98 protein-coding genes are annotated in these 115,343 nt (G+C 62.2%); 55 read left to right on the top strand and 43 right to left on the bottom strand.

The genetic code is table 11. The features are described from left to right. Positions 1-36 precede the first annotated feature (36 nt). From repA to J3456_RS14575, 4 genes are all read left to right on the top strand, one after another. On the top strand, positions 37-1,212 hold the full coding sequence (repA, locus tag J3456_RS14590) for a plasmid partitioning protein RepA (RefSeq protein ID WP_349580864.1): 1,176 nt from the start codon (positions 37-39) through the stop codon (positions 1,210-1,212). Continuing rightward, positions 1,212-2,207 (top strand): plasmid partitioning protein RepB, encoded by a 996-nt coding sequence (repB, locus tag J3456_RS14585; protein WP_502989509.1) that lies wholly within the window; start codon positions 1,212-1,214, stop codon positions 2,205-2,207. The genes repA and repB overlap by 1 nt, the downstream gene beginning before the upstream one ends. A 178-nt stretch (positions 2,208-2,385) precedes the next feature. After that, positions 2,386-3,540, top strand: coding sequence for a plasmid replication protein RepC (repC, locus tag J3456_RS14580; protein WP_349580862.1), 1,155 nt, complete (start codon positions 2,386-2,388; stop codon positions 3,538-3,540). A 153-nt stretch (positions 3,541-3,693) separates the two neighbouring features. Continuing rightward, entirely contained in the window at positions 3,694-5,661 is a 1,968-nt protein-coding gene (locus tag J3456_RS14575; protein ID WP_349580861.1) for a sensor histidine kinase, read from the top strand. A 39-nt stretch (positions 5,662-5,700) separates the two neighbouring features. Here J3456_RS14575 and J3456_RS14570 read toward each other — a convergent pair whose 3' ends face one another. The 5 genes from J3456_RS14570 to J3456_RS14550 form a co-directional block, all read right to left on the bottom strand. After that, positions 5,701-6,753, bottom strand: a complete 1,053-nt coding sequence (locus J3456_RS14570; RefSeq protein WP_259950232.1) for a M42 family metallopeptidase — start codon at positions 6,751-6,753, stop codon at positions 5,701-5,703. A gap of 95 nt (positions 6,754-6,848) precedes the next feature. Continuing rightward, positions 6,849-8,162, bottom strand: coding sequence for a TRAP transporter large permease (locus J3456_RS14565; RefSeq protein WP_349580860.1), 1,314 nt, complete (start codon positions 8,160-8,162; stop codon positions 6,849-6,851). Continuing rightward, positions 8,159-8,662 (bottom strand): TRAP transporter small permease, encoded by a 504-nt coding sequence (locus J3456_RS14560; protein WP_349580859.1) that lies wholly within the window; start codon positions 8,660-8,662, stop codon positions 8,159-8,161. Before J3456_RS14560 ends, J3456_RS14565 begins: the two co-directional genes overlap by 4 nt. A 58-nt stretch (positions 8,663-8,720) precedes the next feature. Next, positions 8,721-9,740 carry a TRAP transporter substrate-binding protein gene (locus tag J3456_RS14555; RefSeq protein ID WP_349580858.1) on the bottom strand — a complete coding sequence of 340 codons (1,020 nt, stop codon included), beginning with the start codon at positions 9,738-9,740 and terminating at the stop codon, positions 8,721-8,723. A gap of 138 nt (positions 9,741-9,878) precedes the next feature. Next, positions 9,879-10,373: a MarR family winged helix-turn-helix transcriptional regulator gene (locus tag J3456_RS14550; RefSeq protein ID WP_349580857.1), complete on the bottom strand. Its 495-nt coding sequence runs from the start codon at positions 10,371-10,373 to the stop codon at positions 9,879-9,881. A 137-nt stretch (positions 10,374-10,510) separates the two neighbouring features. On the opposite strand from J3456_RS14550, the gene J3456_RS14545 reads away from it, so the two are divergent. Genes J3456_RS14545 through J3456_RS14510 form a run of 8 tightly spaced genes read left to right on the top strand, consistent with a single transcriptional unit; the run spans position 10,511 to position 18,816 of the window. Further along, positions 10,511-11,461: a PDR/VanB family oxidoreductase gene (locus J3456_RS14545; RefSeq protein WP_349580856.1), complete on the top strand. Its 951-nt coding sequence runs from the start codon at positions 10,511-10,513 to the stop codon at positions 11,459-11,461. Between the two features lie 11 nt (positions 11,462-11,472). After that, complete coding sequence (locus J3456_RS14540; protein ID WP_349580855.1) at positions 11,473-12,807, top strand: aromatic ring-hydroxylating dioxygenase subunit alpha; 1,335 nt, start codon at positions 11,473-11,475, stop codon at positions 12,805-12,807. Further along, positions 12,804-13,283 (top strand): aromatic-ring-hydroxylating dioxygenase subunit beta, encoded by a 480-nt coding sequence (locus tag J3456_RS14535; protein WP_349580854.1) that lies wholly within the window; start codon positions 12,804-12,806, stop codon positions 13,281-13,283. The genes J3456_RS14540 and J3456_RS14535 overlap by 4 nt, the downstream gene beginning before the upstream one ends. Then, positions 13,280-14,905: an AMP-binding protein gene (locus J3456_RS14530; RefSeq protein WP_349580852.1), complete on the top strand. Its 1,626-nt coding sequence runs from the start codon at positions 13,280-13,282 to the stop codon at positions 14,903-14,905. Before J3456_RS14535 ends, J3456_RS14530 begins: the two co-directional genes overlap by 4 nt. Then, positions 14,902-16,071 carry a thiolase family protein gene (locus J3456_RS14525; RefSeq protein WP_349580851.1) on the top strand — a complete coding sequence of 390 codons (1,170 nt, stop codon included), beginning with the start codon at positions 14,902-14,904 and terminating at the stop codon, positions 16,069-16,071. The genes J3456_RS14530 and J3456_RS14525 overlap by 4 nt, the downstream gene beginning before the upstream one ends. Next, positions 16,068-17,315 (top strand): SDR family NAD(P)-dependent oxidoreductase, encoded by a 1,248-nt coding sequence (locus tag J3456_RS14520; RefSeq protein WP_349580850.1) that lies wholly within the window; start codon positions 16,068-16,070, stop codon positions 17,313-17,315. The genes J3456_RS14525 and J3456_RS14520 overlap by 4 nt, the downstream gene beginning before the upstream one ends. After that, positions 17,312-18,094, top strand: a complete 783-nt coding sequence (locus J3456_RS14515; RefSeq protein ID WP_349580848.1) for a cyclase family protein — start codon at positions 17,312-17,314, stop codon at positions 18,092-18,094. The genes J3456_RS14520 and J3456_RS14515 overlap by 4 nt, the downstream gene beginning before the upstream one ends. Continuing rightward, positions 18,091-18,816, top strand: a complete 726-nt coding sequence (locus J3456_RS14510) for an SDR family NAD(P)-dependent oxidoreductase (RefSeq protein WP_349580847.1) — start codon at positions 18,091-18,093, stop codon at positions 18,814-18,816. Before J3456_RS14515 ends, J3456_RS14510 begins: the two co-directional genes overlap by 4 nt. Positions 18,817-18,825: 9 nt before the next feature. Here the strand turns inward: J3456_RS14510 and J3456_RS14505 are convergent, their stop codons facing one another. Continuing rightward, complete coding sequence (locus J3456_RS14505; protein WP_349580846.1) at positions 18,826-19,698, bottom strand: NAD(P)-dependent oxidoreductase; 873 nt, start codon at positions 19,696-19,698, stop codon at positions 18,826-18,828. 180 nt (positions 19,699-19,878) lie between these two features. Between J3456_RS14505 and J3456_RS14500 the strand changes: the two genes are divergently transcribed. Then, positions 19,879-21,375, top strand: a complete 1,497-nt coding sequence (locus tag J3456_RS14500) for an aldehyde dehydrogenase family protein (RefSeq protein ID WP_349580845.1) — start codon at positions 19,879-19,881, stop codon at positions 21,373-21,375. A 49-nt stretch (positions 21,376-21,424) separates the two neighbouring features. Here J3456_RS14500 and J3456_RS14495 read toward each other — a convergent pair whose 3' ends face one another. The 12 genes from J3456_RS14495 to J3456_RS14440 form a co-directional block, all read right to left on the bottom strand. Next, positions 21,425-22,708 carry a TRAP transporter large permease gene (locus J3456_RS14495; protein WP_349580844.1) on the bottom strand — a complete coding sequence of 428 codons (1,284 nt, stop codon included), beginning with the start codon at positions 22,706-22,708 and terminating at the stop codon, positions 21,425-21,427. Further along, positions 22,701-23,219: a TRAP transporter small permease gene (locus J3456_RS14490; RefSeq protein ID WP_349580843.1), complete on the bottom strand. Its 519-nt coding sequence runs from the start codon at positions 23,217-23,219 to the stop codon at positions 22,701-22,703. The genes J3456_RS14495 and J3456_RS14490 overlap by 8 nt, the downstream gene beginning before the upstream one ends. A 67-nt stretch (positions 23,220-23,286) precedes the next feature. Next, the gene (locus J3456_RS14485; RefSeq protein WP_120352327.1) at positions 23,287-24,270 is read right to left on the bottom strand and encodes a TRAP transporter substrate-binding protein; all 984 of its coding nucleotides are present in this window, start codon (positions 24,268-24,270) and stop codon (positions 23,287-23,289) included. A 191-nt stretch (positions 24,271-24,461) separates the two neighbouring features. Further along, a complete protein-coding gene (locus J3456_RS14480) occupies positions 24,462-25,175 on the bottom strand; it encodes a FadR/GntR family transcriptional regulator (protein ID WP_349580842.1) in 714 nt (237 codons plus the stop codon). Continuing rightward, complete coding sequence (locus J3456_RS14475) at positions 25,172-26,014, bottom strand: sulfite exporter TauE/SafE family protein (protein ID WP_317389132.1); 843 nt, start codon at positions 26,012-26,014, stop codon at positions 25,172-25,174. Before J3456_RS14475 ends, J3456_RS14480 begins: the two co-directional genes overlap by 4 nt. Before the next feature lie 4 nt (positions 26,015-26,018). Further along, positions 26,019-26,780 carry a DUF1028 domain-containing protein gene (locus tag J3456_RS14470; RefSeq protein WP_349580841.1) on the bottom strand — a complete coding sequence of 254 codons (762 nt, stop codon included), beginning with the start codon at positions 26,778-26,780 and terminating at the stop codon, positions 26,019-26,021. Positions 26,781-26,783: 3 nt separating this feature from the next. Further along, positions 26,784-28,577 (bottom strand): gamma-glutamyltransferase family protein, encoded by a 1,794-nt coding sequence (locus J3456_RS14465; RefSeq protein WP_349580840.1) that lies wholly within the window; start codon positions 28,575-28,577, stop codon positions 26,784-26,786. A gap of 11 nt (positions 28,578-28,588) precedes the next feature. Then, the gene (locus J3456_RS14460) at positions 28,589-29,488 is read right to left on the bottom strand and encodes an ABC transporter permease (protein WP_349580839.1); all 900 of its coding nucleotides are present in this window, start codon (positions 29,486-29,488) and stop codon (positions 28,589-28,591) included. Beyond that, positions 29,488-30,432: an ABC transporter permease gene (locus J3456_RS14455; protein WP_067628831.1), complete on the bottom strand. Its 945-nt coding sequence runs from the start codon at positions 30,430-30,432 to the stop codon at positions 29,488-29,490. The genes J3456_RS14460 and J3456_RS14455 overlap by 1 nt, the downstream gene beginning before the upstream one ends. Positions 30,433-30,499: 67 nt before the next feature. After that, entirely contained in the window at positions 30,500-32,014 is a 1,515-nt protein-coding gene (locus J3456_RS14450) for an ABC transporter substrate-binding protein (protein ID WP_349580838.1), read from the bottom strand. A 39-nt stretch (positions 32,015-32,053) separates the two neighbouring features. Beyond that, positions 32,054-33,163 carry an ABC transporter ATP-binding protein gene (locus tag J3456_RS14445; RefSeq protein WP_349580837.1) on the bottom strand — a complete coding sequence of 370 codons (1,110 nt, stop codon included), beginning with the start codon at positions 33,161-33,163 and terminating at the stop codon, positions 32,054-32,056. Then, entirely contained in the window at positions 33,160-34,179 is a 1,020-nt protein-coding gene (locus J3456_RS14440; RefSeq protein WP_349580836.1) for an ABC transporter ATP-binding protein, read from the bottom strand. The genes J3456_RS14445 and J3456_RS14440 overlap by 4 nt, the downstream gene beginning before the upstream one ends. A gap of 346 nt (positions 34,180-34,525) precedes the next feature. Here J3456_RS14440 and J3456_RS14435 point away from each other — a divergent pair, with 346 nt between their 5' ends. The 7 genes from J3456_RS14435 to J3456_RS14405 all read left to right on the top strand — a co-directional run bounded on the left by J3456_RS14435 (position 34,526) and on the right by J3456_RS14405 (position 42,197). Then, on the top strand, positions 34,526-35,224 hold the full coding sequence (locus J3456_RS14435; protein WP_349580835.1) for a GntR family transcriptional regulator: 699 nt from the start codon (positions 34,526-34,528) through the stop codon (positions 35,222-35,224). Positions 35,225-35,356: 132 nt separating this feature from the next. After that, positions 35,357-36,319 carry a dihydrodipicolinate synthase family protein gene (locus J3456_RS14430; RefSeq protein ID WP_349580834.1) on the top strand — a complete coding sequence of 321 codons (963 nt, stop codon included), beginning with the start codon at positions 35,357-35,359 and terminating at the stop codon, positions 36,317-36,319. A 174-nt stretch (positions 36,320-36,493) separates the two neighbouring features. Beyond that, positions 36,494-37,285: a cyclase family protein gene (locus J3456_RS14425; RefSeq protein WP_349580833.1), complete on the top strand. Its 792-nt coding sequence runs from the start codon at positions 36,494-36,496 to the stop codon at positions 37,283-37,285. A gap of 3 nt (positions 37,286-37,288) precedes the next feature. Next, entirely contained in the window at positions 37,289-37,768 is a 480-nt protein-coding gene (locus tag J3456_RS14420; protein ID WP_349580832.1) for a MarR family winged helix-turn-helix transcriptional regulator, read from the top strand. 9 nt (positions 37,769-37,777) lie between these two features. Then, positions 37,778-39,928 carry a thiamine pyrophosphate-dependent enzyme gene (locus tag J3456_RS14415; protein ID WP_349580831.1) on the top strand — a complete coding sequence of 717 codons (2,151 nt, stop codon included), beginning with the start codon at positions 37,778-37,780 and terminating at the stop codon, positions 39,926-39,928. Beyond that, a complete protein-coding gene (locus J3456_RS14410; protein WP_349580830.1) occupies positions 39,925-41,469 on the top strand; it encodes an indolepyruvate oxidoreductase subunit beta family protein in 1,545 nt (514 codons plus the stop codon). Before J3456_RS14415 ends, J3456_RS14410 begins: the two co-directional genes overlap by 4 nt. A 125-nt stretch (positions 41,470-41,594) precedes the next feature. Continuing rightward, a complete protein-coding gene (locus J3456_RS14405) occupies positions 41,595-42,197 on the top strand; it encodes a LysE family translocator (protein WP_349580829.1) in 603 nt (200 codons plus the stop codon). Here the strand turns inward: J3456_RS14405 and J3456_RS14400 are convergent. Both J3456_RS14400 and otsB read right to left on the bottom strand, forming a co-directional pair. Next, positions 42,194-43,969 carry a glycoside hydrolase family 15 protein gene (locus J3456_RS14400; protein WP_349580828.1) on the bottom strand — a complete coding sequence of 592 codons (1,776 nt, stop codon included), beginning with the start codon at positions 43,967-43,969 and terminating at the stop codon, positions 42,194-42,196. The two genes, J3456_RS14405 and J3456_RS14400, sit on opposite strands and share 4 nt — an antisense overlap. A 45-nt stretch (positions 43,970-44,014) precedes the next feature. Next, the gene (gene otsB, locus J3456_RS14395) at positions 44,015-44,764 is read right to left on the bottom strand and encodes a trehalose-phosphatase (protein ID WP_349580827.1); all 750 of its coding nucleotides are present in this window, start codon (positions 44,762-44,764) and stop codon (positions 44,015-44,017) included. A 238-nt stretch (positions 44,765-45,002) separates the two neighbouring features. Between otsB and J3456_RS14390 the strand changes: the two genes are divergently transcribed. The 3 genes from J3456_RS14390 to J3456_RS14380 all read left to right on the top strand — a co-directional run bounded on the left by J3456_RS14390 (position 45,003) and on the right by J3456_RS14380 (position 48,235). Next, positions 45,003-45,977, top strand: a complete 975-nt coding sequence (locus tag J3456_RS14390; RefSeq protein ID WP_349580825.1) for a DNA topoisomerase IB — start codon at positions 45,003-45,005, stop codon at positions 45,975-45,977. Between the two features lie 93 nt (positions 45,978-46,070). Then, complete coding sequence (locus J3456_RS14385) at positions 46,071-46,667, top strand: exopolysaccharide biosynthesis protein (RefSeq protein WP_349580824.1); 597 nt, start codon at positions 46,071-46,073, stop codon at positions 46,665-46,667. A 164-nt stretch (positions 46,668-46,831) separates the two neighbouring features. Beyond that, complete coding sequence (locus J3456_RS14380) at positions 46,832-48,235, top strand: alpha,alpha-trehalose-phosphate synthase (UDP-forming) (protein ID WP_240791621.1); 1,404 nt, start codon at positions 46,832-46,834, stop codon at positions 48,233-48,235. 9 nt (positions 48,236-48,244) lie between these two features. Here J3456_RS14380 and J3456_RS14375 read toward each other — a convergent pair whose 3' ends face one another. Beyond that, on the bottom strand, positions 48,245-49,012 hold the full coding sequence (locus tag J3456_RS14375) for a DeoR/GlpR family DNA-binding transcription regulator (protein WP_260012990.1): 768 nt from the start codon (positions 49,010-49,012) through the stop codon (positions 48,245-48,247). Between the two features lie 197 nt (positions 49,013-49,209). On the opposite strand from J3456_RS14375, the gene glpD reads away from it, so the two are divergent. The 9 genes from glpD (at position 49,210) to J3456_RS14330 (ending at position 59,544) form a co-directional block, all read left to right on the top strand. Next, the gene (gene glpD, locus J3456_RS14370) at positions 49,210-50,823 is read left to right on the top strand and encodes a glycerol-3-phosphate dehydrogenase (RefSeq protein ID WP_349580823.1); all 1,614 of its coding nucleotides are present in this window, start codon (positions 49,210-49,212) and stop codon (positions 50,821-50,823) included. A 13-nt stretch (positions 50,824-50,836) separates the two neighbouring features. Beyond that, positions 50,837-51,922, top strand: coding sequence for an ABC transporter ATP-binding protein (locus J3456_RS14365; RefSeq protein WP_349580822.1), 1,086 nt, complete (start codon positions 50,837-50,839; stop codon positions 51,920-51,922). Beyond that, on the top strand, positions 51,922-53,007 hold the full coding sequence (locus J3456_RS14360; protein WP_349580821.1) for an ABC transporter ATP-binding protein: 1,086 nt from the start codon (positions 51,922-51,924) through the stop codon (positions 53,005-53,007). Before J3456_RS14365 ends, J3456_RS14360 begins: the two co-directional genes overlap by 1 nt. Next, complete coding sequence (locus tag J3456_RS14355) at positions 53,004-53,876, top strand: carbohydrate ABC transporter permease (protein ID WP_349580820.1); 873 nt, start codon at positions 53,004-53,006, stop codon at positions 53,874-53,876. Before J3456_RS14360 ends, J3456_RS14355 begins: the two co-directional genes overlap by 4 nt. After that, positions 53,876-54,763: a carbohydrate ABC transporter permease gene (locus tag J3456_RS14350; RefSeq protein WP_349580819.1), complete on the top strand. Its 888-nt coding sequence runs from the start codon at positions 53,876-53,878 to the stop codon at positions 54,761-54,763. Before J3456_RS14355 ends, J3456_RS14350 begins: the two co-directional genes overlap by 1 nt. Positions 54,764-54,778: 15 nt before the next feature. Continuing rightward, entirely contained in the window at positions 54,779-55,051 is a 273-nt protein-coding gene (locus tag J3456_RS14345; protein ID WP_007121386.1) for a DUF2160 domain-containing protein, read from the top strand. An 86-nt stretch (positions 55,052-55,137) separates the two neighbouring features. After that, positions 55,138-56,835, top strand: coding sequence for an ABC transporter substrate-binding protein (locus J3456_RS14340; RefSeq protein ID WP_349580925.1), 1,698 nt, complete (start codon positions 55,138-55,140; stop codon positions 56,833-56,835). Between the two features lie 76 nt (positions 56,836-56,911). Then, positions 56,912-58,408 carry a glycerol kinase GlpK gene (gene glpK, locus J3456_RS14335; protein ID WP_349580818.1) on the top strand — a complete coding sequence of 499 codons (1,497 nt, stop codon included), beginning with the start codon at positions 56,912-56,914 and terminating at the stop codon, positions 58,406-58,408. Beyond that, positions 58,372-59,544, top strand: a complete 1,173-nt coding sequence (locus J3456_RS14330) for an iron-containing alcohol dehydrogenase (RefSeq protein WP_349580817.1) — start codon at positions 58,372-58,374, stop codon at positions 59,542-59,544. The genes glpK and J3456_RS14330 overlap by 37 nt, the downstream gene beginning before the upstream one ends. A 36-nt stretch (positions 59,545-59,580) precedes the next feature. On the opposite strand, the gene J3456_RS14325 is transcribed toward J3456_RS14330, so the two are convergent. The 7 genes from J3456_RS14325 to J3456_RS14295 form a co-directional block, all read right to left on the bottom strand. Continuing rightward, positions 59,581-60,975 carry a M20 family metallopeptidase gene (locus tag J3456_RS14325; protein ID WP_349580816.1) on the bottom strand — a complete coding sequence of 465 codons (1,395 nt, stop codon included), beginning with the start codon at positions 60,973-60,975 and terminating at the stop codon, positions 59,581-59,583. Positions 60,976-60,977: 2 nt separating this feature from the next. Next, on the bottom strand, positions 60,978-62,561 hold the full coding sequence (locus J3456_RS14320) for a gamma-glutamyltransferase (RefSeq protein WP_349580815.1): 1,584 nt from the start codon (positions 62,559-62,561) through the stop codon (positions 60,978-60,980). 4 nt (positions 62,562-62,565) lie between these two features. After that, the gene (locus J3456_RS14315) at positions 62,566-63,561 is read right to left on the bottom strand and encodes an ABC transporter ATP-binding protein (RefSeq protein ID WP_349580814.1); all 996 of its coding nucleotides are present in this window, start codon (positions 63,559-63,561) and stop codon (positions 62,566-62,568) included. Then, positions 63,558-64,556, bottom strand: a complete 999-nt coding sequence (locus tag J3456_RS14310; RefSeq protein ID WP_259950350.1) for an ABC transporter ATP-binding protein — start codon at positions 64,554-64,556, stop codon at positions 63,558-63,560. Before J3456_RS14310 ends, J3456_RS14315 begins: the two co-directional genes overlap by 4 nt. Before the next feature lie 3 nt (positions 64,557-64,559). After that, a complete protein-coding gene (locus J3456_RS14305) occupies positions 64,560-65,462 on the bottom strand; it encodes an ABC transporter permease (RefSeq protein ID WP_349580813.1) in 903 nt (300 codons plus the stop codon). Position 65,463: 1 nt separating this feature from the next. Further along, complete coding sequence (locus J3456_RS14300; RefSeq protein ID WP_349580812.1) at positions 65,464-66,381, bottom strand: ABC transporter permease; 918 nt, start codon at positions 66,379-66,381, stop codon at positions 65,464-65,466. 114 nt (positions 66,382-66,495) lie between these two features. Beyond that, the gene (locus tag J3456_RS14295; protein ID WP_349580811.1) at positions 66,496-68,013 is read right to left on the bottom strand and encodes an ABC transporter substrate-binding protein; all 1,518 of its coding nucleotides are present in this window, start codon (positions 68,011-68,013) and stop codon (positions 66,496-66,498) included. 165 nt (positions 68,014-68,178) lie between these two features. Here J3456_RS14295 and J3456_RS14290 point away from each other — a divergent pair, with 165 nt between their 5' ends. Then, positions 68,179-68,961 (top strand): IclR family transcriptional regulator, encoded by a 783-nt coding sequence (locus J3456_RS14290; RefSeq protein WP_349580810.1) that lies wholly within the window; start codon positions 68,179-68,181, stop codon positions 68,959-68,961. Between the two features lie 38 nt (positions 68,962-68,999). Here J3456_RS14290 and J3456_RS14285 read toward each other — a convergent pair whose 3' ends face one another. From J3456_RS14285 to J3456_RS14260, 6 genes are all read right to left on the bottom strand, one after another. Continuing rightward, positions 69,000-71,063, bottom strand: coding sequence for a catalase (locus J3456_RS14285; protein WP_349580809.1), 2,064 nt, complete (start codon positions 71,061-71,063; stop codon positions 69,000-69,002). A gap of 101 nt (positions 71,064-71,164) precedes the next feature. Continuing rightward, positions 71,165-72,211, bottom strand: coding sequence for a glycosyltransferase family 2 protein (locus J3456_RS14280; protein ID WP_349580807.1), 1,047 nt, complete (start codon positions 72,209-72,211; stop codon positions 71,165-71,167). Beyond that, on the bottom strand, positions 72,208-72,771 hold the full coding sequence (locus tag J3456_RS14275; RefSeq protein ID WP_349580806.1) for a class I SAM-dependent methyltransferase: 564 nt from the start codon (positions 72,769-72,771) through the stop codon (positions 72,208-72,210). Before J3456_RS14275 ends, J3456_RS14280 begins: the two co-directional genes overlap by 4 nt. Then, positions 72,771-73,469 (bottom strand): PIG-L deacetylase family protein, encoded by a 699-nt coding sequence (locus J3456_RS14270; RefSeq protein ID WP_349580805.1) that lies wholly within the window; start codon positions 73,467-73,469, stop codon positions 72,771-72,773. Before J3456_RS14270 ends, J3456_RS14275 begins: the two co-directional genes overlap by 1 nt. Then, positions 73,466-74,554, bottom strand: a complete 1,089-nt coding sequence (locus J3456_RS14265; RefSeq protein ID WP_349580804.1) for an acyl-CoA dehydrogenase family protein — start codon at positions 74,552-74,554, stop codon at positions 73,466-73,468. Before J3456_RS14265 ends, J3456_RS14270 begins: the two co-directional genes overlap by 4 nt. Positions 74,555-74,728: 174 nt before the next feature. Beyond that, on the bottom strand, positions 74,729-75,358 hold the full coding sequence (locus tag J3456_RS14260; protein WP_349580803.1) for a glutathione S-transferase family protein: 630 nt from the start codon (positions 75,356-75,358) through the stop codon (positions 74,729-74,731). Between the two features lie 134 nt (positions 75,359-75,492). Here J3456_RS14260 and J3456_RS14255 point away from each other — a divergent pair, with 134 nt between their 5' ends. Together J3456_RS14255 and J3456_RS14250 are read left to right on the top strand one after the other, a co-directional pair. Then, on the top strand, positions 75,493-75,996 hold the full coding sequence (locus tag J3456_RS14255; RefSeq protein ID WP_349580802.1) for a CinA family protein: 504 nt from the start codon (positions 75,493-75,495) through the stop codon (positions 75,994-75,996). Then, a complete protein-coding gene (locus tag J3456_RS14250) occupies positions 75,993-78,056 on the top strand; it encodes an NAD(+) synthase (RefSeq protein ID WP_349580801.1) in 2,064 nt (687 codons plus the stop codon). Before J3456_RS14255 ends, J3456_RS14250 begins: the two co-directional genes overlap by 4 nt. A gap of 6 nt (positions 78,057-78,062) precedes the next feature. On the opposite strand, the gene J3456_RS14245 is transcribed toward J3456_RS14250, so the two are convergent. After that, the gene (locus J3456_RS14245) at positions 78,063-79,283 is read right to left on the bottom strand and encodes an MFS transporter (RefSeq protein ID WP_349580800.1); all 1,221 of its coding nucleotides are present in this window, start codon (positions 79,281-79,283) and stop codon (positions 78,063-78,065) included. A 256-nt stretch (positions 79,284-79,539) separates the two neighbouring features. On the opposite strand from J3456_RS14245, the gene J3456_RS14240 reads away from it, so the two are divergent. The 3 genes from J3456_RS14240 (at position 79,540) to J3456_RS14230 (ending at position 85,483) form a co-directional block, all read left to right on the top strand. Beyond that, on the top strand, positions 79,540-80,709 hold the full coding sequence (locus J3456_RS14240; RefSeq protein WP_349580799.1) for an efflux RND transporter periplasmic adaptor subunit: 1,170 nt from the start codon (positions 79,540-79,542) through the stop codon (positions 80,707-80,709). Continuing rightward, on the top strand, positions 80,706-83,825 hold the full coding sequence (locus tag J3456_RS14235; protein ID WP_349580797.1) for an efflux RND transporter permease subunit: 3,120 nt from the start codon (positions 80,706-80,708) through the stop codon (positions 83,823-83,825). Before J3456_RS14240 ends, J3456_RS14235 begins: the two co-directional genes overlap by 4 nt. A gap of 92 nt (positions 83,826-83,917) precedes the next feature. Further along, positions 83,918-85,483, top strand: coding sequence for a phospholipase D-like domain-containing protein (locus tag J3456_RS14230; protein WP_349580796.1), 1,566 nt, complete (start codon positions 83,918-83,920; stop codon positions 85,481-85,483). Here the strand turns inward: J3456_RS14230 and J3456_RS14225 are convergent. From J3456_RS14225 to J3456_RS14205, 5 genes are all read right to left on the bottom strand, one after another. Next, complete coding sequence (locus J3456_RS14225; RefSeq protein WP_349580795.1) at positions 85,480-86,754, bottom strand: OpgC family protein; 1,275 nt, start codon at positions 86,752-86,754, stop codon at positions 85,480-85,482. The two genes, J3456_RS14230 and J3456_RS14225, sit on opposite strands and share 4 nt — an antisense overlap. Further along, a complete protein-coding gene (gene mdoH, locus J3456_RS14220) occupies positions 86,741-88,546 on the bottom strand; it encodes a glucans biosynthesis glucosyltransferase MdoH (RefSeq protein ID WP_349580794.1) in 1,806 nt (601 codons plus the stop codon). The genes J3456_RS14225 and mdoH overlap by 14 nt, the downstream gene beginning before the upstream one ends. Positions 88,547-88,551: 5 nt before the next feature. After that, positions 88,552-88,722, bottom strand: a complete 171-nt coding sequence (locus J3456_RS14215) for a hypothetical protein (protein ID WP_349580793.1) — start codon at positions 88,720-88,722, stop codon at positions 88,552-88,554. Further along, positions 88,719-90,218, bottom strand: a complete 1,500-nt coding sequence (locus J3456_RS14210; protein WP_502989510.1) for an OpgD/OpgG family glucan biosynthesis protein — start codon at positions 90,216-90,218, stop codon at positions 88,719-88,721. The genes J3456_RS14215 and J3456_RS14210 overlap by 4 nt, the downstream gene beginning before the upstream one ends. 397 nt (positions 90,219-90,615) lie before the next feature. Beyond that, positions 90,616-91,644, bottom strand: coding sequence for an Ldh family oxidoreductase (locus tag J3456_RS14205; protein WP_349580791.1), 1,029 nt, complete (start codon positions 91,642-91,644; stop codon positions 90,616-90,618). Between the two features lie 105 nt (positions 91,645-91,749). Here J3456_RS14205 and J3456_RS14200 point away from each other — a divergent pair, with 105 nt between their 5' ends. The 17 genes from J3456_RS14200 to xylB all read left to right on the top strand — a co-directional run bounded on the left by J3456_RS14200 (position 91,750) and on the right by xylB (position 111,305). Then, positions 91,750-93,267, top strand: coding sequence for an aldehyde dehydrogenase (NADP(+)) (locus J3456_RS14200; protein WP_349580790.1), 1,518 nt, complete (start codon positions 91,750-91,752; stop codon positions 93,265-93,267). Positions 93,268-93,511: 244 nt separating this feature from the next. Beyond that, complete coding sequence (locus tag J3456_RS14195; RefSeq protein WP_349580789.1) at positions 93,512-94,318, top strand: ABC transporter substrate-binding protein; 807 nt, start codon at positions 93,512-93,514, stop codon at positions 94,316-94,318. Between the two features lie 59 nt (positions 94,319-94,377). Continuing rightward, positions 94,378-95,043, top strand: a complete 666-nt coding sequence (locus J3456_RS14190; protein ID WP_259950406.1) for an amino acid ABC transporter permease — start codon at positions 94,378-94,380, stop codon at positions 95,041-95,043. Positions 95,044-95,056: 13 nt separating this feature from the next. After that, positions 95,057-95,710, top strand: a complete 654-nt coding sequence (locus J3456_RS14185; protein WP_349580788.1) for an amino acid ABC transporter permease — start codon at positions 95,057-95,059, stop codon at positions 95,708-95,710. Then, complete coding sequence (locus J3456_RS14180) at positions 95,703-96,425, top strand: amino acid ABC transporter ATP-binding protein (RefSeq protein WP_349580787.1); 723 nt, start codon at positions 95,703-95,705, stop codon at positions 96,423-96,425. The genes J3456_RS14185 and J3456_RS14180 overlap by 8 nt, the downstream gene beginning before the upstream one ends. Continuing rightward, positions 96,425-97,648 (top strand): NAD(P)/FAD-dependent oxidoreductase, encoded by a 1,224-nt coding sequence (locus J3456_RS14175; RefSeq protein ID WP_349580786.1) that lies wholly within the window; start codon positions 96,425-96,427, stop codon positions 97,646-97,648. Before J3456_RS14180 ends, J3456_RS14175 begins: the two co-directional genes overlap by 1 nt. A gap of 8 nt (positions 97,649-97,656) precedes the next feature. Then, positions 97,657-98,658 carry a 4-hydroxyproline epimerase gene (locus tag J3456_RS14170; protein ID WP_349580785.1) on the top strand — a complete coding sequence of 334 codons (1,002 nt, stop codon included), beginning with the start codon at positions 97,657-97,659 and terminating at the stop codon, positions 98,656-98,658. 16 nt (positions 98,659-98,674) lie between these two features. Beyond that, positions 98,675-100,372, top strand: coding sequence for a cis-3-hydroxy-L-proline dehydratase (gene lhpI / locus J3456_RS14165; RefSeq protein WP_349580784.1), 1,698 nt, complete (start codon positions 98,675-98,677; stop codon positions 100,370-100,372). Further along, the gene (locus J3456_RS14160; protein ID WP_502989508.1) at positions 100,365-101,531 is read left to right on the top strand and encodes a trans-3-hydroxy-L-proline dehydratase; all 1,167 of its coding nucleotides are present in this window, start codon (positions 100,365-100,367) and stop codon (positions 101,529-101,531) included. Before lhpI ends, J3456_RS14160 begins: the two co-directional genes overlap by 8 nt. A gap of 205 nt (positions 101,532-101,736) precedes the next feature. Continuing rightward, a complete protein-coding gene (locus tag J3456_RS14155) occupies positions 101,737-102,795 on the top strand; it encodes a LacI family DNA-binding transcriptional regulator (RefSeq protein WP_349580783.1) in 1,059 nt (352 codons plus the stop codon). After that, positions 102,792-104,087, top strand: a complete 1,296-nt coding sequence (gene xylA, locus J3456_RS14150) for a xylose isomerase (RefSeq protein WP_349580782.1) — start codon at positions 102,792-102,794, stop codon at positions 104,085-104,087. Before J3456_RS14155 ends, xylA begins: the two co-directional genes overlap by 4 nt. A 22-nt stretch (positions 104,088-104,109) precedes the next feature. Continuing rightward, positions 104,110-105,165, top strand: coding sequence for a sugar phosphate isomerase/epimerase family protein (locus J3456_RS14145; RefSeq protein WP_349580781.1), 1,056 nt, complete (start codon positions 104,110-104,112; stop codon positions 105,163-105,165). After that, on the top strand, positions 105,165-106,301 hold the full coding sequence (locus tag J3456_RS14140; protein ID WP_349580780.1) for a Gfo/Idh/MocA family protein: 1,137 nt from the start codon (positions 105,165-105,167) through the stop codon (positions 106,299-106,301). Before J3456_RS14145 ends, J3456_RS14140 begins: the two co-directional genes overlap by 1 nt. Then, on the top strand, positions 106,298-107,815 hold the full coding sequence (locus J3456_RS14135) for a sugar ABC transporter ATP-binding protein (RefSeq protein WP_349580779.1): 1,518 nt from the start codon (positions 106,298-106,300) through the stop codon (positions 107,813-107,815). Before J3456_RS14140 ends, J3456_RS14135 begins: the two co-directional genes overlap by 4 nt. Before the next feature lie 11 nt (positions 107,816-107,826). Continuing rightward, positions 107,827-108,825 (top strand): ABC transporter permease, encoded by a 999-nt coding sequence (locus tag J3456_RS14130; RefSeq protein WP_349580778.1) that lies wholly within the window; start codon positions 107,827-107,829, stop codon positions 108,823-108,825. A gap of 33 nt (positions 108,826-108,858) precedes the next feature. Further along, positions 108,859-109,806, top strand: a complete 948-nt coding sequence (locus J3456_RS14125; RefSeq protein ID WP_349580777.1) for an ABC transporter substrate-binding protein — start codon at positions 108,859-108,861, stop codon at positions 109,804-109,806. Positions 109,807-109,868: 62 nt separating this feature from the next. Beyond that, a complete protein-coding gene (xylB, locus tag J3456_RS14120) occupies positions 109,869-111,305 on the top strand; it encodes a xylulokinase (protein WP_349580776.1) in 1,437 nt (478 codons plus the stop codon). A gap of 67 nt (positions 111,306-111,372) precedes the next feature. On the opposite strand, the gene J3456_RS14115 is transcribed toward xylB, so the two are convergent. From J3456_RS14115 to J3456_RS14105, 3 genes are read right to left on the bottom strand one after another with little or no spacing between them, the layout of a single operon-like run. Then, positions 111,373-113,562, bottom strand: a complete 2,190-nt coding sequence (locus J3456_RS14115; RefSeq protein WP_349580775.1) for a molybdopterin cofactor-binding domain-containing protein — start codon at positions 113,560-113,562, stop codon at positions 111,373-111,375. Then, positions 113,559-114,545: an FAD binding domain-containing protein gene (locus J3456_RS14110; RefSeq protein ID WP_349580774.1), complete on the bottom strand. Its 987-nt coding sequence runs from the start codon at positions 114,543-114,545 to the stop codon at positions 113,559-113,561. Before J3456_RS14110 ends, J3456_RS14115 begins: the two co-directional genes overlap by 4 nt. Next, on the bottom strand, positions 114,542-115,048 hold the full coding sequence (locus tag J3456_RS14105; RefSeq protein ID WP_349580773.1) for a 2Fe-2S iron-sulfur cluster-binding protein: 507 nt from the start codon (positions 115,046-115,048) through the stop codon (positions 114,542-114,544). Before J3456_RS14105 ends, J3456_RS14110 begins: the two co-directional genes overlap by 4 nt. Between the last annotated feature and the right edge of the window lie 295 nt (positions 115,049-115,343).

Here is a 115,343-nt window from a genome sequence, read left to right as displayed (position 1 = left end):
TACCGAATAATAGCGTTACTGAGAGCGAGGGCAGATGTGACGGACACTGTACACATCAATACACGAATCCGCCGTAATGCGGAAACGCTTTCCGAGGCGTTGGAAAGTCACATGTTGAAGGTCTTTGCGCCCGACGCGCGCAAGGAGCTGCGCCGTTTTTCAGCCGGGGAAGCGGCGGAATTGCTTGGAATTTCAACCAGCTTCCTCCGCAAACTTCATTTCGACAATAGGGTCGTCGATGTTCAGACAAGCCCTGGCGGGCGGCGGCATTACAGTGCTGAAGATCTGCTCTCGATCCGGCGTACGCTTGAGTCCACTGCCAAATCACGCGGTGCCTACCAGCGCGGCCGTCGCGACGGGGACAAGCTGCAAGTATTGTCCTTTTTGAACTTCAAAGGCGGCAGCGGGAAGACGACGAGCGCAATCCATGCCGCGCAGCGACTGGCCCTGAAAGGCTACCGGGTTCTCTGCGTCGATATTGACCCGCAAGCGTCTCTAACAACGCTTTTTGGCTATCGGCCAGAGTATGATTTCCTGAACTCAGGGACCATCTACGATGCCATCCAATATGACGATCCGGTCCCTTTAGCCAATGTCATACAGAAGACATTCTTTACTGGCATTGATCTTGCTCCGGGCGGGTTGATGCTTCAGGAGTTTGAGCATGAAACCCCCCAAGCTCTGCTGAACAACACCCAGCCGGCATTTTTCGCCCGGTTGGCGACCTCTCTGCAAGACGTAGAGCAGAATTACGACGTGGTTATCTTCGATTGCCCGCCGCAACTGGGGTACCTCACGATGTCGGCGCTTTGTGCCTCGACGGGCGTGCTAATCACCGTCGTCCCGAACATGCTCGACGTCGCATCCATGTCGCAGTTCCTGCAAATGAGCGCGGACCTGCTCGATGTCGTCTCTAACGCAGGGGCAAGCATGGAGTTCGATTTCCTGCGTTTCCTGATCAATCGGTACGAGCCGAATGATGGACCGCAACAGCAGGTTCTATCCTTCCTGCGCCAGCTTTTTGACGAGGAAGTCATGGTCGCACCGATGCTGAAATCCACCGCGATTTCGGATGCCGGGCTGACGCATCAGACGATCTATGAAGTCGACCGGTCCCAATTTCACCGCTCGACCTATGACCGGGCGGTGGATTCACTCAATCTTGTGAATGATGAGATCGAAAGCATGATCCAGAAAGCATGGGGGCGGTAATGGCACGTAAAGGCATTTTATCTTCTGCACCGGCGAATGTTGAGAAGCCGGAGAAGCCTAAAAACCCCGCGATAGAGCCTAATAAGAGCCGGGGTAAGGCCAGTCTAATGCCGCGCGGCGCGGTGGGCGCGCTTCAGTCTTCGTTGAACCGGATGCAAGAGAACGCGGTTCAGGAATTGGACGGTAATCTGATCGACATGGCGGGCGTCGAAGACCGTTTAGGCACTGATACGCAGGCTCAAAAGCAGCTGCACGACAGCCTCAAGACCTACGGACAGCAGGTTCCTGTGCTCGTTCGGCCCCATCCTAAAACCCCCGGACGGTTCGAAATTGTCTACGGGCGGCGCCGACTTCAGGCACTGAAAGCGCTTGGAATGCCCGTCAAGGCGATGGTCCGCCAGTTGGACGACCATGCTTTGGTGATGGCGCAGGGGCAAGAGAACACCGCACGGCAGGACCTGTCGTTTATCGAAAAGGCGAGCTTTGCTGCGCAGCTAGACGTGGGCGGGCATGACCGGCAGACAATCGCAGACGCACTGTCGATCGATCTGCCGATGGTCAGTCGCATGCTCAAGGTTGGTCATGCATTCGATCTACCTTTTCTACGCCAGATCGGTTCTGCCCCCTCCATCGGGCGGGACCGCTGGATTGCTTTGGTCAAACTTTTTGAGCAACCCGCAGCAAAAGCGCGCGCGGACAAGCGGATGTTGCGGGCCGGCTGGGAAGGGTTCAATTCGGATGAACGGTTCGAGGCGATCTTTGCCGAAGCTTCAGCCCAACCAGAGAAAGCGGCCGCCTCCCCTGCCCCATCGCCCAAGCCCCGCACCCTGCGGAGCCGTGATGGCAAGGCTTTGGCGGACATTCGCAGCGGCAAGCGTGGGGTCACGGTGACCGTCCCTGCCCGCGCGGCCGAGGGGTTTGATACATGGCTCGATGCGCATGCAGAAGAGCTTTTGCGAGAGATTCACGACCGCTGGCAAAAGACCCGCGCGTGAGAAATTGAGGAAGTAGCAACAGGAGGCACATCCAAGACCACAAAAGAAAAGCCCCCCAGGATAAATCCCGGAAGGCCCTTCTCAAACTTTGCACCTTCGAGATAGCCCCAAAGATTTATCGATGTCAACTCTACCCGATGGGATAGGGCCGGTATTTTGTTGTCTTTCGTGATTTTAAATGGAAAATACGTTCCGAACTGCGTTCGGGCGGCCGAGATCGGCTACCCAAGTGTCATGCGAGGGGCCGGACAAATGGGCTTTGCTCGACCGGCTGACAACTGCGGCTGACTGCTTTGAACTATCGCACCGCAGCCTCACCGTATTAAAGGCGTTGCTGAGTTTTCTGCCGAGCCGGCATATTCCGGATGGCGCGGCGGGGATTGTATTTGCCTCGAACGCTCGACTGTCTGAGCGGTTGCACGGGATGCCTGAAAGCACGCTTCGACGGCATCTTGCCCAGCTTGTGCGTGTTGGGCTTATTGCCCGGCACGATAGCCCCAATCGCAAACGCTTTGCACGAAACCGGGGTGGCGCGATTGCGCTGGCCTTTGGCTTTGACCTCTCCCCCCTTGTCATTCAGTCAAATATGATTGAGACCGCCGCTCGGGCAGCCGAAGCGCGACGTGAACGGCTGCAAGCGCTGAGAGACCGGGTGCTCGTTCTGAGGCATGCGCTGATCCGTCAGGGTCGCGCTGAGGGGGTGGCGGATGAGGCGGGACGTATCCTTCGGCGCAAACCGGATGAAGCGGCGTTGACCCTGCTTGAGAATGCGCTGCGTCACGCGCTAGAGAGCCCGGCTACCATCGTTGATGAAGCCGAGGCAGAACCGGTTTCCCCTGCCCCATCTACAGGTCAAATGAGCGCCAGTGACGGCGAAAATGAGCGGCACATACAGGATTCAATTAAACCCTATTTTGACTCTGAACAGCAGAGCGGCTCGAAAAACGCCCTGTCTCATTCGGCTGACAACATAGACGGCCAAGGCAAAGAGCCGAAGAAAGGGGTGACTTTGGCTGAGGTGGTCGCTGCTTGCAAAGAAGTTCAAAGTTTCTTCCCAGAAGCGATGCGCAATTGGAGCGATATTGTACGGATCGGAGATCAGATTGCCCCAATGCTGGGGATTGACCCGCCGGTCTTAAATGAGGCAAAACGGGACATGGGTGCGGAGAGCGCTGCGGTGACAGTCCTTTGTCTGCTTGAAAAAGCTGCGACCATCCGAAGCCCGGGCGCATATCTTCGCCGTTTGACCCAAATGGCCCGTAATGGTGCATTTTCCCTTAATCCCATGGTGGCGGCACTGGTAAATCAGCGCAATTGTCAGCTGACAATTTGAAAAACTATGGTTTTACAGTGGGTTAGGCATATGGGTGGCTGGCAATCGGAGCTAAAATACTGAATTGGTGGTGTTTGTAGGGCAAAATACGCCCCCAGACTTCACCCTTGAAGGCGCAGCGGCTAAATTGGCCTCAGTTTTCCGGGAAAGCCCATGACCTCCGTTCGCCTACGCCTGCTGATCCTCGCGCTAACACCGCTTATCGTGTTGATGCCGCTGCTGCTGGTCTTGGGCATGTCGCGTTGGACTGCGGACTATGACGAAGTGCTCATCGCGAATGTCGAGAGCGAGTTGAGGATCGCCAACCAGTATCTCGCGCGGTTGTTGGCGCAGACCGGCAATGAACTGGATGCCGTTGCAGGCTCCGTCGAATTTGCCCGCGTACTTGAAATGCCGACCGCAGATCGGGCGACCTTCTTTGCCGAGATACAGGACCGGCTGGGCTTGGATTTTCTGCGCTTCCTCCCCCTCGAAAGAGCGGTCGATGAAGGCGAGGATTGGCCTGTGATCGCCCGCGCGGCGCGAGGGACAAGCGGAGCGGAGATCGACGTGTTTAGCAATGCACGGCTGACAACTCTGGACGACGCGCTCGCGGTGCGCGCGCAGGTGCCGGTGATCGACACGCCCGCCGCCGTGCCCACCAACCGAAAAGTCGAAGACCGCGGGATGGTGGTCCATGCGGCAAGCCCGGTTGCGCTGAACGGCAGGCAGGGCGTTTTGGTTGGCGGAATGCTTTTGAACCGAAACCTCGACTTCATCGATACGATCAACGATCTGGTCTATCTCAACGCGGTAACTGGCGGCGACCGGCAAGGGACCGCGACGCTGTTCCTCGATGATCTGCGCATCTCAACCAATGTGCGCCTGTTCGAGGATGTGCGCGCCCTTGGCACGCGGGTTTCGGCCGAAGTGCGGGAGGCCGTGTTGATCGAAGGGCGCACTTGGCTCGACCGGGCGTTTGTGGTGAACGATTGGTATATCTCAGGCTACCAGCCCATCACCGACAGTTTCGGGGAGCGGGTAGGTATGCTCTATGTGGGCTTTCTTGAGGCGCCGTTTGCGCAGGCAAAGCGCGAGGCTTTTTGGTGGATGCTGGCAGCCTTCTTTGCCGTGCTGGCCCTGTCAGCGCCGGTGTTCCTGTGGCTGGCGCGGGGCATCTTCTCGCCCCTTGAACGGATGACAAAGGTCATGCACCGCGTCGGCAAGGGAGAGCTTTCGGCGCGCATCGGGCCGGTGCCCGCCCGGGATGAGATCGGTGCCGTAGCGCATCACCTCGATTGGTTGCTGGAGCAGGTCCAAGAACGCGACCGGCAGTTGCGCAGTTGGAATGACGAGCTGAACCAGCGCGTGGATCAGCGTACCGGTGAATTGCGCGAGGCGAATGAGAAGTTGGAGCAGACCTTCCGCCAGTTGGTGATGAGCGAGAAGCTCGCCTCCATCGGGGAAATCACCGCCGGGGTCGCCCATGAGATCAACAACCCGGTCGCGGTCATCATGGGCAATGTCGATGTCATCCGTGAGACCCTAGGCGAGGATGCTGCGCCCGTGGCCACGGAACTGGGGCTGATCGACAGACAACTGTCGCGGATCGAGGTCATCGTCGGCAAATTGCTGAAGTTCGCCGCGCCGTCTGAGTTTTCCGACTGTGAACATAATATCTCGTTGCGTCCCTTGGTTCAGGATTGCCTTGTGCTCGTTGATCATCTGATCAGCCGGGGCGGGATTGAGGTGGATTGCGACTTTGAAGAGGTCCCGCCCGTGCGCGCGGACTCGGGCGAGATTCAGCAGGTCGTGGTGAACCTTGTGGTCAATGCCGTGCAGGCGATGCGGGGGGCCGGGCGGTTGGACCTTTATCTTAGGGCTGAGGAGCGCGACGCCGCGCCCGGTGTCGCGCTTTCGGTCCATGACAGCGGGCCGGGGGTGCCAGAGGCTTTGCTCGGCTCGCTGTTCGATCCCTTCTTTACCACGAAACCCGGAGAGGGGACGGGGCTGGGCCTGTCAATCTCTCAAACGCTGATCCAGCGCGCCGGGGGGATCATCACGGTGCGCAACCGGGCCGAGGGGGGCGCGGCCTTTACCGTCTGGCTGCCGCAAGCGCCCGATGATGCAGGCCCCCCCTGAACGCACGGGGCGCGGGGCGCTCGGGGGGGGTAGGGGGCTTTAGGCGGCTTTGCCGTCAAAGCCTTCCAGATAGGCCACGAGGATATCCAGTGCCGCCTGTAGGTCACCTTTGGAGACCATCTCCGTCACCGTGTGGATGTAGCGGGTGCCGACCACGATCCCCACGGCCCGCGCGCCAGCGGCAGCCTGCTGCGCCGCTGCACCGTCTTGGCCGCCGGCTGCGAGCATGGTGCGCTGGAAGGGGATGTCGCGCGCCTCGGCCAGCTTTTCGATGTCGCGCACCAAATCCACATCGGCGATGAAGCTGCTGTCACGCACGTGCAGGCCAAAGCCCTTGCCGAGGCGTGTGGTGGACAGATGCTCGGGCACGCCGGGCGTGTCGCAGGCCAGCGTCGTGTCGATGCCAAGACCGATGTCGGGCTGTACCTTATAGGCTGCCGTGCGCGCGCCGCGCAGGCCGACTTCCTCCTGACAGGTGAAGGCCACGTGAATTTCCGCCCCGCGCCCCTTGTCGGCCAGTTTGCGGATCGCTTCGATCCCCAGCCAGCAAGCCACCCGGTTGTCGAGCGCCTTGGACACAAACTGATCGCCCATTTCGAGGAAGGGTTCATCCATCACCACGAAGTCACCGACCTTGACGATGTCCTTGGCTTTTTCACCCAGCCCCAGATCAACGAAGAATTCCGAGACTTCGGGGATCTTCTTGCGGTCCTCGGGGGAGGAGATGTGGATGGGTTTGCCGCCGGGGTTCATCACGCCCTTCAGATCGCCCTGATCGGTGCAGACCAACACTCGGCGCGAGAAGAGGTTGCGCGGATCAAAGCCGCCTACGGGTTGAAGGTACAAAAACCCATCTTTCGAGATATGGCTGACCAGAAACCCGATCTCATCCATATGGCAGAGCAGCATGATCTTGGGCGCTTTGCCGTCGCCTGCCGTCGCATCACGGCGGCAGAGGAGGGATCCCATGGCGTCGGTCTCTACATGGTCAAACAGTCCCTCGATCTGCTGGGTGATCAGGTCACGCACGCGGTGCTCGCGCCCCGGAACGCCGGGGGTTTCGCAAAGGTCTTTGAGTAGGTCGATGTTCATGCTGGCCTCATCCTTGGTGATTTGGCCGCACTATCGCGCCGCGCTGGTCGAAGTGCAAACAGACGCGGCGCGATGAGGCTGAAAGGGCAGCGGGCCTACATTTGTCCCGGTAGGAAAAGCACCAGCGCGGGGAAGATCAGCAGCAAGATCAAGCGCAGAATATCGACCAGCCAGAAGGGCGTGACCCCGCGAAAGATCGTCCCGGTAGAGACATCGCCGACCACGCCTTTGAGGACGAAGACGTTGAGCCCCACGGGTGGCGTAATCAGGCTGATTTCTGTCACCACGACAACGATGATGCCAAACCAGACCGGATCAAACCCAAGGCTGGTGACCAATGGGAAGAAGATCGGCACCGTCAGCAGCAGCATCGACATGCTCTCGAAAATACAGCCAAGCGCGATGTAAATCAAAAGGATCAGCCCCATGACCACCCAAGGGCCAAGGTCCAGTGCCGTGACGGTCGCCAGCAGCCCTTCGGGCAGGCCCGCGAGGTTCACGAAGTTTGAGAAAATCCATGCGCCAATCAGCACCGAGAAGAGCGAGGCGGAGGTGAGCGTGGTTTCCTCCAGCACCTCACGCAGTCCGGCCCAGCTGAGCCCGCCACGCGCCCAAGCAATGAGGAACGCACCTGCAGCGCCCATGCCCGCCGCTTCGGTCGGGGAGAAGGCGAGATGGATGGGCCAGAAATCAAGCACACCGTAAAGCCCGCCAATCACCAGCGCGAAGAGCGCCAGCACCGACCAAACGTGGTTTAGCGCGCGCAGCCGCTCACCCCATGTGGCGCGGGGGCCAGCGGGGCCGGCCTCAGGGTTCAAGGCGACGGAAAAGCGCACCGCGCAGAGGTAGAGCAGGATGCCAAGCGCGCCGGGCACGATGCCCGCGATAAACAGCGCGCCAATCGAGGTCTCAGTCAGCAGCCCATAGATCACAAGGATCACCGAGGGCGGGATCAGGATCCCAAGCGTGCCGCCCGCCGCAATGGAGGCGGTCGAAAGACTGTCAGCATAGCCGTATTTGCGCATCTCTGGCATGGCGACTTTGGACATGGTCGCCGCCGTGGCCAAGGACGAGCCACAGATCGCCGCGAAGCCCCCGCAAGCCACGATGGTGGCCATCGCCAAGCCGCCGCGAAAGTGGCCCAAAAAGGCGTTGGAGACTTGGTAAAGTTCACGGCTGATGCCGCCTTTGTTGACGAAGAGCCCCATGAGGATGAAAAGCGGAATCACCGAGAGGCCGTAGTCTTGGCTGGTGTCGATGATCAGCCGCGACACCATAGAGATCGACGCGCGGTAGCTGGTCTCATAGACCAGCCCGATCATCCCAACGAGGCCCATGGCAAAGGCAATCGGCAGGCGCAGCAAAACGAGGGCGAAAACGGCGGCAAAGCCGATGGCAGATGCGATCATGTGGCAGGGTCCAGAAGTTGCGGCGCAAAGAGGCGCAAAATCCCGCGCAGGATCAGCACGACAGCGGTGAGATAGGTCATCACCGCGATAAACATGCCGATGTAAAAGGTCGGAATTTCAAGGTATTCGGTCACGTCGCCATAGCTCAGCGCGCGGTAGGCAAGGTCCACGACCCGCCCCGCTGGAAACCACAGCATTGCCCCGCAGGCCAGTGTCACCAGCCCGTCGCGCCAGCGTTGCAGCCCCCAATTTTCAAAGGGGCGGTCCAGCAGATCAGCGGCGATATGCCCCTCGCGGCCCGACAGGACGGGCAAGGCAGAGAAAACGATCAAGGCGATGCCGATGCGGATCAGTTCCGTCGCGGCTTCGATCGGGGCGTTGAAGACCGAGCGCATGATGACATCGGCAAAGGTCAGCACCATCAGCGCGAAAAGCGCGACAGAGGCCATCGTCATCGGCAGGGCCGAGAGGGCGGTGGTGAGGCGGATCAAAGAGCGCATGGCGGTTCCCTGGCTGGGGGCCGACCGCTGCTGCGACCGGCCCCTTTGGCGGTGGGGGTTACTGGCTGACGTTTGCCATTTCCTCACGCATCATCTCATAGGCGGCTTGCCCATCGACACCGGCCTCGTCCAACTCGGCGATCACCTTGTCGCGGACCTTGGCGGCCATCTCGGCAAAGCGGGCCTGATCCTCTTCAGAGGCGGTGACGATCTTGTTGTCGCCTGCGGCTTCGGTCGCCTCACGCGCGTCCACGTCGCTTTGATCCCAGACGGCACCCATCATGCGGCTCGCCGTCTCCCCGAAAACTTCGCTGTCGAGCTTTTGCTGAACGTCTTCGGGCAGGCTGTCAAAGGTCTCTTGGCTCATGATGACCGAGAAGGAGCCACGGTAAAAACCGCCGGGCATTTCATAGACGTTCTTGGCCACTTCGTTCAGCTTGAAGCTGATCCGCTCGCCCATGTTCATCGCCACGGCATCTGCGGCACCGGAATCAAGCGTCTCGTAAACCTTGGGCGCGGGCACCTGAATGCCGACAAGGCCGAGTTCTGCGCCCACATCCGCCGAAACACCGCCACCAAGACGGGTTTTCAGACCCTGAAGGTCATCCAGCGAGGCGACTTCTTTGTTGGAGTGTATCTGCCCCGGACCATGGGTGGTCAGCGCGATTACCTTCACGCCGCGGTGCTCGTCCAACTCGGCCAGCATCGCTTCATGCACGCGCCAATGGGCGACCGATGCAGCTTCGGCATTGCCTTCGTATCCGGGGATTTCCACCAGCTTAGTGCCGACGAAACGACCGGGCGTGTAGCCATGAAACAGGATCGCGATATCGGCGGCACCGTCCAGCAGCAGGTCCATCTGTGCGGGCGGCGGGGCAAGGCCGTTTTTCAGCTCGGTCTCGATCAGCCCATCGCTGGCTTCCGACATCATGTCGGTCAGTTGCGTGAACATGCCGGTGTTGACCGGGTGGCTCGGCGGCAGCCATGTGGAAATGGTCAGCGTCTCGGCAGCAAACGCGCCGGTCGCGGTGCAGAGCGCAAGCGCACTCGTCGTGAGAAACTTGGTGAATTTGGTCATTTTGGGCTCCTCCCCATACCGTTCGATATGCCTTGGCGGGGTTCTCCCAAACCCGTGCCGCCAAGTATATGCTTTTTCATGTATTCACATTTACAGCACGATTGGAACCATTTTTTGCGCGCAGGGCAAGGGCTGCGATCAGCCGCGTTGATCCGCGGTGTCGTCCAAGGCGGCCAGCAGGGATTTCAGCGCCGGTTTCAATTGCGCCCCCTCATTGCCCTTGAGCATTTCCATCAAAGCGGCCTCATGACGGCGCGCTTGCGGCACCAGTTCGGCGGCCAGGGCCCGGCCTGCATCGGTCAGATAGACCCGGACCCGGCGGCCATCGGCGGGGTCACTGCGGCGGATCAGCAGGCCGCGTTCCTCCATTTGGGCGATGATCCGGGTGAGTCGCGATTGCTCGGCCAGCGCCTGCCGGGCCAGTTGCGTGATCATCGCGCCATCGGTGTCCGACAGACATGCCAGCACGCGCCATTCCGGCACCCGCAGCCCCGCCTTGCGCACCTGCGCGTGGAACTGTGCGCTCGCCACATCGCTGGCCGCCGCCAACAAATAGAGCAGGTAATCGGAGACGAATCCCCCCTCAGGACCCGTGTTTTTGTCGGAGGTTGCGTCGGTCTTTTGCTGCGTCACACCTGTTAAGCCTTTGATGGAAAGAGGGCTCCTTGCGCCTCGGCACCCCTAAATGGCGGGCAAATTCGCGCTTGGCAAGAAAACCCTTGACCGAAACTATATGAAAAATCATATTATTTACCACGGGAGGACATCACATGACGAAGATCAATGCTATTGTGCGCGAGGTCACAGCGCTGACCGATCGCATCAGTGAGTTCCAGATCGCAGCTGCAGATGGCAGCGCGTTGCCGCAGTGGGAGGCGGGGGCCCATGTGCTTTTCGATCTGCCCGACGGCGACACCCGCGCCTATTCCCTGATCTCCTTCGATCCCATCCCCGAGGCCCCAGAGAGCTACCGCATCGCCGTTCAGCATGAGCCTGAGGGCAAGGGCGGCTCAACCCATATGCACGGGCTGAAACCCGGGGCAGAAATCACCTGCGCCGCGCCGAAGAACGACTTCCCCCTGACCCAAAACGCGCCTGCCGTGCTGCTGGCGGGGGGGATTGGCATCACGCCGATGATCTCAATGGCGGCGACGCTCAAGGCCGCTGGTCAGGCGTTTGCCTTTCACTACTCTGGCCGCAGCGCCCCCCTGATGGCCTATCGTGATCCCCTGCGCGCAACCTTTGGCGATGCCTTGCATCTGCATTGTGACGATGACGACAGCGCGTTGCACCTTGATGCGGTGATTGCCTCTACGGGGCGCGACGCGCATCTCTATGTCTGTGGCCCCAAGGGGCTGATCGACGCGACCAAGGCAAAAGCCGAAGCCGCGGGCATCGCGCCTGACCGCGTCCACTTTGAGCTGTTCGACGCGCCCCAAGAGCAGGCAGGGGACAGCGCCTTCGAGGTCGAAGTCGCCTCAAGCGGAGAGGTGTTCACCATCCCGCCCGGCCAATCCATCATCGACGTGCTGGAGGCGGGGGGCGTCGACGTCATGTACGACTGCCAGCGCGGCGACTGCGGCATCTGCCAATGCGACGTCATCAGCGGCACCCCCGATCACCGCGACGTTGTCCTGTCCGAGGCGGAACGCGCGGCAGGCAATGTCATGCAAATCTGCGTCAGCCGCGCCAAATCACCGCGCCTTGTACTCGACATCTGAGGGAGGAACTCATGGGACGTTACGACAGCCCGGCGGCACTGGCCGCCCTCGTGCAGCCACATCAGGTGCACCGCGATATCTACACCAACCCAGAGGTGTTCCAGCAGGAGATGAAGCATCTTTTTGCTAATGCGTGGGTCTTTGTCGGCCATGAAAGTCAGACCCCGAACAAGGGCGACTATTTCAGCACCCACATCGGCACCCAGCCGGTCATTCAGGTACGTCATTCGACGGGCGACATCCATGTGCTGCTGAACCGCTGCCCGCACAAAGGCACCAAGATCGTGATCGACCGGCAGGGCAACACCGGCAAGTTCTTCCGCTGCCCTTACCATGCGTGGAGCTTCAAGACCAACGGCTGCCTCTTGGCGATTCCGCTCAAGAAGGGCTACCAAGATACCGGGCTGGAAGACACCGACAGCGGCAAGGGCATGCGCAGCGTTGGCGATGTGAAGAACTACCGTGGCTTCGTCTTCGCCCGGCTTGCCGACGAGGGGATGAGTTTCGAAGAGTTCTTCGGCGAGAGCCTGTCGTCACTCGACAACATGGTGGACCGCTCCCCCGCAGGACGGCTCGAAGTCGTCGGCCCGCCGCTGCGTTACATGCACCATTGCAACTGGAAGATGCTGGTCGAAAACCAGACCGACACCTGCCACCCGATGGTGGCCCATGAAAGCTCTGCCGGGACGGCGGTGAAACTCTACGAGGAACTGGACCTCCCCGAAGGCGCCCCCAAACCCCCCGCGATGGAGATCATCGCCCCCTTCATGTCGCCTTACGAATTTTTCGAAGGCATGGGCATCCGCACCTGGCCCAATGGCCACGGGCACACGGGCGTAAACCATTCGATCCACTCGGATTACGCCGCCATCCCCGGCTATTTCGAGGCGCTCTGCGAAAGCTATGGAGAGGAAAAAGCCAAGGCGATATTGGACGAAAACCGCCACAACACGGTCTATTTCCCCAACATCATGATCAAAGGCCCGATCCAGCAGCTGCGGGTTTTCATCCCCATCGCGGCGGACCGCACGGTGGTGGAAAGCTACATCTACCGCCTTGTCGACGCCCCGGATGAGCTGACCGCCCGCACCGCGATGTACAACCGCATGATTAACGCGCCTACCTCGATCGTCGGGCACGATGATCTGGAGATGTACGAACGCGCGCAGGAAGGGCTGATGGTCGATGGATTGGAATGGGTGAACATCCAACGCCTGATCGAAGAGGACGAGGATTTCGAGGTCGAAGCGGTCGAAAACGGCACCACCGAACGCCAGATGCGCAACCAATTCCACGCTTGGGTTAAGTTCATGACCATGGGCCAACCGGCGGAGGCTGCGGAATGAGCGTGACGCGCGAAACCCTGATCGACTTCATCTATGACGAAGTGCGCATGTTGGACGAGGGCCGCTATACCGAATGGCTGAACCTCTGGCTGGCGGACGGGCATTACTGGATGCCGCTGGACTATCAGCAGACCGATCCGATCAACGAAACGTCGTTGATGTATGAGGATATGTTCATGCTGAAACTGCGCGTCGAACGGCTTAACGGCGCGCGGACCTTTAGCCAGAAACCCAAAAGCCGGTGCCATCATGTGATCCAACGGCCCTTCGTGGATGAGATGGACACGGAAGCCGGGCGTTTCGTCACGACCACCTTCATGCACTACGTCGAGACGCGGCTGGACGAGCAGCAACTGCTCGCCCTCACCGCGCGGCATGAGTTGGCGCTGGTCGAGGGGCGGTTGCGCATTGCCAACAAACGGGTCGATATCGTCAATTGCGATGCGGCCTTTCGCAACATTCAGTTGCTGCCATGATCCCGCCAGAGATCGAAACGGTTTACGCGGCCTTTCAGGACACCGCCGCGCGGCATCCTAACCGCGCCTTTCTCAATGTCTTGCCAGAAACGGCGGAAATTTACGGCATCGCGGCGGGAGAGGTGAGCTATGCCGACGCCGCACGCGAGGTTGCGGCTTTGCGTGAGAACATCGCGGCGGCGGGCTACCTCCCCGGCCAGCGGGTCATGCTGCTGATGGAGAACCGCCCGGCGTTTTTCCTCTGGTGGCTGGCATTGAATGGGTTGGGCCTGTCGGTCGTGCCGGTGAACCCGGATCTGCGCGCGGCGGAGCTCAGCTATATGATCGACCACGCCGAGCCTGTTTTGGCCGTGGCGATCCCTTCACGCGGCGATGACCTGCGCGCGGCGGCGCGGCAGGCGGGGCGCGCCATGCCGGTGATTGCACCGGGCGATCCACTCCCATCGCCGGTCACGTTCACGGCCATCGCGGCGCGTAATGGCGGCGCGGAGGACGCGGAAGCCGCACTTCTCTACACCTCCGGCACCACGGGCCAGCCCAAAGGCTGCATCCTCACCAACACCTATTTCCTCGAGGCCGGTCGGTGGTACGCCGACACGGGTGGGCTCTGCGCCCTGTCGCAGGACGGCGAGCGCATGATTACGCCCCTGCCGATCTTCCACATGAACGCGATGGCCTATTCCTTTATGGCGATGATCGCCGTGGGCGGCTGCCTGACCGCGCTTGACCGGTTCCATCCGCGCAGCTGGTGGGCCTCGGTTCGGGCATCGGGGGCGACCTGCCTACACTACCTCGGCGTGATGCCGTCGATGCTGATGGGGGCCGACGAAGATGAAGCAGACCGCGATCACGCCCTGCGCTTCGGCTTCGGCGCGGGGGTCGACCCGAAACTCCACGCCGCGTTTGAGGCGCGCTTTGGCTTTCCGTTGGTGGAGGCTTGGGCCATGACCGAGACGGGCGCGGGCGCCGTGATCTGCGCCAACCGCGCACCTCGCAGGGTGGGCGAAAGCTGTCTTGGTGCCCCCGAGGGTGGGCTGGATGTGCGGCTGGTCGATGATGCCGGGCAAGACGCGGAACAGGGCGAACTGCTGGTGCGCCGCGCGGGCAGTGACCCCCGGCGCGGGTTTTTCGCGGGGTATTTTAAGAATCCCCAAGCCACCGATGAAGCATGGCAAGGCGGTTGGTTCCACACCGGAGACATCGTGCGCCGCGCGCCGGATGGGGCGATGTTCTTTGTCGACCGCAAGAAAAACGTGATCCGTCGCTCTGGTGAAAACATCGCGGCGGTTGAGGTGGAATCGACTCTGATGCGCCACCCCGCCGTGGCCAGCGCCGCCGTGGCCGCTGTGCCCGACGCAGTGCGCGGAGATGAGGTTTTTGCCTGTATCGTTGCCAAAGACAGCGCCGCCGATCCTGCCGCGCTGGCGCAAGAGATCACCCAATGGTGCCTCACCCAACTTGCCTATTACAAAGCCCCCGGCTTCATCGCCTTTGTCGAGGCGCTGCCCCTGACCGCGACCCAAAAACTGCAACGCGCGGTGCTGAAAACGCTGGCCGCCGACCTGCTCGCCGACCCCGCCACGCAAGACATGCGCGGGATGAAGAAACGGACAGCGGCATGAGGCGTCATGGCTATGACGGTGTGGTGCTCGCGGCACCTACCTCGGTTCCCTACGCGCGCTACAGCAACGAAACCGCGCATTGGTGGATCGCCCGCGCCCTGCGCGAGATGTTGGGCCAAGCGGGGATTGCTCCGGCGGAGTTGGACGGTTTTTCGGTTTCCAGCTTCTCGCTCGCCCCCGACACGCCGGTCGGGCTGACCCAACATCTGGGGCTTTCCCCGCGCTGGCTTGATACCGTGCCCACGGGTGGGGCCAGCGGGGTGATCGCGCTGCGCCGTGCGGCACGGGCGGTGCAATCGGGTGACGTGGATGTGGTCGCCTGCGTGGCGGGGGACGCGAACCGAATCGACAGTTTCCGCACCCTGCTCAGCGGATTTTCCCGCTTTTCGATGGATGCCACCTTCCCTTATGGGTTCGGCGGCCCAAACGCCAGTTTCGCGCTGCTGATGGACCGCTACATGCAAGAATTCAGCGCCACGCGCGAGGATTTCGGCCATATTGCGGTGTCACAACGCGTAAATGCGTTAAATTATCCTACGGCTTTGATGAAGACGCCGCTAACTTTGGCGCAGTATTTAGACGCCCGGATGATCTCAGACCCCATCGCGCTTTTTGACTGCGTGATGCCCTGCGCCGGGGCCGAGGCGTTCTTGGTCATGCGCGAGGAAGAGGCCCTGCGCCGCGATCTGCCCTTCGCCCGGATCAGCGGCACAATCGAGCGGCACAACGCCTATCCCGAGGACCCGATCCAACTGCGCGGCGGCTGGGGCGTGGATATTGGGGAGCTCTACGACATGGCGGGCCATGGGCCGGAAGGTGTCGACCTGTTGCAGACCTATGACGACTACCCGGTGATCTCGATGATGCAATTCGAAGACCTTGGCTTTTGCGCCAAGGGCGAGGGGGCCGCGTTCGTCCGGGCGCGTGATCTGACGATCTCGGGCGACTTCCCGCACAACACCTCGGGTGGGCAATTGTCGGTGGGCCAAGCGGGGGCCGCGGGTGGTTATCTGGGGCTGGTCGAAGCGATCCGGCAAGTGACAGGGCAGGCCGAAGGCACACAGGTGGCGAACGCCCGGCGGGCGCTGGTCTCGGGTTTTGGCATGATCAATTATGATCGGGGCGTCTGTTCTGCGGCGGCGATCATCGAAGGGGGCGGGGCATGACCGAACCATTGATGCCGCCGCAAAAGAAGAACCCGCAAAAGCGCAGCACGGTGCCGACCCTGCCACCTGCCCAACGCTCCCGCGCGGCGCTTGGGCTCGCGATTGCTGCGGGGCGGGGGCAGTTTGCGCTGCAACACTGCACCGACTGCGGGGCGGTGCAATATCCCCCGCGCGATGCCTGCTGCAGATGCCTGTCGGTGGCGCTTGATTGGCGCGAGACTGATCCGACAGGCGAGGTGCTGGCCGAAACGACGATCCGGGTCTCGCCCGACCCCTACTTCCGCGAGCGTCTGCCGTGGCGGATCGGCACGGTGCAACTCGCCGTCGGGCCGGTGGCGGTGTGCCATCTACACGGCGAAGTCGGGCGTGGCGATCACGTTCGTCTGGCGCTCAAGTTGGACAGGGCCGGGCAGGGGGTCATGGTGGCCCTGCCGCGAGAGGAAAGCGAATTTATGCAAGACGATCCGATGCTGCGCGCAATGTCGAGCGACCCGAAACACCGGCGGGTGCTGATCACCGATGCACGATCGCCGCTGGCCCTGCCGCTAACCCAAGCGCTTTTGAAAGCTGGTGCGGCGCAGGTCTTTCTGGGTGAGCCGGAGCATTGGCGGCGGTGGGAAGGGCGCGCGGGGTTCGACGGGATGGAGAACGTCAGCCTCATGCCGCTCGACGTGACCGATACCGCCTCGGTCTCGCGCCTCGCGGCAGAGATCGGTGGCAAGGTCGATATCCTGATCAACACGGCACAGTTCATCCGCCCCGGCGGGGTGTTGGGCAATGATACGATCTTTGCCCGCGAGGGGATGGAGACCAATGTGCTGGGCCTGATGCGACTGGCGCAGGGCTTTGGCCCGGCGATGGCATCGCGCACGGCGGATGGTGTGAATTCGGCAGTGGCTTGGGTGAACATCCTGTCGGCGGGGGCCTTGGCGCCCGAGGCAGGGTTTGGCGGGTTCGATGCCTCGCAGGCAGCGGCGCGGTCGCTCAGCCAGACGCTGCGGGCGGAATTTGCCGGGTCCGGCCTGCGGGTGATGAATGTCTACACCGGCCCGGTAGACGATGAATGGCACCAGCCTTTGCCGCCGCCCAAAGTCTCCCCCCGCGCGCTGGCGCGGACGGTGGTGAGTGGCTTGATCGACGGACTGGAAGAGGTTGCCTGCGGTGATGTGGCCAAAGATGCTATGGCCCGCTGGCTGGACGATCCGGCGCTGATGGAACGCGAGATGCGGGGGAGCGGCGCATGAGCGATGCAATCACAGCACTGGCCGATGCGCTGGCAAGCGGCGCGGCACGGGTCGTCGATCTGACACACCGGCTTGATCCTGATTTTCCCGTCATCGTGCTGCCGCCCGAGTTCGGCCAATGCGCGCGGTTCCGTATGGAGGAAGTCTCGGCCTATGACCATCGCGGCCCGGCGTGGAAGTGGCATAACCTCACGCTGAACGAGCACACCGGCACCCATTTCGACGCGCCGATCCACTGGGTCTCGGGCAAGGACGTGGCAAATGGCGCGGTGGATGAAATCCCGGCAGAGGCCTTCATCGGCCCGGTGGTTGTGATCGACTGCTCCGAGGGGGCAGGGCAGGACGATGATTTTGAACTGACCCCCGAAATCATCCACGATTGGGAAGCCAAACACGGCACGATCCCGGCAGACGTCTGGGTTCTGATGCGCACCGACTGGTCGAAGCGCAGCGGCGCGGATTACCTTAACATGCGCGAAGACGGTGCCCATTCGCCCGGCCCCACACCCGCCGCGATCGCCCTTCTGTTGGAGCGCGGTATTCGCGGCTTTGGCACCGAAACCGTCGGCACCGATGCGGGGCAAGGGATGCACTACGATCCGCCCTTTCCGGCGCATTACCTGCTGCATGGGGCGGGAAAATACGGGCTGCAATGTCTGTGCAACCTCGACCAACTGCCGCCCACCGGGGCCATGCTGATCGCACCGCCGCTCAAGATCAAAGGCGGCACCGGCAGCCCCCTACGGGTGCTGGCGCTGATACCGGGAGAGAGACCATGAGCGAGTACACCGCCGTCATCACCGGGGGCAGCAAGGGCATCGGTGCCGATCTGGCGCAGCGACTGTTGGAGCGCGGCTATCGGGTGATCTCAATCGCGCGGGGCAGGCCGGAATGGGAGGCGGAAGGATGTGAGCATATCGAAGCCGACCTGCTCGATCCCGCCTCTGTCGCTGCCGTGGCCGCCGACATCGCCGCGCGCTATGATGTGACGCATCTGGTGCATAACGCCGGGTTGATCTGGCCCAATCTGATCGAGGAGGCCAAGCCCGAAGACATCACCGGCCTCGCGCAACTGCACCTCGGTTCGGCCCTGACGCTGCTGCAAGCCTTCTTGCCCGCCATGAAAGAACGCGGCTTTGGCCGGGTGATGTTCAACGCCTCCCGCGCCGCCTTAGGCGCCCCGACGCGCACGGCTTATTCGGCGTCCAAGGCCGGGATGATCGGCATGGCGCGCACATGGGCGCTGGAGCTTGCACCGTATGGGATCACCGTCAACGTCGTGGCCCCCGGCCCGGTGCAGACCGACAATTTCTGGGGCATCATCCCGAAAGAAAGCGAACGCGAAGCGGACCTTGCCAAACGCATCCCTGTAGGCCGGTTGGGGCAAGTCGAGGACGTGACCAATGCCTTCCTGTTCTTCTGCGATCCAGCCAATAGCTTCGTCACCGGCCAGACGCTTTTCGTCTGTGGCGGGTCGAGCATCGGGACTCTGACGCTCTGACGCCGATCCTTAGACCTTGCGGAAATGCTGCACCAGTTCAGGGACATAGGCGTCGCCCGCGCCCTTTTCGACGACCTTGGACAAGGCACGATAGACCCCATCGGCAATCTCAACCTGCGCGCCTGCTTGGGCGGACATTTGGCGGTAATAGTCGAAATCCTTCAGCGCGTTGCTGATCGCAAAGGGCAGCGCCTCGCGGTCGCCGCTTACGATGAAGCGCGACAGCCGGTCAAGCGCGACGCTGGCACCGCCGCCATTTGCAAGCACATCCACGAAACTCTGCGGATCAATGCCCGCATCTGCCGACTGCGCGGCGGCCTCGGCGAGCAGCGACATGAATCCAACTGAGACATAGTTGTGCAGCAATTTCAAACGGTGGCCTGCGCTGACCTCCCCCACATGTTTGACCTCTTCAGTGAAGGAGGCGAGCACCGGAGAGACCTTCTCAACCACTGCGGCCTCACCGCCAACCAGCAGGTTCAACTTCCCCTCATGGGCGAATTGCGCGGTGCGGGTCATTGGCGCGTCAACGAATTCGCCCCCCGCCGCTTTGACCGCCTCGGCCATCCTCAGCGTCGAGGCGGGCAGGGAGGTAGAGCAATCGACCACAACCGCACCGGGCTTCAGCCCGGCAATCACGCCGCCTTCGCCAGTCAGAATCCCTTCGACCTGCGGGGAGCCGGTCACGCAGAGGATGATCACATCCGACGCGCCAGCAAGATCGCTGAGGCTGTCATAGGCCGTGGCCCCCAGCCCGTCCAGCTCATCGGTCGGCTGGTTGCCAGGGTGGTCGAAATAGCCAAGCGCAAAACCCCCGCGCCGCATCACGTTGCGCGCAATTCCGTGGCCCATCAGGCCGACACCGATCATACCGATTTTCATGGGTTTTCCCTCGCTTGCCACCGCCGCTCCTGCGCGCGGTTCCCTTGGGGAAAGGTCTACCCCGTCGCCCGCCACGGCGCAACGCGGGCGGGGCGGATTTTCTCGGCGAAACAGGGCTTTGTATATTTGAAACCGACACCGCGCTTGATAGGAATGGCGCATTGATTGCATGAGGCTGATATGACTTTGACCATCGACCCCCACCAGATTGCCCAAGACCTCTATCACGGGCAGTTCTGCCCGATGTTTATCGACGGCAAGGATGTGCCCGCCCGCTCGGGTGAGGTGCTGAATGTGGTCGATCCCGCTTCGGGTCGGGCGCTGGCGGCGGTGCCGCGTGGCGGGGCCGATGATGTCGATGCCGCCGTCGCCGCCGCGCGCCGGGCCTTTGAGGGGAAGTGGTCGAAATTCACGCCCTATGACCGGCAAGAGGTGCTTTTGCGCATTGCCGATGTGATGGAGCGCGATTGGGAAAAGCTCTGTGTGTCGGACACCGCCGACATGGGGCTGCCGCTGGCGCGGACCATGGGCAACAAGCGCCGGGTGATCGGAATGCTGCGTTTCTATGCGGGGCAAGCGGTCGCGTTGCATGGCGATGTGATCGAGAACTCGGTCTCGCAATCGATGTTCTCTTTCACAATGCGCGAGCCGGTCGGTGTAGTAGGGGCGATTATCCCTTGGAACGCCCCGACCGCCGCCTCGATCTGGAAAATCGCCCCTGCCTTGGCGACGGGCTGCACCGTGGTATTGAAACCCTCCGAAGATGCGCCGCTGACGCCCTTGATGATCGCGAAGTTGATGCAAGAGGCAGGCGTGCCCGATGGGGTGGTCAACGTGGTCACCGGCACGGGCCGCGAAGCCGGCGCGCGTCTGGCCGAACATGAGGATGTGAACAAAGTGGTCTTCACCGGTTCGACAGCCACGGGCAAGACCATCGCCCGCGCTGGCGTTGAGAACCTCAAGCGGATCACGTTGGAGTTGGGTGGGAAATCCCCGCTAATCATCTGCAAGGACGCGGATATCGACAAGGCGGTGCCTGTCGCGGCGATGGCGGTCTACGCGCATTCGGGGCAAATCTGCATCGCAGGCTCGCGGCTGTTCGTGGCGCGGGAAATTCAGGATGAGTTCATCGAGAAACTGGCCGCCTTCGCACGGGGGCTGAAGATCGGGCATGGGCTGGATGAGGGCACGGACCTCGGCCCGCTGATTAACCGCGTGCAGGCTGAAAAGGTCGAGGGCTATATCGCTGCGGGCAAAGCCGAAGGCGCGCGGCTGGTCACCGGCGGCGCACGCCCCGAGGGGGAGAGCTATGCCGGCGGCAATTTCCTTGAGCCGGTGATCTTTGCCGATGTGACCGACGACATGACCATCGCGCGGGAAGAGATTTTCGGGCCCGTGATCTCGGTCCTGCCCTTCGACACGATGGAAGAGGTGATCGCGCGGGCCAATGCCACGCCCTACGGGCTGGCGGCGGGCATCTTTACCCGCGATCTAAGCACGGCGCACCGCACGGTGAAACGGCTGAAGGCGGGCTCGGTCTGGGTGAACATGTATCACGCGATCGATCCGGCGGTGCCGTTCGGCGGGCTCAAGATGTCGGGCTATGGCAAGGAAGGCGGCGTGGAGCACCTGCAGGCGTATTTGGATACCAAGGCGGTTTGGATTCAGACCGAGTAGGGAAACGCGAACGGCAGTGCCGCCCGGACTGATGCCGGGCGGTAAACTGTTAAAAACCGCTGACCTTCGGCAGCCATGTCGAAATTGCAGGCACAAAGGTCAGCAGCATCAACACGACAAAATTCGCCAGAAAGAACGGCGGCATCTCACGGATCAGCGCCGCAGGGCGCAGGTTCACCGCCGATGACACCACGAAAATCAGGCTCCCCACTGGCGGGGTCGTCAGGCCGAGCGTCAGGTTCACAATGACCACAATCGCAAAATGATCCGGCGCGATGCCAAGCGCATGGCTGATCGGAGCCAAGATCGGCACCAAGATCATCACGCCCGGCAGCGGGTCCATGAACAGGCCAAAAAGCAGCAGCAGCACGTTAACCGCCAAGAGAAACAGGATCGGCGACAGCTCCCATTCGATGATCGTCTCGGCCAGAAATTGCGGCACGCCTTCGATCACCAGAACCCACGCAAAGGCCCGCGCAGCGCCAAGGATCAAAAGCACCGCCGAAGAGATCAGCGCGGCGCGCAGGATCAGCCCCGGCAGGTCACGCAAGCGCAGCGCGCGGTAGACGAAAAATCCGCAGAAGAGGGCATAGAACACCGCGATGACCGACGCTTCGGTGGGCGTGAAAATACCGCCCCGGATGCCGCCGACGATCAGCACGATCAGCCCAAGTGCTGGCAGCGCCATAAAGGTATTGCGCCACATCTGCGCCCGCTCGGGGCGTGCATCTGCGCTGCGATAGTCGCGTTTCCAACTGACCCACCCGTTGGCGGCAAGACTGCCACAGGCCAGCAAAAGCCCCGGAATGACACCGGCCATAAACAGCGACCCGACCGAGACTTCCTGATCCTGCAGCGCATAGATGATCATCACGATCGACGGCGGAATGATCGGCCCCACCACCGCCGAGGAAATCGTCAGCGCCCCCGCATAGGAACGGTCATAGCCGCCTTTTTCCATCATGCGGATCATCATCGCCCCCGGCCCCGCCGCATCGGCCAAGGCCGAGCCTGAAATGCCCGCGAACATGGTGGAGGAGATCACATTGGCATAGCCCAGCCCCCCGCGCAGATGGCCTACGAACTGCGCCGCAAAGCGGAGCAATGTGTGGGTGATCGCGCCCCCGGTCATGATCTCGGCGGCGAGGATGAAGAAGGGCACAGCCAAAAGCGGGAAGCTGTCGAGGCCGGAAAACATCTCTTTGACAACGACGATCTGCGGATAGGAACTGCCCAAGCCAATTGCCGCAAAAACCGAAATCGCCATGGCAAAGGCAACGGGCAGGCCCAGCACCATCAGCACGAAAAGCGAGATAAAGAGGATCTCAGCCATTGGCGGCTCCCGGCATGTTTTCGGTTTGGCCATCGGGCTGATGGTAGTGGCCCGCCATGATGAAAGGCCGCGCGATCAGCAGCAGATGCACGATCAACAGCGTGAACCCAACGGGCATGGCAGCATAGACATAGCGAAACGACAACCGCATTGCGGGGGTCATCTGGTACTGCGCGCGCTGCATATAGTCCCAGCCGACTTTGACCATGAAGCCGAAAAAGAACAATAGAATCAGAACAATGACCCCGCGCAGGATACGCTGTATCCGGGTGCTCATCAGGTCATGCAGATTGGTGATCGCCACGTGACCACCCTGCCGCAACGCCAACCCGGCCCCGAGAAAGGCCATCCAGATCATCAGGTAACGGGCGGATTCATCGGACCACGACAGCGAATGGTTGGTGCTGAACCGCAAAGCGACATTGGCCCCCACGACCAAGACCATCCCCGTCAGACAGGCGATCACCACTGCGGCGTTCACCTTGACGAATAGCTGTTCCAATCTGCGCATGGTTTCCCCTCCCGTGCAAAACGGCCGGAAGCGCTGCTCCCGGCCGTCTGTTCTTGCGTCGCGGCGCTTACTCGGTCGCGGCGATCTGGTCGATTAGCTCTTTGCCGTAGGTCTCATAGTAGCCTTCGTACGCGCTCTCGATCGAGGCGCGGAAGGTGGCTTTTTGCTCTTCGGTCAGCTCGTTGACTTCCATGCCGCGCTCTTTCAGCGTCTCGACGCCGCTCTGTTCGACATCATCAACGAAACCACGCATGGCGGCGACAGCCTCGGTCGCGCCCTTCTCAAAGGCGGCTTTGTCTTCGTCAGACAGACCTTCCCAGAAGGGTTTGGAGACCAGCAGCATGGCGGGCGAATAGACGTGGCCCGACAGCGTCAGGTATTTCTGCACTTCGTCGAGCTTCACCGACACGATCACCGACAGCGGGTTTTCCTGCCCGTCGATGGTGCCTTGCTGCAGCGAGCTGATGACCTCGGGCCATGCCATCGGGGTGGGGGCAGCACCGGCGGCGTTGAAGGCATCAAGGTGCACCGGGTTTTCCATGGTGCGCAGCTTCATGCCGGCGATGTCTTCTGGGGTCTCGATCGCGTTGCGGTTGTTGGTGATGTGGCGGAAACCCTGCTCACCCCAAGCCAGCGCCACCATGCCCGCGCCGTCGAACTCGGCCAGAATGTCTTGGCCGATGGGGCCGTCGAGCACGCGGCGGGCGTGATCAAGGCTGCGGAACAGGAAGGGGATGTCGGTCACACCGGTGGCGGGGACGAAGTTGCTGAGCGTGCCGGTGGAGACGATGGTCGCCTCGACGGTGCCAAGCTGCAGGCCTTCGACCACTTCACGCTCACCGCCCAAGCCGGAAGAGGGGAAATGGCGAAAGCTGAACTTGCCGTCGGTTTCGGCTTCGACGACTTCTTGCCACTTCTGCGCCGCGACGCCGTAGTGGCTGTCGGGGGCGAGGGCGTAGCCGATTTTCACTTCGGTCTGCGCGCTCAGTGCTCCCCCGGTGAGCGCGGCCAAAGTGGCGATAATTGCCGTGGGCTTGGTGATTTTGAACATTTTGTATCCTCCAGCGATCTTATTAACAAGGTCAGGAAAACTGCTAGCGCTGGACGCTCAAAATGGCAATGGGGTGAGGGCGCTTTGTGGACAATGAATCCACAGCGTTTTGAGGGTGGTTCCGATCGTGATACGATCCGACACGATGCTACAACCTTTGACCACTTCAGCAGTGCTCAGGACTGACCCAGCTAGAGATCGAGCTCGATCTTGCGCACCCGATCACGGAGCAGGGTTTTGGATACGGTCAGCAAATGCTGTTCCATCGCCGCGGCCGCACCGAGCGTATCGCGCCGGGCGATGGCGTCGTTCAGGGTCATGTGTTGTTCGCCAAGTATCTGTAACGTCTCAGGCGCGTGATAGGTGCGGCGCCGCGAGGTCCAAGCCACTTCGCGGCGCACCGCGCGGATGGATTCGTAAACCGTGAGGAACAGCGGGTTCCGGGCCATCTCGGCGATCTTGTAGTGGAACATGTCATCCGCTGCCTCATAGGCATCGGGATCACTGAGGTTCAGCGTGGCGCGCATCAACTGATCCAGCCGCTCGATCTCTTGCGGGCGGGCGCGGTCGGCGGCGAGGGCGGCAAGGGCGGGCTCGACCTCAAGCCGGACTTCCATGACATCGCTTGGCGTGACCTGCCGGGCGAGTTGGCGCAGGCTGTCGGCATTGGTGGCAGGCGGCGGCGTGGCGAATGTACCTTGGCCGTGGCGGCGGTAGATCGTGCCATCTTCTTGCAGCAGGCCAAGCGCCAGCCGCAGCCGCGCGCGGCTCACGCCGAAATGCTCGGCCAATGCCCGTTCGGGCGGCATCCGCCCTTCGTTCAGGATATCCCCTTGCCGGATCGCTCTGCGCAGCCGCTCGGCCAATTCATCTTCACTTGGGGCGGTCTGGGGGGGCTGTGTCATGAGTTGGAAAACGCTTCAAATAAATCAATGAACATACGCAATGACGTTACCATCAGGAAAATTCCAAAGGCAAACCGAAGCGCCCTTCGGGGGATGCTATGGGCCAATTTCACGCCCACATGGGCAAAGCTGCTGGTCAGCGGAATGATGATGGCCGCAGCGGCAAGGTTCACATAGCCAAGCGAGAAGGGCGGCAGCCCTTCGGCGCCGAGGCCCGTCAGCGCATAGACCACCGCGCCGGGCAGCCCGATGATAAAGCCGATTGCGGCAGAGGTGCCGACCGCGCGGCGGATGTCATAGCCCAGAAAATTCAGCAGCGGCACGCCAATGGTCCCACCCCCGATGCCCATCATCGCCGACAGCCCGCCGGTCACGACACCCAGCACCGCCCAGATCGGCTTGGCAAAGCCGCGCGGGGTGGGGTCGTCTTTGGTCTTGCGAAAGATCATATCGAGGGCAACGAGCGCCGCGACGGTGGCAAAAACGCCGACAAGGATCAGCCCCGAGACGTAGCCTCCCAAAAGCGCGCCGATGACAACGCCAACCAAAAGCGACGGCGCCCAGAGTTTCAGCAGGTCCATATCAATCGCGCCGCGTTTGAAGTGGCCATAGCCCGAAGACAGCGAGGTAAAGACGATGGTTGCCAGCGAGGTGCCAACGGCCACCTGCATGGTAATCGCCGGGTCCATCCCCGCCGTCGACAGGGCCAGATAGAGCGCAGGCACAATCACAATACCGCCGCCAACACCCAGCAGACCCGCAAGGATACCGCCAAAAATACCGGCGGTCACCGCAATGGCGAGGAGGGGCAGAAGCTGGCCAAAATCGAGCGCGTTCATCGGGTTAATCTTTCTTTGTCTCTAAATCAGTCGCCAGTGATCGGCTGGGTTTGCGCGCGGCGCGGCGCGCCTCTTCGGCCCGCGCAATCGCGGCATCAATCGGCCCGCGGTCCGAGGTGCCTGAGAAATTGTCGAGGCTCGGCATCGCTTCGGCCACATGCAGGTAGCGCTCTCCTGCGACCTCAAGCAGCCGGTCGAGCTCGCTGAGCGGATCGCCGTGATCGTCGACCCGAAGGTCAAGATAGGCGTGGTCCTGTCCGCGGTGGATCACCAATCCTGCCGCCTGGCGGCCCCGCTTGTCGCCGCCCGCCTCTTCGCCTGCGCGCATGGCGGCGAGCAGGCGTTCGGCCATCGGCAAATCACTGCGGGCGGCATAGGTTTCAAACGTGGCCTCCACCACCTCCGGCCCGGTCAGCATATTGCCTGCGACGGAATGCATGTCGCCTACGCGGTGTCCGGCCCAATCGACACAACCAGCGCCAGTGTGCGCGGCGAAATTTCCCTTAGCGTCGAGCATGTGACATTGTCTGATATCGCGCCCCGCGTCGCGTGCAGCGAATTCCTTTAGCAGTGCGTCGGCAGGGTCACCGCTTTCCAGCATGCGCCGGCCTTCGGTCCCCCAGAGCGGGTTAACGAAAGCCTGCGTCGCCACGGCGACACGGCGACCGATGTAGGGCACGGCGGCCCCGCACGCGAAAAAGCGGCTGGCAACGGCGATGCCGATCTCATGGCTTTCGGGGTCACGGGCGATGATGGAATAGGTCATGGGTCAACGTCCTACGGCATAGGCCTGCATGAGGCGGGGGGTCGCGGCGGCCTGAAGGCTGCCATCGGGATTGCGCAGCGCGGCGGTCATCCGCCCCACCGACCACGGCTCGGCCACGGTGACGATATGGCCCCGCGCGCGCAGCGCGTCGATCACCGCAGCGCCAACATTGGGTTCGATCATCATCTCACCGGGCAGGGCTTGGCGGGGAAAGAAGCTGCTTTGAAAATGCATGGTATGGAACAGCGGCGCGTCCATGCCTTCTTGCAGGTCGATCCCGTGATGCACGAAACGCAGGAACCAGATCAATTGCCATTGGTCCTGCTGGTCGCCACCCGGCGTGCCAAAGACCAGTTGCCGCCCGTCCGAATGCTCGGCAAAGGAGGGGGTCAATGTGGTGCGTGGCCGACGCCCGGGGGCAAGCGACGTGGGCAAGCCCCGCTCAAGCCAGAACATCTGCGCGCGGGAGTTCAGCGGAAAGCCAAGCCCCGGCACCACCGGATTGCTCTGCAGCCACCCGCCCGAAGGCGTGGCCGAGACCATATTGCCCCAACGGTCGATCACATCCAAATGCACGGTATCGCCGCGTTTTTCGGTCAGATGCGCCATCGTCGGCTCTTGCGGGGCGGCATTCTGAACGCCGAAATCACGGGCAGCGCGTTCGATATAACGCTCGGCCAGATGCTCCAGCCCCGCGATAATGCCGGGGCGTTGCTCTAGCGAAGCCTTCCCGTTGACCAGTTTCGCGCGTTCCGCGTTATATGCGTCAGAGAGCAGCTCTTCCATCGGGATGATGCTCTGTTCTGGGTCGCCGTAATAGGCCTCGCGATCGGCATAGGCGAGTTTCATCGCCTCGATCACCGTATGAGTAAAGGAGGCGCCCATCGGGTCCATTGCGGCAAGATCGAAATGTTTAAGGATAGCGAGGGCCTGCAGGAACACCGGCCCCTGCGACCAGGCGTGGGTCTTATGCACCGTCCAGCCGTGATACTCATAAGTGAGCGTGTCTTCGTAGCTGGCCTGCCATTTGGCCATGTCTTGGCGCGCCAAGAGGGCGCTGTTCTTTTGCTCTGACACGTCATGCACGCAGGCGTCTTCGAGGTAGTCGAAAATTGCATCGGCCACGAACCCTTCGGACCAGATTTTCCGCGCGGCCTCGATTTGTGTTTCGCGGTCCTCGCCTGCGGCCTCGGCTTCGCTTACCAACCGTTCATAGGTGGCGGCCAGATCGGGGTTTTTGAAGTTGGCATTGGGCTCTGGCGCTTCGCCGCCCGGCGTCCAGACGGCGGCGGAGGTGGGCCATTCGGCGGCGAAATATTCGGCCAACCCCTTGATGGTGTTCGACACGCGCGGCAGCACCGGATGGCCATCGCGGGCATAGTCGATCGCGGGCTGCATCACCTCGCGCAGGCCCATGGCGCCATGGTCGCGCAGCATCAGCATCCAGCCGTCAAAGGCACCGGGCACCACTGTCGACAAAAGCCCCGAGCCGGGGATCAGCCTCAGCCCGAGTTCCTCGAAATGCTCCAGCTTAGCGGCGGCGGGGCTGACCCCTTGGGCGCAAACGACCTTGGTCGCCTTCTTCTCCGCGTCGTGAAAGATGATCGGCAGATCGCCCGCAGGGCCGTTCAAATGCGGCTCGACCACCTGCAAGACAAAGCCCGCAGCCACGGCGGCGTCAAACGCATTGCCGCCTTTTTCGAGGATGCCAAAACCCACGGTCGAAGCGATCCAATGGGTCGAGGTGGTGACACCGAAGGAGCCGCGGATTTCAGGACGGGTGGTAAAGGGGGTCATGTCGTCTCCGGTCAGTGTTCGCGCGGGTCCAGCGCATCGCGCAGACCATCGCCAAGAAGGTTAAAGCCGAGCACGACCATGAAGATCGCAATGCCGGGCCAAAGCGCCATCCATGGCGCTTGGTTGAGGAAGTTCTTGGCCGTGTTCAGCATCGAGCCCCAAGAGGGGGCGGGCGGCTGCTGGCCGAGGCCAAGGAATGAGAGCGAGGCTTCGGCGATGATCGCGGTGGCGACGGTCAGCGTGGCCTGCACCAGCACGGGCGGCAGGACGTTGGGAAAGATGTAGCGGCGCAGGATGCGCGGGGTCGACAGGCCGATGGCCCGCGCGCTTTCGACGTAATCTTCGGCGGCGACGCTGAGCACCTGACCACGGGTGAGGCGGATAAAGATCGGCGTGGCCGAGATGCCGATGGCGATCATCGCGTTGGTCAGGCTCGGCCCGAGGAAGGCGGCGAGCGCGATGGCAAGGATCAGGAAAGGCGCGGCCAACAGCGCCTCGGTGCAGCGCGAAATTATCGCATCGGTCCAGCCGCCGAAATACCCGGCAATGATGCCCAGAGGGACGCCAAGTCCAAGCGCGATGGCGACCGAAACGACCCCCGCCAGCAAGGACGCTTGAGCCCCCCAGATCAGCCGCGATAGCACATCGCGGCCCAGCTCATCGGTGCCGAACCAATGCGCGGCGGACGGCCCTTTGCGCACGGCGCCCCAATCGGTGGCGGCAGGGTCGGGGATGGGCAGCAACGGGGCCAGCACAGCGATGGCGCAGAAGAAAACCACCAGCACCCCGCCCAACATGGCGCTGCGGTGGTGGCGGAATTTCTTCCAGACCCGGTTTTCAGGGCGGGCCGAGAGGACCGGATCAGCGGCGCTTTCGGCGTCGATGGTGATGGGGGTGGCAGGTTGGGCCATTATTGCTTCCTCAGGCGGGGGTTCAGCAGCACATAGGCGACATCGGCCAGCAGGTTCATGAAGATAAAGCCGACAGCGGTAACGAGGACGATCCCCTGCACCACGGCGTAATCGCGGTTGAACACCGCATCGACCACAAGCTTGCCAAAGCCGGGGATGGTGAAAATCTGTTCGGTCAGCACCGCGCCCGCGATAAGTTCGCCAAACAAGAGCGCAGTCAGGGTAACGATGGGCGTCAGCGCGTTGCGAAAGGCGTGTTTGAGGATAACCTTCCGCTCGACCAGACCCTTGGCGCGGGCGGTGCGGACGTAGTCACTGCTCAGCACGCTCAGCATGGCCGACCGCGTGTGGCGCATTAGCGTGGCGGCAAGCGCCGTTCCTAGCACAAACGCCGGCATGATCATCACGGTGATGGAGCGGATGGGGTCTTCGCTCAGGGGCACATAGCCCGAAGCGGGCAGCAGTTTCCATTTTACCGAAACCAACAGGATCAGCATGATCCCCAGCCAAAAGTTCGGGATCGACAGGCCCGAGAGCGCCACCACGTTGGCCACATAATCGGTCACGGTGCCCTTCTTAACGGCCGAAAAGATGCCCGCAGGCACGCCGATCAGCAGGGCAAAGATCATCGCCATCGTCGCCAGTTGGATCGTGACGGGCAGCTTTTCCCCGATCAGTTCAAGCACCGGCTGGTTGGTACGCAGCGAAATGCCCAAGTCCCCCGTCAGCGCGTTGCCGATCCAAGTGAAATATTGCACCGGTATTGGGTCATTCAGGCGGTATTTCTCGCGCAGGAATTCCAGCACCTGCGGGTCGCGTTCTTCGCCGGCCATGGCCAGCACCGGATCGCCCGGCAGCAGCTTTTGCAAGGTGAAGACAAAGACCGAGATCAGGATGATCGTCGGGATCGCGATCACCAGACGGCGCAGGATGAAGGACAGCATGTTGAAACGTCTCGCTCAGGGGAGGGGCACCGCCGGGACCGGCCCGGCGGTGCGGTTGGAGAAGGTTTTAACCTTCTTCTTTTTTCATACCTTCAAGGCGGATCATGCCATCAGGATAGGGGGTGAAGCCGGAGATGTCGGAGTCCAGCGCCCAGATCCATGTCTGGTGGTAGAGGTACACGATGGGCATCTCGTCGTTCAGGATGGCCCGCGCGGCGGTATAGCTTTCACGGCGCACGTCCTGATCGTTGGACTTGCGCGCCTTGTCGAGCAGTTCATCCACTTCCGAGTTTGAGTATTTGGAATCGTTGATGCCGCCCTCGGTGGTCATGAACTGGTGGATGTTGCCATCGGGGTCCACGCGACCGGACCAGCCGATCTGGCTCGCCTGATAGTCACCCGCCGATTGGTCGGCCAGCAGCGTTGCGAATTCCTTGGAGGTAATCGAGATGTTGATCCCCGCCTCAGCCGCCATGGATTGCACGACCTGCATCAGTTGCAGCGGGATCGTGGTGTTCGGCACCTGCACCTCAAGGTCGATCCCATCGGCAAAGCCTGCTTCGGCCAGCAGTTCCTTGGCCTTTTCTACGTCACGCTCGGGCACGGGGAAGTCGGTGCTGTACCAAGGCGAGTTCGGCGGGAAGGGCTGGTTGCCCGCGGCGAAGGCGCCGTTGAACACCACCTGATTGATCGCTTCACGGTCCACCGCATAGCTCAACGCCTGACGCAGACGTTTGTCATTGCCCCAAGGGTTGTCGCCCTTTTCGCCATTGGCGACATTGATGGTGATGCCTTGATAGCCCAGCGACACGGCGCTTTCGACCTTGATGCCGTCGTCACCCTCGGCCTGCGCCAGATCGGTTGCGGCGAGGCGCTCCAGCATATCGATGTCGCCCGATTGCAGGTTGGCCAGACGCACGGTGGTGTCGGGGATCGGCAGGTAGGTGACGGTGTCGAAGTGGTATTTGTCGGCGTTGTAATAGTCGGCGAATTTCTCCAGCACGATGCGGTCTTGGGCCACGCGCTCTTTGAACTGGTAGGGGCCGGAGCAGACCGGATTCAGGCCAAAGTCATCGCCCGCCGCTTCGGCAGCGGTGGGGGAAACCATCATGCCCGCGCGGTCGGCGAACTGCGCCATCAGCGTGGCGTCGGCGTCGGCCAGATCAAAGCGGATTTCATGGCTGCCCAGTACTTCGACACCGGTGATGGAGGAAAGCTCGGACTTGCGGCGCGAGGTCTCAAGGTTCTGGCTGCGGTCGATGTTGGCGGCCACGGCCTCGGCGTCAATCGGCGTGCCGTCATGGAACACCGCATCATCGCGCAGCTTCATGGTCAGTTGCTTGCCATCCTCAGAAAAGGACCACTCGGTCGCCAGCTGGGGGATGATTTCCAGATCAGGTGTGATGTCCACCAGCTTGTCGCAAAGCGAGGTATAGACGATCCGCCCCACAAAGGTGCGCGACTGGTCGGGGTCCAGCACATCGGCGTCAGATTGCAGCGCGATGCGCAGGTCAGCCGCCTGAGCGCCGAGGGTCGTGGCCCCCAGCAGCGCGGCGGCGAGGGTCATTTTGGTCAGTTTCATATCGAACTCTCCTGTCGTTTCATTAAGTCTGTTAGCCTGTTATTCTTGGTCTTGGCGGGGGCGGAGCGTTGTCCGATCCTGCATGGCGTCTTGGTAAAGCGCAAAGCGCGCAGCTGCGCCCGGGGCACGTTCGGGCGCATCGGCAAGCCCGAGGTCCGGCGTGGCGGCGGCTATCTCTTCGAAAAAGTGGCAGGCGGCGATATGACCGTCGCCTGCATCGGTTTCGCGTAAGGCAGGCGGCTCACTCGCGCAGCGGTCTTTGGCATAGGGGCAACGGGTGTGGAACCGGCAACCCGAGGGCGGGTTGGCCGGGCTGGGCATCTCGCCCTCAAGCGCGGTTTGCGGCGTGCGCGCACCATGGGCGGCAACCGGAATGGCCGAAAGGAGCGCCCGGGTATAGGGGTGGCGCGGATGGTTGTAGACCGTATCGACATCGCCCTGTTCGACGATCTGCCCCAGATACATTACCGCCACACGGTCGCTCATATGGCGGATCACAGCGAGGTCATGGGCGATGATCACCAGCGTGAGCCCCAACTCATCGCGCAGATCGCCCAGCAGGTTGATCACCTGCGCCTGTACCGACACATCAAGGGCCGAGACAGGCTCATCCCCGATCACCAGCTTCGGGGCCGAGGCCAGCGCGCGGGCGATCCCGATCCGTTGGCGCTGGCCGCCCGAAAATTCATGCGGGTAGCGTTCGGCGTGCTCGGGGCGCAGGCCGACTTTGGCCAGTAGTTCCGCCACTTTGCCGCGCCGCTCAGAGGCGGACATTTTTGAGAAATGCGTCTCTAGGGGTTCGCCGACTAGCTTGCCGACGCTCATGCGCGGGTTCAGCGACGAAAAGGGATCCTGAAAGATGAACTGCATGTCGCGGCGCAGCGCGGTTAGGTCGCGCCCGGCGAGGCCGCGCACATCGCTGCCGTCAAACTGCACATCGCCCTCGGTCGGGGTCAGCAGGCGCATGAGCAGCCGCGCGAGGGTGGATTTGCCGCAGCCGGATTCACCAACAATGGCAAAGGTCTCTCCGCGGCGCACGTCGAAGGAGACGCCGTCGACCGCCTTGACCGTGGCCCCTTTCGCCAAGCCGCCGCCCGAGGTTTTGAAGTGTTTCTTTAGCCCGCGCGCGGTCAGGATTGTGTCGGTCATGCGCTCTGCTCCAGATGGGTCTCTAGCGGGGCGAAATGGCAGGCGACGGCGTGGCCACCTTCCAGGGGCGCAAGCGGCGGCTCATTGGCGCAGATGGGCTGGGCGAAAGGGCAGCGCGTGGCAAAACGGCAGCCTTCGGGCATGTTCTGCGTCGTCGGCACCATGCCCGGCACGGTGGCCAAACGCCCGCGCGGGCCGCTTAGCTGCGGGATCGAGGACATGAGGCCAATCGTGTAGGGGTGCTGCGGGTCGTTGAATATACGCTCAGCCGGGCCGGTCTCGACAATCGTGCCCGCGTACATGACGGCCACGGTATCGGCGATTTCGGCCACGACGCCGAGGTCGTGGGTGATCATGATCGTGCCCATGTCGGTCTCGGCCTGAAGGTCGCGGATCAATTCTAAAATCTGCGCCTGAATGGTCACGTCAAGCGCGGTTGTAGGCTCATCCGCGATCAGCAGCGCGGGGTCATTCACCAGCGCCATGGCAATCATCACCCGTTGGCGCATCCCGCCCGAGAGTTGATGCGGATAATCGCGCATCCGCTTTTCCGCTGCCGGAATGCCGACCCGCTTGAGGATCGCCAGGGCCTTTTCCTCGGCCTCGGATTTGCTGGCGGTGCTATGGGCAAGCACGGCTTCGGTGATCTGGTCGCCAATGCGGAACGCGGGGTTAAGCGAGGTCATCGGCTCTTGGAAGATCATGGTCATCCGACTGCCGCGCAATTTGCGCATGGCGGTGTGATCGGCAAGGTCGAGCTTTTGCCCTTCGAAGACCATCTCGCCCGATCTGATCGTCGCAGCGCCTTCGGGCAGCAGCCCCATCATCGCCAAAGAGGTCACGCTTTTGCCGCACCCACTTTCCCCGACAACGCAGAGCGTCTTGCCCGGGTGAACCGAAAAATTCACGTGGTTGATCTGGTCACTTGGCGCGCCGCGAAAGCGCAGGCTGAAGTCGCGCACTTCGAGCAAAACCTTGTCTGGGTCGGTGTTGAGGCCGATGTCAGGGCTGGGCAATGGACCGCTTTCTTGAACCAATATAAGATTGGTCGAGTATGCGGTTGCAAGTTTCTCGCTGTCAATCCGGCGATTTTAATTTTTGGGAAAGCCTTTTTCGGTCAATCTGTTGCGACGGATATTGCCTGCCGTATCTACGGCGATGCTTGATTTTTGAGCGGTTTGCGAAGGCCTGTTGGGGGCTTGATTGGCAAGGACGGCGTTTGGGGAGATTGCGGACGGTATTTAAGAAAGGATGAATTGAAGGGGGCGGGCGCGCATTCGGTAGGGCTGCGCTATTGTAGGGCGGTCGATTTGTTGCTTTATCGAGGGGGAGCCAAGAATTTCGAAAGGGCGGCATCCCCGCATGACCAGCAAACCTAAAACGGCGGAACGCAAGCGCGGGTCCGGGGCGCAATTTGTCTATTCTATCCTGCGGGATGAGATCCTTGATTTAACCCTGCTGCCCGGCAGCCCGATCGACGAGATTCGCCTATCCGAGCGTCTTTCGATGTCGCGCACGCCGATCCGTGAGGCTTTGGTGCGGCTGGCGAGCGAGGGGTTGGTGACCACGCTGCCCAACCGTTCGACCGTGGTGGCGAATATCGACTTCATGAACCTGCACACCTTCTTTGACGCGATGACGTTGATGTACCGTGTCACCACACGGCTGGCGGCGCAGTTTCACACCCCGGCTGATATGGCCAAGATCCGTGCGCGGCAGGCAGAGTTTGCCAAGGCCGTATCGGCGCAGGACGCGCTGTCGATGATCGCTACGAACCGTGAGTTTCATGCCGAGATCGCGCGGGCGGGGCGCAACCCTTACTACGAATCGCTTTGTTTGCGCTTGTTGGACGAGGGGCGCCGTTTGCTGCGGATGTATTACCAATCCTTCGACGATCAGCTTCCCAGTGAGTATGTCCAAGAGCATGAGGATTTGATCGCGGCCATCGAGGCGCGCGATATCGGGCGCGCGGATTCTTTGGCGGAGACCCATGCGGATCAGATTGTGCGGCAGATTCAGGCGCTGATATCGCGTGATCGGCGGCAGCATGTCGAACTCTAACTATCAGTAAATTGGCGATTTTCTCGCGCTCCGGAAGCTTGCGTTGATTTTATGTCGACAAATAAAATACAATAGCTAAGATGCAGCCGACCCCGGCAATATCGCAGCCGGATTCTGTGAATGGAGAGACAAATGACCCCTTCGATTTTTTCCGGCTGCATCCCGGCCCTGATGACCCCCTGCACGGCAGACCGGAGGCCCGATTTCGATGCGCTCGTGCGCATGGGCAAAAAGCTGATTGCCGATGGCATGAGCGCGGTTGTCTATTGCGGCTCTATGGGCGATTGGCCTTTGCTGACCGATGCAGAGCGGATGGAGGGCGTTGAGCGTTTGGTTGATGCGGGTGTGCCGGTCGTTGTTGGCACGGGTGCTGTGAACACCAAGCTGGCCGCCGAACATGCGGCCCATGCGCAAAAGGTTGGCGCGAAGGGGCTGATGTTGATCCCCCGCATCCTGTCGCGCGGCACGTCGGTTGCGGCACAGAAAGATCACTTCAAAACCGTTTTGTCGGCCGCGCCAGAGCTGCCTGCCGTGATCTACAACAGCCCCTATTACGGCTTCGCCACCCGTGCCGATCTGTTCTTTGCCCTGCGGGCCGAGCATTCGAACCTCGTGGGTTTCAAAGAGTTCGGCGGTGCGGATGATCTGCGTTATGCGGCGGAGAACATCACCAGCCGCGATGATGAAGTCACGCTGATGATTGGGGTGGATACCACCGTGTTCCATGGTTTCGTCAATTGCGGTGCCACGGGCGCCATCACAGGGATCGGCAATGTGCTGCCGCGCGAAGTGCTGCATCTTGTGGCCCTCAGCCAAGCCGCAGCGACGGGCGATGCCGAAGCACGCCAGCGGGCGCAGGAACTCGACGCGGCGCTTGGTGTTCTATCCTCCTTTGATGAGGGGCCGGACCTTGTGCTTTATTATAAGCATCTAATGGTGCTTGAGGGCCATGGGGAATATGCGTTGCATTTTAATGAGACCGACTCTCTGACCGACAGCCAGCGCGGCTATGCCGAAGCGCAGTATCGGCTGTTCCGCACATGGTATGCTGACTGGAGCAAGCAGGGCGGCGCGGTCGCGAAATACGCCGCCTAATCCCCCTCCCAACTCTCCCCGGCTGGGCAGGCCCGTCGCATTTGCGGCGGGCCGTTTTCGTTGTTTTGCGCCCTTTTGAAGAAGATAATTGCAAACGCATATAAATTTGACTAGCATCTTTTCATGGGCCAACGCATCGGGAGTGGGTGTGCCATTTGAGGGAGACTGTTTGAAATGAGTGCAACAGATTTAATGCGGGATTTCGGGGCGATGCTTGCCTCTGGCGGGGTCGAAGTGGTGGATTGTTCGGGCGTTTTGGGGCCGGATACGCCGATCCTGCAACTGCCAGCCGATTTTGCCAAGCCAACACCGAAGGTCGAGATTCACAGGATCAGCGAATATGACGAGGATGGCCCTTTCTTTGCCTGGAACTGGATGGTGCTGGGAGAGCATTCCGGCACCCATTTCGACGCACCGCATCACTGGATCACCGGCAAGGATTACGACGACGGCTTCACCGATACGCTCGACGTGCAGCGCCTCGTTGCGCCGGTGAATGTGATCGACTGTTCGCAGCAATCTCAAGAAGACCCGGACTTCCTGATCGACGCCAAGGGCATCAAGGAATGGGAAGCAGAATATGGTGAGATTGGTAAGGGTGAATGGGTCGTCATGCGCACCGATTGGGACGCCCGCGTCGATGACGAAGCGCGTTTTCTCAATGCGGATGAGACGGGCCCCCACAGCCCCGGGCCGACCCCGGATGCGATTGAATATTTGATGGACAAAAAGATTGTCGGCTGGGGCACCCAGTGCATCGGCACCGACGCGGGCCAAGCCGGTGGGATGGAACCGCCGTACCCTGCGCATAACCTGTTGCACAAGAACAATTGTTTCGGTCTTGCCAGCCTTGCCAACCTCGACAAGCTGCCGCCCAAGGGCGCGATCCTGATTGCGGCGCCGCTGAAGATCAAGAACGGCACCGGCAGCCCCATTCGGGCGCTTGCGCTGGTGCCGAAGGGCTGACCAGTGGCAGATACATCACGTTCTGAGGCGGGGAATGCGCCGCTGGATCAGATGGGCCTCGATAATTTCGCGCCCTATTTGATGAACCGGATTATGGGGCGGTATAACGCCGCCCTGTCGGCGGAGATGGCCGCACTTGGGCTGACCACGCCGCAAATGCGCTCTCTCGCCGTGCTGTCGGTGACCGATGGCATCTTGATCCGCGAATTGGCCGTTTATGCCGTGGTGCAGCAATCCACCCTGAGCCGCGCGCTCGACGCGCTGGTGCGCGACGGGTTGGTGCGGCGCGAGACCGATGCGGCCGACAGCCGTGCCACGCGCGTCTATCTGACCGACAAGGGGCAAGAGGCCTATGCAAGGCTTTGGCCGCATATGGCCGAGGCCTATGACGCGATGTTCAAAGGCATCGGCGCGGCCGAGAAAGAGGCCTTTGTCGCTACGCTGCGCACCATGCTGCGCAACATCCGAAAACACGATTTTTAAGAGGGTCCAATGGCCGAACGTTCGTTCAAGGCAGAGGTGGAACACCTGCGCAAAGGGGATGGCGACGTCTTCACAGGGGAGGGTATCCTCGCGATTACCAAGGCGCTGTTGGAAAACGGGGTCGGCTATGTGGGCGGTTATCAGGGTGCGCCGATCTCGCATCTGATGGACGTGTTGGCGGACGCCGAAGAGCTGATGGGTGAGCTTGGCGTGCGGTTTGAGGCGAACGCATCGGAGGCCGCAGCGGCGGCGATGCTGGCAGCGTCGGTGCACTACCCCATTCGCGGGGCGGTGACCTTTAAGGGGCCGGTGGGGGTGAATGTGGCTTCGGACGCGCTGGCGAACCTCAGTTCCTCCGGCGTGACGGGCGGCGCGCTGGTGATCGTGGGCGAAGACTATGGCGAGGGCTCTTCGATCATGCAGGAGCGCAGCCATGGTTTCGCGATGAAATCACAGTTCTGGATGCTCGATCCGCGCCCCAACCTGCCCTGTATCACCAAGGCGGTCAAAGACGGGTTTGAACTGTCGGAGGCGAGCAACACGCCGGTCATGCTGATGGTCCGCATCCGGTCTTGCCATGTGACGGGCAGTTTTGAGACGCGCGACAACCAGCGCCCACCGCTGACCGTGGCCGAAGCCGCCGCCAACCCGCGCTCGGACTTCAACCGCGTGGTTCTGCCGCCGATGTCTTATCTCCATGAGAAGGACAAGATCGAAAACCGCTGGCCCGCCGCTGAAAAGTTCATCCGCGACAATGGGTTGAATGAGTTCTTTGGCCCAGAGAAAGCGCCCTTGGGCGTCGTGGTGCAGGGCGGCATGTACAATTCGGTCATCCGTGCGCTGCAACGGCTGGGGCTGGCCGATATCCACGGCCAGACCGAAGTGCCGCTTTATGTGCTGAATGTCACCTATCCGCTGTTGCGGGACGAGTTCGACGAATTCTGCGCGGGCAAAGAGCATGTTCTGGTGGTCGAGGAGGGCCAGCCCGATCACATCGAACAGCAACTCGGCTCCTACCTCTACAGGCTCGAACGCAAGGTGAAGCTGCACGGCAAGGACGTGCTGCCGATGGCGGGCGAATACACCGGGCAGGTGCTGCTCGATGGCATGACTGCTTTCCTTAAGATCGCCGCGCCCGAAATGCTCCCCGGTGCCGTACGCGCCCCCAATGCCGAAGCGCCCGCGATCCCCGATCTGTCAGACACCGTGCCGATCCGCCCGCCGGGCTTTTGCACTGGCTGCCCCGAACGCCCGATATTTGCTGCAATGAAGCTGACCGAACAAGAACTGGGCAAGCACCAGATCACCGGCGACATCGGCTGTCACCTCTTTGGTTGCCTGCCGCCTTTCGAGATCGGCGGTTCGACCATGGGCTATGGCCTCGGCCCCGCATCCAACGCGGCCTTCGACGGAGGCGGCGACAAGCGGGTGATCTCGATCTTGGGCGATGGCGGGTTCTGGCACAACGGGCTTTCGACCTCAATCGGGAACATGGTGTTCAACAAATCCGACAGCGTCGCGGTGATCGTCGACAACTACTATTCCGCCGCCACGGGCGGGCAGGACGTGATGTCCTCGCGGGCGCATAACGACACGAAATCAACCAACAATCCGATCTCTAAGGCGCTGAAAGGGGTCGGCGTCGAATGGGTGCGCCAGATCGACCGGACCTATGACGTGGGCAAGCTGCGCGAGGTGCTGCGCGAGGCGCTGACCACCGATTATAAGGGGCCGAAGGTCATCGTGGCTTCCTCGGAATGTATGCTCAACAAGCAGCGCCGCGAGAAACCCCTGCGCAACAAAGCGATCAAGGAAGGCCGCCGGATGGAGGTGCCGCGCTTTGGCGTCGATGCGGATGTCTGCACCGGGGATCATGCCTGCATCCGGCTCTCGGGCTGCCCGTCGCTGTCGCTCAAACGGCTCGACGATCCGCTGCGCGACGATCCGGTGGCGCATATCGATCAGACCTGCGTCGGCTGCGGCAATTGCGGCGAAGTGGCCGATACGGCGGTGCTTTGCCCGTCGTTTTACCAAGCGGATGTGGTGCACAATCCGACGCGGTTTGAGCGGTGGCGTGCCGATAAATCCAGCCAGATCATCGCTTGGCTGCAAAGACGGCGCGACGCCAAGCGGCTGCGCAGCGAAGGAGTGACGACGTGAATTTGGTTCTGCCGCAAAAGACACCCGACGCGCGTGTCGGCGAAATCACCAAGCTCGCGGTCATGGCCGTGGGCGGGCAGGGCGGTGGCGTCTTGACCGGGTGGATCGAATCCATGGCCCGGGCCGAAGGCTATGTCTGTCAGGCGACCTCGGTGGCGGGGGTGGCGCAGCGCACCGGGGCCACGATCTATTACGTCGAAATGGCCCGCAAAAGCGCGCTAGAGCCGGTCTTTGCCCTCGCCCCTGCGGCGGGCGATGTCGATGTGTTGATCGCGGCTGAGATGATGGAGGTTGGCCGCGCCGTGATGCGCGGTTTCGTGACGCCCGACCGCACCACGCTGATCGGCTCGACCCACCGCGCCCTCGCGGTGAGCGAGAAGATGGCCCCCGGCGATGGCATTGCCAATGCCGATGAAGTGCGCGCGGCGGCTGAGATCGCGGCGCAGAAACTGGTGCTCGAAGATATGGAAGGGCTGGCCGTGGGCGCGGGCTCTGTTATCTCGGCCTCGCTCTTTGGCGCTTTGGCCGGGTCTGGCGCGCTGCCGTTCCGCCGGGAGGCCTATGAGAATGCGATCCGCGCCGGGGGCAAGGGGGTGGAGCCCTCGTTGCGTGCCTTCGCCGTGGGCTTTGACGCGGCACAGGGCCGCCTGCCCGACGCCGCCCCGGACCCTGTGGAAGACCCCGAAACCGCATTTCGCCTTGCCGGGCCTGACGCGCTGCAAAGCCCGTGGGACGCGCTGGTCACCCGCGCCGATGCGCTGCCCGAAGCGGTGCATGATTTGGCTTTTGCGGGGCTTGCCAAGGTCGTAAACTACCAAGACTGCGCCTATGGCACGCTCTATCTTGACCGGCTCGATACCGTGTTGGCCCGTGACACCGCCGCGCAGGACTGGCGGCTCTCGGCGGCCGCGGCGAAATATATTGCCAATGCCATGGCCTATGATGATGTTATCCGCGTGGCAGACCTGAAAACCCGCGCGCCGCGCTTTGCGCATATCCGGCAAGAGATGCGGGCGGGCGATGCCAACCTGATGCAGCTGACCGAATACTTCCACCCCCGCGCCGACGAAATCGCGGGCCTGATGCCTGCCCGTCTTGGCGCAAAGGTAGAGGCGAGCGAGAAGTGGATGGCGCGGCTGAACCGCTGGTTCGACAAGGGCCGCCGCCTGCGCACCGACCGGCTGCCTGCGTTTCTCATGCTGCATGTTCTGGGCGGGCTCAAAGGGTATCGTTTGAAAACCCACCGCCATGCCATCGAAGTCGCCCATCTCGACAGTTGGCTGTCGCGCTGTTTGGCGGAGGTTGAGGCCGATTACGACTCGGCGGTTGAACTGGTGAAATGCCGACGACTCATCAAAGGCTATTCCGACACCCATGCGCGGGGTTTGGGCAAGTTCGACAAGGTGATGGATGCCGCCGCGCTGCTGCGCGGGCGAAAGGACGCGGCGCAATGGATCGCGCGGCTGCGCGAGGCGGCATTGCAAGATGCCGAAGGAAAGGCGCTCGACGGGGCCATCGCGACGGTGCGGTCTTTCGTCTAGGGGCGGTGCACGTTTTCTGGGCAGATGTGGGGCGGATCAACCTCCCGACGGGGCGGGCGCCCAAGCTCTGTTGACCGGGTGGCACAGCCCCGCATAGCTGGGGGCGCACAAAGGGGGCATCGGCCATGGAACTGTCGCATCTCATCGCCTTTAACATCGCGCTTATCGCGTCGATCCTCAGCCCCGGCCCGGCCTTTCTGATCGCGCTGAAAACGACGCTGAGTTCGGGGCGGCGGGCGGGTGTTGCTGTGGGGCTTGGGCTTGGCCTCGTGGCATCGTTCTGGACCCTCGCCGCGCTCTTGGGGTTGGAGGCCGTGTTCCTCGCTTTCCCATGGGCCTATGCTGTCGTGAAAACCCTGGGCGCGGTCTATCTGCTTTATGTGGCCTCTGGCATGTGGCGCGGGGCGCGGGCGCCGGTGGCAAGTACGGTGACCCCCGCCCGCCATGCCTTTCGGCAGGGGCTGATGATCAACATCCTGAACCCCAAGTCGGTGCTTTTCGCCGCGGCGGTTCTGGTGGTCATCTTCCCCGAGGGGATGCGCCTGAGCGAGAACCTTTTGATCGTCGCCAACCACCTGATCATCGAAGTTGCCTTTTACACCACTTTGGCCTTCGGCATGAGCCGCCCGGCAGTGAGCCAAGGCTACCTGCGCGCGAAGGTCTACTTTGACCGGGTGGCCTCAGTGGTGCTGGGGCTTTTGGGGCTGCGCCTGCTGTTCGCGCGTTAAAGCTCGGCTTCCCACCGCCGCGACAGGCGCATCGCGCCGTTGATGATACCAACCATGGAATAGGTCTGCGGGAAGTTGCCCCATCCCTCGCCGGTGGCAAAGGCGGTGTCTTCGGACATCAGGCCAAGGTGGTTGCGGGCTTCCAACAGCTCTTCGAACAGCTTGCGGGCTTCCTCTTCGCGGCCAATCCGTGCCAGCGCGTCGATCCGCCAGAAGGCGCAGACGTTAAAGCCGACCTCGGGCACGCCGAAATCATCCGCCTCTTCGTAGCGCAGCATAAAGGGGCCGCGGCCCAGCACTTCGGAAAGACGCTCGACCGTGGCGATGAACCGCGGGTCTTTCGGTGGCAGGAAACCGACCTCTCCCATCAACAAGACACTGGCGTCCAAGGTGCTGCCGCCAAAGCTTTCGACAAAGGCGCCGCGGTCTTCTGACCAAGCGTTGTCGAGGATCTTGTCGCGGATCACCTCGGCGCGCTCGGCCCAGAGGGCGGCGCGGTCGTCCAATTTCAAATGGCGCGCGATCTTGGCCAAACGGTCGCAGGCAGCCCAGCACATCAGCGACGAAGACGTGTGAATGCGGGCGCGGCTGCGCAGCTCCCAAATCCCGGCATCAGGTTCGTCGTGCAACTCCCACGCCTGCTCGCCCAAGGGCTCTAGCTGTTCAAAGGCCGTGCGCCCGGTGTTCATCGGCAGGCGGTGATCAAAAAACGCGGGCGCTGCACCGAGGATGATATTGCCATAGGTGTCGTGCTGGAAATGCTCATGCGCCTGATTGCCGATCCGCACCGGCCCCATGCCGCGGAAGCCTTGCAAGCTGGGTGAGATACGTTCGGTCAGCGCCGTCTCAAGCCCCAGCCCCAGCACGGGCTGGATATGTCCGCCTTCGGCATCCGCCACGGCATTCATCAGCCATTGGAAATAATGCTCCAACGTGCGGGTCGCGGCGAGGCTGTTGAGCGCGCGCACGGTGAAAAACGCATCGCGGACCCAGCAATAGCGGTAATCCCAGTTGCGCCCCGAATCCGGCGCTTCGGGCAGCGAGGTGGTGATCGCGGCGATGACACCGCCCGTGGCCTCATAGCTGCAGAGTTTCAGCGTGATCGCGGCGCGAATAACGGCCTCTTGCCACTCGAAAGGGATCGCCAAGCGCTGCGTCCAGCGCTGCCAATAGCGCGTGGTCTTGGTGCGAAAGGTGGTGCCGATCTGCTCAGGACTGTCCGACAGCGTCTCATCCGGGCCAAGGATGAAGGTCATCTCCCCTTCAAGGTTGATCATGCGCCCGTCCAACACATGGTCAATCGGCGCGTCGGTGGTCAGGCGCATGTTCTGCTCAGGCCCGACAAAGCGCACATGGTTCGACCCGCGGGTAAGCGTGGGGGCCACCTCCCCCCATTGAAAGCGCGGTTTTAGATGCATCCGCACGCGGGGCGAGCCTTCGATGCGGCGCACCTGCCGGACCAGCATCTGGGGGCGGAAACTGCGGCCATAGGCGGTGAAACGCGGGCAGAAATCAACAATCTCAACAGCGCCCTTGGCGCTGCGCAGGACCGTGCGCAGGATCGCGGTATTGGGCAGATAGCTCTGTTCGCTCTCGGTCATGTCTTCCAGTTCGACGGCAAATTCCCCGTCGCCTTCTTCGCCCGCGCCGTGGCCCATCAGACTGTGAAAGACCGGATCGCCGTCAAACCGTGGCAGGCAAAACCAGTTGATCGCCCCTTCGCGGCTGACCAGCGCCGCAACCGCGCAATTCCCGATGACACCCAGATCCATAAGTCCCTCTTTTCTATTCTCAATGCGTCTGCCGGGCGGGCCGGATCAGCGCAGAATTTCTTTCAGCCAATCGGCAAGGCCGGCCACATCTGCGATGCGATGCTGTGCGTCGGTTGGCCCTTGGCCGATCTTGATGCCAAAGCCACCCATGGCCTGCGCCGCGCGAAAGCCGTCTTCGTCCGTCACGTCGTCGCCCACCATCACCGGCAGCCGCTCGGCAAAGGCGGGGGAGGCCATGAATCGCGTCACCGCGCCGCCCTTGTCGACACCTTTCAGGGCGACTTCGCTGACCATCTTGCCATGCAGGCCGCGCAGGCTGGCGTCTTCGCCAACCAGCGTATCGACAAAAGCGCGGCAGGCCTCGCCCTGATCGGGGGCCTTGCGGTAATGCAGCGCAATCGCGCCGGGTTTGCGTTCTGACGTCACCCCATGCAGCACGGCGAATTCTTCCACCCGGTCGATCACGGGGGCGGGGATCCCTGCGCTCTGCTTTGGGGCGTGATCCGCCGCGGTGCTCAGCCGCAGCTCCAACCCATGCGAGCCAGAGACCGGCAGCCGCAGCGCGCCCAAGATGCGGTCCACATCCGCCAGCGCCCGGCCCGAGATCACCGCCACCGCCCCATCGGTCTGTGCAACGAGTTGCGTCAGCAGGTGGCGCGTCGCCTCCGGCAGGCAGGCGTCTTCGGGGTTGTCGACGATGGGGGCCAGCGTGCCGTCGAGATCAAGGAAAAACGCATGGCGCTCAAGCGGGATCACGGGCGGCAGATTGCTGTGCGACAGGGTGGGGCTATCCATAGGGTCTGGTCTATCCGTTTCAAAGCACTGGCGTTTTTAGGGCGTAGGCGTTTTCAGTCCGCGGGCGTTCCCACAAAACCTATGCGCCAGCGCAGCGAAATCAAAGGATTTATGCTGCAGCTGCGCAAAGATGCGCGTCCTGCGGGGCGGGAACCCAGCCAATGCAGCGGCGTTTGCCTAGACGGCGGGCAATCTGCGCGCCCCCGCAAGACCCCGCATCACACATTCGGAACCCCAGATGACCGCACCGTCCACGCTCAGGTACTACCCCGACAGCAAACCCGGCATCGCTCGGCGGCGCTGCGGGCGGGGGTTTTCCTATCACGCGCCCGATGGCCGCTGCATCAAGGACAAGGCCGAACGCGAACGTCTGGTAAAACTGGCGGTGCCCCCGGCCTATGAGCAGGTCTGGATCAGCCCTCATGTCAACGGTCACCTACAGGCGACGGGGGTCGATGCGCGGGGGCGCAAACAGTACCGCTATCATCCGCTCTGGTCCGAGGCGCAGGCGCAGGAGAAATACGCGAGCCTGCCCGAATTTGCCGAGACCCTGCCGCGCATCCGCCGCCGCGTGCGCCGTGACCTCAAGGAAGAGTTGGGCGAACGTGACTTTGCACTGGCCGCCGCCGTGGCGATGATCGACCGCCTGTCGCTGCGCGTCGGCAATCAAGTCTATGCCAAAACCAACCGCACCTATGGCACGCTGACCTTGAAACGGCGGCATCTGGTCTTGAAAGATGGGAAATTGCAGGCTTCCTTCATGGCGAAGGGCGGCAAGCGGGTCCGCCGACAGATCGCCAACCGTACCCTGATGCGCGCCTTGGAGAAAATCCGCGATCTGCCGGGCGCGGACCTGCTGACATGGCTCGACGAAGAGGGGGAGCCGCGCAGGCTGACTTCTTCGGCCCTCAATGATTATATCGCCGAGGCCGCAGGGACCGAAGGGTTCTCCGCCAAGACTTTTCGCACATGGGCCGGGTCTGTCGCGGCCTTTGACGTGGCGCTAAAGGACGATAAACCCACCATCAAAGCCATGGCCGAAGCGGCGGCCCAACGGCTACACAACACGCCCACCATTGCACGCAACAGCTATATCCATCCGCAGGTCATCGACCTTTGCCAAAACCCCCAAGACCTGCCGGACCCGCCTGATCTTGACGATATGACACAAGCCGAACGGGGGCTTTTGGCCTTTTTACGCAGCACCGCGTGACCCTGAATTGACGGGACGGGCGAACTTTAACCGCGCTCAGGCATTGTTAACATGAATAGTGGTATCGCCCGGCTGCAGAAGGACCGAAATTTCATGAACGAGACAACTGCCCCGACCCTCAGCGGTGTCCTTGACCAGATGGAGCATCTGTCCGGCGGCGCGGATCGGCAGATTACCGTGGAAGAAATCATCGATTGTCTGGGCAAACATTCATTTGCTTCGACGATCCTGACCTTCAGCCTGATCTCTACCTCTCCGGCCAGCGGCATCCCCGGCTTTACGGCGTTTATCGGGTTGGTGGTCTTGTTTCTGGTGGTGCAGATGATCTTTGGCCGCGAAAGCCTGTGGCTGCCGGGCTTTATCATGCGCCGCGACATCGCTGCGAAAAAGCTCCGTGCGGGGGTGCGCTGGCTGCGCCGCCCGGTGGATTTCGTGGATCAATATTTGCATCAGCGGTCGACCTTCATCCTGCACCGCCCGTGGATTTACTTGCCGTTGTTGATGGTGATGGCCCTGTCAATGTTCATGCCGTTCATGGAAATCGTGCCCACCTCCGGCTCTATCGCCTCGGCCATGATCGCCATTTTCGCGGCGGGCTATCTGATGCGCGACGGCAGGGTCGTGATTTTTTCCATGGTCCTTATGTCCCTGCTGCCGGTGGGGGTTGCATGGTTCTTTCTTGGGCGCTGAAAAAATAATCGCAGCGGTTTGCCATGCTGCGCCTGCAAAAGAATTGACCAAAGCCGACCAAGCTGGGAACCTTTACCGACCTAAACCATTAAACCGTTAGTGGTGGTCGGCGTTCCGCCTTAGCAGGCTCGGCGGCCAAAAATTGATTGTTCCCGAGGCATAAAATGGCTGGCAGATTAATTGTAATCTCAAATCGCATCCCGTCAGAGGCCGCCCCCTCTGGTGGGTTGGTCTATGCGCTTCACGAAACCCTGCGCAAGATCGGCGGCATCTGGATCGGGTCGCACCCCGAAACCACCGAAACCCCGTCAGAGAGCCTGAGCGAATATGGCGATCAGGGCAAATACACCCGGCTGAGCTTCAGCCTCAGCCCCGAAGATTACAAGAATTTCTACCTCGGTTTTTCCAACTCGGTGCTTTGGCCGGTTTGTCACCGTCGCGGCGATCTGGTGGAGTTGGACCGGGGGTTCGAGCGGGGCTACAGCGCCGTGAACGCGCGCCTTGCGCGGCAGGTGATGAAGGTGGCCCGGCCGGACGATATGATCTGGGTGCACGATTACCACTTCTTCCCCCTCGCAACAGAACTGCGCAAGCTGGGCTTTGCGGGTAAGATCGGGTTTTTTCTGCATATTCCCTTCCCCGCCTTGGGCGATATGGGCGCCCTCCCGCGGGAGGCCAATCTGGCGCATTGGCTGGCGGACTATGACCTCGTGGGCTTGCAAACCCGCGCTGACGTGGCGCGCTGCCTTGAAATGTTCCGCGCCGAAACGGACTCCGAGTTTTTGATGAACGGCACGATCAAATGCGGCTCACGGGCGGTGGCGCTGCGGTCGTTCCCCATCGGGATCGATGTAGAGACCTTTGTGCAGGCCGCCCAAGGCGGCAGCGCGCAGGACCGGCTTGCCGATGACATGGCGGGGGACATCGTGATCGGGGTGGACCGGCTGGACTACTCCAAAGGTTTGCCCAACCGCTTCCGCGCCTTTGGCCGGTATCTGGAAACCCGCGATGAGCGTGAGCGGCGGGTGAGCATGGTCCAGATCGCACCGCCAAGCCGCGAAGAGGTCGCCGCATACCGCGAGTTGCGCTACGAATTGGAAGAACTTGTCGGCCGGGTGAACGGCGAACATGGAGAGATCGATTGGACCCCACTGCGCTATATCCACCGCAACCTTGATCGCGATCTCTTGGCACGGCTTTACCGCCGTGCGCGGGTGGGGATCGTCACCCCATTTGCCGATGGGATGAACCTCGTGGCCAAGGAATATGTCGCGGCGCAAGACCCCGAAGACCCCGGCGTGCTGATCCTGTCGCATATGGCCGGCGCCGCCGAAGACCTGACGGATGCTATTCAGGTCAACCCGTACGACATCGAGGACATGAGCGAGGCGCTCAAGACCGCGCTTGCCCTGCCGTTGGAGGAACGCAAACGCCGCCATGCCAGTTGCATGGCGCAGGTGCGGGCGACGGATGTGAACCGCTGGAGCCAGAACTTTGTCGAAGCGTTGCAAGCCTGCCTGCCGACACTGGTGACCAAACCCGCCGCGCGGGAATGGACGGACGCCTAGCGGCGCGCGTCAGGCATCCGGGGCAAAGACCACTTCAGTCTCCCAACCCTTGCATTTCTCTGCAAGCCCGGCGGGCAGGGGCAGATCGGTAAAGAACATATCCACCTCCCGCGCCGAAGCGATGCGCGCCGGGGCGGAGCGTTTAAACTTGGAATGATCCGTCACCAAAAAGGTCTTGCGCGACTGCGCGATGATACATTGGCTGACCCCCACCTCTTCGATATCGAAGTCGAGCAGATCACCATCCGCATCCATGGCCGAACAGCCGATCACCGCGATGTCGAACTTGAACTGGCGGATCGTTTCGATCGTCAGATTGCCAACCAGCCCGCCGTCCATGCGGCGCAGCGCCCCGCCCGTCAGCACAATGCGGCATTCGGGATTGTCGACCAGAATATTGGCGACATTCATGTTGTTCGTCACCACCATCAGATCGCGGTGATGCAGCAGAGCGCGGGCCACCGCCTCGGTACTGGTGCCGATATTCAGAAAGACCGAGCAGCCGTCGGGAATATGTTCGGCACAGGCGCGGGCGATGCGATTCTTGGCCTCTTCGTGCAGATTGCGCCGCTCGGCATAGCCGATGTTGCTGGCCCCCGAAGGCAGTACCGCGCCGCCATGCACCCGTTCAAGCTTACCGCTATCGGCCAGTTCCGTAAGGTCACGGCGGATGGTCTGATGGGTCACGCCGAAATGCTCGGCCAGCCCGTCCACGGTGACTTTGCCTTCGCGCCGGGCGATTTCAAGAATGTCGGGATGGCGGAATGTCTGTGAAATGGGGGGCGCTCCTGCCTGCTATTGGCGCATTATCTCCAGTGTTTTGACTAACGCAAGCAATCGCGCAGCAAGTTGTTAGTAGCATGTTCGATATTCTGGCGAACCGAACATAAACGAAAATAAAACTTGTGCAGATGAGAGTCGTTTCGTAACACTTCCCCTGAATTGGACAGTCTGAGCTGGGGGAGGGCCGGATTTTGAACCAACAGCCCGATAGTCGTGTGCCCGCTGCCCCGGTCGATCTTTTCGTCATCGGTGGGGGTATCAACGGCGCCGGGATCGCGCGCGACGCCGCAGGGCGGGGGCTGAGCGTGACCTTGGCCGAGATGAATGATCTGGCCTCGGCGACCTCTTCGGCCTCGACCAAACTGTTCCACGGCGGGCTGCGCTACCTTGAGTATTTTGAGATCGGTCTCGTGCGCCATGCGCTGACCGAGCGCGAAGTGCTGCTGAAAGCGATGCCGCATATCTCTTGGCCGATGCGCTTCGTGCTGCCCTATCACCGCGACATGCGGTTCGAGGGGGACACGCCGACTTCCAAATTGCTACGGCTGTTCATGCCTTGGATGCGGGGCCGCCGCCCGGCGTGGCTGATCCGCTTGGGCCTGTTTCTCTATGACAACCTCGGCGGTCGCGAGATCCTGCCCGCCACCCGCAGCCTGTCGCTGCGCGGCACGCCCGAAGGGGCACCGCTGGAAGATCGCTTCGAGAAAGCCTTTGAGTATTCAGACTGCTGGATCGAAGATTCGCGCCTTGTGGTGCTGAACGCCCGCGATGCGGAATTGCGCGGCGCACGCATCATGACCCGGACCAAGGTCATCTCGGCCGACCGCCATGCCGAAGGGTGGGCTGTCACCGTGGAGCATGGCGCCGATGGCCCGCGCGAGGTGATCCAAGCGAAGATGCTGGTCAACGCGGGCGGCCCGTGGGTGGGTGACATCATCCACAACACTGCGCGGCTGAACTCCTCCGAAGGGGTGCGGCTGGTGCGGGGCAGCCATATCGTGACCAAGCGGCTTTACGATCACGACAAATGCTATTTCTTCCAAGGCACCGATGGGCGGATCATCTTCACGATCCCCTATGAGCAGGATTTCACCCTGATCGGCACTACGGATGCGGATCACCCCGATCCTTCGGTCACCCCGGAATGCACCCCCGAAGAGCAGGATTACCTGATCAACTTCGTGAATGGCTATCTCAAGCAGGACATCACCCGTAAAGATATCGTTTGGACCTACTCCGGCGTCCGCCCGCTTTATGACGATGGAGCCAGCAGCGCCACGGCGGCCACGCGGGACTATACGCTCAAGGTGGACGAAACCGGCGGCGCGCCGATCCTCAATGTCTTTGGCGGGAAGATCACCACATACCGCAAACTGGCCGAAGACGCGCTGGAACTGATCGCCCCGCATTTCGGCGGGCTGTCGGATCATTGGACCGCTGGCGTGGCGCTGCCCGGTGGGGATTTCCCGGTGGACGGCGTGGCGCAGTTGATCGCGCGGCTGAAAGCGGATTATGACTTTCTTGATGAAAGCTGGGCAGCACGGCTGATCCGCGCCTATGGTACCGATGCATGGGCGATGATGGGCGCGGCGAAAACGCTCGCGGATATGGGCGAGCACTTCGGCGCGACCCTTACGGCGGGTGAGGTCGCGTGGCTGATGAACAAGGAATATGCCCTCAGCGCAGAGGACGTCGTTTGGCGCCGCAGCAAGTTGGGCCTGCGAATGGATGAGGCGCAGATCGCGCGTCTTGATGAATGGATGCAGATGCGCGCGGCAAAACAAGCCGCCTCTGCGGCGGAATGAGGGGAGGACGAACGTGAGTTTGATCCTAAAAAACGTGTCGAAAACGGTGGGCGGTCAAACGCATATCCACCCGACCGACCTGACCTTGGAAAAGGGCACGATGAACGTGCTTTTGGGGCCTACGTCTGCGGGCAAGACCTCGCTGATGCGGCTGATGGCCGGGCTGGATGTGCCGAACACGGGCCAAGTGATCTGGAACGGTGAGGATGTCACCGGGATGCGCGTCCAAGACCGCAAGGTGGCGATGGTCTACCAGCAGTTCATCAACTACCCCTCGATGACCGTTTACGACAACATCGCCTCGCCGATGAAGCTGGTCGGCAAGTCGAAAGACGAGATCGACCGCGCGGTGCGCGAGACGGCTGAACTGATGCAGCTGACCCCGATGCTTGACCGCAAACCGCTTGAGCTTTCGGGCGGCCAGCAACAGCGCTGCGCCTTGGCGCGGGCGCTGGTGAAAAACGCAGGTCTCGTGCTGCTGGATGAGCCGCTGGCGAACCTTGATTACAAACTGCGCGAAGAACTCCGCGCCGAGATCCCGCGCATCTTTGAACGTGCCGGTTCGATCTTTGTCTATGCCACGACAGAGCCGGAAGAAGCACTGCTTTTGGGCGGCAACACCGCGACGCTTTGGGAGGGCCGCGTGACGCAATTCGGCCTGACGCCAAGCGTCTACCGTCGGCCCGAGAACGCCACGACGGCGCGTGTTTTCTCTGACCCGCCGATGAACTTTCTGAGCATGACAAAGGCAGGCAGCACCCTGCGGTTTGACGGCGGTGAGATGCCCGCGCCTGCCACGATGGCAAGCCTGAAAGACGGTGAATATACCGCGGGTTTCCGCCCCAACCACCTGACGCTAAGCGCGCAGGCTCCTGAGGCGATCGGCTTTGACGCAAAGCTGAATGTGACCGAGATCACGGGCTCGGAAACCTTTATCCACCTCGACTATCACGGCGCAAAGTGGGTCGGGCTGGTGCATGGCATCCAGCATCTGCAACCCGGCCAGCCGCTGCCGGTCTATCTTGATCCAGCGCATATTTACTTGTTTGACGCGAACGGGGCGCTCGTCTCTGCCGCGCCCTATGCGGAGGCGGCATAATGGCCAAGATCACGCTTGATAACCTCGCGCATTCCTATCTGCCGAACCCCGGCCATGAGGATGATTTCGCCCTCAAGGAATTGAACCACGATTGGATCGACGGCGAAGCCTATGCGCTGCTTGGCGCCTCAGGCTGTGGCAAGTCCACGCTGCTCAATATCATCTCGGGGCTGTTGCAGCCTTCGCAGGGTCGCATCCTGTTTAACGATGTGGATGTAACCCACGCCCCCACCGCCGAGCGCAACATCGCGCAGGTGTTCCAGTTCCCGGTGGTCTACGACACGATGACGGTGCGCGACAATCTCGCCTTCCCGCTGCGCAACCGGGGTGCGGATGCCTCTTATGTCGCGAGCCGTGTCCAGCAGATCGCGCAGATGATCGGCATGGAAGACGAATTGAACCGCAAGGCGCGGGGCCTCACGGCGGATGCCAAACAAAAGATCAGTCTCGGCCGGGGCATGGTGCGCGAAGACGTGAACGCGCTGTTGTTCGATGAGCCGCTGACCGTGATCGACCCGCATATGAAATGGGAGCTGCGCACGCAGCTCAAATCGCTGCACCATGAGTTTGGCCACACGATGATCTATGTGACCCATGACCAGACCGAGGCGCTGACCTTCGCCGATAAGGTCGTGGTGATGTATGATGGCCGGGTGGTGCAGATCGGCACGCCGCAGGAACTCTTCGAGCGGCCCGCGCATACTTTCGTCGGCTATTTCATCGGCTCGCCGGGGATGAACCTGTTTGATGCGCAGATCTCGGGCAATGCCGCGCAGGTCGCAGGCACAAGCATCAACTTGAATAAAACTTACGCCCCCATGGGCGGCAAAACCCAGCTGGGCGTCCGGCCCGAGTTTATCCGCCTCAACGGCGAAGGGCTGGGCTTGCCTGCCAAGGTGACGCGCGTCGAAGACGTCGGCCGCCACAAGATCATCCGCCTTGACGTGGCAGGTCAGCCGGTCAGCGCCATCGCCGAGGAAGGCGCGTCCGTGCCGAGCGAAAACACCGCGATCAGCTTCGATCCGGCGGGCATCAATGTCTATGCCGACGACTGGCGCATCAGCGCAGAGGGAGAGGCCGCATGAACAAGACCGTTAACCAAAAGGCATGGTTCCTTGTCCTGCCGGTTCTGATCCTCGTGGCCTTTTCGGCTGTGATCCCGTTGATGACCGTGGTGAACTATTCGGTGCAAGACACCTTTGGCCGGAATGAATTCTTCTGGGCCGGGCTTGAGTGGTTTTCCGACATGCTCGACAGCGACCGGATGTGGGATGCTCTGGGCCGTCAATTGATCTTTTCGGGTGTCATTCTGGCGATCGAAATTCCGCTGGGCATTTTTGTTGCGCTGAACATGCCGAAAAACGGGTTCTGGGCCAGCTTTTGTCTGGTGCTCATGTCGCTGCCGCTGCTGATCCCGTGGAACGTGGTCGGCACCATCTGGCAGATCTTTGGCCGCGTCGACATTGGCCTTTTGGGCTACACGCTCGACAGGCTCGGGATCACCTATAACTACACCCAAGACATCACCGCCGCTTGGATTACCGTTGTGGTTATGGATGTTTGGCACTGGACCTCGCTGGTGGCGCTCCTGGCCTATGCCGGGCTGCAATCCATTCCGGACGCCTACTACCAAGCCGCCAAGATCGACCAAGCCAGCCGTTGGGCCGTGTTCCGCTACATCGAACTGCCCAAGATGGCGGGGGTGCTAATGATCGCGATTCTGCTGCGCTTTATGGACAGTTTCATGATCTATACAGAGCCGTTCGTCGTGACGGGTGGCGGGCCGGGCAATGCCACGACCTTCCTCAGCATCGACTTGGTGAAAATGGCCATCGGCCAGTTTGACCTCGGCCCCGCAGCGGCGTTCAGCCTGATGTATTTCCTCGTTATCTTGTTGATTTCATGGGTGTTCTACACCGTCATGGTCAACCTCGACAAAAGGGATGGTGTCTGATGACCGATAGCACCGTACAAGCCCCCGGCGCCGCGCCCATTCCGGGCGATGTGACCGCGACCACCACCGCCCGCCGCAGCCGCTTCCGGCCCAAAGGGTCTGTGGTGGTGATGACGCTCTACCTGCTTTTCCTGCTGCTGCCGATCTATTGGCTGATCAACATGAGTCTGAAGACCAACGCAGAGATCTTGGGGAGTTTCTCGCTCTACCCGCGTGATTTGACACTGGCGAACTACGCCAAGATCCTCACCGATCCGAGCTGGTATATGGGCTATGTCAACAGCCTGATCTATGTGGTGCTGAACACCGTGATCTCGCTCGCTGTGGCGCTGCCTGCGGCCTATGCTTTCTCGCGCTACAGCTTTATGGGCGATAAACATCTGTTCTTCTGGCTGCTGACCAACCGCATGGCCCCGCCTGCCGTATTCGCGCTGCCGTTCTTCCAGCTTTATTCCTCGGTCGGGCTGTTCGACACGCATATCGCTGTGGCGTTGGCACATTGCCTGTTCAACGTGCCACTGGCGGTATGGATTCTCGAAGGTTTTATGCGCGGCGTGCCGAAGGAAATCGACGAGACAGCCTACCTTGATGGCTACTCTTTCCCGCGCTTCTTCATCCGTATCTTCACCCCGCTGATTGCCTCCGGCATCGGTGTCGCGGCGTTTTTCTGCTTCATGTTCTCATGGGTCGAACTGCTGCTGTCGCGCACACTTACTTCGGTCGACGCGAAACCCATCGCCGCCACCATGACCCGCACAGTTTCGGCCTCGGGCCTCGACTGGGGCGTGCTGGCCGCCGCCGGAGTGCTCACAATCGTACCGGGCGCTTTGGTGATCTATTTCGTCCGCAACTACATCGCCAAGGGCTTTGCCCTCGGACGCGTATAAAAGGGGAGACCGCTCATGTCTTGGATGGCTTGGACCATGCCCACCGCGATCTTCTTCGGTGTCATCGCGCTGTTACTCGTGACCTTCACGATCCTCGCGATCAAATTTCCTGAGACGCCCCGCACCGGCATTCTCAGGATCGAAACAACCCGTGGTGACCGTCTGTTCATCACACTTCTCGGCTCGGCCTTTATCAATTTGATCTGGCTGGGTTTCGAGGCGGGGCCGCAGCCCTATGCGCTGCTGGTCTGCCTTGCCTATGCCGCAGCCGTATTTCGCTGGGTCTAGGCGCAATCGCGGGGGACCCCGGGCAATCCGGGGCCGCCATACGACACGACCAAATGTCTAGGGAGGACATAATGAAACGATCTGTCATGAAATCGAGTACCGCACTTGCGGTCACGCTCGGTCTGCTCGCCGGGCCAGCATTCGCGGATATGGAAGCCGCGAAGAAATTCCTCGACGAGGAAATCGAACGCTCCGCGCTGAGCCGCGAAGAGCAAGAGGCGGAGATGCAATTCTTCGTCGACGCTGCCGAGCCGTTCAAGGGAATGGACATCAAAGTCGTGTCCGAGACCATCACGACCCATGAATACGAGGCCAACGTGCTGGCCCCGGCCTTCACCGCGATCACCGGCATCAACATCACCCACGACCTGATCGGCGAAGGTGACGTTGTTGAGAAGCTGCAAACACAGATGCAGTCGGGCGAAAACATCTATGACGCCTATATCAATGACTCTGACCTGATCGGCACACACTGGCGCTACAAGCAAGCGCGCAGCCTGACCGACTGGATGGCGAATGAGGGTGCAGACGTGACCAACCCCGGTCTCGATCTGGAAGACTTCATCGGGCTGGACTTTACCACGTCCCCCGACGGCGAGCTTTATCAGCTGCCCGACCAGCAGTTCGCGAACCTCTATTGGTTCCGTCAGGACTGGTTCACCGACCCCGATCTGATGGCCAAGTTCAAAGAGAAATACGGCTATGAGCTGGGCGTTCCGGTCAACTGGTCCGCTTACGAAGACATCGCCGAATTCTTCACCGGACGCACCATCGACGGCGTCGAAGTCTACGGCAACATGGACTACGGCAAGAAAGACCCGTCGCTTGGCTGGCGCTATACCGATGCGTGGCTGTCCATGGCGGGCGGCGGCGACGTGGGTGAGCCCAACGGCCTGCCGGTCGACGAATGGGGCATCCGCGTCAACGAAAACTCGCAGCCCGTCGGCTCCTGTGTGACCCGTGGCGGTGCGACCAACGATGCGGCGGCGGTCTATGCGATCTCCAAGTCTATCGAATGGCTTGAAAAGTACACGCCCCCCGCAGCCGCTGGCATGACCTTCGGCGAAGCCGGTCCGGTCCCTGCACAGGGCGCGATTGCCCAGCAGATGTTCTGGTACACGGCCTTCACCGCGGACATGGTGAACGAGAATGCCACAGCGGTGTTGAACGACGATGGCACGCCCAAGTGGCGCATGGCCCCCAGCCCGCATGGCGCCTACTGGAAAGATGGCCAGAAGGTTGGCTATCAGGACGTGGGCAGCTGGACGCTGATGGAAAGCACGCCCGTGGACCGCGCCAAGGCCGCATGGCTCTACGCGCAGTTCGTCACGTCGAAAACCGTCGATGTTGAAAAGGCCCACGCCGGTCTGACCTTCATCCGCGAGTCGACCATCCAGCACGAAAGCTTCACCGAACGTGCGCCGAAACTCGGCGGTCTGGTGGAATTCTATCGCTCGCCTGCGCGCACCGCATGGTCGCCCACCGGGACGAACGTGCCGGATTACCCCAAGCTGGCACAGCTGTGGTGGCAGAACATCGGCGACGCAATGTCCGGTGCGAAAACCCCGCAAGAAGCACTCGACAGCCTCTGCGCCGAGCAGGAAAAGGTCATGGAACGTCTTGAGCGCGCAGGCGTCCAAGGTGATCTGGGTCCGAAAATGAACGAAGAGCAGGATGCCTCCTACTGGCTGGAACAGCCCGGTTCGCCGGTTGCCAAGCTCGACAACGAAGACCCCGAGCCCGAGACAATCAGCTACGAAGAGTTGATCAAGTCCTGGCAGTAAGCCAAACTTTTGGGGGCCGGGGCGCAGCAGCGTTCCGGCCCCTTTTTCGTTTCAACTAACAACCGGGGGCCGCGCCATGACCCATATCCTCGCCATTGATCAAGGAACCACATCCTCGCGGGCGATCCTTTTTGACGGCAACATGGCCGTGACGGCCACCGCCCAAGAAGAGTTTCCGCAGCATTTCCCCCGCTCCGGCTGGGTCGAACATGATCCCGGCGATCTGTGGTCCACCACTGCGGGCACCTGCCGCGCGGTGATCGAAAAAGCGGGCCTGCGCCCCGATGACATCACCGCCATTGGCATCACCAACCAACGTGAGACGACGCTGGTCTGGGACGCCAAGACCGGCCAGCCAGTCTATAACGCCATCGTTTGGCAAGACCGCCGCACTGCTGACTTCTGCCGTGAGTTGCGTGATCGCGGTGACGACAAGATCATCACCGAGCGCACCGGTCTGCTGGCTGATCCCTATTTCTCGGGCACCAAGCTGAAGTGGATTTTGGATAACGTCGACGGGGCGCGCGACCGCGCACAGGCGGGCGAGTTGCTTTTCGGCACGGTTGACAGCTACCTGATCTGGAAGCTCACCGGCGGCGCGCGCCATGTGACTGATGCCACCAACGCCGCGCGCACCATGCTCTATGACATTCACAAGGGCCGCTGGAGCACGACGATCTGCAAGATGTTCGACATTCCCGTCGAGATGCTGCCCGAGGTCAAAGACTGCGCCGCCGATTTCGGCATGACCCGTCCCGATCTGTTTGGCCGCGAGATTCCGATCCTTGGTGTGGCAGGCGACCAGCAGGCGGCGACCATCGGGCAGGCTTGCTTCCAACCCGGCATGATGAAATCGACCTACGGCACGGGCTGTTTTGCGCTGCTGAATACGGGCGGAACGGCGGTGACTTCAACCAATCGCCTGCTCACCACCATCGCCTATCAACTCGACGGCAAGCCGACCTATGCGCTCGAAGGCTCGATTTTCGTTGCCGGGGCCGTGGTGCAATGGCTGCGCGACGGGCTCAAGATGATCCGCGAGGCGAGCGAGACTCAAGGGCTCGCCGAACAGGCCGACCCGCATCAGAACGTCGTGCTGGTGCCTGCCTTCGTCGGCCTCGGTGCGCCTTACTGGAACGCGGAGTGTCGCGGTGCGATCTACGGGCTGACGCGCAATTCCGGCCCCGCCGAACTGGCCCGTGCGGCGCTGGAAAGCGTCGGCTACCAAACCCGCGATTTGCTGGAGGCGATGCAGGCGGATTGGGCCGCCCAAGGCCAATCGGGCGAGATCGCCACCCTTCGCGTTGATGGCGGAATGAGCGCCAGTGACTGGGCGATGCAGTTCCTGTCCGACGTTATCGGCGCTTCGGTCGACCGTCCTGATGTGCTGGAGACCACGGCGCTTGGTGCGGCATGGTTGGCGGGGCAGCGGGCGGGCATCTATCCGGACATGGAGGGCTTCGCCCGCGAATGGGCGCTGGATCGGCGGTTTGAAATGCAGATGGATGCGGCGACGCGGGATGAGAAATACGGCGCATGGAAGCGCGCTGTGAACGCCACGTTGCAATTCTGATGGAGGGGATCGCAGCCTTTGGTTTCGCCACCGCCGGGCGCATCCGCTTTGGCCGTGGGACCGTTTCAGAAGCCGTCGACGCCGCGCTCAGCCATGGCCGCCGGGTGCTGATTTTACGCGGTGGATCCGTTGCTTGGGTCGATGAGCTCAGCCGCGACCTGACGGCGGCTGGATGTGACGTGACCGAGGTCCGCAGCAGCGGCGAACCCTCTGTCGAAGATGTCCGCTCTGCCGTTGCGGCAGGGCGCGGGGCGCAGATGGTGCTGGGCGTCGGCGGCGGCGCGGTCATCGACCTTGCCAAGGCCGCAGCGGCGCTGATCCCATCGGAGTGCGACGTGATGGAACATCTCGAAGTCGTGGGCGCGGGCAAGCCGTTGCAAGCCGACCCGCTGCCGATGATCGCGATCCCGACCACGGCGGGCACCGGGGCCGAGGTCACCAAAAACGCCGTTATCGCCGTGCCGGAGGCCGCGCGAAAAGTCAGCCTGCGCGACGACCGAATGCTGCCGCGTTTGGCCTTGGTCGATCCTGCGCTGACGGATGGTGCGCCGCGCGGCGTCACGTTGGGGTCGGGGCTTGATGCCTTGGTGCAGGTGATTGAGCCCTATCTTTCAAGCAAAGCCAACCCGCTCAGCGATGCGCTCTGCCGTGCCGCGATTCCGCAGGGGATTGCCGCGCTCACACGTCTGGCGGCGGGCGAAGACCCTGCCGCGCGGGATGCGATGGCCTATGTCAGCCTGTCGGGCGGTCTGGCACTGGCGAATGCGGGCCTCGGCGCGGTGCATGGGCTGGCCGGCGTGATCGGCGGGCAGTTTGGCGCGCCACATGGGCTGATTTGTGGGCGTCTGCTGGGGCCGGTGCTGGCCGCCAATAGTGATGTGCTCGGTGCCTCCCGGCGGTTTTCCGAAGTGCAGACATGGCTGGCAGAGGGTTTTGATCTGCCCGAGACCGGCACATTCACCGCCCTCTCGGCCCTGCTCGACGATTGGGGACTGGAGCGTCTGAACCGCTGGATCCCCGAAGGGACCGACCTTGCGGAGACCGCGCAGGAAGCGGCGGCGTCGTCCTCCATGCGGGCAAACCCCTGTGCTCTCAGCCAAGACGCGCTGGAAAATTGCATCCGGGCTGCGCTGTAAGTCGGGCAGGGGCCAGATGCCCCCGCCCGTTTCTTCTCACGCGGCACGCGGCGGTGTATTGCCGTCGCCCAGGTCCCAGAACACGCCCGCCATCACCCGCAGCGCATCGCGGCAGACGGGTTTCAGCACATGTTCATCCGGCGCGTGCTGCGAACAGCTGCGATAGGAATGCGGCACCCAGACTGTCGGCAGGCCCAGAATATCGCTGAAGCTGTCGTTGGGCAGGGAGCCTGCGAGGTTCGGCAGGATATGCGGCGCTTTTCCGGCGCTTTTCGTGAGGGAGGCGGCCACGAACTTCACCCACGGGTGATCCGCATCCAGCCGCGTCGCGCGGAAGAAGCCGCGGTCATGCGGTTCGATCCGCACCTCCTCAAACCCGTGCTTATCAAGGTGGCGGCGCAGCGCGGGCAAGATGTCTTCGGGATCGGTGCCGACCACATAGCGCAATTGGCAAGTGGCCGTGGCATGGGCCGAAATCGCGTTGACCGGCGCTTCGGGGACGCCGCTTTTCATCGCGAGGATGGCAAAGCTGTTCCAGCCATAGGCGCGCTCGACCGGGGTCAGGTCTTCTTCGCCCCAGTCGGTGTCGATGGCGGGGCCGTCATCGCTTTCGATCGGCAGGTCTTTCAGCGCGTCGCGGACGGAGGGGGTCAGGCTGTCGGGCCGCCATTCCGCGATCTGGATTTGCCCGCGTTTGTCGGTGATCGTCGCCAGCGCTTGGGCCAAGATCATCGCCGGATCGGCCAGCAAGCCACCCCAATTGCCCGAGTGATGCGCCCCGTCGCGTTTGTCGATGATCAGATCGAAAGAGACCCCGCCGCGCGAGCCCATGAACATGGTCGGCACATCGGGTTGCAGGCGCGGCCCGTCCGAGGCAATCAGCACATCCGCCGTTAGCTTCTCGCGATGTTCGGTGAAGAACTCAGGCAGGCCCGCGCTGCCGGTCTCTTCGCTCATTTCGATCACGATGCGGCAGTTGAACCCCAGCTTGCCGCGCGTTTTCAGCACGGCCTCAAGAGCGGCGATATTGATCAGGTGTTGGCCTTTGTTGTCGGCGGTGCCGCGGCCATAGAGCTTGTCGCCTTCCTCAACCAATTTGAACGGATGTAGCCCCTCGCGCCACTGATCGGTCTGGGCGCGGATCACGTCGCCATGGCCATAGGTCAGCACGGTGGGCAGGTCGTCGCCCTCGCGGCGCTCACCGACCAAAAGCGGCCCGCCGCGCGGGTCGGGGTTGTCGTGCAGCGAACAGGTAAAGCCCATTGCGGTCAGGCGCGGCTCCATCGTCTCGGTCAGGTAGCGCATGAGTTCAGGCCCCTGGTCGGGGTTCTGGCTTTCGGTCTCGTAAGAGACGAGGGTGCCTAATTCGGATTGGAAAGTGCCGTCGTCGAAATAGGTCGTGATCGCTTGGATCGCGCTGTCGCGGGTCATGCTTAAAGGTCCTTTGTCATATCTTCGGAAACGGCGTCGCCCCAGGGCGACATGATCTCGGTGCAGCCGGAATTGCGCCCCGCGTTGCGCATCACACCTGCGGGGCAGGCAAAGGCGTAGGGAAAGATCGTGCGCTTTGTTTCGGCGACGGTGTTGTCTTCGCGCAGGCGGTCCAGCACATCGCGCGGCAGGTCTTCGTCGGCGATGAGTTGGCTCGCGTCCGAAGCGTCGATCCGGGGCGCGTGGAAGCTGTCCTCCAACGACATGTCGAAATCGGTGACGAAGGATGACAGTTGCGCCACCGCGCCGAGGATCTTGCGCCCGCCGGAGGCCCCGAAGGCAAAGCGTTTTTCACCCTGTTCGCCGATCACCGGGCAGACGTTCATCAGGCAGCGCTTGTTCGGCCCGAGTGAGTTCGGGCGGCCCTGAACAGGGTCGAACCACATGATGCCGTTGTTCATCAAAAACCCGGTCGAGGGGGAGACGACCCGCGAGCCGAAGATCGACAGCAGTGTCTGGGTCTGCGCCACCATGTTGCCGTGACGGTCTACGACCGAGAAATGCGTCGTGCAGCCCGGGGCCTCGGGGCTTTCGCCGGTGTCGCCCATCGATCCGAGCCGCCGCGCATAAGCGCCCTTCAGCGCCGCAGCCATCGCGGCATAGCTGTCGGGGCCGGGAGCGCTGCCGAGGTCTTCGGTTTCCAGCGAGGCAAAGGTATCGCGGAAGGTCGGGCCAGCGGTCAGCCCCGGCACCACATGGAACCGCGCGTCGCGGTAGGCGAAGTCGAGCGGGGCGTGGAACTCGGCCCGGTAGGCTTGCAGGTCTTCGCGCGAGAGGCTGCCGCCCTTGTCCTGCACATCCTTCGCCATGGCCGCGCCAAGGTCACCGTCATAGAGCGTGCGCGCGCCATGCCGCGCGATTTGTTCAAGGCTGTCGGCCATGCGCGATTGATCCAGCCGCTTTTCGGCCAGCGCGGTCCAACCGCTGATCGTCGGCCATTGCCCATCTTCAAGGAAGACCGCCGCAGCATCCGCATCTTTGGCCAATTCGCGCGTGCAAGAGGCGATGACGAGTGCGGCATACCAATCCACCGTCAGCCCCTTGCGGGCGTGGTCAATCGCGGGCGACAGCAACTCGCCCCAAGGCATCTTGCCAAAGCGCGCGTGCGCTTGGCCAAGCCCATCGACCACACCCGGCACGGCAATCGCCGTTGCACCCTGCACGTTGCGGTCGCCCTCTACATGCTCCCAAGGGAACAGATCGCCTGCCTTGCCGCGCCCGCTGAGCGGATAGTTCGCCGGGTCAAGCGCCCCGGGGCTGCGCATGCCGTGGTTCAGCGCATAGGCCTGACCTTCCTCGGCGCGCCAAAGCATCATCGCCCCGCCACCGGCAGGGCCGCTCATCCACGGCTCCAGCACGCCGATGACAAATGAGGTGGCGACGGCTGCGTCTACCGCATCGCCCCCTGCCGCCAGCACCTCGGCCCCCGCAAGTGCTGCCAGACGGTGCTGTGCGGCGACAACGCCATGTTCGGTTTCGATGACGATTTTACGGGTTTGACTGCTGTGCGACAGGTTCGATGACATGGGATTACTCTTGCTCGTACATGGGGGTTTCCGGATCGTGCAGATGGCAGGCGACATGGCCCTCCGGGATCGGAATGTGGCGCGGCGCCTTTTGCGTGCAGAAATCCGTCGCGCGCGGGCAGCGCGGGTGGAAATGGCATCCCGGCGGCGGCGCGATGGGGTTGGGGTAGGCCATGCCAAGCTGCGTGTCCGGCACGCCCAAGCCCGGCTCGGGCGTCAGCACGGATTTCAACAGCGCCTGTGTGTAGGGGTGACGCGGGGCGTCGAAGAGCCCGGCAACCGAGTTCTGCTCGACGATCTCGCCCAGATACATCACCGCCACCCGCGTCGCGAGGTGTTCGACCACCGCGAGATCGTGGCTGATGAAAAGATAGGTCAGGCCAAATTCCTCGCGCAGCTCTCCCAGAAGGTTGAGGATCTGGCTCTGGACCGAGACATCCAGCGCCGAGGTCGGTTCGTCGCAGATCACCACTTCGGGCTTCATGATGAGCGCGCGCGCAATGGCGACGCGCTGTCGTTGGCCGCCTGACATCTGGCTGGGATAGGTGTTCATCACGCGCTGCGGCAGGCCGACAACGTCGAGGATCTCCTTAACCTTCTTCTTGCGGCTCTCTTCATCCCCGATGCCATGCACCCGCAACGGCAGAGAGATCACGTCATAGATGCTCTTGCGTGGATTGAGCGAGGAATAAGGATCCTGAAAGATCGGCTGGATGCGCCGCGCCAGCGCCAGACGGCCCTGCTGCGTGATCTCTTCGCCGTCGATCTTGACGTGACCGGCGGTGGGTTGTTCCAGACCCAGCAGGATCTTGGCGAGGGTGGATTTACCGCATCCGGATTCGCCGACGAGACCCAGCACTTCGCCTTTGCCCAATTGCAGCGATACGTCGTTCACAGCCGTCAGCGGTTTGACCTTGCCGAACATGCCCTGTTTCACCCGGTACGTTTTGCTGACGCCGGAAAGCTCCAGCACCGGGGGGGTGTTTACGCTGTCCTTCATACGGTCAGCTCCTTCTCGGAATGGCGTTTGCCATCGGGGAAAATGCAGCGGAAGGCGTGGCTGCCGTCCTCTCTTTTCGGGATCTCGCCACGGCATTCGGCCACCGCATGGGGGCAACGGGTGCGGAAGACGCAGCCTTCGACCTCGCCCACCAGCGAAGGCACGATGCCCGGAATGGTGCCCAGTTTCGCGCCGCGGTCGGTCTTGCCGGGCAGGGGGATGCAGCGCAGCAACCCGCGGGTGTAGGGATGCGAGGGCGCGTTAAAGATGTCGCCCACCGGGCCGGTTTCGACCAACTCGCCCGCGTACATCACGGCGACCTTATCGGCCACGCGCGCCACGACGCCGAGATCATGGGTGATCAGGATCACGGCCATGTTCATTTCGCGGCCCAGATCGTGCAGCAACCGCAGGATCTGCGCTTGGATCGTCACATCGAGTGCGGTTGTCGGCTCATCCGCGATGATCAGTTCCGGCTCGCACATCAGCGCCATGGCGATCATCACGCGTTGGCGCAACCCGCCTGACAGTTGATGCGGATACTGCGACAGACGGCTCTCGGCGGCGGTGATGCCGACTTTCTCCAGCAGTTCAATCGCCCGGTCCCGCGCCTGCTGGCGGCTGACCTTGCGGTGCAGCAGCAGCGCCTCGGCCAGTTGATCGCCGATCGTATAGGCGGGGTTGAGCGAGGTCATCGGCTCCTGAAAGATCATCGCCATCCGCGCACCGCGCAGTTTGCGCATCTGGCCTTGGCTGGCGGTGGTCAACTCGGTGCCATCAAAGGTCATCCGATCCGCGTTTCGCTTGATGGATTTGCCCAAGAGCCCCATCAGCGCGAGCGAGGTGAGCGATTTGCCCGACCCGCTTTCGCCAACGATGCACAGGGTTTCGCCACGGTTTAGGTCAAAGTCGATCCCACGCACCGCATGCAGGGTGCCGCTGCCCGTGGGAATGTCGAGCCGCAGGTTGCGGACACTCAAAAGAGGTTCTGTCATGGGTCAGCTCCGGTTTTCGGGGGCGGTCACGTCGCGCAGACCATCGCCCATCAGGTTGATCGCCAGCACCAGCACGAAAAGGACAGCGCCGGGGATCAGGACGAGCCACGGCTCGAACAGCATCATGTTTTTGCCTTCAGAGACCATCAGCCCCCAGCTTGGCGTCGGGGGTTGCACACCAAGGCCAAGGAACGACAGTGCCGCTTCGAGCAAGATCGCATGGGCCATTTCCAGTGTTACGACAACGATCAGGTTGTTGGCGATGTTGGGCATGATTTCGGACAGCAAGATGCGCGGGGTGGAGGCGCCGATGACCTGTGCTGCCGCAACATATTCGCGCCGCCGCACCTGCATGGTCGAGGCGCGCATCACCACGGCGAAACGGTCCCAAAGCAGCAGGCCCAGCACCATGATCACGACCTGTAGCGAACCGCCAAGGATCGCGACGACCGCGAGGGCGACCAGCACCACGGGCATCGCCAAACGCACGTTGATGAGGAAGGTCACGACCGCATCGACCTTGCCACCGAAGTAGCCCGCAGCCACACCCATGGCCGTGCCGATCACGCCAGAGATCAGCGCCGCCACGGCCCCGATCAATAGCGATATCCGTGCGCCATAGATCAGGCGTGACAGGTAATCGCGACCAAGGTGGTCGGTACCCAAAGGATGCTCCCAATCGCCGCCGAGGAACACAGGCGGCTCCATCCGGGTCATCAGGCTTTGTGCATAGGGGTCATGGGGTGCGATCCATGGGGCGAGGATCGCGATGATCGTAAGGATCACGAGGACAATCGCCCCGATCAGCAAACCCTGATGTCCAAAGACGCGCTTGCGCAACATTTGGCCGGGGGTCGGGCCGGTGATTTCGTCCAAAAGGCTGTCATGTGTACCAGCGGTGATCATGTCAGCTGCTCCTCATGCGGGGGTCGAGCCATGCGTTGAGCACGTCTGCGAGGAAGGTGAAAACGATGTAGAACATCGAGAAAATCAGGATCAGCGCCTGCACGGTGGGCAGGTCATTCCGCGCGATGCTTTCCCAAGCGAGATAGCCCGCGCCATGCAGGGCAAAGATCGATTCAACCACGATGGAGCCGCCCAGCATGAAGCCCATCTGCACGGCGGCAAGGCTGACGACCGGGATGATCGCGTTGCGCAGCGCATGGCGGAACAGCACGCGGCTTTCATTGGCACCCTTGGCCCGCGCGGTGCGGATGTAGTCAGAGTTCAGAACATCCAGCATCCCGGCGCGCGTCAGGCGCATGATGGCGGGCATGGCGTAATAGCCCAGTACGATAGTCGGCAGGATGAAATGCCGCCACGTGTCGGTGCCCGAGGGCGGCAGCCAACCCAGTTGGATCGCAAAGATCACGATCAGGATCAGACCGAACCAAAAGCTCGGCATCGCTTGCCCCGCGACCGAGATGAACAGGGCCACGCGGTCGATGATCGAATTGGGGCGGATCGCCGCGACAACGCCAAGCGGCACGGCGGTCAGCAGGGCGAAAACAATGCCACAGACACCCAGCGTCATGGTCACGCTCAGACGGTCGGCAATCAGCGAGGCGACGGGCAGGCGGAAATAGTAACTCTCGCCAAAGTCGCCCTGAATGGCCGAGAACAGCCATTCGCCGTATTGCACCAACATGGGCCGGTCGAAACCGTAGAGACGGCGCAGGGCCTCGATGTCTTCGCCACTGGCGGTTTCGCCCGCAAGTGCGGCGGCCGGGTCGCCCGACAGGAACAGCAGGCTAAAGCTGATAAACGACACGGTGAAGGCCACGAGAATGGCCAGTCCCAATCGTTTGAGAATAAATTGAAGCACGGGTGCAACTACCTTGAGGCTGCGCCGCAGGCGGATGGCCTGCCGCGTGGGTCTGGGTGGGGTGCGGAAAAAAGCAGGGCAGGGGCACCGATCACGGCGCCCCTGCGGATCGGTTTACTTCCAGCTGGCCGTGGTGAAGCGCAGAACTTCGTCGGCTGTGGGCGTGTATTCCACCTCGTTGGTGGTCACGTAGTTGGTGTTGTAAGAGAACATCGGCGCCCAATAGGCTTCCTCGGTGATGCGTTCGATCGCCTTGGTGTAGTTCTCTTTGCGGACCTCTGGGTCGGTCGAGCTGTCGGCGATGTTGAGGTATTCCAGCGTTTCATCGTCCATCGCGTAGTCGAGCGAGCCATGTTTGAAGAACTGGCTGACCATGGCAGAGGCATCGTTGATCGAATAGCTGCCCCATGTCTGGAACGACACAGCGGTTTCGCCGTTCATGCTCTGCTCACGCAGTGCGGAATACTGCAGCATTTTGAAGTTGGTATCGATGCCTACGGCGTTCAGGTAGCTTGAGATCGCTTCGGCATACTCGCGGTCGCGGTAGGCGTAGAAGTCGATGGTCAGGCCATCTTCATAGCCCGCTTCGGCCAGCAGTTCTTTGGCTTTCTCGGGGTTGTACTCATACTCGACCGCCGCCTCTTCGTCGCAGCCGAACTGGCTGGGGAAGCAGGGGGTGTAGACGACTTTAGATTTGCCCTTGAGCAGCGCGTCGACCAGTTCCTGACGGTTGATTGCGTAGTTCACCGCTTTGCGCACACGGATATCGGTGAAGGGGCTGTCTTCGGAGCGGCCTGCCGCATCCAGCGTCAGATAGCCCACACGCATGGTGGATTCGTTGGAGACCTGAAACTCGTCCCGCTCGGCCAGCTTTTCGGCTTGGTCCGAAGGCACCTGCCAGATCAGATCGAGCGATCCGCTGAACAGTTCAGCCATCTGTGTGTTCACATCCGGGATGGTGCGGATGTCGACATTCTTGATGCTGGGCTTGCCCTTGGGGCTTTCGTGGTAGCCTTCATAAGCTTCGAGTTTGAAGTGCTGGCCGGGGACGACTTCGGTCACTTTGTAAGGGCCGGTGCCGACGGGTTTCAGGCCCATGCCTTCTGGGCCGGCTTCTTCGTAGTAGTCGCTGGGGTACATCGACACGGGGCCGGAGAGGAATTCAATCGCCGCCGGGAATTTCTCTTTTAGCATGATGCGGACGGTGTAATCGTCGACCTTCTCGGCCGATTTCATCCAGTTCACGTTGCGCTGCGTTTTCACGCCATTGGCCTCATCGGCCACGTAGTTGACGGTGAACACCACATCGTCGGCAGTGAAGTCAGAGCCGTCGTGGAATTTCACACCTTCGCGCAGTTTGAATTCGATGGTCGTGTCGTCGATCCACTCCCATTCGGTGGCGAGGTTGCCCATGTATTCGTTGCTGACCGGATCGCGGTAGATCAACCCGTCCCAGACCGCGCGCTGCAGCACAACGCCTTCGCGCGATGAGTTGAAGTAGCTGTCGACGTTCTCAAGCTCTTTGGTAAAGGCGACGTTCAGCGTGTCGTCTGCCTTGTCCGCCCAAGCAGCACCCGTGGCGGCGGCTAGGATCAGCCCGGTGATGGTAGATTTCAGGACCGTGGATTTCATGGTCAACTCCCCTGTTGGTTTACGAATTCAGTTTCGTATCGTTTTTGACTTGCGAAGCGTATCATATAATAATACTTGATATCGCTATACGATTAGTAAACGCAATCCGTTCGGTATACGTCAAGCCCCGGTTTGATATTTTGGGCTAACTTTCGGGGTAGGTGATTGGAAAAGAAGCAAAATACGCTCTATGTAGGGTCACTCGCTAAAGGGCTGCGACTACTCCGCGCGTTTGATGAATCGCATACGGAATTGTCCCTTGTGGCGCTTGCAGAGCGCAGCGGGCTGGACAAAAGCGCGGTGCAACGTCTTGCAAATACGCTGCATATCGAAGGGATGCTCGACAAAGATCCGGTGACCCGGCGTTTTCGTCCGTCCCATGCGTGGCTGGAGCTGGCCTATGCCTATTACTGGTCGGATCAACTGGTCGGGCAGGCGATTCCTAAGCTGATCGATCTCAGCCAAGAGATTGGCGAGACGGTCAATCTGGCCGAGCTTTCCAAAGACCATATCATCTATGTTAGCCGCTTGCCCTGCCAACGGACTTATTTCGCGGCGACGGTGATCGGGCGGCGGCTGCCTGCGCTTTCGACATCAGCGGGGCGGGCGATCATCTCGACCTTCTCGCCCGAAGACCGGGAAGAAGCGATCGAGACTTGGCCGCTCAAATCCTTTACCGCGCGCACCACGATGGACCGCGCCACGATCCGCAACAGCATCAATGAGGCGGTGCAGCAGGGCCATGCAATTTCAAGCGATCAGATGATTCTGTCAGAGATCGGTGTGGCCTGCCCGATCACCGGCCCCGACGGGCGCGCCTTTGCGGCGGTGCAATGTTCGGTCTCGGCCCACACCTGGACGCGCGAGCGGATCAGGGCCGAAATCCTGCCGCGGTTGCAGGACACGGCAAACGCAATTTCACCATCGTCACAGGTGCATCGGCGCTAGAAAAAGGCCGGAGCATTTCTGCCCCGGCCTTTGATTTCTTATTCCCAGTTCAGCTTTTCTTCGCGCTGCCAGAACCGCAGCTTGCGGCAGGACTGAAGGAAATCACCCACATTCTCGGCAGAGACCTCCACCGTGCCCTCGTCCTTCTCAACGCCGGCGGCATTGAGCAGCGGATCGGCGGCCTTGGTCCACGCGATGAACTTGTTATGCGCAAAGGCGTCCGAGACGAAATCCTGCGCGGGTTTGTTCTTGGCGATCTTGTCAGCCTTTTCATCGCCAAAGACCAAGGCCACCGCATCAAAGACCACCGACGGCCCGCCGTCGATCTTCTCATCCGCCGCGCGGGTGCTGCCATCTGACAGGGTGACCCCCTGGATATGCGGCGTCACGATCGCGACCATGGCGCCTTCATCGGCGAATGCTTTCTCCAAGGCTTCCACAATCGACGCATCGGCGCCCTCCGTCAGGAACAGACCCAGCTTGCGGCCCGCGAAGGTGTTCGGCGGGTTTTTCAAAATGCTGAGCGCATCAGACGCAGGCAGATCGGTGATCGGGGTCCGGGCGGGTGTGGCCGGTTCCGGCATTTCGGTCACGCCCAAGCCTTCGGCCACTTGTTTGGCCAGATCGTCATGAACGTTCATCAGATGCGACAGCATCCGCAGGCGAATGCGCTCTTCCTGACATTTCGACAGTTCGAACGTATAGGCCGCCGCGATATGCTGCTGTTCGATCTCGGTCTGGCTGATGTAGAACTGCCGGGCTTGGCTGTAGTGGTCGGCGAATGTCTCAGAGCGCACGCGCTGTTTGGTGCCGCTGACCTCTTCGGGGTAGCTTTTGAACCCAATCTCAGGGTTTTCACGCGGGCCACCATCGTCGCCCCAGCTGTTCGGCTCATAGTTCACGCGGCCCTTGGGGTTGTGCATCGCCATATGGCCGTCTTGTTGGAAATGGTGGAAAGGGCATTTCGGCGCGTTGATCGGAATATGGGTGAAGTTCGGCCCGCCGAGGCGTTTGATCTGCGTGTCGAGGTAGGAGAAATTTCGCCCCTGCAGCAGCGGGTCATTCGTGTGGTCGATCCCGCGCACGATGTTCTGGGTGCAGAAGGCCACCTGCTCGGTCTCGGCAAAGAAGTTGTCGACGTTGGCATCCAGCGTCAGCGTGCCGATGATGCGCACCGGCACCTGTTCTTCGGGGATCAGCTTGGTCGCGTCGAGGATGTCGAACTCAAAGTTATCGGCGTATTCGTCGTCAAACACCTGAATGCCCAGATCCCACTGCGGGTAATCGCCCGCGTCGATGGCATCCCACATGTCGCGGCGGTGGAAGTCAGGGTCCGCGCCGTTGATCTTGAGCGCCTCGTTCCAGACCACCGATTGTACGCCCTGCTTGGGCTTCCAGTGGAACTTGACGTAGTGAGATTTGCCCTCAGAGTTGACCAGCCGGAAGGTGTGCACGCCAAAGCCTTCCATGAAGCGGAAGGAACGTGGGATCGCCCGGTCAGACATTTGCCAAACCGTCATGTGGATCGCTTCGGGCGAGAGCGACACGAAATCCCAGAAGTTGTCATGCGCCGATTGCGCCTGCGGAAAACCGCGGTCGGGGGCGGGTTTGACGGAGTGGATGAGGTCAGGGAACTTGATCGCGTCTTGGATAAAGAACACGGGGATGTTGTTGCCGACCAAGTCCCAGTTGCCCTCTTTGGTGTAGAACTTCGTGGCAAAGCCGCGCACGTCACGGGCCAGATCAAAGGACCCTTTGTTGCCTGCCACGGTGGAGAAACGGGTGAAGGTCGGGGTCTTTTCACCCACGCGCTGGAAAATATCGGCGGCAGAGAGTTCAGGGATCGCTTCTTTGAGTTCGAAATGCCCATGCACCCCGTAACCGCGGGCGTGAACGACACGCTCTGGAATGCGCTCGTGATCGAAATGGAACATCTTTTCGCGGAAAACGTGATCTTCCATCAAGACCGGGCCGCGCGGGCCTGCTTTGAGCGAGTTTTGATCATCCGCGATCGGACCGCCCTGCGCGGTCGTCATCGTCTGTTCGCGGTCCGTGGTTTGCTGGCGGGGTTCACCGCCTTTGCCAAGTTCTTTGTCTGTCATGATTTTTCTCCACAGCGCCCCCGGAAATAATCGGGAGGATTTCTTGCTAATATGTGGCGGGCACAGATGGCCGCTCCAGAGGGGGCGGTGATCGCCCGACCCTATGAGAGTTCAACCGCCCCGGCGGTACGGGGTTCCGATGTTTCTGAGACCTGAGCGGGAAAGTTCTCGTCCCTCCGGGGATTGGCCGGTGCCTGAGCGGGCGACGCGGTTGCCTCCTCTCCCTCTGGCAGGTTCAGAAAGGCGCGCAGCATCGTGATATGTGCAGGCAGTTCTCGGACCGGGACGCGCTGCGGTTGCGGAACCTGTGCGGGCCAGCACCCCAAAGTGCCGCGCTGCACCTGATCAAGAAGGGTTGCTGCGTTTGGCAAACAGTCGTCGGCCAGATATTCCGTTCCGGCCAGCCGAATGCGCAGGGTATCCGCCATTCCGCCCGCCGCCCGCCCGACAAGCCTGCAAGAGGCTTCGACCCAGATGTCATCCGCGTGATGCACCCGAAGGCCCGCCGCCCGCGCGGCGCGGATGATCGCGCGGTCCTCGCCGCAGGGGATCGGGGCGAAGCCGCCGACGGCCTCATAGGCCGCGCGGGTAAAGCCAAGGCTGGCCCCCGGTGCTTCGCCGTGGCTGTTTTGCAGATCGGCGCAGTTGGGGGCATGGCGGGCGTAGCACGCCAGCACCAAGCGGCGATAGGTGGTTTCATGGGCCTCCAGCTTGGGATCTTGCCCCGCCAAACAGGCGGCTTCTTCGGGGTTCAGCGTCACCCTGCCACAAAGGACATCGTAGCGGTGCAGGTGTTGAATGCTGCGGGCGACCCAATCGGGGCTGACGCGGCAATCGGCATCGGTGGTCAGGATCTGGCGCAGATGGGGCATCTGCTCCATGGCCACGGCGCAGCCCTTCCGCCGCGCCGCCCCGACCCCCATGCCGGGCGGAAAGGTGAGGTCGAGCACAGAAAGGTCGATCCCCTGTCGCGTTGCCGCCAGCGTGGCAATCTTGGCGGTGTCGTCGTCGGTGTTGTTCACCACAAGGATCACGCGAATACGGTCGTTGCACTGCGGGGCAAGAGCGCTCAGGCAGGCGCCGATCCGCTCCGCCTCATTCCGAGCGGGGATGATGATTGCGGTGTCCTTCCAGCGCTCGAAACTCATGCCCGCCCCCCCGGAAACGCGCGGTCGATGCGGTAGTTCTCGGTCTCGTTTACGCAGGTGAAATCATGAGTGCTGAGCGCGCGTGCAAAGCCCTTGAGCGCCTCTTCTCCCTGAAGCGGGTTCCCAGTGTCCCCGCGCCAGGTCACACAGATGATCTCGGCCTGCGGCCAACGGGTCGCGATGTCGGTGGCCAGTTGGTCCAGCCCTGGATGATCCAGAAAATAAAGCACCTCTGACAGGATCAGCAGATCAAAATCACCCTCGGGCAGGGGGCCTGGATAGAACCCTTGAATGAACCGCCCCTCAGGCACCGCTTGCCGCGCGGCAACGAGGGCGCTGGCCACGGCGTCCATCCCGGTATAGCGCGCACAAAGGTCGATCAGGTGCCGCGCCAATTGCCCATTGCCGCAGCCCAACTCAAAGGCCGAGCGGTAGCCATCTTGCGCAAGCGCCGCCCGTGTCGCCGCGAATTTGGCCTGCTCATAGGCGCTATGCTCAAACCCCCAAGGATCGCTCGTCTCGGCATAGAGACCTTGAAGATGATCCAACCCCACGCCCATCACGGCATCCTCCAAAAAATCTCATCTTGCTGCGCGAAAAGGTCGATCATCGCATCGGGCAGGACAAAGCCTTGGGGGTCGTCTTGCACGATCTGCCCAAGCTGGCTGCGATGCGCCCGGATCGCGGCGGCTTTGGCCTTACGGTAGGTGGCGGTGTCGAGGGTGAGGGGGGCGTGGCCAGCGGTGTTTTCTGCGAAGTTCGGATCGTCAAAACGGCTCCAGACCGGGTAGCTGTGGAACTGCAGATCGGGGCGCTGCCCCCGCAATGCCTCTGCTAGTTTTGCGGTTGTCTGGTGATCGCAATGCTTGTCTTCGCGGGCGGGAACAAAGACGTGCCGCGCGGCTTGGCCGTCGATTACCGCCGTCAACGCGGGCAGGATGTCGGCGGCAGAAACCTCATGCAAGAGACTGTCAGGGTGGCCGAGCCACGTCAGGTCCGCCGCGCCGCCGCCGAGAATTTCAAGCGCCTCAATCAACTCGCCACGGCGCGTTTCGGCCAATCGCACCGGGGGCCATTCGCGAGAGGCGGGGTGGCTGGCACCGCCATCGGTCACGCAGACAACATGCGCCCCGGCGCCTGCAAAGGCACGGGCCAAAAGGCCGCCGCAGCCGAGTGTTTCATCGTCGGGATGCGGCGCTAAGACCACGATCTTTTCACGACCTGACAGGGCATCGGCAAGGGGCGCGTTGCGGCTCATCCAAAGACACCCCAAGTCGCTTTTTCACTGGAAAGCGCGTGGCCTGCGGCGCGTTGCAAAAAGGCGTCCCGCGCCGCTTGGCGCAGGTAGACCGACAGGTCGCGCGCCATGCGGCCAGTCTCAGAAGAAGCCGTGAAATGCCGCAGGCCGAGGCTTTGCTCAACCGCTTTGATCGTGTCGAGGGCGACTTCTTCGGTGTAAATCCGCGCGGCGATTGAGGTGCTGACGATGGTCTCTTCCTCGTGGTCGTCCACGCTGGCTTGGCCTGCGCGTTCGACCAGTGCCATCCCGGCCCAGACCCGCATCAAAACCTGCATCAGCCGCGCCAATTGGGCTTCGGCCTCAAGCCGGTCCATATCGCGCAGGGCGCCGGCCGCCGCATCGATCAACCCCGCCGCCGCGCCGGCCTGAAGGGCCGCGATCCGCCAGACCCCGCCGATGAAATGCGGCTCTTTCAGGTAGTCACCCGGGGCACCAATCCGGGCGTCCTCGGCAAAGGGCAGCCCGGAAAAATCATACGTCCCCGAAGCCGTGGCTCGCATCCCCAGCATGTCCCATTGCGTGGCATCGCCCCGTTTCGGGTCGGTCACATCGATCAGCGCAAGCTGCACCTCGGGGCCGGAATTGAGCGAGATAAGCGCGTGGGTGACGGTGCCGAGACCAGAGGCGAAGACCTTCTCACCTCGCAGCACCCCGCCTTCCGCCGTCGCAGGCGTGACGCCATCGGCCCCCCAGACCCCCAACAGCCCGCCGTCTTTGATCACCTGTTTCGCGTGTTCAGCCTGGGCCGGACTGCCGTAGAGCCGGATCAGGCGCAGGGCGTTAACATGGCCTTCCCACAAGCGCCCCACGCTAAGATTGGCCCCGCCGATCTGCATTAGTGCATGGGCGGTGCGCAGGGGGGAAGCAGCACCGTCTTCCAGCATCAGACCCGCGTCGCGCAGAATGTCGATAGAGGCGCTGATCGGTGCCGTGCCCGCCTCCTCGTCCCGCGCCGCTTTGCGCAACGCGCTTCGGGCCGCTTGAGAAAGAACATCCGGTTGAGAGCTTGGCGGAAAAGGGTCGAAACGCGGCGCACTGTTCATGACAGTTTCCGACAGCCGCTCAAGGGTATCATCACCAAATTAAGCATCACGATTCAGCCCCCCATTCATGAAACGGGCAGCCTGCGCGGCGGGCAGCACTGCCTTCGCAAGTGCAACCGATCAACCTATGCCTTGGTTCCCCCTTATGTTGCTGCCGCGAGGGGGGAGTCGATTTCAGCCCTCAGGAATCTCGCCCATCACCTTGGGCACATGGTATCCCTTTTGCACCGCGTCGCGCGCGCGCAGCCGTTGGTACCACGCCCGGACATTGGGGTAATCGGCAAGGTCGATCTGCTGCCATTCATAGCGCGAGACCCAAGGCCAGCAGGCCATATCGGCGATGGAGTATTCACCGCAAATGTGATCGCGCCCCTCAAGCTGTTTGTCGAGCACGCCATAAAGCCGTTTGACCTCCGCGCCGAAGCGGTCTTCGGCATAGGCGGCCTTGCCGGGGTTGAAATGCAGGAAATGATGCGCCTGCCCAGCCATCGGGCCAAAGCCGCCCATCTGCCACATCAGCCATTGCATCACCTCGGCCCGCGCGGCCTGACCCTCGGGCAGAAAGCGGCCATGTTTCTCAGCGAGGTAGACCATGATCGCGCCGGATTCCATCAAGCTCACCCCGGTGTCATGGTCCACGATGGCGGGGATTTTGTTGTTGGGGCTGATTTTGAGGAAGTCGGGACTGTGCTGCTCATCCTTGCCGATGTTGATGGAATGGACGTTATAGTCGATCCCCAATTCTTCCAGCAGGATCGAGACCTTGCGGCCGTTCGGGGTGGTCCATGTGTATAGGTCAATCATCGCTTTGGTCCCATATGCAGATGCGCGGTTTGATTTCTTGCAATGTTAAGCAGGCGGTTTGCGGCGGGTCAACGCAAGGAACCGCGGGGGCAGCAGGGGGTTTGCTTAACAAGGCACCAATTTGCGGAGCGAAGATGCAGAAAAGTGATCCCCTATCGCAGCCCGACATCGCTGATCGCGCGACATCCGTTTTGCAAAAGCTTTGCGCGCGGGACATCCATATCGCCACCGCCGAAAGCTGCACCGGCGGGCTGGTTGCCGCCCTTTTGACGGATATCGAAGGTTGCTCTCATGCGTTCGAGCGTGGTTTCGTTAGCTATACGGACCTGTCCAAACACGAGCTCTTGGGGGTCGACCGGGGGCTTTTGGATGCATGCGGCGCGGTCTCCCGCCCTGTCGCGATTGCGATGGCCGAAGGGGCAATGGCGCGCTCTGGTGCGCAGATCGCCGTCTCGACCACCGGATTTGCCGGACCGGGACGCCCCGAGGACGAAGAGGGGCTTGTGCATTTTGCGCTTGCACGCGAGGGAGGTAACACGGTTCATCGGGCCGAGTCCTTTGGGGCCATTGGCCGCGATGCGATCCGGCAGCGATGCCTTGAAACGATATTGGATATGTTGGAGGAGAGCCTGACGTGAGCAAGAGCCAAGCCGCCGCCTTTACCGCCTACCACCGTCACAGCTTTGTCCGGGTGGCGACCTGTACACCCCATGTGCGGCCTGCTGATGTGGCCTTCAACCGCGATAGCCTGCTGGACGAAATGCGCCGCGCCGATGCGGCGCGTGTCGATCTGCTGGTCTGTCCTGAACTGTCGCTCTCGTCCTATGCCATTGACGATCTGCACATGCAGGACGCGCTGTTGAATGCGGTGGAAGAGGCGCTTGGCGTGCTTGTCGACGCCAGTGCCAAGATGACCCCCGTAATCCTGCTCGGCGCGCCGCTGCGCCGGGAGGGGCGGCTGTACAACTGCGCCATCGCCATTTCGCGCGGGCAGGTGCTGGGCGTCGTGCCAAAGTCTTATCTGCCGAATTACCGCGAGTTCTATGAGAAACGCTGGTTCGCCCATGGCCGTGACACTGGCGGAGAGATCACCGTTGCGGGCCGCCGCGTGCCCTTTGGCGATGATCTGATTTTCGAGGCGACGGATCTGCCCGGCCTTATCTTCCATGCCGAAATCTGTGAAGACCTCTGGACGCCCGCGCCGCCTTCGTCGGAGGCCGCACTTGGGGGCGCGCTGATCCTTGCCAATCTTTCGGCTTCCAACATCGTGATCGGCAAATCCTCTGACCGCCATCTTCTGTGCCGGTCGCAATCCATGCGCGCCTTTGCGGCATACGTCTATTCCGCCGCCGGACCGGGAGAGAGCACGACCGATCTGGCTTGGGACGGGCAGGGGATGATCCATGAGTTGGGCGATCTGCTGGCCGAATCCACCCGCTTCCCGCTGGAGCCGGAGCTGACCATCGCCGATGTGGATTGCGGGCGTATCCAGTCAGAGCGGATGCGCACAGGCAGTTTCCACGATGCCGCGCGGCACCACGCGCCAGAGTTTCGCCGGGTCACCTTCGCCCATCAGCCGCACCATGAAAACGCCGGGCTGATCCGCCCGCTGCGCCGTTTTCCCTATGTGCCGAACCGCGAGAGCCACCTCGATCAAGACTGCTATGAGGCGTTCAACATTCAGGTCGAAGGGCTGCGCCGCCGGTTCGAGGCGACCAAGGGTAAGACCATGGTGATCGGCATTTCCGGCGGGCTGGATTCGACCCATGCGCTGATCGTGGCGGCCAAAGCCTGTGACCGTATGGGCATCCCGCGCGACCGTATTTTAGGGTTCACCATGCCCGGCTTTGCCACCTCCGAGGGGACCAAGTCCAACGCATGGAAGCTGATGAAGGCGATGGGCATCACAGCCGATGAAATCGACATCCGCCCCGCCGCGCGGCAGATGCTGGAGGATATGGATCACCCCTTCTCGGGCGGGGAGCCGGTCTATGACATCACCTTTGAAAACGTGCAGGCCGGGCTGCGCACCGATTACCTTTTCCGGCTGGCCAACCAGCGGCAGGGCTTCGTCATCGGCACTGGCGATCTGAGTGAGCTGGCGCTTGGCTGGTGCACCTACGGCGTCGGCGATCAGATGAGCCATTACGCGGTGAACACCGGTGTGCCGAAGACGCTGATCCAGTATCTCATCCGTTGGGCCACCCGCTCGGGCCAGTTCGACGCTGAGACGGACGGGGTGCTGCAAGCCATTCTGGACACCGAAATCTCGCCCGAATTGGTGCCCGCAGGCGAAGATGAAGAGATTCAAAGCACCGAGGCGATGATCGGCCCCTATGAGCTGAACGACTTCTTTCTCTTTCACACCATGCGCTATGGGCTTGCGCCGTCAAAGGTGGCCTTTCTGGCGTGGCAGGCATGGCACGACATCGAAGAAGGCCGCTGGCCCGAAGGCTTCCCGCAGGCCAAGCGCAACGCCTATGATCTGGAAACCATCCGCCATTGGCTTGAGAAATTTCTGCACCGCTTCTTTGCCACCAGCCAGTTCAAACGCTCGGCCTTGCCGAATGGGCCCAAGGTCAGCGCCGGGGGCGCGTTGTCGCCGCGCGGCGACTGGCGCGCGCCTTCGGATAGTGTCGCGACCCCGTGGTTGGAGGAGTTGCGCAGCAACGTGCCGGAAAGCTGGCCGAAAAGCTAAGCCGCGCTATTCCTCGCGGGTCAACTCACCTTCGACAAAGTTCGGGGTCAGCGGCGGTGCCGCGTGCCGCTCTTGGGTTTCGGGATCGCTGCGCAGGGTCATGCGCAGCAGCCCCCATGCCACGATGATAAGTTGAAAGCCGCCAAGCGCCAGCGGCAGGCCGCGCGGCCCCAGCGTATCCAGCAGCACACCCGCCAGCAGCGGGCCGATTGCCGCGCCAATCCCCTGCATCAACACCAAACCGCCCGAAACAGCCACCACCGCCGAGCCGGGGGCGCGGTCGTTGACATGGGCGATCACGATGGACTGCGCGGGCAGGACCAGCCCGCCGATGGCGAACCCCAGAACCAGCAGCATCGTCCCCGTCGGCGCCGGGATCGGCAGGGTCAGCAACATCAAGGCGCTGCCCGCGGCGGCCAGCCCCACGCCAAGACCGCGGCGGCTCATCCGGTCGGACATCCAGCCCAGCGGGAACTGAAGCACCAAGCCGCCGATGGTAAAGGCCGCGATCAGCAGGGCGATGCGGGACTGGGTGTATCCCATTTCCTGAGCAAAGAGCGGCGCCAGCCCGTAGAATGTCCCGATGGAGGCCCCGACCAGTCCGGCGGCCACCGCGCCATAGGGCGACAGGCCCCAAAGGCGGCGCAGCGAAGGCGGCTCTTGCGCGCCCTCAGAGCGCGGCCCTTCCACGCGGCTCAGCGAAATCGGCACCAGCGACAGCGACATGACGATCGAGACGAGCACAAAGAGGATGAACTCAGCCGGATCCCCAAGGTTGAGCAGGAACTGCCCCGCCGCCCCCGATGCCATGCCGACCATGCCATAAACCGCCAGCAACTTGCCCCGCTGCGCGGAACTGACCGACGCATTGAGCCAGCTTTCCGTGACGATGATCAACCCGGCAAAGGCGAAACCCGTCAGGCAGCGCACCGCGATCCAGACCCAAGGGTCGACAAAGGCCAAATGCATCAGCGCCGCCGCAGAGGCGACAGAGGCGAGTGCTGCAAAGGTGCGGATGTGGCCCACGCCGCTGATCAGCCGCGGTCCGACGAAGGAGCCCACGCTCAGTCCCGCGAAAAAGCCCGACATGATCAGGCCGGTGGTCGCCCCGCCAAACCCCTCAAGCCCCGCGCGCACGGCCAAAAGCGTGCCTTGCAGCCCGTTGCTCATCTGCAAAAGCGAGAAGCCCAGTAGCAGTGTCGCCAGTGGTAGAATCGTCGCGCGCATGATGTCCCCTTTGGTCTATTGTCTGGCCTTGGCCCTCGTGATTGCTTGGCCTTTGGGTCGGAATATGTGCGGCGGCAATCGAATTTCTAGTAATCAAGCCCCACGCCCTTTCACCGGGCTGGGTTCCGCGCCATAGTGGTAACAGCCAGCGGCCCCGTCAGGGAATGCCCGGCCCTTGATCAAGCAGATTTGACGTGCCTTTTTCGGGGGGATGCTCAATTATGCGCCTTGTAAAACAATTTGAAAGCGCATCCCCGTGAAATCCCTGCGCCAATTTTTCGTATTTTTGCTGGTTCTCATTGCTGGTCTTTACATGATGTTGACCTTCGTCCCCGCCTCCCGCCCCTATGTGGCTGAGACGGGTCTGCTCGATCTTTTGGGGATCGAGGTTGCATCCCAAGAGCCGGGGTCGTCAGGCCGCGGTTGGGGCGGCGGCGGGCCGTCGCTGGTTGTCACGGCAAAGGTCAGCCAAGAGACCTTGGCCGACCGGATCACCGCCATCGGCGACGGGCGCGCGCGCCGCTCGGTCACGCTGCGCTCCAACGCCGTGGGGGTCCTCACCGACCTCAACCTGCCCGCCGGACAGTTGATCGAGGCGGGCACCGTGGTCGCCCTGCTTGAGAATGAGGCTGAGCAGATCGCTCTGAAACAAGCCGAATTGCAGCTTGAAAACGCCCGGACCGAGCAAGACCGCGTGAAGCGGTTGCAAAATACCGGCGCCGTCAGCGAAGTGCGCCTGCGCGAGACGGAACTGGCCCTTCAAAGCGCCGAACTTGCGCTCAGCCAAGCGCAATTCGATCTGTCGCAACGCCGCATCCTCGCGCCGATCTCGGGCTGGGTGGGGATCACCGACATCGAAGTGGGCGACCGGGTGAATGCGCAGGATCAACTGGCCACCATCACCGACCGCAGCGAGATCCTGATCGATTTCCGCGTGCCCGAGCGGGTGGTGGGCAAGCTGGACCTTGGGAAAGAGATCACGGTCACCCCGCTTGGGATGCGCGACCTGACGTTGACGGGCGAGGTCAGCGCCATCGACAGCGTGATCGACCGCGCCAGCCGCACGCTTTTGGTGCAAGGCCAGGTGCCGAACGCAGACGACCAATTGCGCGCGGGCATGGCCTTTTCGGTCAGCCTTACCTTTGTCGGCGACCCTTTCTTGGCAATCCCGCCGCTCGCGGTGCAATGGTCCTCGGACGGGCCATTTGTCTGGACGGTGCGGGAGGGCAAGGCGCATCAAGTCGCGGTCGAAATCGCGCAGCGCAACAGCAATTCCGTTCTTGTCCTGTCGGAGGGTCTAACCGCCGAAGATGTGGTGGTGACCGAAGGCGTGCAAACCCTGCGCGAAGGCGGTGATGTGCAAGAGGCCAACCGCGCGGGCAGCGTGCAATCGGGTGCCGCGCCTTCGCGGAAGACCACCCTATGAGCGCCGGACCCTCGGGCGAAGGCCCACCGCCCCCCGCCTCCGGGGCGGGCACGGCGCTCTTCGTGCGGCGGCCAATCCTTGCCTTTGTGTTGAATGCGCTGATTGTGCTGGCGGGCATCGCCGCGCTTTTTGGCGCCGAGGTGCGTGAGCTTCCCAATGTCGACCGGCCCGTCGTTACCGTCACCACGACATTCTCGGGCGCGTCCCCGGAATCCGTTGATCAGGAACTGACCGGGCGGATCGAAGGGGCGGTGGGCCGGGTCTCGGGTGTGCGGGCGATTTCCTCGAACTCCCGCTTTGGGCGCAGCCGGGTTACGCTTGAGTTCAACGACAGCACCGATATCGACGTGGCTGCGACCGATGTGCGCGACGCGGTGGCGCGGATCGTGAACCAACTGCCCGAGGGCGCCGAACAGCCGCAGATCGTCAAAGCCGACGCCAACGCCCAGCCGGTGATGCGTATCGCCGTAACCTCAATGGGCCGCTCGCCCGAAGAGTTGACCAAACTGGTGCAGGACCGCGTCGAAGACCGGCTGATCTCGGTCAATGGGGTGGCGGATTTGCAGGTCTATGGTGACCGCGAACCGTTCTTCCGCGTCGATATTGATCAGTTGGAACTGGCCAGCCGGGGCCTGACCTTGGGCGACATCCAGCGCGCCTTGGCCGATGTCGCCTATGATGCGCCTGCGGGTGATCTGGCTGGCGACCGGCAGTCGATCAACGTGCGCACCACCGCCAGTGTCGCGACCACGCAGGCCTTTGAAGCGATGGAGATCAAAGAGAATGTCCGGCTCGGCGATGTGGCCACCGTGACGCTCGGTCCCGCCGATGGTGAGACGATCCTGCGGGCCAATGGGCAGTTGGGGCTGGGCATCGGCATCATCCGGCAGGCGACCTCGAACACGCTTGAGATTTCGCGCGATGTGCGCGCCGTGGTGGCAGAGTTGAACGAGACCTTGCCCCAAGACGTGCGGATTTTCGTGACCTCGGATGACGCGACCTTTATCTCGGGCTCGATCCGCGAGGTGCTGTCGACGCTGGCCTTTGCCGTGGGCATCGTGGTGGCGGTGATCTTTATATTTCTGCGCGACTTCCGCGCCACGCTGATCCCGGCGCTGACCCTGCCCGTGGCGTTGATCGGCACTTTGGCGGCGATCTATCTGGTCGGGTTTTCGATCAACATCCTGACCCTTTTGGCACTGGTTCTGGCCACTGGCATGGTCGTGGATGATGCGATTGTGGTGCTAGAGAACATCGTGCGCCAGCGCGCGGCGGGGATGGGGCCTCGGGCGGCGGCGGTGCTGGGCACATCACAGGTGTTCTTTGCCGTGGTCACCACCACGGCCACGCTGGCGGCGGTCTTTATCCCGCTGTCGTTCCTGCCCGGTCAGGCGGGCGGGCTGTTTCGGGAGTTTGGCTTTACCCTCGCCATCGCGGTGATGCTGTCCTCGGTGGTGGCGCTGAGCCTTTGTCCGGTGCTGGCCAGCCGTCTGCTGACCAAACCAGTCGCGGAGAACCCGCGCGGCCCTGTCGTGGCGCTTGGCAATGCGCTGTTTCGGCTCTACGCCGCGACCCTCAAAGGGGCGCTGGCGATGCCCTATGTCGTGGTGCTGATCGCGGCCTTTGTGGCGCTGACGGCGGTGCTGGTGGCGGGCGAAATTCGCCAAGAGCTGACCCCGCGCGAAGATCGCGCCGTGGCGCTGCTCAGCGTGTCGGCCCCTCAGGGCGTCTCACTCGATTATACCCAAGCCAAGATGCGCGAGATCGAAGACCTGATCACCCCGCTGCAAGAGGCGGGAGAGGTGACGAACATCTTCTCCATCACCGGGTTTGGCGCGGATAATCGCGGTTTCATGGTCTTCACCCTTGCCGGCTGGGAGGACCGCGCGCGCAGCCAAGATGAGATCGTGGGGCAGATCAACGGCAAGCTGCGCGGCATCGTCGGAGTGCGGGCCTTTGCGATCCAGCCCAACTCTCTCGGTATTCGCGGCGCGGGGCGGGGGCTGTCTTTCGCGATCACCGGCAACAACTATGAGCAACTGTCGCAGGTCGCGCAGGCCATGGTGGACCGGCTGAGCACGAATCCCGCGATGGGCCAAGTGCGGCTGGAATACGAGCGCACGCAGCCGCAGCTTTTCGTCCAGATCGACCGGACGCTGGCGGCAGACCTCGGCGTCGATATCACCGGGCTGGGGCAAGCCTTGCAAGCCATGCTCGACGGGCGCGAGATGGCGTCGGTCTTTATCGACGACACCAGCTACGGCGTGCAGATGCTGTCGACCTCAAACCCGGTGAACGACCCGCGCGACCTTGAGAACGTCTTTGTCCAATCGGGCAACGGGCAGATGATTTCGCTGGCCAGTTTTGTCACCCTCGAAGAGCGCGCCGTCGCCCCTGAGCTGGACCGGGAGGGGCAGAACCGCTCGGTCGAGATTTCAGCCGGGCTGACGCCGGGCCTGTCGCTGGGCGATGCGTTGGAACAAGTGCGCGCGGTCGGCCAAGAGGTGCTGGACGAAGAGAACCTGATCGTGCCCTTGGCCGAAGCCGCCGCATTGGATCAAACCAGTTCCGGGCTTTTCGTGACCTTCGGCTTTGCGATCCTTGTGGTTTTCCTTGTCCTCGCCGCGCAGTTCGAGAGTTTCGTCTCTGCCATCGTGGTAATGGCCACGGTGCCTTTGGGCCTTGCCTGCGCGATTTTCGCGCTGCTGATGACGGGGCAAAGTCTGAACGTCTATAGCCAGATCGGGCTTGTCATGCTGATCGGGATCATGGCCAAAAACGGGATTTTGATCGTCGAGTTTGCCAACCAGCTGCGCGATCAAGGGGCGAATATTCACGAGGCGATCTTTGGTGCCTCTACAATCCGCCTGCGCCCGGTGATGATGACGATGACCTCGACCGTGCTCGGGGGCGTGCCGCTGATCCTGTCCTCGGGCGCGGGGGCCGAGGCGCGCGAGGCGCTTGGCTGGGTGATTGTCGGCGGCTTGGGCATGGCCACGCTTTCGACGCTCTATCTCACGCCCGTCGCCTATTTCTTGCTGGCACGTTTCACCACGCCTAAAGCCGCCGAAGAAGCCCGCCTGCAGGCCGAATTGTCCGAAGCGCAACTGGTCTGAGCGGCCGTTGCCGCCGATATTTCCGCGCCCATGCAACTTCCCACCGCACTGGGCGTTTAGTCATGTAGGATCGAACCGAAGGGGGCAGGAACGTGCGTGGCGATTTAGATTTGGCGAAGGCGGACCAACAGCATCCGACTGACGCGGCGACGCGCCAGAGCCTATTTACCGATAAGTCTACATGGCGCGTTGTGCGGGCCGAGCGTTTTGGCCTTGTGGTCGATGCGGCAGATTACTTCCGCGTCTTGCGCGAGATCTTTCTCGGCGCGCGGCAGCAGTTGATGCTGATCGGCTGGGATTTCGACTTTGAGCTAGAGATGCTGCCGGGCGAGAGCGATGAGGACGGCAATGCGCCGGACGGCTATCCCAACCAACTCGGCGCCTTTGTCGAGGCGGTGGTCGAGCGGACGCCGGAGTTGCATGTCTACCTGCTGAAATGGAACGGGGCCGTGCTGGCTGCGCCGGGGCGGCTGGTGCCCTCGCTGGCGCTGAGCCTGTTTGGCGGTGACCGGATCCATTTCGCCTTGGACGGGCACCACCCCTTTGGTGCCTGCCACCACCAAAAGATCGTCGTGGCCGATGATGCCTTGGCCTTTTGCGGCGGCATCGACGCGACCGAAGACCGGTGGGACACGCCCGATCACCTGCCGCATGACCCGCGCCGGGTGCGCAAAGACGGCTCTCCCTCCGACCCTTGGCACGATGCCACCTCGGCGATGTCCGGCCCGGCCGCTGCGGCCTTGGGCGAACTGTCGCGTCGGCGTTGGCTGCGGGCCACGGGGGATGAAATCCCCCGGCTGAGCGACGCGCCAGTGTTCGAATGGCCCAAAGACCTGCCGGTGGACGCCGAAGACATCGACGTGGGGATCGCCCGGACCGAGCCGCCCTTTGACGAAGAGCCGCTGATCAATGAGATCGAACAACTCTACCTCGCCGGGATCCAATCGGCCCGAGACTATATTTATATTGAATCACAGTACCTCGCCGCTGCCTCGATTTGTGATGCGCTCAAAGCGCGTTTGGCCGAAAAAGACGGTCCCGAGATTGTCATCATCAACCCGCGCGATGCGGAATCGCAGTTGGAAGATGACGCTATGCATGTCCTGCGCGAACGGCTGGTCGAAGACTTAAAGCGGGCGGATCACCAGAACCGCTTCCGCATCTATTTCCCCGTCACCGACGAGGGAGAGCCGATCTATGTGCATGCGAAGATCATGATCATCGACGACCATCTTCTGCGCCTCGGTTCCAGCAACCTCAACAACCGCTCCATGGGGTTTGACACCGAATGCGACGTGGCGATTGAGCGCCCCGCGCAGGTGATCGAAGGGTTCAGAACCCGCCTCATCGCCGAGCACTTGGGCCTGCCGCCCGCCCGTGTGGCCGAGGTGATGGCCGAAAAGGGGTCGATGATCGGAGCAATTGAAACCCTGAACCGCAAGAAAGGTCGCGGTCTGCGTGCCGTGTTCCGGGGCAGCGAGACGGTTGTCGGCGGCTTTCTGGCAAACACCCGACTGCTTGACCCGCGCTATCATCCGGGCGAGGGCACCACGACCGGGCGCGGCATTCGCCCGCGTCACGCGGCGTTGATCGCAGGGGGGCTGGGCCTTGCGTGGCTGGCATGGCGCAAATGGGGCCGCCGCGATCCCGAGGTCTAAGGTCTGAACGTGGCGGCAGGTGTTGCGAAACGCGCGCTGTCTTGTACAGGGTTGTCTGCCGGTCTCGCTGGCGCGGTGAGCGCGCGCCGCGAGGTTTCAGCAGTCCAAGCGATCCCATAAAGGGTCGCCGTCCCCACCGCAGGCAGCACCCATGGCATCCAAGCCGCCTCGGGCCATGCCATCATGACCGCCTGACAGACCAGCGCCAGCACCGTGCCGCTGGCAAAGATCAGCAGCCCGTGCTGTCCAATCAGCCGGAAGGGGCGCGCCATCTGGTGTCCAGAGAGGCGGGTCACGCTTGGCAATTGCGACAGAAAATATCCCAAGGCCAAAATATGGATGAACCGCGGGGCAGAGAGATAGGTCTTGTCATGCGAGGTGAGGTTGAAGGGCACCCCGGCCTCGCGCAGGTGATGCATCTGTAGGTTCAGGAACTTGCCCAAACCCGGCACATAGCGCCATGCCAGCACCCCTAGCAACACCGCGACGGACAGCCAAAACAGTGCTTTCGACGCGGGAAAAAACCGATAGCCCTGCCGTTGGCTGAGCCCAACCAGCAGGCCGCAGACAAAGATCGCCTGCCACGCAAAAGGGTTAAAGAACCAGCCGCCCGGATTGGGGTAGTTCGGCAGGTTCAGCCGGAAAACGCCGGTCAGCAGCCAAAGGGCCAGCGACAGCGCCAAAAGCAGCCGCGGCCAGCGCAGCCCCAGCATGATCGCCACAGGGGCACAGACCAGCAGAACCGAATAGGCAGGCAGGATGTTCACATAGCCAAACTGGTGCGTCAAAAGCGGTATCCCGATCACGGATTGGGTCGGGTTTTGAAAGACCTGCCGCATGTTGATCTTGGTCAGAAACTCGGCCTCTGTCGTGATCTGGAAAGCGGCGGCAAAAATGCCCAAAGCCACGGCCGAGAGCATGATTTGCACGAGATAAAGCGACCATGCGCGCTTCCACAGCGGCGCGACCGCGCGCCAAAGGCCGTGGCGCAGGCGGTCTTTCTCAATGAACCGGGGCGTATAGGCCAAGCCCGCCGCGATGCCCGACATCAAAAAGAACGCCTCCGCCGCGTCGGCAAAGCCTAGGTTGCGGATGGTCAGGGCTTCAAAGGGGTTGCCGGGGACGTGGTTGATGAAAATCATTACCAACGCCAAACCGCGAAACACATCGATGCGCGGATCGCGGGCAGGTTTGGCGATGGGGGCAGAGCCGATAGGAGCAGAGCCGATCGATGTCGCCGCAGGCGACAGCCCGGTGCTAGGCTGGGGCATGGGTCAGATCCGCCGCTGTGGGTTTCGCCATCAGATGTTCGTCATTCCACGTCAACCGCCAGACATCGCAGATACTGTCGTATTCCGCGACGACATCCAGCGGAGCCGCATCCTCCGGCACGGCAAAGAGCCTGCGAGGTAGGGGGCGGGAGGTCCATGCGATGAGCAGCGGGGCCAGCAGCATCGGAACCGCCACGGGCAGCAGCCAGATCGTCAGGTCAGGCGCGACCCACTGCACCGCCGCGATGATCGCCGCGCCGATGAAAATGATCCACCGGCCCGCCGCCCAGCCATCCGCCAAGCTCAACCGGCCTTCGTTGCGTTGGTTGGCAGGCCAGCCCCCGTCTTGGCCCGAGAGCACCTGCAGCACCGCGCGGCTGTGATAGAGCAGCATCAAGGGGGCCAGAAGCGTGGTCAGCACGATCTCGGTCAGAACCGAGAGCGACATGCGCAGGCTGCGGCCAAAGTCGCGCGCGCGCTTGGTCAGGATCGCGTGCAGCAGGATCAGCAGCTTCGGCACCACCAGCAGACCCAAAACGCCCAAGGCCAGCAGCGTGATCTCGCGCGTGCTGGTATCGGGGAAGACAGGGAAAAGCTGATAGGGACCGGGGAAATATTCAGGCGGCGGCGCGTAAAGCGTGCTGATGGCCGAAGTGATCAGAAAGGCCGCCCAGAGAAGCGAGACGACATAGGCGGTGACGTTCTGCAAAAAGACAAACCGGCTCCAGCCCGCCAGCCCGGGGGCAAAGATCAGCCGCGCATGTTGCAGGTTCCCTTGACACCAACGCCGCTCTCGCCGCGCGAAGGAAAGGACATTCTCAGGGCCTTCTTCGAAGGAGCCGCCTAAGGTTTCATCCACCTCGACCTTCCAACCGGCGCGGGCAAGCAACGCGGCCTCGACATAGTCATGGCTGAGGATATGCCCACCCAAGGGCGGCGGGCCGGAAAGCTCGGGCAGCCCACAGCTTTCGGCAAAGGCGCGGACGCGGATGATTGCGTTATGGCCCCAGAACGGCCCCGTCGGGCCCTGCATACGGGCAAGGCCACGGGTGAAGATCGGGCCATGGAACCACGAAGCGAATTGCAGTGCCCGACCAAAGAAAGACCGCGCGCCGATGATTTTGGGCAGGGTCTGTAGCAGCCCCAATTGCGGATCGGCTTGCATCCGCGCGATCATGGCGCGGATCGTCTCGCCCTCCATCAGGCTGTCGGCGTCAAGGATCACCGCAAGGTCATAGGCCCCGCCGGAGCTGCGAATGAACTCTTCGATATTGCCCGCCTTACGGCCCGCATTGTCGCGCCGTCTGCGGTAGAAAATACGCCCTTGGCCATCTGTCTCGCGCAGCAGGCGGGCAAAGGCGAATTGCTCTTTCCCGGCAAGTGCGTCATCGCGCGTGTCCGACAGAACGACGAAATCCGCCGTCACACCGGCCCGGGCGACGGAGCGGTCAATCGCGGCGATGCGGGCAAAAGTGGTCAGCGGGTCTTCGTTGCAGATGGGCACCGCGATCACGCTGCGCGGCTGCGGCGCGTCCAGCGCGGGGCGGGGAGGCGTTGATCTGCTGCCGAAAAGCCCGATCAGCGCCAATGACGCCCCCCAAGCCAGCCAAGCCGTGGTCGCGAAAACGAGCACGGCGCGGATGCCGTCCCACCCGCTGAACCCATCGCGCGCCGCCGCCTCGGCCAAAAGCATTGACGCAAGGGCCGCACAGCCGAGAGACAAAAAGACGGCGACCGCCCGTGCAAAACGGGTCGCCCCGTCTGCCGCAAGCTGCCTTTGCTGAAGTGTCATTGAACTCAGGCCTTACGCCGCAGCAGGAACGCCCGCGCGACATCGGCCAGCCCGGCCAGATGGCCGCGCCGTTCCAAAGTCTGCCGCGGCATGGCGAGCGGGGCGGTGGGCGGCATCCAAGTCTCGGCCTCAACCGTCATTGCGGAGTAGGAGGTCGTCGCCTCTTGGAGGTTCATGCGTTGATCCATTGGTACACCCATGTCTCTGTAAGATTGCGGTCATATCCCGATAGAACTGCCTTGATCTCGACGATGGCGTCAGGCTCTGCACGCAGTTCCAGCACCAGCCGCCATTCGTCTCGGCCATCTACCCGGCTCAGGATCGCCTCGACGATTTCGCCGTTCTGCGCGCTGGTGATCGGCTGCAACTCAGCGTCGCTTGGCATATCGCTCAGCTGTCCGCCGGCAAAGTCGATAACGAATTTGCGGGTTTGCGTATCTGCCTCTACCCCCGCAACCCCGCCGTGGCCCGTGCGCAGCCGCACCACGCGGCCAAGGGTCTGCGGGGTGGCGCCCGGTGGGGTCATCCCCCAGTGCATGCGGTAGTCATAGGCCAATTCATCCCCGGCACGGGTTTCGCCCTCGGGAATCCAATAGGCGACGATGTTGTCATTGCCCTCCAGATCGGAGGGAATTTCGACCAGTCGGACCGTGCCCTTGCCCCAGTCGCCCAAGGGTTCGATCATCAAAGAGGGGCGCCGTTCGTAATGGGCCTGCGCATCAAGGTAATGCTCAAAGTCCCGGTTGCGCTGCGCCAGCCCGAAAGAGCGTGGGCTCTGTGCCCCGAAATAGGAACTCGCCAAACGCGGCGGATTGTTCAGTGGGCGGCAGAGGGTCGCATCCTTGCCCGCGTTCAGCACCAAGACTTCGCTGTCGTGGACCGAGGGGCGGAAATCGTCAAAGCTGCCCTTGTCCGCGCCATTGTGCAGAAACATTGAGGTCAGCGGCGCAATGCCAAGCTGTTTGATGTCTTTGCGCAGGAACAGCCGCATGGTGACCTCGACGGTGGTGTCCTCGCCCGGTGTGATCACGAACCTATAGGCCCCGGTCACCGACGGGCTGTCGAGCGCGGCATAGATCGTGGCGCTGCTATCGCCCGGTTCCGGACGGCGCAGCCAGACCTCGCTGAAACGGGGGAACTCCTCGCCTTCGGGCAGGCCGGTGTTGACGGCAAGGCCGCGCGCGCTCAGCCCATAAAGCGTGTTTTTCCCCAAAGCGCGGAAATAGCTCGCGCCTTGGAAGACGATCAATTCGTCGAAAATATCGGCGCGGTTGAGTGGGGTGTGCAGGCGGAACCCGGCAACCCCCGGCATCTCGGCATTGGGAGGGATCGACTTGGCGAGTGCCGCGTCGTCATACTCAAAATCCGCGGTGGTAAAGCCCATGGGCGCGACCGTGTCGCCCCGGACCTCGTTGATCTTCACCGCCTCTTTGAACAGCCAGCCGGGGTGGAAGGCGTGCAACCTAAAGGCAACGCCCTTTTCCTGCCAGCGCGCCTGTTCGGGCCGGAAACGGATCCGTTGATAGGCGTCGTAATCGAGATCGGCGAGGAACCCTTTGACCGGCTTCGGCGCCGCATAGGACGACTGCGCCAAGTCCCGCATGTCATTGACCAGATTGTCGAATGTAAAGGAGGCTGCAGGCACCTCCTGCGCGCGACTGCGCAGCGGCATCAGCGCGGCGGCAAAGGAGGCGGCGGAGAGAGCCAGAAACTGACGTCTCTTTAAGCCTTCGGTCCGCAATTTATTCGGTCGTGTGGTGGAAGAATTTGGCAAAACAATACCTCGGGAGACACGTTAAGAGTGTGCAATTTTTTCCCTATCTAATCTTTTCGGCGGTACTTGAAACTTGATTCAGCAACCTTCAGCGGAATGCTGCAGGGCAGCGCGGAAAATCGCCTATCCGGGCGGTGCTTGGCCGGGTCTGCACAAAATTTTGCCTAGATTACCGTAGCATCGCCGCTTTTTTGTGACATTCGATCCTGTGCAGCAGCGCCGTCGCGCAGGGTCTTTGGGGCGCGTCTGAGCTCTCGGCGCTCCAACCACAGGCGGGCTGGAGCGCCGAGAGGGGTCAAACCGCGTCGAGCCCGTCGGCCAACAGGCGTTCTAGGCTTTGCATTTCCGCCTCCGTCAGGGGAATCCCCTGTGCGCGGGTTTCAGCGCGGGCCTTGAACCGGCGTTGTGAGGGCAGCCGCGCCCCTTGGCCCATGATCGCGGCAAAGAGTGTTTCCGCCCGCGCAAAGGGATCGCCGGGGCGGCCAGCGGCAAACTTTTCCGGGTCGAAGGCGATGATCAACTCCCCATGCGCTGGCGCGAGGGTGAGAGAGCCTAAGGCGTCGCGCGCCTCTGGGCTGGTCAGGTCGCCGATCATCACCCCGGCGAGCAGTTCGATCATGGTGGAGATGGCGGAGCCCTTATGGCCGCCGAAGGGCAGCATGGCCCCGGCAAGGGCGGCTTCGGGATCGGTTGTGGGCGTGCCGTCGGGCGCGATGGCCCAGCCTTCGGGCAGCGGCGTGCCGGCGCGGCGGTGCAATTCGATCTCTCCCCGCGCGGCGACGCTGGTGGCGAAATCGAAAACGTAAGGGTCGCCCCCTTTCCGGGGCCAGCCAAAGGCGAAAGGGTTGGTCCCCATCAAGGGGTCGGTGCCGCCCGAGGGCGCGACACTGGCATAGCTGGGGCACATCGCCATCCCGGCGAGGCCCATGTCGGTCAGCGTCTCAATCTCGGGCCAGAGGGCGGCGAAATGGGTGCAATCGTTGATCACCATGGCGGCGATCCCGGTCGTGCGACAACGCTCCGCCAGCACCGGCGCGCCCGCGTCGAAGGCCGCGTTGGAAAAGCCGCCGCCTGCATTTACGCGCACGATGGCGCTGTCGTCCTGGTGCACCTGCGGCACCGCATCGGGCACCACCTTGCCCGCCTTGATTGTGCGCAGGCAGCCTTCGATCCGGTAAATGCCGTGGGATTTGCAAGCATCGCCTTCGCCCGCCACGATCACCCGCGCGAGGGCACTGGCATTCTGCGGCGACAAGCCCGCGCCTTGGAAAATCTGCGTGACAATTCCGTTTAGTGCGTCGTGGGACAGGGGTGTATCAGCCATTTGGATCCTCGCAGGGCTTGGGTTGCACATTTGCATACATCATGTATGCAGTTGCGCAGAGACGCAAGCTGACACCGGGCCGCGGCCCGCATGAAAGGATAGACGATGGCCTTTACCCCCCATGGCAAACACCTGATCGCAGGCGAATGGATCGCCACGGACGACCGCTTTAGCTCTAGCCCCGCCCATGGGCCTGCGCATGAATTCTCGGTCGGGACGGTGGATTTGGTCGACCAAGCCTGCGAAGCTGCCGAAGCGGCGTTTTGGGACTACGGCTATTCCAGTCGGGCCGCCCGCGCCAAGTTTCTGAACGCCATCGCCGATGAGATCGACGCCCGCGGGGCCGAGATCACCGAAATAGGCAGCCAAGAAAGCGGCCTGCCCGCAGCGCGTCTGGAAGGCGAGCGGGGCCGGACCGTTGGCCAACTGCGCCTTTTCGCGGCACATATCGAGAAGGGCGACTATCTCGACCGTCGTTTCGATGCCGCCATGCCCGAACGCCAGCCCGCCCCGCGCCCGGCCATCACCATGGTTCAACGCCCCATCGGCCCCGTGGCCGTCTTTGGCGCGTCGAACTTCCCGCTGGCCTTTTCGGTCGCAGGCGGTGACACTGCGGCGGCGCTGGCGGCGGGCTGCCCGGTCGTGGTCAAAGGCCACTCCGCCCATCCCGGCACCGGAGAGATCGTGGCCGAAGCGATCCGTGCCGCGGTTGAAAGCTGCGACATGCCGCGCGGAGTGTTTTCGCTGATCCAAGGCGGCAACCGCGCTGTCGGTCAGGCCGTGGTACAGCATCCGCTGATCAAAGCCGTGGGTTTCACCGGCTCCCTCGCCGGGGGCCGGGCGCTGTTCGATCTCTGCGCCGCGCGGCCAGAGCCGATCCCCTTCTTTGGCGAATTGGGCTCGGTCAACCCGATGTTCATGCTCCCCGCCGCGATGGAGGCACGAGCCGAGGAACTGGGCAAAGGTTGGGCCGCGTCCCTGACCATGGGCGCGGGTCAGTTCTGCACCAATCCGGGCATTGCCGTGGTGATCGACGGGGCAGGGGCGGACGCTTTCGTGCAAAGCGCCGCCACCGCGCTGAAAGACGTGGCCGAACAGGTCATGCTGACCGATGGTATCGCGCAGGCCTTCTGTGCGGGCCGCGACACGTTCAAAGCCGCGCAAAGCCTGCGCCAAGTGCATGTGGCCGACAGCACAGGCCGCAATGCCGCCCCGGCCCTGTTCGAGACCACGGGCGCAGAGTTCAAAGCCAACCCGGCGCTGCATGAGGAAGTCTTCGGCCCGCTGGGGCTGGTGGTGCGGGTGGCTTCGCTGGAAGAGATGCGCGCGCTGGCGGTTGAGTTGGATGGGCAGTTGACCATCACCCTGCATAAGGATGACGCGGATGTTAAAGCCGCGCGGGTCTTGATGCCGGTGCTGGAACGCAAGGCCGGGCGTCTGTTAGCAAACGGCTTCCCAACCGGCGTCGAGGTGGTGGATTCCATGGTGCACGGCGGGCCTTACCCGGCCAGCACCAACTTCGGCGCGACCAGCGTGGGCACCCTGTCGATCCGACGTTTCCTGCGGCCGGTGTCCTATCAGAACCTGCCAGAGGCGCTCCTGCCCGAAGACGCGGCAGAGTGATCCTAGACCGAGAGAGCCGGGCCGCGCGCCCGGCTTTTTCAGTTCAGCCCGAAAAGGGGACGGCTGCAGCCCAATCCCCGCCCCGAACAAGGACAACGGTGTCTCTATGTATCAAAAATATGTCGACACATCGGTAAAAACTAAAAATACATGTTGTATTTTTAGTGAGGACATTGTTCCTTCACCTTACTCCGCACCCCGTCCGACGAGAGTCGGGGGCGACCAACCCAAGAGGGAGATATCTATGAAATTCACGCAACTCGCCGGGAGCCTCGTGGCCGCCACCGTGATCGGTACTGCTGCTCAGGCCGACAAACTGGACGACATCATTTCTTCGGGCACGCTGCGCTGCGCCGTGGTGCTGGACTTCCCGCCCATGGGCTCGCGCGATGACAGCAACACACCCGTCGGCTTTGACGTAGATTATTGCAATGATCTGGCCGCCGCCTTGGGTGTCGAAGCCGAGATCGTCGAGACGCCCTTCCCTGACCGTATTCCCGCCCTCGTCTCGGGTCGCGCGGATGTGGGCGTTGCCTCCACCTCCGACACGCTGGAGCGGGCCAAGACGGTTGGCTTCTCGGTCCCGTATTTCGCCTTTACCAATGTCGTGCTGACCCGCGAAGACGCGGGCGTCGACAGCTTTGAAAGCCTCAAGGGCAAAACCGTCGGCTCCGTCGCGGGCACGTTTGAGGCCATCGCGCTGGAAGAGCAGGTCGAAGCATGGGACGAAGGCAGCTTCCGTTCCTACCAGAGCCAAGCGGATGTGTTCCTGTCCCTGTCCCAAGGTCAGATCGACGCGACAGTCGTGACCTCCACCGTGGCGTCTTCCATCGTCAATGGCGGAAAGTTCGAAGGTCTGACCATCGCGGGCGATGCGCCCTTTGATGTGGACTATGTCGGTCTGATCGGCCTGCGTCAGGAATACGGCCTGCTGAACTATCTCGACCTCTTCGTGAACCAGCAGGTCCGTTCGGGCCGCTATCAGGAACTCTTCGACAAATGGGTCGGCGGCGACGCGCCTGATCTGACCATCGCCAAAGCCTATCGCTGATGGAACGGGGGGCCGCAGCCTGCGGCCCCCATGCCGATAACCGCTGATCGGAGCAAGAGATGGGCAACTACACCTTTCAATGGCGACAGGCCTTTCGCGCTTTTCCAGAGATGCTGGAAGGCGCGCTGGTCACGCTGCAGATATCGATCCTGTCGATGCTGATCGGCGTTGCCATCGCCGTGCTGCTGGCCGTGGGCCGCGATGCCAAATCGCGCTGGCTGCGGGCGCCTGCGACCGCATGGGTCGAAGTGGCGCGCAACACGCCGGCACTTTTTCAGATTTATATGGCGCATTTCGGGCTTGGGTCTTTCGGGATCTACCTCAGCCCCTATGCCGCATTGCTGGCCGGGATCGCGTTCAACAACGCGGGCTACCTGTGTGAGACGTTCCGCGGCGCGATGCGGGCCATTCCGGGCACGCAGCTGCGCGCCGGGCGGTCACTGGGGATGGGGCAGGCCAAGGCGTTTCGTCTGATTATCCTACCGCAGATGTTCCGCATCTCGTTCCTGCCGACCACGAACCAGATGATCTGGGCGATCCTGATGACCTCTCTGGGTGTCACGGTGGGGCTGAATTCGGACCTCGCGGGGGTCACGCAAGACCTCAATGCGCGCAGCTTCCGAACCTTTGAATTCTTCGCATTGGCGGCGGTGATCTACTACGTGATCGCCAAGGCCGTGATGCTCGGCGCCCGGCTGCTCGCGGCCCGCCTGTTTCGCTACTGAAGGAAGAGAATAGATGTTTGATACGGCTCTGACCTTCAACGACCTGTTGTTCATGCTCAAAGGCGCGGGCGTGACGCTATCGGTCACCGTCTTTGCGGTGGTGGGCGGCACGCTGCTGGGGCTCTTCTTCGGGGTGCTGCGCAGCCAGATCAGCCCCTGGGCTGCGCTGCCGCTGACCTTTGTGCTGGATATCTTCCGCTCGGTCCCGCTGCTGATCCAGTTGATCCTTGCCAACGCCTTTCAGGCCATCGCGGGCTGGGGGATCTCCCCCTTCGTGACCTCCTGCATCGTGCTGGCGCTTTATACCTCGGCCTATTGCACTGAGATCGTGCGCGGCGCGATTGAAGCGGTGCCCTCGGTCACCCGCCGTGCGGCCCGTTCGCTCGGTATGACATGGGGCCAAGACCTCACGCAGATCGTCTTTCCCATGGCGTTGCGGGTGGGCCTGCCCAGTTGGATCGGCCTCACGCTTGGCGTGATGAAAGACAGCGCGCTGGTGATGTGGCTTGGCATCATCGAATTGTTGCGGTCGTCGCAAATTCTGGTGACACGCCTGCAAGAGCCGATGTTCATCCTGCTCGTGACGGGTGCGATCTATTTCGCGCTCAGTTTCCCCATTGCCCGGCTTGGCAGCCGCTTGGAAAAAAGGTGGCAAGAAAATGATTGAGATTGAAAACGTCCATAAATCCTTTGGCGCACTACAGGTGCTCAAGGGCATCGACCTGACCGTGCAAAAAGGCGAGGTCGTCTCGGTGATCGGCGGCTCGGGCTCGGGTAAATCGACGCTGCTGACCTGCATCAACGGGTTGGAGCCGATCGACAAGGGCCGCATCGTGGTCGACGGGACCGAGGTTCACGCCCGCGACACCGACCTGAACAAGCTGCGCCGCAAGATCGGCATCGTGTTCCAGCAATTCAACGCCTTCCCACATCTGACGGTGCTGGAAAATGTGACCCTTGCCCCGCGGAAAGTGAAGGGCATGGGCCGCAAGGAAGCCGAAGAAATCGCGGTGCAGCAACTTTCACATGTGGGTCTGGCCGACAAGCTGGATGTCTACCCCAGCCGTCTGTCAGGCGGGCAGCAGCAGCGGATGGCGATTGCGCGTGCATTGGCCATGTCGCCCGATTACATTCTCTTTGACGAGGTGACCTCGGCCCTCGACCCGCAATTGGTGGGCGAGGTGCTGGACACGCTCAAATTGCTGGCAGATGAGGGGATGACGATGATCTGTGTCACCCATGAGATGAGTTTCGCACGCGATGTGTCGGACCGGGTGGCGTTCTTTCACAAGGGCGTCATGGCCGAGATCGGCGCGCCGGATCAGATCTTTGGCGATCCGCAGCAAGAAGAAACCCGCCAATTCCTGTCGAGCGTCCGGTAATGAACCAAACCCCGGTGACGGTTGTCGGCGCTGGCGTGGTGGGCCTGTCCACCGCGCTGGCGCTTCAGGCGCGCGGGCTACCCGTGCGGGTGATCGACCGCGAAGGCCCGGCAGCGGGCGCGTCGGCAGGCAATGCGGGCGCCTTTGCTTTTACCGAGATCCTGCCGCTGGCCTCGCCCCGGATGATCCGGCAAGCGCCGAAGTGGCTGCTTGATCCGCTGGGGCCGCTTTCCATGCCGCCGCGCTATGCCGCGCGGATCGCGCCGTGGATGTGGCGCTTTTGGAAAGCGAGTTGGCCCGCGCAGGTGCGCGCCTCGACCGTGGCGCAGACGGCACTGATGAAGCTCTCGCAGGCCGCGCTTGATCCGCATCTGGAGATGAGCGGTCTGGCGCATATGCTGCGGCACGACGGGCAGTTGCAGGTCTATGAAACCGAAACCGAGTTCCGCGCGTCACTCCCCGGTTGGCAGGCCCGCCAAGAGGCGGGGATCGCCTTTACCCATCTCAAGGGCGAGGAGATCGCGGCCTATCAACCCGGTCTTGCGCCCGCCTTCACCCATGCGACCTTTACCCCCGAGTGGCAGTCGATTTCCGACCCGCGCGATTATGTACTGGCCATGGCCGAACGCTTCCGCGCAGGGGGCGGTGAGATCACGATCACCCGCGCCGAACGTCTCGTCGCTGGCGGGGTCGAAACCTCCGATGGCATGATCCCCGGCCGCGTGGTGCTGGCCGCGGGCGCGCATTCACATCACCTCGCGCGGACTGCCGGCGCGAAAATCCCGCTGGAGACCGAGCGCGGCTATAACACGACGCTGCCCGCCGGGGCCTTCGACCTGAAGCGTCAGATCACCTTCGGCGGCCATGGCTTTGTCATCAGCAAGGTCGGCGACGGCCTGCGCGTTGGCGGGGCGGTGGAACTGGGCGGGCTCGACCTGCCGCCGAACTTTGCCCGCGCCGATGCGATGCTGAAAAAGGCCAAGCGCTTCCTGCCGGGGCTCGACACTTCGGGCGGCACGCAGTGGATGGGTTTCCGCCCCTCGCTGCCCGACAGCCTGCCTGCCATCGGGGCGTTGCCGAACCGGCCAGATGTCTTCTGCGCCTTCGGCCACGGGCATCTCGGCCTTACGCAATCAGCGGGCACCGCCGCCATCATCGCGGACCTGATGACCGGCCAAGACCCCGGCATCGACCTTGCCCCATTTTCCCCCGCGCGCTTTTAGAGGCTGACATGACGCAACACATATTTCCTTGTATCGACGGCCACACCTGCGGCAATCCGGTACGGCTCGTCACCGGTGGCGCGCCTCTGCTTAAGGGCGCGAACATGCTGGAAAAGCGCGCGCATTTTCTAGCCGAATATGACTGGATCCGCACCGGCCTGATGTTCGAGCCGCGCGGTCATGACCAGATGTCAGGCGCGATCCTTTACCCGCCGACACGGGATGATTGCGACATCGCCGTGCTGTTTATCGAAACCTCAGGCTGCCTGCCGATGTGCGGCCATGGCACCATCGGCACCGTCACCATCGCGCTGGAAAACGGGCTGGTGACACCTGCCACCCCCGGCCAGTTGCGCCTTGAGACTCCCGCCGGGCGGGTCGATGTGACCTACCGCCAAGAGGGGCGTTTCGTCGAAGAAGTGCGGCTGACCAATGTGCCCGCCTTCCTCCATTCAGAAGGTCTGACGGCTGAGGTCGAAGGCTTGGGCGAAGTGGTGGTCGATGTGGCCTACGGCGGCAATTTCTACGCCATCGTCGAGCCGCAAAAGAATTTCCGCGATATGGCGGATTTCTCGGTTTCTGAACTGGTCGGTTTCAGCCCGAAACTTCGCGCGGCGCTGAACGCGAAATACGAATTCATCCACCCAGAACACCCGGCGATCAACGGGCTGAGCCACATCCTTTGGACCGGTGCCGCCCAAGCGTCCGAGGCCCACGCCCGCAACGCGGTGTTCTACGGCGACAAGGCGATTGACCGCTCCCCCTGCGGGACCGGCACTTCGGCCCGGATGGCGCAACTCGCGGCCAAGGGTAAGCTGAAGGTCGGGGACGATTTCGTGCATGAATCCATCATCGGCTCGATGTTCAAAGGCCGCGTCGAAGCGGCGGCGGAGGTGGCGGGCAAGCCTGCGATCATCCCTTCCATCGCCGGTTGGGCGAGAGTCACCGGCTTTAACACAATCTTCATCGACGAGCGTGACCCCTTCGCGCACGGCTTTGTCGTCACCTGATCTGGAAGGGCTGCCCATGACGCAAATCATTGTTCCCGCCGAGGCTCAAGGCGCGGTGCTCGTCTCGACCGAGGGGTTGAGTTTTTGGGGTGGCGTTGATCCGGCCAGCGGCAAGGTTATCGACGCGCATCACCCGCTTTGCGGGCAATCGCTGGCGGGCAAGGTCCTGTTGATGCCCACCAGCCGGGGATCTTGCACCGGCAGTGGCGTCCTGCTGGAACTGGCAATGAACGGCCATGCCCCCGCCGCCTTGGTCTTTCGCGAGGCCGAAGACATCCTGACCTTGGGGGCGCTGATCGCGGGCAAGATGTTCGACAAGCCGCTCGCTGTGCTGCGTTTGGGGGCCAAGGACTACGACCTGCTCGCCAAAGCGCGCAGCGCGCGGATCACGCCTGAGATGCTCAGCACCGATGCGTGGGATTTGCCCCTGTCCGACAGGCCCGCCCGCGATCTGCATCTTACCGCTGAGGATCAGGCAATGCTTGAGGGTGCCGACGGTCCGGCGGTTCAATTGGCGATGGAGATCACCTGCACCATGGCGCGGGGGCAGGGGGCCGAGAGGTTGGTTGACGTGACGCGCGTGCATATCGACGGCTGCATCTACGCCAGCCCGGCGAACCTGCTTTTTGCCCAGACGATGGCCGATATGGGCTCAAAAGTGCGGGTGCCGACAACGATGAACGCGATCTCGGTCGATCACGGCAACTGGCGCGATCAAGGCGTGCCGCCAGATTTCGGCCTGCCCGCCAGCCGTCTGGCCGATGCCTATGTCACCATGGGCGCACGGCCCAGTTTCACTTGTGCGCCCTACCAATTGCCCGCCCCGCCCGAGCGCGGCGAGTTCATCGCGTGGTCGGAATCCAATGCGGTGATCTATGCCAATAGCGTGCTTGGCGCGCGGACGGTGAAACATCCCGATTTCCTTGACCTGTGTATCGCGCTCACGGCGCGCGCGCCGCTGTCGGGGGTCTATCTGGATGCCCACCGCGCCCCACGCCGGGTGATCGATGTGGCCTTGCCCGCGCAATATGACGAAGCGATTTGGCCGATGCTCGGCTGGCTGGCGGGGCAGGCAGCGCCGGACCGGATCCCGCTGCTGCGCGGGCTGGAAACCGCTGCGCCGAACGAGGATGACCTCAAAGCGCTCTGCGCCGCCTTTGGCACCACCTCCGCCGCGCCGATGCTGCATGTGGCAGGCGTCACGCCCGAAACCGATCTGCCCCCCGTGGCCGAGGCCGATACCCTGCGCATCACGCCCAAAGACCTGCGCCGTGTCTGGCGGCAATTCAACGCGGGGCCTGCGCAGATTGATCTCGTGGCCTTCGGCAGCCCGCATTTCTCGCTTGCGGAATGCCGGGCTTTGGATGTGGCTCTGGCCGGGCGAAAACGGCACCCGAACACAGCGGTTATTGTCACCCTTGGGCATGACACTCTCACGGCAGCGCGTGACGACGGCACCGTGGCGCGGCTCGAAGCGGCAGGCGTGCAAGTCGTGCCCGACATCTGCTGGTGTTCGATCTCAGAGCCGGTTTTCCCGCCCTCGGCCAAGGTGCTGATGACCAACTCCGGCAAATATGCCCATTACGCCCCGGGCCTTTCAGGCCGTGCAGTGCGCTTTGGCAGTATCGCCGATTGCGTAGACGCTGCCGTGACCGGGCGGGCCGGGGAGGCTTTGCCCAAATGGCTGGCCGAAGAGGAGACAAACGATGCGTAGCAGCAAGACCGTTCACGTCATTTCCGCCCATGCCGAGGGTGAAGTGGGCGATGTGATCGTCGGCGGGGTCACCCCGCCCCCCGGCGACACGATCTGGGAGCAGAGCCGTTGGATCGCGCGGGACCAGACGCTGCGCAACTTCGTGCTGAACGAGCCGCGCGGCGGGGTGTTCCGCCATGTGAACCTGCTCGTGCCGCCGAAAGACCCGCGCGCTGATGCGGCCTTTATCATCATGGAGCCGGAGGACACGCCGCCCATGTCTGGCTCCAACTCGATCTGCGTGTCGACCGTCCTGCTGGACGGGGGGATCCTGCAGATGACCGAGCCGGTGACGGAGCTAACCCTCGAAGCGCCGGGCGGGCTGGTGAAGGTCCGCGCGGAATGTCGCAATGGCAAGGCGGAGCGTATCTTCGTGCAGAACCTGCCGAGCTTCGCCGCCCGCATGGATATTCCGCTTGAGGTTGAAGGGCTGGGCACGCTCACCGTCGATACCGCCTATGGCGGTGACAGTTTCGTGGTCGTCGACGCCGCCGCGATGGGGTTTTCACTGGAGGCCCATGAGGCCCATGACATCGCCCGCCTCGGCGTGCGGATCACCAATGCCGCGAATGCCGCGATGCGGTTTGAGCACCCCGAGAACCCCGATTGGCAGCATTTCTCTTTTTGCCTTTTTGCCGGGCCAGTCACCCGCGACGCGACCGGTCTGCGCGCCGGGGCGGCAGTGGCAATCCAGCCGGGCAAGGTCGATCGCTCCCCCACGGGCACGGCGCTCTGCGCGCGGATGGCGCTGCTGCATGCGCGGGGGGAGATGGGGTTGAACGATAGCCTGACCACGGTCTCGCTGATCGGCTCGACCTTTACCGGGCGGATCTTGGGCGAGACGCGCGTGGGCGATCATCCGTCGATCCTTCCCGAACTCTCTGGGCGGGGCTGGGTTACTGGCATCCATCAGCACATGCTGGACCCCGATGACCCTTGGCCCGGCGGCTACCGACTGTCCGACACTTGGGGGGCGCGCGGCTTAGCGCCCATCCCTTTTGCCAAGTTGAACCCCGATCCCCCCGGCCTGAGAGGGGGCGGGCGCGGGGTGGATATTCGCCGCGCTACCGCTGCTCTGGCTCATGGCCTGCATTCAACCCGGCCCGATGCAGGAAGATGAAGTGGCCGTAGGGCGCTGACGCCCTGCTGTTGATTTAAATCCCTTGATAATAACGCTTTACCCGCTGCCTAAGAGCCGGGCGGCGGCTTTGCATTCTGCAAAAATGATATACGTCTATCAAAAATGATTGACGTATATCAAAATATCCTCATAGATAGGGTCAAGACGCGCCGCTTGGGAGGGTTGGCGCGATGGGGGAGGGATCATGACAAGTCCGACGCTGAGCGATGTCGCACGCGCTGCCGGGGTGAGCTATGCCACCGCGGACCGGGTGATCAACAACCGCGGCAATGTGGCCGACAAGTCCATCGCCAAGGTGCGCGAAGCGGTCACGGCACTTGGCTATGTGCGCAATGTCGCGGCGGCCAATCTGTCGCGCGGTCGTATCTACAAGCTCGCATTTTTGACCCCCCGCGGCTCCAACGCTTTCTTCAACCGTATCCGCCAGCACATCGGCCACGCCGCCGCCCATCACGTCAGCGAGCGGGTGACCGCCGAGGTGATCGAGGTCGCAGCCTTCGCGGTGGAAGAGCTGCAAGACAGTATCTCGGCCCTGCTTGAGCGTGATTTTGACGGCGTCGCCATTGTCGGGCTGCAAAGCGCGGCCCTTGAAGCGCCTTTGGCCGAATTGCGCGCCAAAGGGGTGGCTGTGGTGGGCCTTGTCTCCGACCTGCCCCATGCCGCCCGCGCGGCCTATATCGGCATCGACAACATCGCCGCCGGGCGCACTGCTGGGCGGATGGTGGGCCTTGCCCATGGCGGGCAGGGCGGGCAGGTGCAGACCTTTGCAGGCTCGCTCGACGCGCGTGACCATGCAGAGCGCCTTGCTGGATTTCGCGAAGTGCTTACCGCTGATTTTCCGCAGGTTGCGGTGCTCGATCCGATCATGACCAAGGACGATGCACAAGTGCTTCGGGCGCAGACGCAAGAGGTGCTGACCCAGCAAGGGCTGACGGCGCTTTACAACGTTGGCGCGGGCAACAGCGGCCTGATCGCCGCCCTTCGGGGCGGGCAGGGAAAACGCCCCTTTTGCGTGGTGCATGAGCTTGTCGCCCATTCCCGCCAAGCGCTGATGGCGCGGCAGATTGATCTGGTCATCGACCAGCGGCCTGACGTGGAAATCAACCGCGCCTTTACCGTGCTGCGCGCCCTGATTGACGCGAAAGACCTGCCGCCGATGCCGGACCTCGTGCCGACAATTTATGTGCGGGACAATCTGCCCGCCGACGCTTTGACCGATCAGATGAAGGCCCAAGATACATGAGTGATTTCTTTAAAGATATTAAGCCCCTGTCCTATGACCCAGAAGGGTCTGACCTGGCCTTTCGGCATTATAATCCTGACGAAGTGGTCATGGGCAAACGGATGGAAGACCACCTGCGCTTTGCCGTGGCCTATTGGCATTCCTTTGCGTGGCCCGGCGGCGATCCCTTCGGCGGCCAGACATTCGACCGCCCGTGGTTTGGCGACACGATGGACATGGCGCGCCTCAAGGCCGATGTGGCGTTTGAGATGTTTGATCTGCTGAACGCGCCTTACTTTTGCTGGCACGACGCCGATATCCGCCCCGAGGGCGATACCTTTGCCGAGAGCCTGCGCAATTTCGAAGAGATCATCGACTACCTCGGCACCAAAATGGAAAACTCCAAGACCAAGCTGCTTTGGGGCACCGCGAACCTCTTTGGTCACCGCCGCTTTATGTCGGGCGCGGCCACCAACCCCGACCCGGAGGTTTTTGCCTGGTCCGCGGCGACGGTCAAAGCCTGTATGGATGCGACCCACAAGTTGGACGGCCAGAACTATGTGCTCTGGGGCGGGCGCGAGGGCTATGAAACCCTGCTGAACACCGACCTGAAACGCGAACGCCAGCAGGCCGGGCGGTTCTTGCAGATGGCGGTGGAGTACAAACACAAGATCGGCTTCAAGGGCGCTATTCTGGTCGAGCCGAAGCCGCAGGAGCCGACCAAGCATCAATATGATTTCGATGTCGCCACCGTTTACGGTTTCCTCAAGGAATTCGGGCTGGAGGGCGAGGTTCAGATGAACATCGAACAGGGCCACGCGATACTTGCGGGCCATTCGTTCGAGCATGAGCTGGCGCTGGCGTCCTCATTGGGGATTTTCGGCTCCATCGACATGAACCGCAACGACTACCAATCGGGCTGGGACACGGACCAATTCCCCAACAACGTGCCCGAGGTGGCACTGGCCTATTACGAGGTGCTCAAGGCAGGCGGGTTCACCACCGGCGGCACCAACTTTGACGCCAAGCTGCGCCGCCAATCGCTCGACCCGCTCGATCTGGTCGCGGCCCATGCAGGGGCAATGGATGTCTGCGCGCGCGGCTTCAAAGCCGCCGTCGCGATGCTGGAGGATGGCACGCTCGAAGCCATGCGTGATGCGCGTTACGCGGGGTGGGAGAGCCCCGACGCCAAGGCGATGCTGGAAAGCGATCTGGCCAGCATCGCGACGCAGGTTGCCAAAGACGGCATCAATCCGCAGCCCCGCTCGGGCCGGCAGGAAATTCTGGAGAATATCGTGAACCGGTTCGTTTGAGCCGGGGAGAGGGAGGACCACCATGAAAACGATTAAGGGACCAGCGCTGTTTCTGGCGCAGTTTGCAGGCGACGAAGCGCCGTTTAATTCTTGGGACAGCATCACCAAATGGGCTGCCGATTGTGGGTACAAAGGTGTGCAGGTGCCCAGTTGGGACGCACGGCTGATCGACTTGGCCAAAGCGGCGTCGAGCAAGGATTACTGCGACGAATTCAAGGGCAAGGCAGTCGAGAACGGCGTAGAGGTCACCGAGCTTTCGACCCACCTTCAGGGCCAGCTGGTCGCCGTGCCCCCGGCCTATGACACCGCATTCGATGGCTTCGCCGTAGAAGAGGTGCGCGGCAATCCCAAGGCGCGTCAGGAATGGGCGGTAGAGCAGGTGAAAATGGCGCTTTCGGCGTCCAAGAACATGGGCATCGGCGCACATGCGACCTTCTCGGGCGCGCTGGCTTGGCCCTATGTCTACCCATGGCCACAGCGCCCTGCGGGGTTGATCGAAACGGCCTTTGATGAGCTGGCCGCGCGTTGGCTGCCGATCCTGAACCACGCCGAGGACTGCGGCGTCGATGTCTGCTATGAGATTCACCCCGGCGAAGACCTTCACGACGGCATCACTTATGAGATGTTCTTGGAGCGCACGGGCAATCACGCGCGGGCCAACATGCTCTATGATCCCAGCCACTATGTGCTGCAATGCCTTGATTACATTGATAACATCGACATCTACAAAGACCGGATCAAGATGTTCCACGTCAAGGATGCGGAGTTCAATCCGACGGGTCGGCAGGGGGTCTATTCAGGCTACCAAAGCTGGACGGACCGTGCCGGGCGGTTCCGGTCGCTGGGCGATGGTCAGGTTGATTTCGGCGCGGTCTTTTCCAAAATGGCCGCGAATGACTTCGATGGTTGGGCCGTGGTTGAATGGGAATGCTGCCTTAAGCACCCCGAAGACGGCGCGCGCGAAGGGGCGCAGTTCGTCTCTGATCACATCATCCGCGTGACCGACAAAGCCTTTGACGACTTCGCCGATGGCGGCACTGATGAGGCGGCAAACCGCAAGATGCTGGGGATCGACTGATGGCACGTATTCGACTTGGCATGGTGGGCGGCGGCAATGACGCCTTTATCGGCGGGGTGCATCGCATCGCCTCGCGCATCGACGACCGGTTCGATCTAGTGGCAGGCGCGCTATCGTCGACCCCTGAAAAATCCGCCGCCAGTGCGGAGGCTTTGGGCATTCCGCGTTCCTACGGCAGTTTCGAAGAGATGGCCGAGGCCGAAGCCGCTCGCGAAGATGGGATCGAGGCGGTTTCAATCGTCACGCCCAACCACGTCCATGCCGCCGCCGCCAAGGCGTTTTTGGCCAAGGGCATTCATGTGATCTGCGACAAGCCGCTGACCTCCACGTTGGAGGATGCAGAGGCGCTGGAGGCGGCGGTGGCTGATGCCGATGCGCTTTTCATCCTCACCCATAATTACACTGGCTACCCGATGATCCGCCAAGCGCGGGCGATGATTGAGGCGGGCGATCTGGGCGATATTCGCATTGTTCAGGCAGAGTACCCGCAGGATTGGCTAACCGCGCCGATGGAGAACGAAGGCGTCAAACAGGCCGAATGGCGGACCGATCCTGCGCGGTCGGGCGCTGGCGGCTCGGTGGGCGACATCGGCACTCATGCGCATAACCTTGCGTGCTTTGTAAGCGGTTTGCAGGTCGAAAGCATCGCAGCCGATCTGCAATGTTGGGGTGCGGGGCGCAAGCTCGACGACAATGCGCATATGATGCTGCGGTTTGCGGGCGGCGCGCGTGGCATGCTGTGGTCAAGCCAAGTGGCCCCCGGCAATGAAAACGCGCTGAAGCTGCGGGTCTATGGGGAAAAGGGCGGTCTGGAGTGGTCGCAAGAGGATCCGAACTACCTGTGGTTTACGCCGCTCGGCGAACCCAAACGCCTGATCACCCGCAACGGGGCCGGGGCGTCGGAAGCCTCGCAGTCGGTGAGCCGTATTCCCGGTGGTCACCCGGAAGGCTACCTCGAAGGGTTCGCCACAATCTATAATGAGGCCGCCGATGCGATCCGCGCGGTGCAGGGCGGGGCGAGCCGTGAAAACGCCATGGGTGTGCTGCCCGGCATCGCGGCGGGGATGGACGGAATGCGGTTCATCAATGCCTGCGTGACCTCTTCGGCCAATGACGCGGCGTGGACAAAACTATGAGCAATAGCCCCGTTCTTGCCCTGCGCGACGTGAGCAAAAGCTTCGGCTCGATCGAGGTGCTGCACGGCGTGACCCTCGCGCTGGAGCCGGGGACCGTTCACGCGCTCATTGGTGAGAACGGGGCGGGCAAATCCACCACGATGAAGATTATGGCGGGCTATCAACTGCCCTCTAAAGGCGATGTCGAACTCGACGGCGCGCCGGTGCGGTTCAACAGCCTGCACGAAGGCGAGATGGCCGGGATCGTGATGATCCATCAAGAGTTCAATCTGGCCGAACAGTTGACGGTTGAGCAGAACATCTTTCTGGGGCGTGAGCTGAAACGCGGGCCGCTGCTCGACAAGGCCGAGATGCGGCGGCGCACGCGCGACTATCTTGATCGGGTGGCCTGCAACGTTTCTCCGGATGCGCTGGTGTCGCGCCTGTCGAACTCCGACAAACAGATGGTCGAAATCGCCAAAGCCCTGTCGCGCGATGCGCGGGTGTTGATCATGGATGAGCCGACGGCGGTGCTGACCAAACGCGAGACCGATGTGCTGTTCAAACAGGTCGCGGCGCTGCGCGCGGCGGGCACGGCAGTTCTGTTCACCTCGCATAAACTTGATGAGGTTGCCGAGATCTCGGACCATGTGACCATCATGCGCGACGGGGCGGTGGTGCATTCGGGGCCAAGCGCGGACATCACCGAAGACGAAATGGCCACCGCCATGGTGGGCCGGGATGTATCGGACCTCTATCCGGCGAAGCCCGGCGTGGCACCGGGCGCGCCAGAGGTGCTGTCAGTCGAAAACCTCAGCGTGCCGGGCTTTGCCAGCAACGTCTCATTTTCGCTGCGACAGGGCGAGATCTTGGGGCTGGGCGGGCTCATCGGCTCGGGCCGGACTGAGGTGATGGAAGGGCTGGCGGGGCTGCGCCCGGCGACGTCGGATAGTGTCACGCTTTTCGGCCAGCCGATGCAATTCAAACGCCCCAGCGACGCGCAGCAGGCCGGGCTGTGCTACCTCACCGAAGACCGCAAGCTGCGCGGGCTGCTGCTGGAACGCGGTATGCGTGAAAACCTGACGCTGCAGAACTTGCATAAATTCGGCGGCTTCCTGATCGACCGAGGTGCCGAGGAAACGGCGCTGACCCATGCGATCAGCGAATTCGACATTCGCGCGGGCAGCCGTGATGTGCGTGTGGGCAATATGTCGGGCGGCAACCAGCAAAAGCTACTGCTGGCCAAGATCATGCTCTCTGAACCGCGCATCCTGATCGTCGATGAACCCACCCGCGGGATCGACATCGGCACCAAACAACAAATCTATGCCTTCCTGCGCAACTTGGCCGATCAGGGTCATGCGATCATCGTGATCACCTCTGAAATGCCCGAACTTATCGGCCTTGCCGACCGTGTGATGGTCATGCGGTTGGGCGAGGTCAGCGGCACGCTGAACGCGGATGAAATCACGGAAGACGCGATTGTGCGCCTCTCGATGGGGCTGCGCGCCGAACAAATGCCGATGACGGCCTAAGGAAACCGAAGATGACAGATGTAACCACACCTCACACCAAAAGCTTCCGGATGCCGTCGATGTCCGTCCTCGGGCCAATCATCGCGCTGATCGTCCTTTTGGTCATTGGCGCGCTGATGAACTCGAACTTCCTGAGCGCGGCGAATATCACCAACGTGCTTGCGCGCTCGGCCTTCATCGGGATCATCGCGGTGGGCATGACCTTTGTCATCACCGCCGGGGGGCTTGACCTCTCTGTCGGGTCGATGGCGGCCTTTATCGCGGGGCTGATGATCTTGGTGATGAACGCCGCCTTGCCAAGCCTCGGTGTCGGCGTGCCGATCATCCTGTTGGGGATGTTCACGGCCATCGTCGCGGGGCTGCTGGCGGGGTTGTTGAACGGCTTTTTAATTACCGCGCTTGGTATTGAGGCCTTCATCGTCACGCTCGGGTCCATGGGCATCTACCGCTCGCTGGTGACGTGGCTGGCCGATGGTGGCACCCTGTCACTCGATTTCGGGCTGCGCAGTTTCTACCGGCCCGTTTACTTTGACGGGATTCTCGGGATCAGTTGGCCGATCATCGTTTTTGCGCTGGTGGTCATCATCGGCGAAATCATCATGTCGCGCAGCGTCTATGGCCGCCACTGCGCAGCCACGGGCTCCAACGAACATGTCGCGCATTATTCCAATGTGAACGTCAACCGCACGCGGCTGATCTCTTATGCCGCTTTGGGCATCTTGGTGGGCATCGCCACGATCATGTATGTGCCGCGCCTCGGCTCGGCTTCGGCCTCGACCGGGGTGCTGTGGGAGCTTGAAGCCATCGCTGCCGTTATCATCGGCGGCACGGTTTTGAAGGGCGGTTTTGGCCGGGTCTGGGGCACCGTCATCGGCGTGCTGATCCTAAGCCTGATCGGCAATATCCTGAACCTTACTGATTTCGTGTCGCCATATCTCAATGGGGCGATCCAAGGGATTATCATCATTCTCGCTGTGATCCTACAGCGCGAAAGGAAGACGGCGCTTTAAGCCGTAGTTGAACGCTTCATGGGAGGAGCAAAAATGACATTTACCAAAACATTCATCGCCACTGCGCTGGCCACGGCTGTCGGTACGGGCGCCTTTGCCCAAGAGACCAAGGTTATCGGCGTCTCGATCCCGGCGGCGACCCACGGCTGGGCGGGGGGCATGAACTTCCACGCCAAGGAAACCGTCGAGCGGCTGGAAGAGGTCTATCCCGATCTCGACTTCGTTCTCGCCACCGCCTCGGACCCCGGCAAACAGGTGAACGACATCGAAGACATGGTCGCCACACGCAACATTGACGCGCTGGTGGTACTGCCGTTCGAATCCGATCCGCTGACCCCGCCGGTGCAAGCCGTGGCAGACAGCGGCGCATGGGTGACGGTGGTTGACCGTGGTCTGTCGGTTGAAGGTATCCAAGACCTCTATGTCGCGGGCGACAACAGCGGCTTTGGCAAGGTCTCGGGCGAGTTCATGGCCCAGCAAATGCCCGATGGCGGCGATATCGTCGTGCTGCGCGGCATCCCCACCACCATCGACAACGAGCGTGTTGAGGGGTTCAATGCGGCGATTGAAGGCGCCGGGATCAACGTGCTGGATATGGAACACGGCAACTGGAACCGCGACGACAGCTTTACCGTCATGCAAGATTTCCTGTCGAAGTATCCCAACATTGACGCGGTTTGGGCCTCGGACGATGACATGGCGATTGGCGTTCTGGCCGCGATTGAGGCCGCAGGGCGCGACGATGTAAAATTCGTGCTCGGCGGTGCTGGTATGAAAGAGATGATCAAACGCACTGCCGATGGCGACGCGATGATCCCGGCCAACGTCACCTACCCGCCGTCGATGATCGCCACAGCGATTGAGCTTACCGCCGTGGGCCTCACCTCCAACGCGCCGGTTTCGGGCACATTCGTGATCGGCTCGGTGCTGGTGACGCAAGAGAACGCGATGGATTTCTACTATCCTGACAGCCCGTTCTGATGAACAGCGCCACCGGCAGGCTGCCGGTGGCATTTTCCCACTTGTGAAGTAATGAGTACCGCATGACCTATCTCGGCTTGGACCTAGGCACCTCGGGCGTCAAAGCGCTTTTGATCGACGAAGGCCAAAGGGCCTTGGCCGAGGGTCATGCCCCGTTGGAGGTTCAGCGCCCGCACCCGATGTGGAGCGAGCAGGACCCTCAATCATGGATCACCGCCTGCGAGGCCGCGATTGCGCAGATCCGCGCGGCGGCCCCTGTGCACTTTGCAGCGCTGCGCGGCATTGCCGTGTCGGGCCAGATGCACGGGGCCACCCTGCTTGACGCGAACGACCGGCCTCTGCGCCCGGCAATCCTGTGGAACGATGGCCGCGCCCACGCCGAATGCGCGGAGTTGGAAGCGCACGCCGATTTTCGCGGGCTAGGCGGCAATATCGTCATGGCAGGTTTCACCGTGCCCAAGTTGCGGTGGGTGCAAAAGCATGAACCTGAGGTTTTCGCACAGGTCCGCAAAGTTCTGTTGCCCAAGGACTATGTCGGCCTTTGGCTGACAGGCGAACACGTCTCGGAAATGTCCGACGCGGCGGGCACGCTTTGGCTCGACGTGGCCAAACGCGATTGGTCGGATGAACTGCTCGCCGCGACGGACCTTTCGCGCGATCACATGCCGCGCTTGGTCGAGGGCAGTGCGCGCGCGGGTGGGCTGCGGGCCGAGCTTGCCGCCGATTGGGGCGTCAGCAACGTCGCCGTTGCGGGGGGCGCGGGCGACAACGCGGCCACCGCCGTGGGGCTGGGGCTGGTGCAACCGGGGCAGGGGTTTTTGTCACTCGGCACGTCGGGCGTGCTTTTCACCGTGACCGGCCGTTTCGCCAGCAACACCGAAAGCGCGGTGCATAGTTTCTGCCACGCCGTGCCCGAGACATGGCATCAGATGGGCGTGATCCTATCGGCCACGGATGCTTTGGCATGGCTGGGGCAGATCACGGGACAAAGTCCCGCAGCCTTGGCGGGCATGGTTAGGGATGTGACCGAACCCTCTCCCATCACTTTCCTGCCCTATCTCTCAGGCGAACGCACGCCGCATAACGCGCCCGACGCCACCGGTGCCTTCCACGGGCTGCGCCGGGGGCATGGGTTGCCCGACATGGTGCAGGCCGTGATGGAGGGGGTCGGCTTTGCCTTTGCCGATTGCTGTCGCGCACTGGAGCAATGTGGCTCCCTGCCAAAGCGTGTTTGCGTTGCAGGCGGGGGCAGCCAGTCAGAGACTTGGTTGCAGATGATCGCCGACATCACCGGGCTGACCCTCGACGTGCCGGAAAGCGGTGCGCAGGGGGCGGCGCTTGGCGCGGCGCGGCTGGCGATGCTGGGCAGCGGGGAGGCGGCGCAGGCCGAGGTGATACACCCCCCGAAGATCCGCAAAAGCATCGCGCCGAACCCCGCGCTTGAAGGGGCCTATGCGCAAAGCTACGCGGCCTACCGAAAGGCGTGGACGGGGGGCTGACGCGCTGACCGCCAGATCATAATGATAGACAGAGCAAGGGGCGACCAATGGGCCGCCCCGTCGCCAATCACATCCCCGCAATCACCTTGTCCAACGTGGCGGGATAGTCGCGCACCCGCACCCCGGTGGCGTTGTAGATCGCATTGGTGATCGCCGCAGCCGCGCCGCAGATGCCCAACTCACCGATCCCTTTCGCCTGCAGCGGGTTGGCCCAATCGTCACGTTCCTCCAGCAGATCGACGGTCAGTTGCGGCACATCGGCGTTCACCGGAATGTGGTATTCCGCAAGGTTGTGGTTGGCCACATGCCCGTCGCGCGGGTCAAAGGCCAACTCCTCGGTCAGCGCGATGCCGATGCCAAAGGTCATCCCGCCCAGACATTGCGAGCGCGCCGTCTTGGCATTCAGGATCCGACCTGCGGCGAAAGTGCCGTGCATCCGCCGCACCCGCGTCTCGCCCGAGGCGGCATGCACCGCGACTTCAGCGAAATAGGCACCGAATGTCGCCTGCCGCACCGCCTCGGAAGTGTCGCCGGGCAGCACATGGCCAAGCTTGGCAATCTCATCGCCGTTCAGGATCTCGCTCAAGCTCTGGGTCTGATTGTCGAAAGTGGCCATGCCATCTTTCAGCGTCAGGTCATTTTCGTCCACCTCCAGCCGCTCGGCCAATTGTTTGCGGATCGCCTCACAGGCCAGATAGACAGAGGTGCCGCTCGACGACGCGCCCCAAGACCCGCCAGAGCCAGAGGCCGGAGGCAGCGTGGTGTCGCCCAAGACCACCTCCACGGCATCGCGCGGCAGACCCATCATATCGCCCGCGATTTGCCCCAAGATCGCATAGGTGCCGGTGCCGATATCGGTCATATCCGTCTCGACCCGCAGGCGGCCATCGGGCATCAGCGTCACGCGGGCTTGGCTCTCCATCAGCACGTTGATCCGCGCCGCCGAGGCCATGCCGTATCCAATCAGCCATTCCCCCTCGCGCCGTTCCTTGATGCCGGGGCGGTCGGCCCAGCCAAAGGTCTCGGCCCCGCTGTCAAGCGCCTCACGGAAGCGGCGAGAAGAAAAGTCTTTGCCGCTTTCGGGGTCTTTTTCGGGGATGTTGCGGCGGCGCAGTTCGACCGGGTCCATGCCGATCTTGTCGGCTAGTTCATCCATGGCCCCTTCGAAAACGGTGACGCCCACCGCTTCGCCCGGCGCGCGAACAGAGCCTGCGCAGAGGCGGTGCACCCGTGCCAGATCCATCGACATCTTGCGGTTCGCCCCGGCATAGAGGAAATGCGAGGCTTGCAAAACCGGCTCGGCAAAGGTCTCTCCGGGCAGGTTGGACACGCGGGCGTCATGGCCCAGACCGGTCAACTTCCCCTCGGCATCGGCGGCAAGCCGGACACGCTGCGTGGTCTCTGACCGGCGCATCGTCGCCTCATAGACCTGCGGCCGTTGCAGGGCGACAGAGACCGGGCGGCCCACTTCTTTTGCCGCAATCGCCGCCGCGACCGCCTCGGGTGCGATCCCAAGTTTCGAGCCAAAGCCACCGCCGACATAGGGCGACAGGATGCGCAGCCGGTCGGGGTGAATACCAAGCGCGTCCGACAGCTCGTTGCGGTTGTATTTCAGCATCTGATAGCTGCCGCGCAGGGTCAAGTCATCGCCGTCCCACGACGCGATAGAGGCATGCGGCTCCATCGGGGAGCTGGAGTGCGAGGGGGTGGTATAGGTCACATCGACGGTAAATGCGGCCTCCTGCATCGCGCCATCCAGATCGCCCTGATCCAGTGTTTTCGCCTCTTGTGGTTCCACCGCCGCCGTCGCGGGATCGACCGGCATGACCTCGCCGTTTTCAAGTTCCACCTTCAGCGATTGCGCCGCATGGCGGGCCTGTTCAAAGCCTTCGGCAACCACGACCGCGATCAACTGCCCAAGATAGGCGGCGTGCTCCGGCCCCTGAATCGGGGCTTTGTTCGCGGTGCCTTGGGCGGGGTTGCGCAGCAGGCGTTCGTCTTGGATCACGGCCAAGACCCCCGGCATCTTCGCTACGTCATCCCGATTGGCCAAAACCACGCGGCCACTGTTGCCTGGGGCACGGACCATCACGCCATGCACCATCCCCTCGACCTGCCATTCGTTGGCAAAGGTCGCCGTGCCAGTGACTTTCAGCGGCCCCTCGGGGCGGTCAAGCGGCGCACCGACAAGACCCTGCGCCATATCATCAAGCCTGCGTGCGGTGGCAGGCGCGTCCATCTTGAATTGCTCGGTCATTGCTGGGCCTCCGCGGTAAGTTCGCCTAGCACCGACACCAGCGTGCGGCGGGCAAGGGGGATTTTGAAATCATTCGCACCGTAGCCTTTGGCCTCGGCCAGCAGCAGATCGGCGGCTTTGTTGAACAGGTCTTGCGATGGCGCTTCACCGGTCAGCAGGTCCTCAACCTCAACATTGCGCCAAGGTTTCGGTGCCAGCCCGCCAAAGGCCAGATCGGCGCGGGTGATCCGCCCGTCTTGCACTTCGACGATCCCGGCCACAGAGACGAGCGCGAAGGCATAAGAGGCCCGATCCCGCACCTTGCGGTAGGTCTGTTTGCCCTCGACCGGCGCGGGCAAAACCACAGCGGTGATCAACTCGCCCGCTTCAAGAACGGTCTCTTGATCGGGTCGATCTCCCGGCAGAAGATAGAGATCATCCAGCGTCAGGCGGCGGGTGCTGCCGTCTTCTTTCAGCGTTTCCACCTCGGCCCCGAGGGCGCGCATGGCCACGGCCATGTCGCTGGGATGGGTGGCGATGCAATGCTCCGACGTGCCCAGCACGGCGAGGATGCGGTTAAACCCGTCTTTCGCCGAACAGCCCGTGCCCGGCTCACGTTTGTTGCACGGCATGGCGCGGTCGTAGAAATACAGACACCGCGTGCGTTGCAGCAGGTTGCCGCCCGTGGTCGCCTTGTTGCGCAGCTGTCCGCTGGCCCCGGCCAGCAGTGCGCGGCTCAGCACTGGCCAGCCCTTGCGCACGCGGGCGTCATTGGCCAAATCGCTGTTGGTCACCAAGGCCCCGATGCGCAGCCCGCCGTCGTTGGTCTCTTCGATCTCGGCAAGGTCCAGACGGTTGATGTCGATCAGCGCCTCGGGGGTCATGACCTCTAGCTTCATCAGGTCCAAAAGGTTGGTGCCCCCGGCGATGAAAGTGCCACCGCCCGCCGCTTGGCGCGCTGCGGCTTCTGTGTTTTCGGCGCGGGTATAGTCAAAAGGTCTCATGCGTTTTCTCCCGCGGCTTTGCGGATCGCCTCGACGATATTGGGATAGGCCGAACAGCGGCAGAGGTTGCCGCTCATCCGTTCCGAGATTTCTTCGGGCGTCAGGGCGGCCTTGCCGCTCAGATCATCGGTCACATGGCTGGGCCACCCGTTTGAGATTTCCTCAAGCATCGCGGTGGCCGAGCAGATCTGACCGGGGGTGCAATAGCCGCACTGAAACCCGTCTTCGCTGACAAAAGCCTCTTGCAGCGGGCTGAGGTTGCCGGGCTGGCCGATGCCTTCGATCGTCGTGACCTCATCACCGTCATGCATACAGGCCAATGTCAGGCAGGCGTTGATCCGGCGACCGTTCACCATGACCGTGCAGGCGCCGCATTGCCCGTGATCGCAGCCCTTCTTGCTGCCGGTCAGTCCAAGGTGGTGGCGCAGGGCATCTAAAAGCGTTGTGCGGGGATCAAGATCCAGCCGCTGCTCGGTGCCATTAATGGTCAATTTCGTTTCCACGGCAAATTCCTTTGGCTAAATGGGAGCGAAGGGGCAGAACCCTCCGGCTATCGGCTGCTGCGGGACGTAGGGCGGCGAAGTTGGGCGGCAAGCGGTTGGGCGCGGCGGAAGCGGAAGCCTCGGGGTTCGCGGTGCTAAATTACATAATGCTGATTACAAGCGCGGCGTCTGTAGCCGCAAAGCGATAATGTCACCCTTAAGCAAAGCAGAAGTGTCACTCTGTCCTCGGTTTGGGATGAGGATGTGTGGACATGGGATGGGTGATGATGAGCGAGCGCGAGTTGAACCGCGTGGA

This window comes from Sulfitobacter sp. NFXS29, assembly GCF_040148765.1.
GTDB lineage: Bacteria > Pseudomonadota > Alphaproteobacteria > Rhodobacterales > Rhodobacteraceae > Sulfitobacter.
This window is presented reverse-complemented; position numbering and strand designations above follow the sequence as displayed.

Excerpts from the sequence above, each read along its gene's own strand:
- repB (WP_502989509.1), top strand. The coding sequence starts at position 1,212 with ATGGCACGTAAAGGCATTTTATCTTCTGCACCGGCGAATGTTGAGAAG.
- repC (WP_349580862.1), top strand. The coding sequence starts at position 2,386 with ATGGAAAATACGTTCCGAACTGCGTTCGGGCGGCCGAGATCGGCTACC.
- J3456_RS14575 (WP_349580861.1), top strand. The coding sequence starts at position 3,694 with ATGACCTCCGTTCGCCTACGCCTGCTGATCCTCGCGCTAACACCGCTT.
- J3456_RS14570 (WP_259950232.1), bottom strand. The coding sequence starts at position 6,753 with ATGAACATCGACCTACTCAAAGACCTTTGCGAAACCCCCGGCGTTCCG.
- J3456_RS14565 (WP_349580860.1), bottom strand. The coding sequence starts at position 8,162 with ATGATCGCATCTGCCATCGGCTTTGCCGCCGTTTTCGCCCTCGTTTTG.
- J3456_RS14560 (WP_349580859.1), bottom strand. The coding sequence starts at position 8,662 with ATGCGCTCTTTGATCCGCCTCACCACCGCCCTCTCGGCCCTGCCGATG.
- J3456_RS14555 (WP_349580858.1), bottom strand. The coding sequence starts at position 9,740 with ATGACCAAATTCACCAAGTTTCTCACGACGAGTGCGCTTGCGCTCTGC.
- J3456_RS14545 (WP_349580856.1), top strand. The coding sequence starts at position 10,511 with ATGACGAAGATCAATGCTATTGTGCGCGAGGTCACAGCGCTGACCGAT.
- J3456_RS14540 (WP_349580855.1), top strand. The coding sequence starts at position 11,473 with ATGGGACGTTACGACAGCCCGGCGGCACTGGCCGCCCTCGTGCAGCCA.
- J3456_RS14535 (WP_349580854.1), top strand. The coding sequence starts at position 12,804 with ATGAGCGTGACGCGCGAAACCCTGATCGACTTCATCTATGACGAAGTG.
- J3456_RS14530 (WP_349580852.1), top strand. The coding sequence starts at position 13,280 with ATGATCCCGCCAGAGATCGAAACGGTTTACGCGGCCTTTCAGGACACC.
- J3456_RS14525 (WP_349580851.1), top strand. The coding sequence starts at position 14,902 with ATGAGGCGTCATGGCTATGACGGTGTGGTGCTCGCGGCACCTACCTCG.
- J3456_RS14520 (WP_349580850.1), top strand. The coding sequence starts at position 16,068 with ATGACCGAACCATTGATGCCGCCGCAAAAGAAGAACCCGCAAAAGCGC.
- J3456_RS14515 (WP_349580848.1), top strand. The coding sequence starts at position 17,312 with ATGAGCGATGCAATCACAGCACTGGCCGATGCGCTGGCAAGCGGCGCG.
- J3456_RS14510 (WP_349580847.1), top strand. The coding sequence starts at position 18,091 with ATGAGCGAGTACACCGCCGTCATCACCGGGGGCAGCAAGGGCATCGGT.
- J3456_RS14505 (WP_349580846.1), bottom strand. The coding sequence starts at position 19,698 with ATGAAAATCGGTATGATCGGTGTCGGCCTGATGGGCCACGGAATTGCG.
- J3456_RS14500 (WP_349580845.1), top strand. The coding sequence starts at position 19,879 with ATGACTTTGACCATCGACCCCCACCAGATTGCCCAAGACCTCTATCAC.
- J3456_RS14495 (WP_349580844.1), bottom strand. The coding sequence starts at position 22,708 with ATGGCTGAGATCCTCTTTATCTCGCTTTTCGTGCTGATGGTGCTGGGC.
- J3456_RS14490 (WP_349580843.1), bottom strand. The coding sequence starts at position 23,219 with ATGCGCAGATTGGAACAGCTATTCGTCAAGGTGAACGCCGCAGTGGTG.
- J3456_RS14485 (WP_120352327.1), bottom strand. The coding sequence starts at position 24,270 with ATGTTCAAAATCACCAAGCCCACGGCAATTATCGCCACTTTGGCCGCG.
- J3456_RS14480 (WP_349580842.1), bottom strand. The coding sequence starts at position 25,175 with ATGACACAGCCCCCCCAGACCGCCCCAAGTGAAGATGAATTGGCCGAG.
- J3456_RS14475 (WP_317389132.1), bottom strand. The coding sequence starts at position 26,014 with ATGAACGCGCTCGATTTTGGCCAGCTTCTGCCCCTCCTCGCCATTGCG.
- J3456_RS14470 (WP_349580841.1), bottom strand. The coding sequence starts at position 26,780 with ATGACCTATTCCATCATCGCCCGTGACCCCGAAAGCCATGAGATCGGC.
- J3456_RS14465 (WP_349580840.1), bottom strand. The coding sequence starts at position 28,577 with ATGACCCCCTTTACCACCCGTCCTGAAATCCGCGGCTCCTTCGGTGTC.
- J3456_RS14460 (WP_349580839.1), bottom strand. The coding sequence starts at position 29,488 with ATGGCCCAACCTGCCACCCCCATCACCATCGACGCCGAAAGCGCCGCT.
- J3456_RS14455 (WP_067628831.1), bottom strand. The coding sequence starts at position 30,432 with ATGCTGTCCTTCATCCTGCGCCGTCTGGTGATCGCGATCCCGACGATC.
- J3456_RS14450 (WP_349580838.1), bottom strand. The coding sequence starts at position 32,014 with ATGAAACTGACCAAAATGACCCTCGCCGCCGCGCTGCTGGGGGCCACG.
- J3456_RS14445 (WP_349580837.1), bottom strand. The coding sequence starts at position 33,163 with ATGACCGACACAATCCTGACCGCGCGCGGGCTAAAGAAACACTTCAAA.
- J3456_RS14435 (WP_349580835.1), top strand. The coding sequence starts at position 34,526 with ATGACCAGCAAACCTAAAACGGCGGAACGCAAGCGCGGGTCCGGGGCG.
- J3456_RS14430 (WP_349580834.1), top strand. The coding sequence starts at position 35,357 with ATGACCCCTTCGATTTTTTCCGGCTGCATCCCGGCCCTGATGACCCCC.
- J3456_RS14425 (WP_349580833.1), top strand. The coding sequence starts at position 36,494 with ATGAGTGCAACAGATTTAATGCGGGATTTCGGGGCGATGCTTGCCTCT.
- J3456_RS14415 (WP_349580831.1), top strand. The coding sequence starts at position 37,778 with ATGGCCGAACGTTCGTTCAAGGCAGAGGTGGAACACCTGCGCAAAGGG.
- J3456_RS14405 (WP_349580829.1), top strand. The coding sequence starts at position 41,595 with ATGGAACTGTCGCATCTCATCGCCTTTAACATCGCGCTTATCGCGTCG.
- J3456_RS14400 (WP_349580828.1), bottom strand. The coding sequence starts at position 43,969 with ATGGATCTGGGTGTCATCGGGAATTGCGCGGTTGCGGCGCTGGTCAGC.
- otsB (WP_349580827.1), bottom strand. The coding sequence starts at position 44,764 with ATGGATAGCCCCACCCTGTCGCACAGCAATCTGCCGCCCGTGATCCCG.
- J3456_RS14390 (WP_349580825.1), top strand. The coding sequence starts at position 45,003 with ATGACCGCACCGTCCACGCTCAGGTACTACCCCGACAGCAAACCCGGC.
- J3456_RS14385 (WP_349580824.1), top strand. The coding sequence starts at position 46,071 with ATGAACGAGACAACTGCCCCGACCCTCAGCGGTGTCCTTGACCAGATG.
- J3456_RS14380 (WP_240791621.1), top strand. The coding sequence starts at position 46,832 with ATGGCTGGCAGATTAATTGTAATCTCAAATCGCATCCCGTCAGAGGCC.
- J3456_RS14360 (WP_349580821.1), top strand. The coding sequence starts at position 51,922 with ATGGCCAAGATCACGCTTGATAACCTCGCGCATTCCTATCTGCCGAAC.
- J3456_RS14355 (WP_349580820.1), top strand. The coding sequence starts at position 53,004 with ATGAACAAGACCGTTAACCAAAAGGCATGGTTCCTTGTCCTGCCGGTT.
- J3456_RS14350 (WP_349580819.1), top strand. The coding sequence starts at position 53,876 with ATGACCGATAGCACCGTACAAGCCCCCGGCGCCGCGCCCATTCCGGGC.
- J3456_RS14345 (WP_007121386.1), top strand. The coding sequence starts at position 54,779 with ATGTCTTGGATGGCTTGGACCATGCCCACCGCGATCTTCTTCGGTGTC.
- J3456_RS14340 (WP_349580925.1), top strand. The coding sequence starts at position 55,138 with ATGAAATCGAGTACCGCACTTGCGGTCACGCTCGGTCTGCTCGCCGGG.
- glpK (WP_349580818.1), top strand. The coding sequence starts at position 56,912 with ATGACCCATATCCTCGCCATTGATCAAGGAACCACATCCTCGCGGGCG.
- J3456_RS14330 (WP_349580817.1), top strand. The coding sequence starts at position 58,372 with ATGGAAGCGCGCTGTGAACGCCACGTTGCAATTCTGATGGAGGGGATC.
- J3456_RS14325 (WP_349580816.1), bottom strand. The coding sequence starts at position 60,975 with ATGACCCGCGACAGCGCGATCCAAGCGATCACGACCTATTTCGACGAC.
- J3456_RS14320 (WP_349580815.1), bottom strand. The coding sequence starts at position 62,561 with ATGTCATCGAACCTGTCGCACAGCAGTCAAACCCGTAAAATCGTCATC.
- J3456_RS14315 (WP_349580814.1), bottom strand. The coding sequence starts at position 63,561 with ATGAAGGACAGCGTAAACACCCCCCCGGTGCTGGAGCTTTCCGGCGTC.
- J3456_RS14310 (WP_259950350.1), bottom strand. The coding sequence starts at position 64,556 with ATGACAGAACCTCTTTTGAGTGTCCGCAACCTGCGGCTCGACATTCCC.
- J3456_RS14305 (WP_349580813.1), bottom strand. The coding sequence starts at position 65,462 with ATGATCACCGCTGGTACACATGACAGCCTTTTGGACGAAATCACCGGC.
- J3456_RS14295 (WP_349580811.1), bottom strand. The coding sequence starts at position 68,013 with ATGAAATCCACGGTCCTGAAATCTACCATCACCGGGCTGATCCTAGCC.
- J3456_RS14285 (WP_349580809.1), bottom strand. The coding sequence starts at position 71,063 with ATGACAGACAAAGAACTTGGCAAAGGCGGTGAACCCCGCCAGCAAACC.
- J3456_RS14280 (WP_349580807.1), bottom strand. The coding sequence starts at position 72,211 with ATGAGTTTCGAGCGCTGGAAGGACACCGCAATCATCATCCCCGCTCGG.
- J3456_RS14275 (WP_349580806.1), bottom strand. The coding sequence starts at position 72,771 with ATGGGCGTGGGGTTGGATCATCTTCAAGGTCTCTATGCCGAGACGAGC.
- J3456_RS14270 (WP_349580805.1), bottom strand. The coding sequence starts at position 73,469 with ATGAGCCGCAACGCGCCCCTTGCCGATGCCCTGTCAGGTCGTGAAAAG.
- J3456_RS14265 (WP_349580804.1), bottom strand. The coding sequence starts at position 74,554 with ATGAACAGTGCGCCGCGTTTCGACCCTTTTCCGCCAAGCTCTCAACCG.
- J3456_RS14260 (WP_349580803.1), bottom strand. The coding sequence starts at position 75,358 with ATGATTGACCTATACACATGGACCACCCCGAACGGCCGCAAGGTCTCG.
- J3456_RS14255 (WP_349580802.1), top strand. The coding sequence starts at position 75,493 with ATGCAGAAAAGTGATCCCCTATCGCAGCCCGACATCGCTGATCGCGCG.
- J3456_RS14245 (WP_349580800.1), bottom strand. The coding sequence starts at position 79,283 with ATGCGCGCGACGATTCTACCACTGGCGACACTGCTACTGGGCTTCTCG.
- J3456_RS14235 (WP_349580797.1), top strand. The coding sequence starts at position 80,706 with ATGAGCGCCGGACCCTCGGGCGAAGGCCCACCGCCCCCCGCCTCCGGG.
- J3456_RS14225 (WP_349580795.1), bottom strand. The coding sequence starts at position 86,754 with ATGCCCCAGCCTAGCACCGGGCTGTCGCCTGCGGCGACATCGATCGGC.
- mdoH (WP_349580794.1), bottom strand. The coding sequence starts at position 88,546 with ATGACACTTCAGCAAAGGCAGCTTGCGGCAGACGGGGCGACCCGTTTT.
- J3456_RS14215 (WP_349580793.1), bottom strand. The coding sequence starts at position 88,722 with ATGAACCTCCAAGAGGCGACGACCTCCTACTCCGCAATGACGGTTGAG.
- J3456_RS14210 (WP_502989510.1), bottom strand. The coding sequence starts at position 90,218 with ATGCCGCTGCGCAGTCGCGCGCAGGAGGTGCCTGCAGCCTCCTTTACA.
- J3456_RS14205 (WP_349580791.1), bottom strand. The coding sequence starts at position 91,644 with ATGGCTGATACACCCCTGTCCCACGACGCACTAAACGGAATTGTCACG.
- J3456_RS14200 (WP_349580790.1), top strand. The coding sequence starts at position 91,750 with ATGGCCTTTACCCCCCATGGCAAACACCTGATCGCAGGCGAATGGATC.
- J3456_RS14195 (WP_349580789.1), top strand. The coding sequence starts at position 93,512 with ATGAAATTCACGCAACTCGCCGGGAGCCTCGTGGCCGCCACCGTGATC.
- J3456_RS14190 (WP_259950406.1), top strand. The coding sequence starts at position 94,378 with ATGGGCAACTACACCTTTCAATGGCGACAGGCCTTTCGCGCTTTTCCA.
- J3456_RS14185 (WP_349580788.1), top strand. The coding sequence starts at position 95,057 with ATGTTTGATACGGCTCTGACCTTCAACGACCTGTTGTTCATGCTCAAA.
- J3456_RS14180 (WP_349580787.1), top strand. The coding sequence starts at position 95,703 with ATGATTGAGATTGAAAACGTCCATAAATCCTTTGGCGCACTACAGGTG.
- J3456_RS14175 (WP_349580786.1), top strand. The coding sequence starts at position 96,425 with ATGAACCAAACCCCGGTGACGGTTGTCGGCGCTGGCGTGGTGGGCCTG.
- J3456_RS14170 (WP_349580785.1), top strand. The coding sequence starts at position 97,657 with ATGACGCAACACATATTTCCTTGTATCGACGGCCACACCTGCGGCAAT.
- lhpI (WP_349580784.1), top strand. The coding sequence starts at position 98,675 with ATGACGCAAATCATTGTTCCCGCCGAGGCTCAAGGCGCGGTGCTCGTC.
- J3456_RS14160 (WP_502989508.1), top strand. The coding sequence starts at position 100,365 with ATGCGTAGCAGCAAGACCGTTCACGTCATTTCCGCCCATGCCGAGGGT.
- J3456_RS14155 (WP_349580783.1), top strand. The coding sequence starts at position 101,737 with ATGACAAGTCCGACGCTGAGCGATGTCGCACGCGCTGCCGGGGTGAGC.
- xylA (WP_349580782.1), top strand. The coding sequence starts at position 102,792 with ATGAGTGATTTCTTTAAAGATATTAAGCCCCTGTCCTATGACCCAGAA.
- J3456_RS14145 (WP_349580781.1), top strand. The coding sequence starts at position 104,110 with ATGAAAACGATTAAGGGACCAGCGCTGTTTCTGGCGCAGTTTGCAGGC.
- J3456_RS14140 (WP_349580780.1), top strand. The coding sequence starts at position 105,165 with ATGGCACGTATTCGACTTGGCATGGTGGGCGGCGGCAATGACGCCTTT.
- J3456_RS14135 (WP_349580779.1), top strand. The coding sequence starts at position 106,298 with ATGAGCAATAGCCCCGTTCTTGCCCTGCGCGACGTGAGCAAAAGCTTC.
- J3456_RS14130 (WP_349580778.1), top strand. The coding sequence starts at position 107,827 with ATGACAGATGTAACCACACCTCACACCAAAAGCTTCCGGATGCCGTCG.
- J3456_RS14125 (WP_349580777.1), top strand. The coding sequence starts at position 108,859 with ATGACATTTACCAAAACATTCATCGCCACTGCGCTGGCCACGGCTGTC.
- xylB (WP_349580776.1), top strand. The coding sequence starts at position 109,869 with ATGACCTATCTCGGCTTGGACCTAGGCACCTCGGGCGTCAAAGCGCTT.
- J3456_RS14115 (WP_349580775.1), bottom strand. The coding sequence starts at position 113,562 with ATGACCGAGCAATTCAAGATGGACGCGCCTGCCACCGCACGCAGGCTT.
- J3456_RS14110 (WP_349580774.1), bottom strand. The coding sequence starts at position 114,545 with ATGAGACCTTTTGACTATACCCGCGCCGAAAACACAGAAGCCGCAGCG.